The organism is Streptomyces johnsoniae, assembly GCF_031845565.1.
GTDB classification, from domain to species: Bacteria; Actinomycetota; Actinomycetes; order Streptomycetales; family Streptomycetaceae; genus Streptomyces; species Streptomyces johnsoniae.
Window position 1 is genome coordinate 510,402 of record NZ_JAVREV010000001.1, and the last position, 114,207, is coordinate 624,608.

The window sequence follows — 114,207 nt, forward strand, 5'->3', positions numbered from 1 at the left end:
GCCCGTCGACGCGCTCGGTGGGGCGGGAGCGCGGCTTGGCGTACTGGCCTGCGATGCGGCCGACGCGCAGCACCGGCTTGTGGGTGAGCATCTTCATGCGGCCGGCCAGCATCTCCACCAGGCCGGCCTTGCGGGCGACATAGCCGCCGGTGCTCTCCCCCGGGTCCTCGGCGCAGTCGCCGGCCTGGATGACGTAGGCCCTGCCGTGCGCCACGTCGGCCAGCCTGGCGCGCAGCCGCGCCGTGTCGGCGAAGGACACGAGCGGCGGCAGTGCGGCCAGTTCCTTCCTGGCCGCGGCCACGGACTCCACGTCCGTCCACTCCGGCTGCTGGTGCGCGGGGCGGCCGGCGAGGAAGGGATAGGAGGCGATGTCGGGCTCGCCACCGGGGTCCGTGCCGGATGTCTGCAACGAAGCCAAGCCGGGCCCTCCCCGTCTCCCAACCTTCAGCGAACGTCTGCGGCCAACCACTCGGCGATGGCGGCCGGGTCCCCCATCGTCACTTCGATAAAGCGCTCCCGCTATTAATGCAATTCCTCAGGCCGTGCTTCCGGTGGGTGGTGCGGAACCACCGCTATTCGAGCCCGTTGTCAGCCGCTCCACGAATTATGGTCGAAACCCGGGCCCGTTGGGCACCCCTAAAGTGCGGCGCCGGGGAATGATGTGCTTGAGGTACCCGGGAGACGGGAGCGCACCGCACCTGACCAGAAATGTGCGGAAGATGCGGCCACCCGCCCGTGGCGGTCCCGACCCCGACCAGCAACTGTCCCCGCAGGACTGGTGACAGGCCCGTTCGGCGTTCGGGCCAGGCCGGGCGCACGTCTTTCAAGTTCCGGGGCGGACTTTAGGGGCCGGTTAGGGGGCACGGCTCTGCCGGCTCAGGTGAGTGCCATGGGGCCGTCCCGGGTGCGGGGCGACTTGACGGACACCCGGTGCCCGCGTTGACCGGTTCCCCCGGGGGCCGCGACTATTCACGCGGCCGGCAATTATGGGAACCGGAATGGAGTATCCGCATGAGCAGCAGCAACGTCGAGGTCTGCATCGTCGGCGCGGGCCCACGTGGATTGTCCGTGCTGGAGCGGCTGTGCGCGAACGAGCGGGCCGCCCCCTCCTGCTCCGAGTTGCTCGTGCACCTCGTCGACCCGTGGCCGCCCGGCGCCGGGCAGGTGTGGCGGTCGGAGCAGTCGCGGCATCTGCTGATGAACACCGTGGCGTCGCAGGTGACGATCTATTCCGACGAAAGCAACCGGATCGAGGGGCCGATCGAGTCGGGGCCGAGCCTGTACGAGTGGGCGAAGCAAGTGGCGCTGCTCGGGCCGCTGGAGGACCACGACCCGTACGACGGGGAAACCCTCGACGAGGCGAAGTCCCTGGGCCCCGACTCGTATCCGACGCGGGCGTTCTACGGCCACTACCTCAACGACTGCTACCGCCGCATCGTGTCCGGCGCGCCGGAGCACGTGACGGTGCGGGTGCACGAGTCGCGGGTGGTCGCGATGGCCGACACGCACGGCGTGACCGGCGGGCCGCAGGGCGTGCGGCTGGCCTCGGGGACACGGCTGAACAACCTGGACGCCATCGTGCTGGCGCAGGGCCACGTGCCGAGCCGGCTGACGCCGCGGCAGGAGCGCACCGCGACGCTGGCCCGCATCCACTACCTGACGTATGTGACGCCGTCGAACCCGGCGGACGTGGACCTGAGCGCGATCCGGCCGGGTGAACCGGTGCTGCTGCGGGGTCTCGGGCTCAACTTCTTCGACTACATGGCGCTGCTCACCGTCGGCCGCGGCGGCTCGTTCGACTCGGTGGATGGGCGGCTGGTGTACCGGCCGTCGGGGCAGGAGCCGGTGCTGTACGCGAGTTCGCGGCGCGGCGTTCCGCATCATGCGCGCGGGGAGAACGAGAAGGGCCCGTTCGGGCGCTACTTCCCGCGGCTGCTGACGCAGGAGCAGGTGGCGGCGCTGCGGGAGCGCGGTGCTGACGGCGAGCGGGTGCACTTCTCGACGGACCTGTGGCCGCTGATCTGCCGGGAGGTGGAGAGCGTCTACTACGAGGCGCTGCTCGCCGCGCGGGGCCGGGGCGCGGAGCGGGCGGCGTTCGCGGAACGGTTCCTCGCCGTGCCCGCGGACGAGGACGCCTCGGCGGTGCTTGACGCGTTCGCGATCGCGGCGGCGGACCGGTGGGACTGGGAGCGGATCGCGCGCCCGGCGCACCTGGAGCGGTTCGCGGACCGCGAGGAGTTCCGCGGCTGGCTGCTCGACCACCTGCGGAACGACCTGAGCGAGGCGCGGGCGGGGAACGTGACGGGGCCGCTGAAGGCGGCGCTCGACGTGCTGCGCGACCTGCGGAACGAGATCCGGCTGGCCGTGGATCACGGCGGTCTTGAGGGGAATTCGCACCGGGACGATCTGGAGGGCTGGTACACGCCGCTGAACGCGTTCCTGTCCATCGGGCCGCCCGCGTCGCGGATCGCGGAGATGATCGCGCTGATCGAGGCGGGCGTGCTGGAACTGACGGGTCCCGGCACGGAGATCAGGTTCGACACGGCGGACCCGTCGTTCGTCGCGGAGTCGGCGCTGGTGTTCGGGCCGCCGATCCGTAGCAGGGCGCTGATCGAGGCCAGGCTCCAGGAGCCGGACCTGCGCCGCACGGACGATCCGCTGCTGCGGCACCTGCTGGCGACGGAACAGGCCGGTCCCTACCGGATTCCCGGCGCGTGCGGGACGACGTACGAGACGGGCGGGCTCGCGGTCACCGAGCGCCCGTATCATCTGCTGGACGCGCGCGGCCGGTCGCATCCGCGGCGGTTCGCCTTCGGGGTGCCGACGGAGTCGGTGCACTGGGTGACGGCGGCGGGGATCAGGCCGGGTGTGGACTCGGTGACGGTCGGCGACTCGGACGCGATAGCGCGGGCGATGCTGGCGCTGCCGCCGGTGGCCCACGTGCCGAGTTCGGTGCGTCAGCAGTCCACCGACACGGACCTCACCGGAGTGATCGTATGAGCGAGGCGGCGTCCCCGGCCGATACGGGGCTGCTGTCCCCGGTGCGGGCCGGGACTCCCGCGGAGGCCGCGACCCGCGATGCGGCGTGGCTCCAGGCCATGCTGGACGCGGAGGCGGCGCTGACGCGGGCGCAGGCCGGTCTCGGTCTGGTGCCGGCGGACGCCGCCGCGACCATCACGCGGCTGGCCCGCGCCGAGCTGCTCGACGTGCGGGCGATCGCGACGGGCGCGCGGGAGACGGCGAACCCGGTCGTCGGCCTGGTCGCGGCGCTCAGCCGCGTGGTCGCGGCCGAGGACCGGGCGGCGGCCGAGTACGTGCACCGCGGCTCGACGAGCCAGGACGTACTGGACACGGGCGCGATGCTGGTGGCGGCGCGGACGCTGCGGATCATCCGTGCCGATCTGGCGCGCGCCGCGGCGTCGTTCGCGGAGCTGGCCCAGGCGCACCGCGACACGCTGATCGCGGGGCGGACGCTGACGATGCACGCCGTGCCGACGACGTTCGGGCTGAAGGCCGCGGGCTGGCGGCAGTTGCTGCTCGACGCGGACGCGCGGCTGGGGCGGGTGCTCGACGAGGGGCTGCCGATCTCGCTGGGCGGCGCGGCGGGCACCCTGTCCGGCTATCTCGCGTACGCGCGGATCGACGGCTGGTTCGCGGCGCATCCGGGGGCGGGCGACGAGGCGTACGTGGCGGCGCTGTTCGAGGCGTTCGCCGCGGAGACCGGCCTCGCGCGGCCCGCGCTGCCGTGGCACACGCTGCGCACGCCGATGGCGGATCTGGCGGCGGTGCTGGCGTTCACCGCGGGGGCGCTGGGCAAGATCGCGGCAGATGTGCAGTCGCTGACGCGCACGGAGGTCGGGGAGGTCGCGGAGCCTTCGGTGGCGGGCCGCGGGGCGTCCTCGGCGATGCCGCAGAAGCGGAACCCGGTGCTGGCGACGCTGCTGCGCACCGCGGCGCTCCAGGTGCCGGTGCTCGCGGCGGGGCTGACGCAGTGCCTGGTCACGGAGGACGAACGGTCCGGCGGCGCGTGGCACGCGGAGTGGGAGCTGCTGCGGGAGTGCCTGCGGCTGGCGGGCGGCGCCGCGCACACGGCCGTCGAGCTGGCGGCGGGTCTTGAGGTGCGGCCGGGCCGGATGCGGGAGAACGTGGCGCTGACCGGCAGTGCGCTGGTGTCGGAGCGGCTGGCGGCCGAGTTGGCGCCCCGGGTGGGGAAGGCCGCGGCGAAGCGGCTGCTGACCGGGGCGACGGAGCGGGCCGCCGCGGAGGGGCGCCCGCTGCACGAGGTGCTGGCGCAGGTGCCGGAGCTGGCCGGGGAGTTCGGCGCGGAGGAGTTGGCGCGGCTGTGCGATCCGGCGGACTACACGGGCGCGGCCGGGGTGCTGGTCGACCGGGCGCTGGCGCGTTAGCGGCCGGCAGCACGCGCGGCGGAACGAACAGGCGGGAACGAACAGGGGAAACAGACAGGCGGAAACGGACAACGGCCCGCCGGTGGCGGGCCGTTGCGCTATTCGGCGATGCGGGTGCGGCCGACCCAGCGGAAGACGATGGGCACGGCGGCCCCGCTGCCGCGGGTCTGGTCGCCGCGGTCACCGCGGTCGCTGCGGACGAAGTGTTCGTAGCCGCCGTAGTGCTGGACCTTGACGACGTGCTGGGTGCCGGTGATCCGCACCGAGCGGCGCTCGGGCGGCAGGGTGGCCGGGCCGCCCTGGAGAACGGCCTCGATGGTGCTCGACGTGCCGGAAAGCTCGCTCATGAAGCAGATCCTCCGCCATTCGAAAGTGCGAAAGATGCATCAATTGCATCAATCGGTCGATTCACTTGTCACGCTACCGAGGCAGTGGCCCGGGTCACACCCTTAACCACCCTTAACCCTGTTTCCCTCTCCGGTAGGGGGCCCTGGCTCCGGATGGCTCCGGATGGCTCGGTCCTTCACCCGGCGGCGGACTTGAATGCGGCGATGCTTTCCTTGATGGCCGCGGTCACTTCCTGCTGCTTGCTGTTGAGGTAGAAGTGCCCGCCGGGAAAGATCCGCAGCGAGAACGCACCGGTGGTCACTTCTTCCCAGGCACGTGCCTCTTCTTCCGTGACCCGCGGGTCACTTGCGCCGGTGAGCACGCTGACCGGGGCGCGCAGCGGGGTGCCCGACCGGTGCCGGTACGTTTCGACGGCGCGGTAGTCGGCGCGCAGCGTGGGCAGGACGAGCTGCATGAGTTCTTCGTCGGCGAAAATGCCGGGGTCGGTGCCGCTCAGCTCCTGCATTTCCGCGATGATTCCCTTGTCGTCGCGCCGGTGCACGGACTCGTCGCGGTGCCGGGAGGGCGAGCGCCGGCCGGAGACGATGACGCCAAGCGGCACGTCGTCGGCCTCGCGTTCCATGCGGCGCGCCACCTCGTAGGCGAGGATGGCGCCCATGCTGTGCCCGAACAGGACCAGCGGCGTGCCGGGTTTGGCGTCCAGCACGTCGAAGAGCTGGTCGGCGAGGATGTCGAGGCTCTCCGGCGCCGGCTCCCTGCGGCGGTCCTGGCGGCCGGGGTACTGGACGGAGACGACGTCGACGGCGGGCGCCAGCGCGCGGGCGAGGGGCAGGAAGTACGGCGCCGAGCCGCCGGCGTGCGGCAGGCAGACGAGCGTCAGCGCGCCGGGCGTCGCCTTCTGGAAGCGGCGCAGCCACGTCTCCTGGGTGCTGGATACTGAAGTCATGAAAAGCGAATCCTTCTGCTGTTGACCGGTGTTGCTGCCGGTGGTGCCGACGCTGACGGTACGGGACCGCGGGTGCTGACGGCGCTGTCAGCCTGGGTGACGCCGTCGGGGCGACCGGCCGTTCCCGATTACCCGGCGGGCGCGGCCAGGGTGCCGGCGCCGAGCAGGTTGCGGTGAATCTCGACGGTCGCCGCCGACTTGTTGAGGGTGAGGTAGTGCAGCCCGGGGGCGCCCTCGTCGAGGAGCCGCTGCGCCAGTTCGGTGGCGTGGTCGACGCCGATGCGGTGTGCTGCGTCCGCGTCGTCGCCCGCCTCGGCGAGCCGCCGGGCGAGTTCGGCGGGGAACGAGGCGTTGCTCAGCTCGGCGAACGTGCGGATCTGGCGGGCGTGGGTGGCGGGCATGATGGCCGGGATGATCGGGGTGTCGCAGCCCGCCGCGGCGACCCGGTCGCGCAGCCGGAGGTAGTGCTCGGGGTGGAAGAACATCTGGGTGACGGCGAAGTCGGCGCCGGCGCGGCACTTGGCGACGAAGTGCGCGATGTCGCTGTCCCAGTCCGGGGAGCGCGGGTGCCGTTCGGGGAACGCGGCGACGCCGACGCCGAAGTCGCCGGAGGCGCGCACGAGCCGCACCAGTTCGTGGGCGTGCGTGAAGCCCTGCGGGTGCGGCACCCAGGTGGCGCGCGGGTCGCCGGGCGGGTCGCCGCGCAGCGCGAGGATGTCGCGGATGCCGGCATCGGCGAACTGACCGATGATGTTGCGGAGTTGGGCGACGGAGTGGCCGACGGCGGTCAGGTGTCCTACGGTGCGCAGCGTCGTCTCGCCGATGATGCGGTGCAGGACGGAGACGGTCCTGCTGCGGGAGCTGCCGCCCGCGCCGTAGGTGACGGACACGAACGCGGGGGCCAGTGCCTCGACGCGGCGGATGGTCCGCCACAGGGTGTGTTCGCCCGCATCGGTCTTCGGCGGGAAGAACTCGAAGGAGTAGCAGCGGCCCGGCGCGGCCAGGACGTCCCGGACGGTGCTCATGGCGGTGTTCCCCCCGTTGTGGTCAGACGCCCGCGGCGGTGCGCAGGGCGTCGACGCGGTCGGTGCGTTCCCAGGTGAGGTCGGGCAGTTCGCGGCCGAAGTGGCCGTAGGCCGCGGTCTGTGCGTAGATGGGGCGCAGCAGGTCCAGGTCGCGGATGATGGCGGCCGGGCGCAGGTCGAAGACCTGCGAGATGGCCCGCTCGATGCGGTCGGCCGGGACGGTGGCGGTGCCGAAGGTCTCCACGAAGAGGCCGACCGGCTCGGCCTTGCCGATGGCGTAGGCGACCTGCACCTCGCAGCGGGCGGCGAGCCCGGCGGCCACCACGTTCTTGGCGACCCAGCGCATCGCGTACGCGGCGGAACGGTCCACCTTCGAGGGGTCCTTGCCGGAGAACGCCCCGCCGCCGTGCCGCGCCATGCCCCCGTAGGTGTCGATGATGATCTTCCGGCCGGTGAGCCCCGCGTCGCCCATCGGCCCGCCGATCTCGAACCGCCCGGTCGGGTTGACCAGCAGCCGGTACCCGTCCGTCTCCAGCTTCACGCCGTCGCGCTCCAGGCCGGACAGCACCTCGTCGACGACGTACCGCCGCACGTCGGGGGCGAGGCGCGTGGTGAGGTCGATGTCGCTCGCGTGCTGGCTGGAGACGACGACGGTGTCGAGGCGCACGGCCTTGGGCCCGTCGTACTGGATGGTGACCTGCGTCTTCCCGTCGGGGCGCAGGTAGGGGATCGTGCTGTCCTTGCGCACCTCGGACAGGCGGCGGGAGAGCCGGTGCGCGAGGTGGATGGGCAGCGGCATCAGCTCGGGCGTCTCGTCGCACGCGTAGCCGAACATCAGGCCCTGGTCGCCGGCGCCCTGCCGGTCCAGCTCGTCCTCGTCGCCCTCGACCCGGTTCTCGTAGGCGGTGTCGACGCCCTGTGCGATGTCCGGGGACTGCGCGCCGATGGACACCTCGACGCCGCAGGAGGCGCCGTCGAAGCCCTTGGCGGAGGAGTCGTAGCCGATGCCGAGGACGCACTGGCGCACGAGGGTGGGTATGTCGGCGTATCCCCTGGTGGTGACCTCGCCCGCGACGTGGACGAGTCCGGTGGTGATCAGGGTCTCCACGGCGACCCGGGAGGCGGGGTCAGCGGCGAGCAGCGCGTCGAGGATCGTGTCGCTGATCTGGTCCGCCATCTTGTCCGGGTGGCCCTCGGTGACCGACTCGGAGGTGAAGAGCTGATACGCCATGGCGCCACGCTAGGGAAGCCGCCGCATGCGCAGGTACCCCTTAGGGCCCCCTAAAAAAACCATGCACAAAACAGCACGTCAGAGGGGGTCAGCCCGGCGTCCTCGGCTCAGTCGGCGTCCTCGGCGAGGCGGCCCATCACCGGGCGCCATTCGGTCGCGGTGACCTCGGCGACCAGCCCCGCCACGCGGAACGGGTCCTGTTCTGTGCACGCGAGGGCCGCGTCCTTGGTGTCCGCGCGGATGAGGAGCAGGGCGCCGGGCCGCTCGTCCGCGCCCCACGGTCCCGAGGACAGGTTGACGCCGCGCTCGACGAGGCCGCGCAGGTAGTCGCGGTGCACGGGGCGGTGCCGGTCGAGGGCAGCGGCGTCGTCGACGTAGGTGTAGGTGACCGCGAAGACTGGCATGGGCGCGTGGTTCCTTTCTCGGTGACGCCGGGGACGGACCCGCCCCCGGCCGAACGCCCACGAGCGTAGGCGCAGGGCGCCGGGGACGCGGGCGGTGGGGGTGCGGGGGTACGGTGCGGGCCGGCCGTGGGCGGCATTATTCTTCCGTTCGGGGTCGATTTCCGAGCCATATCCGACGTGTATGGCTCCATCTCTTCTTCGTATGGCTTTGCCTCTGTTCGCAGGTTGTTCGCCGGTGATAGAAAACCGGCGTTGACTGCGATTGAGGAGGCGTTCGGATGGAATACACCCCCTGGTCACTTCTGAGTGACGCGGGGCTCATCGCGGCCCTGCTCGTCGTGGGGGCGCTGGCCCGCGCCCACCTGGGGATCGTGCAGCGGCTGATGCTTCCATCCAGCGTCATCGCGGGCTTTCTCGGGCTGCTGCTCGGCCCTGAAGTGCTCGATGTACTGCCGTTCTCCGACCAGTTGGGCACGTACGCGTCCGTTCTCATCGTGGTCGTATTCGCCTGTCTCGCGCTCTCCAATGAATCGGGCTTCAGTGGATTCGGCCGGTCGACCGGCAATTTCTCGCTCTATTCGATCGGCATGTATACCGTGCAGGTCGGCATCGGCGTGGCTTTCGCGCTGCTTCTCCTCGGCCCGGTGTGGGACACCCCCGACGCGTTCGGCACGCTGCTGTTCGCCGGCTGGGCGGGCGGCTTCGGCACCGCCGCCGCGCTGGGCACGGCGTTCGAGGAGGACGGCTGGCAGGAGGCGACGTCCCTCGGCTTCACCGCCGCGACCGTCGGCATGCTGGTCGGGATCGTCGGCGGCATCATCATCACCAACTGGGGCGCGCGCCGCGGACACGCGGGCGGCATCGGCCCGTTCCGCGACCTGCCGGACGAGCTGCGCTCCGGCCTGATCCGGGAGAAGAACGACCGCACCTCCACCGGCACGGCCACCACCTCCGCGGTGTCGATCGAGCCGCTGGCCCTCCAGGTCTCGCTGGTGGCCGCGGTCTCGGCGGCGGCCTACGGGCTGTCGGAGTGGATCGGCGACCTGTGGCCCGACTTCGCGGTGCCGGTGTTCGCCGTCGCGTTCCTCGTCGGCCTGCTGCTGCGCCTGCTGGTCGGCCGTACCCCGGCCTGGGGCTATGTGGACCCGCAGACGATCAAAAGCGTGTCCGGATCGGCCACGGACGTGCTCATCGTGTGCGGTATCGCCTCCATCGTGCCGAGTTTCGTCGCCGACTACCTGACGCCGCTGCTCCTGCTGTTCGCGCTGGGACTGGCGGTCTGTCTCGTGCTGTTCCTCGTCGTCGCGCCCCGCGTGTTCGACGCGGGCTGGTTCGAGAAGGCGCTGTTCACCTGGGGCTGGGCGACCGGCTCGGTGTCCACCGGCGTGGCCCTGCTCCGCATGAGCGACCCGAAGCTGAAGACCGGCACGCTCGACGAGTTCGGCCTCGCCTACCTGCCGCTCGCGCCGCTGGAGACGCTGACCGTCACCCTCACGCCCACCATCATCGCGGCGGGCGCCGTCTGGGCCCTGGCCGGCAGCTATACGGCGCTCGGCCTGCTCCTCACCGCCCTCGCGCTGCTCCTGGCCCGCGGCACCCGGCGGCCCTCGCCCGAACATTCCTGATCAGGACCGATCCGAAAGGACCTTCACGCATGGATGCCGACTTCGCAGTCATCGGCCTGGGCGCCATGGGCTCCATGACCGCCTGGCAGCTCGCCCGCGCGGGCGCGTCCGTCATCGGCTTCGAACAGTACGGCCTGGGGCACGACCGGGGCGCCTCGGCCGGCGAGTCCCGGCTGTTCCGCATGGCCTACCACGAGGGCGCCGCGTACGTTCCGCTGCTGCGCCGGGCCCGCGAGCTGTGGCAGGACCTGTCGGAACTGTCCGGGCAGCGGCTGTTCCACCCCACCGGCTGCCTGTCGATCGGGCGGCCGGAACTGCCGCAGATGCGCAACGTCCTCGCCTCCGTCGACGAACACGGCCTCGACCACGAGGTCCTGGACCCGGAGCAGCTGGCGGCCCGCTACCCGCAGCACCTCGTCCACGACGGCGAAATCGGCATCCTCGACAGCGGCGGCGGCGTCCTGCGCCCCGAGCCGGCCGTCCTCGCCGCCTGCGCACAGGCGCGCGAACACGGCGCGAGGCTGCTGCCGCGCACCCGCGTGACGGCCGTGCGGTACGAGGACGACCGGGTGCGGATCACGGCGGGCGGCACCGAGTACACCGCCCGCACCGTCATCTTCACCGCGGGCCCGTGGAGCGAGCAGCTGCTCCCGGACCTCGCCCCGCACCTGACCGTCCGGCCGCTGGTCCTGACCTGGTTCGCCCCGGCCGGCGACCCGGCGGACTACGCCGAGGACCGCTTCCCCGCGTTCATCCGCGACACCGAGGGCGTGCACCTCTTCGGCGTGCCGGTGCTGGACGGGATGTCCGTCAAGACCGGGTTCGCCGACGTGTTCGGCGACCTGCCCGACGCCGAGGCGTACACGCGGGACCTGGACGAACGGCGGCTGCGCCCCGTCGGCGAGGCCGTCCGCCGCTTCCTCCCGGGGCTGCACCCCGACCCGCTGCGGTACGCGGTGTACATGGAGGGCTACACCCCCGACAGGACCGCGGTGGTCGACCGCCTCCCGGGCACCGACCGCGCGCTGGTGCTGGCGGGCTTCTCCGGCCACGGCTTCAAGATGGCCCCGGCCTTCGGCCGGATCGCCGCGGAACTCGCCCTCCACGGCGGCACGGACCTCGACCTGACCTCCATGTCCGCCACCCGCTTCCCCGCCCCCGCGGCCTGACCATCAGGCCCGGCCCGGCCTCAACGGGACGGGCGGACGGCGTGGAGGGCGTCGCGCAGCAGGAGGGCCGGTTCCGGCGGGCTGGCCGCGTGGACGATCACCGACAGCGGGGTGACCGCGTACGGTTCGGCGAGCGGCAGGTAGGACACGCCGCGGACCGCGACCCGCGTCGTCATGTCCGGGACCAGGGCGAGACCGAGACCGCAGGCGACCAGGCCAAGAATGGCCTGGTCGTTGTGCGCCTCCTGGCTGAAGCGCGGCGAGAAACCGGCCCGCATGCACACCGCCACGATCGTGTCGTAGGCCACCGGCGCGAGCGACCGCGGGAAACCGATCAGGTCCCGGTCCGCGAGCGTCCGCAGCGGAACGGGCCCGGCGGCCGGCGGGTGCCCCTCGGGAACGGCGCAGCACAGCCGCTCGTCGCCCAGCGGCAGCACCCGCACCGCCGCGCCGTCGTCCGTCACGCGCGGCAGGCGGCAGACGCCGATGTCGATGTCCCCGGCCCGCACCGCCTCGACCTGCCTGCGCTGCCCCATCTCGTACACGCGCGGCAGCACCCACGGGTGCCGGGCGAGGAACGCGGGCAGCACGCGCGGCAGCAGCCCGGAGACGGCCGAGGCGATCGAGCCGATCCGCAGGACCGTGCGTTCCGGGCTCTGCGCGTGCGGCACCAGGTCGGTGATCTCCCGCGCGCGCTCCAGCAGGGCGCGCGCCTCCGGCATCAGCAGCCGCCCGGCGGCCGTCAGGCGCAGCCGCCCGCCCGCGCGGTCGAACAGAGCGGCGCCGAGCTGCCGTTCGAGCTTGGTGATGGCCTGGCTGAGGGCGGGCTGCGCCATGTGGAACCGGCGGGCCGCCGCCGTCACGCTCAGCTCCTCCGCCACGGCGAGGAAGTACCGCAGCTGCCTCAGCTCCACCACACGCGCCCGCCTCGTTCACCCGGTATGCCCGGTCCGTTCGGTCGGACCCTCTCACATCCCCGGCGCACCGGGGCGCCCGGCGGGGCCGGGGTCAGGGGTTTCGCGTGAGGTCGGCGAGTTCGGCCCGCACCCGGGCCGCCGTCGGCCTGTCCTTCGGTTCCTTCGCGAGCAGGCCGACGAGCAGCGGTTCCAGGGCGGAGCCCGCGCGCCGCGGGGTGCGGGGCGGGTCGGTGAGGACCGCGGCCATGGCCGCGGTCGGGCTCGGCCCGGCGAAGGCGGGCTGTCCTTCGACGGCGTAGAAGAGCGTGATGCCCAGGCCCCACAGGTCGGTGGCGGGGGTGCTTTCCAGACCGCGGATTTGTTCGGGGGCCATGGAGGCAGGGGTGCCGATGATGGCGCCCGCTTCGGTGAGCGTCGGGTCGCCCTCGAAGCGGGCGATGCCGAAGTCGGCGAGCTTGATCGAACCATCGGGCCGGACGAGGACGTTCGCGGGCTTGACGTCGCGGTGAACGACTCCGAGCCGATGCGCCTCCGTCAGCACGTCGAGCATGCCGAGGCCGATGGCGGCGACGCGTGCGGGCGGCAGCGGGCCGCCGCTTTGCACCGTGCTGTCCAGCGTCGCGGCCTTGACCAGCTCCATCACGATGAGGACCGAGTCCTGGTCCACGAGCACGTCATGAACGGTCACGGCGTTCCCGTGGTCGATCTGCGCGGCGGCCCTGGCCTCGCGGAGCATGCGGGCCCGCAGGTGTCCGCGCGCGTCGGAGGACAGCGTGGTGGGCGGGAGGAGCTGTTTGATCGCCACGTGGCGGCCCAGCACGTTGTCCTTCGCCCGCCAGACCACGCCCATGCCGCCGCGGCCGAGCTCTTCCAGCAGCGTGAACCGGCCCGCCGGCAAGGTGACGGCCCCCGCGTCCGGCACGGTCGCGGTCCGCGCCGACGACGCGTGCGGCCGGGCGTACGGCGGCGGCGGCGGCTGCGGCTGCGGCTGCGGCGCGGTGACGGTGGGGGCCTGTGCCGTGGCCCGTGCGCGGCGCTGCCGGTAAAGAAAAACGAGCGGCAGCACGACGAACAGGGCGAGCATGGCGGCGATCAGGAGCACGGCGACCCAGGTCGGAGGACCGGATGCTTCTGCCTCCACGGCTGCGGAACCTTCCTGACTCGGCACTGACCGGATGACGTCGGCAAGGGTCATTGCGGCCTTTCGTGCTGGGGTCCCCGGGCCGGGACGAGGCGGCCCCCGCCGAACGCGGCGGCCTCACGACCGGACGACCGGATCATGCGCCGCACCAGAAGCTCGTGTGATTGTCTACCCAGCCGCGGCTGATCTGTCCAGTTCAGCCCGTCCGTTGGCGGCGGACGCACCGGTGGCCGCGGCGCCGGGCGCCGCGGCCACCAGTTCCCCCGCGCCGGGCGTCAGTGCGGCTCGGCCGCCGGCTCCAGCACGAAGACCGGGATCTCGCGGTCCGTCTTCTCCTGGTAGTCGGCGTAGTCCGGGAACGCCTCGACGGCCCGGTCCCACCACACGGCCTTCTCCTCCCCGGTCACCTCGCGCGCCACCATGTCCTGGCGCACGGGGCCGTCCTGGAGCTCGACCCGCGGGTCGGCCACCACGTTGTGGTACCAGACCGGGTGCTTGGGGGCGCCGCCCAGGGAGGCGACCACGGCGTAGGCCCCGTCGTGCTCCACCCGCATGAGCGGGGACTTGCGGATCTTGCCGCTCTTCGCGCCCAGGGTCGTCAGGATGACGACGGGCATGTCCCGCCGCTTCTCGTCGTCCGGACCGACCATATTGCGCAGCGTCGTGCCCTCGGTGCCGCCGGAGCTCTCGTACTGCTCGACCTGGTCCCGGATCAGCTGAACCGTGCTCGGCTCGTACTCGCCGTTGAGTGGCATGTCACCCATCTCCACGCTGTAGAAGAATTTGCGCTCCCCCCAACCTACGAGACGGACGGGATCATCCCGCCACCCCGTGAAGCCACCCGACCGGCGGCACCCACCCGTTCAACCGCGCACTTGTCCCCTCATCCCCTCCGTGGTGGGCTCTTCAACGTCCGTACGCGCAGGGGAGTTTGGATGACGCTTCACAAACGAATACCGGCCGGGGCCGCCGCGGCCTTAACCGTGGTACTGGCGGGGGTGGCGCTCGGAGCGCCGCCCGCCGCGGCCACCGGCACCGGCACCGGCACCGGCACCACCGCCACCACCGGCGCGGCGGGCGGCACCGGGGACACGGTGCTGCTGGTCACCGGGGACCGGGTCCGCCTCGACGCGAACGGCGATTTCGCGCGGTTCCTTCCTGCGGAGGGCCGGGAGGGCATCGGCGCGACGGCGCACCGGGACGGCGACCACCTGTTCGTCGTGCCGGACGACGCGCGGAACCTGGTCGAAAGCGGCGTCGTCGAACGGCAGTTGTTCGACGTCACAGAGCTGAACCGGCCGGAGTACGACCGCCTGGCGGACGGCGGGCTGCCGGTCATCGTCACCTACGAGAACGCCGCCGCCGCGGCCGAGGCCCGCGCCGACCTGACCGCCGTCGACGGCCGGGCGCGGGTCCTGGACGAGACGACCGCCGCCGAGACCTGGGCCTCCCTCACGAACCCGCGGGCCGCCGGGAACGACGGGAACGACGAGAACGACGAGAACGACGGGGTGGCGGGTATCGCGCTGGACGCCGTCCGGCAGGCCCTGCTGGACACGAGCGTTCCGCAGGTGGGCGCCCCCGCGGCCTGGGAGGCCGGGTTCGACGGAACGGGCACCCGCATCGCGATCCTGGACACCGGCATCGACACCTCGCACCCGGACCTGGCGGGCGGCAAGGTCGTCGCCGAGGAGAACTTCTCGGCGGCCGCCGACCTCGCGGACCGCCAGGGCCACGGCACGCACGTGGCGTCCATCGCCGCCGGAACGGGCGCACACTCCGGCGGCGCCTTCACCGGCGTGGCGCCCGGCGCCGAGCTGCTGAACGCGAAGGTCCTCGACGACGACGGTTTCGGCCTGGAATCGGGCATCCTCGCGGGCATGGAGTGGGCCGTCGAACAGGACGCCGACGTCGTCAACCTGAGTCTCGGCGGTGCGGACGCCCCCGGGGTCGACCTGCTGGAGGAGGCCGTCAACCGGCTGTCGGCCGAGACCAGCACCCTGTTCGTCGTCGCCGCGGGCAACAGCGGGAACCAGCCCGGCACGGTGTCGAGCCCGGCCACCGCCGAGGCCGCCCTCGCGGTCGGCGCGGTCGACGACGCCGACGCGCTCGCCGAGTTCTCCTCGGCCGGCCCGGTCGCGGGCGGCGGCGGGCTGGTCAAGCCGGACCTGACGGCCCCCGGCGTCGGCATCGGCGCGGCAGCCGCCGAGGGCAGCGCGGTGGCGGAGGAGGGCGAGCCGGTCGCCGACGGCTACGTGGCGATCTCCGGAACGTCCATGGCCACGCCGCATGTCGCGGGCGCGGCGGCGCTGCTGGCGCAGGCGCACCCGGACTGGGACGGTGAACGGCTGAAGGCCGCGCTGGTCGGCTCGGCCACCGACCCGGCCGACGACGCCGCGACCGAGATGCAGCAGGGCACCGGCCGCCTTGACGTGGCCCGCGCCATCGAGCAGACCGTCGTCGCCGAACCGGTGTCGCTGGACTTCGGCACCGCCGCCTGGCCGCACGAGGACGACGAGCCGGCCGTCCGCGACCTGACCTACCGCAACGTCGGCGAGCAGGACGTCACGCTCGGCCTGACGCTCTCGACCTCCGCACCCGAGGGCATGTTCACGCTCGGCGCGGACGAGGTCACCGTTCCCGCGGGCGGCACCGCCACCGTGCCGGTCACGGCCGACACGCGCGTCGGCGGCGAGGCCACCGGCCACTTCTCGCTGACCGTCACGGCCACGGGCGCGGCCACGGGCGCGGGCACCGGCGCGGGCACCGAGATCCGCACCGCGGGCGCGGTGGAACGCGCGGAAGAGGTCTACCGGCTGGCCGTGGAGATCACCGGCGACGACGGCAACCCCGTCGACGTGTGGTCGGCGTTCGCCGAAAACCTGGACACGGGCGACGTCTACTGGCTCGGCGAGGGCGGCAACTCCCCCGCGGAGGTCATGGCCACCCCCGGCACCTACGCGCTCGTCGTCGGACAGGCCAAGTGGTCGCCGGACGGCGAGGAGGTGATCGAGCGGGTCCGCCACACCGTGGCCCTGCCGGATGTCGGCGCGGACACGACGGTCGAGTTGGACAACCGGGAGGCGGAGCCGATCGACCTGACCGTCTTCGACGAGGGCGCGGAACCGGGCGGTCAGGCGTTCAACGTCAGGACGCCGACCGTCATGGAGATCGGCAGCGACATCGACCGCCCGCTGATCCGCACCCGGCACATCGGCCCCGACCTGCCCGCGGACGCCCTGGTCGCCGCCGCGTACCAGAGCTGGCACAGCGGCGATGACACCGAGTACCACTCCGCGTTCCGCCGCGAGGGCACCGGGTTCACCGGCCTGACCGAACGGGTGGCGGAGTCCGACCTCGCCCGCGTCGAACTGACGCAGAACGCGGTGACCGAGGGCACCAGCGGATCGCTGTGGCTCAACGCCGAGGCTTACGGTTCGAACTCCGTTTCGCGCCCCCTGCCCGCGACGACGGACGTCTACATCACCGGCGGCGACGTCCCGTGGTCGTTCAGCCTCTCGCTGGACGGCAGCCCCAACGGGTACGAGTACTACAACAGCGAGCCCCGCACGTACCGAGCGGGCGAGCACACCCAGGCCGCCATCAACGTGCCGGTCTTCGGCCCGGGCCTGGGCTACTGGGACGGGTTCTACCGGCGGGGTGATGTGCTGTGGGGCTCGGTGGGCCTGTTCACCGACGCCGCGGGCAGTACGGGCGAGTCCGTCCTCACCTCGGGCCTGACGACGCTCACCCTCGACGGCGAGGAGATCGCCCGGTTCGAGGACGCCGGGTACTTCGAGATGGCGGGGCTGCCCGCGGAGAGCGGCCGGTACGAGCTGTCCATGACGGCCGGCCGGGCGGGACCGCTGAGCAGTGAGGTGAGCGTGTCGTTCGGCTTCGACTCCGCGCACGTGTCGGAGGAGGGGGCGGAACGGCTCCCGCTGTCGGTCGTGCGGTTCACGCCCGAGGTGGCGCCGGACGGCACCGCACCGGGCGGCGCGGCCCTGACCGTTCCGGTCGCCGTCCAGGGCCCGGCCGACGGTGACGTGTCGGCCGAGGTCTCGTTCGACGGCGGAACGACCTGGCAGGACGCGCCCGTCGCGGACGGCGCGTTCACGGTGGAGAACCCGCCGGCCGGCGGAACGGTGTCGCTGCGCGGCTCCGTGTCCGGCACGGACGGCACCACGTCCACCGTGACCGTCATCGACGCCTACCGCACGAGCTGATCCTCGTGCGCCTGGCCGGTCGTCAGGGCTGGTACTGATACGCCCCGGCGTCCGGCCCGGCGGCGGGGACCGGACGGCCGGCGAGGTCGCAGGTGTAACCGGCGGGGGTACCGGCGCCGATGGCGGGGCTGCCCGGCCGCAGGCGCGGGTCGGTGTCGCTGACGAACAGCGGATCGGCGTGACGGGAGTGCGGGCCGGGCTCGAACTGGGCCCGGGGGCCGTGGTAGATGCCGTGGTCCTCGTCGGCGCCCTCGCCGTCCTCGAAGCCGGTCTGGCCGCCCACCGACACGATGTTGTTGCGCAGGGTCAGGATGTCGGGGGCGCATCCGGCGTAGCAGACCCAGCCCTCCGTGTCCCGGCCCGGCAGGCTGACGGAGTTGTTGACCGCCGTGGTGCCGCGCACCGGGCCGTTGACGTCCTCGGCCCCCCTGGTCACCAGGAACGCCCCGCCCTCGTGGCGGGAGGTGACGAGGTTGTAGGCGAACAGGTTGTCGTCGGCCGTCGCGCCAGGGCCGCGACCGAGTTCCGCGAAGGTCAGGTTGTCGCGCGCGATGGTGTACTCGACGCGGTTGCGGTCGCCGTCGAAGATCTCGACGGCGGCGCCGTCGTAGCCGTAGTCGTGGCTTTCGGCCCGGCTCCCGGTGATGACGTTGCGCGTCACGGTGTTGTCGTCCCCGTTGATGAGGATGCCGAACGCGCCGGAGTCGTCGGAGCCGCCGGGGGTGTTGACGCTCATCTTGTCGTTGTCGGCGAACGTGCTGTCCCGGATGGTGTTGAACGCGGCCCCTTCGCCGACGACGACCCCGGCGGCGTTGCCGTCGGCGTGCACGGCGGCCAGGGTGTTGTGACTTCCCCTTACTTCGAACCCGGACCAGGCACAGCCGGTGGCCCGCAGCCCGGTGAGGTGCCAGTGGGCCCCCTCGATGAGCACGCACTCGGTGGCCGCCGGGTCCCCGATGGCGGGCGGGGCCGCCTGGTCGTCGCCGTAGGCGGTCACGGTGATGGGCGCGGCGGCGGTGCCGCTGTCCGACAGGCGCAGCGCGCCGTTCCAGTCCTGGCCACGGCGGAAGGCGATCGTGTCGCCGGGCGCGAACTCCGCGTCGTTGACCTTGTCCAGCGTGCGCCAGGGCGCGTCCGCACGCGTCCCGTCGTTGCCGTCCGCCCCCGCGCGGACGTCCACGTAGTAGGTCGTCCCGGCGGCAGCCGTCGCGGGTGTGGTGCCCCCGATACCTGCCATGGCGACGAGACAGACGAGAGCGAACGCCCACTTTTGTGCTGACACAGATCCTCCGAGTGATGGTGGCGAGAGCCACGCATCATTCTTGGACCCGGCCACGGCACTGGACAGCCTTCCCGCTGTTCGGAACACGTTCCGAACAGGTGGCGGCGACCACGGAGGCCACCGCCACCCGCACTCACACGGCGACGTGCCGGATCAACGCGTCCCAGGCATCGGACGGAACGGACAGCACCGGCCCATCCACCACCTTCGAATCACGGACCGGCACGACCCCGGTGGCCGCAGCGATCCCCGGCGCCCACTCGACGCACCCACCGCCGCCCCCGTTGCTGTAACTCGACTTGACCCACTCAACGTCCAACATGCCGAACCAACGCCTCCCAGGCATCCGGCGAAACGGCAAGGGTCGGGCCATCCGTCACCTTCGAATCACGGACAGGCACGACTCCAGTGACCGCGGCAACCCCCGGCGCCCACTCGACGCACGCGCCACCGTCCGGGTTGCTGTAACTCGACTTGACCCACTCAAAGGCGGAGAGGGCAGGGGGGGTGCTCATTCGGGCAGTGCCTCCATTACTGATCGGATGAATGCTGCGGTCTCACTCGGCGGCAGCGCATGCGACCGGAGCAGGTCGTACGCGTCCAGCCTCTCGTTCACGCGCTCCCGGTCCTCCATCAGAGTCCCACTGGCGATGCTCTCCTCGTAGGCGAAGGTCGTACCGTCCTTGAGCGTCAGCAGTCTCAGTGTGCCCCCGAGCAGGGCGTGTTCGCCATGATTAAAGGGCAGAACCTGCACCACCGTGGTCGGAGTGTTCACCGAATCGATCAGGGCCGATAGTTGGGCGCGCATCACCGCCGAGCCGCCGATGGCGCGCCGGAGCACCGCCTCGTCCAGGATCACCGAGTGGTCGGGCGGATTATTGGTGAGGAGCAGGCGCTGTCGGCTCAGCCGCGCGTCCACCTTCTGCCGTACATCCTCCTCGCTGTCCTTCGGCCAACGCGCGCGGAAGAGGGCGTGGACATAGTCGCGGGTCTGGAGCATGCCTGGAACCAGCAGACAGGCGTACTCGCGGATAGTGCGCGCACGGGACTCGATCTCCATGTGGCGGCGGTACTGCTCCGGATGGATTTCGCGGCTGACCAGTCCGTAGAGCCGGGTGAAGTGACCATCCGTGTCGAACACCCGGTCAAACTCTTCGGACAGGCCTGGAGGCGGTATTGACTCGGCCGTCTCGATCCGCGCCAACTGGCTCTTGCTACAGGGCACTTCTCCGGCCAGCGCGGCCAGCGAAAAATCGGCGTTCATGCGATGCCTACGCAGGTCCGCTCCGTAGAAATGCCGCGCGGAGCGGTCCGGCGTCAGCTCGCCGGGCTCGAATGTCATATGCCTCCCCGTCCCATCAAACCTGTCGGGACCCACCCCTCCTGTCCAGGGGCTTTCCCACTGCGTAACGCTAGAGACACGTCAAGTAGTTGGGCAACCCACCTCAAGGAGGAAAATCCGATGACCCCCCTCGTCGAGGCTGTGGCCGCTCCGGCCCGGCCGTGCTGCCGGCTGTGCGCGGCGCCCGGAGAATATGGCGCGATTCTGCCGTCGGTGCCGTACTCCGGGCTCTGCCAGGACTGCGTCACCGCGGCGCGGCCGACACGGGCCGGACTCGAACAGGCGGTGGTGATCGTCGCGCGCCAGACCCTCGCGGAGGCCGAGGCCCTGGCGCTCCCGCTGGCCACGCCCGACGAGCTGACGTACCACGTCTGCGTTCTGAAGCGCAGCCTGTGCGGCATGCTGCAGCTTTTCGCCGTGGTGAAAGGCAACCGGCGGTGACCCCGGGAGAGAACGGCGTGCTGGTGTCCGTGGAGGTCGACGCCGGGACTGTGCGGCGCGGCGACCAGATCATGCTGGGCGGCCAGGTGTTCACCGTGCTGGACATGGCCGCGATGCGCGGCGGCGCACGGCGGCTCCAGTTCGCGTCGGGCGAGTCACTGATAATGCTCCGGACCACCGTCCTGTGGGCCGCCCGCCGAGTCGACCCCCGCCTCAGGCGCCGCCGCCTCCCCGGGCCTACGGCATGAAGCGGGCGCGCCTGCGGGCGCGCTTGAACTCGCGGACGCATAAGACCGGGGAGATGACGAAAACCCAGAGGACCATGGCAGCAGCTAAGACGCCGGAGAAGGCCGCGGCACCGATGAGGTAGCCCCGGGAGGCGTAGCCATGGTCACCGGCCACGTGGACAGTTGACCCGATGGACAGATCGCCCCGCGAACCACCGATCCGGCCCTCGCCTTCGGTACCGTCCGGCAGCCGCCAGTCGACGACACAGGACGAGCCGCCCGTCACCATCCCTTGGCCTTCGGCGCACTGGCTGAGGCCGATCACCTGCGCCTCCTCGGCGCTGAAGTAGTACACCGGGGCCCAGTCAAATATCGCGAGCAGAATGAGCGTTAATGGAGCGAAAGCGCCAAACCCTATGAACCATCCACCCAGCACCCGCCGCAGCGTCGACGTCCAGGCGGACGGCTCCGCCCCCGGCACCGCCGGAAATTCCCTGTGCGACATGTCCTGCCCCCCCCCAAGCTTCGGACGCCGTCTTCCCAGTCTCTCTCCCCACCGTCCGCCGCCACCCCTCGCGAGAGGAATCGTGACGGACCAGGCACAAAACGCTGGGACCCGAGCGGCGGTCACACGCTTGTTCAGCGGCGTGTGCCTTCTTGACGTTCCATCAGGCAGGCTGTTGAGCTGGACGGGTCTGTTTTCGTGGGATGGGGTGCTGGGTGTCCGGGTCTGATCTGCGTGCGCTGTTCCGGTCCAACGACCGCGTGCTGAAGGCGGTCGACTTCTTCGCCGACCGGCAGGGCGAGTGGGCGTCTGTCGCGGAGAGCCTGGTGCGTCATGCCGAACGGGTGCGTGCGCCCGGGTTCGATGTCGAGGATCTGGAGGCCCCACGCCGCAACGTTCTCGTTTTCTACGGCGTCGGCGGCATCGGCAAGTCGACGCTGTCCCGTGGCGTGGCCGACCGGCTCGCGGACGAGACGACCGGCCGGAAGGACTGGCCGCCGCTCGACCCGGGCGTGGGCCGCGTGCTGCCCCTCCGCATCGACCTCTCCCGCGAGACCGGGGCGGACCTGGAGTCGTTGATGCTGGCTCTGCGGCTGGCGGTGGCGGAGCTGGGCCGTGCGATGCCGGCCTTCGACGTCGCTTTCCAGCGCTACTGGGACGCCACACACCCGGGCGAGCCGCTGGACGAATACCTGCGGCGCCGGACGTGGTTCAGCCGGCTGCCCGGCTCCGGCACCTTGTCCCAGCAGATGCAGTCGGTGCTCGCCGACGCCGCCGCGGCCATTGCCTTCCCCGGCACCACCGGATCGCTGGTCGGTCTCGGCCTGCGGTCGCTGGTGGGTGCACTGCGCGATCGGCGCCACCGCGTGCGGGCGCTGGCCGGCTGCCGGCGGCTGGCCGACCTGCTGGAGGCCGAGCCCAGTCAGGACACGCTCAGCTACTTCGCTCACCTGCTCGCCTGGGATCTGTCGCAGCTCCCGGAGGAGCACCGCGTCACGCCGGTCGTTCTGCTGGACACGTTCGAGGATGTCGGCCACCGGGGCCACCGGGATCTGGAGAAGCTGATCCAGCGCGTCGTGTGGCTGATGCCGAACGCGTTGTTCGTCATCACCGGCCGGAACCGGCTTCAGTGGGCCGACGCGGCCTTCGAGGGGCAGCTGGACTGGGCGGGCCCGGAGTACTGGCCGCAGCTCGTCGGCGGCGTCCACGAGGAACCCCGGCAGCACACGGTCGGTTACCTGTCCGCCGAGGACTGCGAGATCTACCTGCGCGAGCGGCTGACCATCGGCGGGGAGCCGCTGCTGGACGACCGTTCGCGCCACTTGATCACCCGGAACTCCTATGGCCTGCCGCTCTACCTCGACCTCGCCGTGATGCGGTTCCTGGACCTGTACCGCCGCAACGGACGCACACCCGCGGCGCACGAACTCGACCTCGACTTCCCCGCCCTGGTCGTCCGCACCTTCCGCGACCTGCCGCCCGAGACACGACGGGCCCTTCGCTCGGTGAGCTTGCTCGACTCCTTCTCGATCAGTCTGGCCACCGCCGCCTCCGGCCTGGACCACGATGCGCCCGCGATGGACCTGGTCGAGCGCCCCTTCGTCGACGCCGACCCGGCCGCCCCCTGGCCATTCCGGCTGCACGACCTGATCCGCGAGAGCGTCCGGGAGGCGGACTCCACCAGCGAGGACCGCTGGAGCGACGCCGACTGGCAGCGGGCAGCCTTACGCGCGTTCCAGGCCCTGGGTGGCGAGGCCGACCGGGACCGCACCCGGCTGGTGGCCTCTCTCCGCCAAGGGCTGCGGCTGGCGAACGAGTACCGCCTCGACCTCGGCTGGCTGGAAGAGGCCGCTTTCCAGTACGTGGCGGACTCCCTCTGGGAGCCCCTCGGTGCGGCGGGGACCGATGTGAACGACTCGGCCTCGATCACCACCCCGGCTCACGCGCTGTCGGTGACGCTGGTCGCCATCGCCGACCGGCAGCGCCGGCACCGCAGCCTGACCGCCGAGACGCTGCGGGCGGTCCTCGCCTCCGGCCAACTACCTCCGGTACTACGCGAACTGCCGCAATATTTCATCGCGGAGTGTGACCGGGACCTGGGCAACTTCCAGGATTCCCTGGCCGGCATGCAGCAGGTCATCGGTGTCGGGGGCCGCCTGGCCGCGACGGCCGCCCGTGGGCAGGCCCACCTCGCCCGCCGGGTGGGGCGATTCCCGCAGGTCCGCGATGCGGCCGAGACACTGGGCGCCGAGGGGCGGCGCGACCGCGTTCTGGGCGACCTGTGGTGGAGCCAGGGCGCCATCGCACCGGCCTGCTCCTCCTATGCCGCCGGCCGGGACGAGGCCTTGAGCACGGGACAGCCCGGCGAGGCGGCGCTGTCGCAGGCGTGCCTGGCCTTTGCCGCTGCCTTCCAGGACCGGCCACGGGCCGCGGAACAGATCAGTCGGGCACACGAGTTGCTGGGACAGGCAACCATACGCTGGGCGGAGATCCAGGTGCGGATCGCCGAGCTGGTGCGGGATGCGGGCATGGCACCGGATCTGCCGGAACGCGCCGAGCAGGTAGCCGCCCTGGCCCAGGAAGCCGGGCTCAGCTCCTCCGTCGCCTACGCGCACCTCGCCGGCTGCTTCCACGCCGCGGTCCTCGGCTCGCCCGCCCTGCTGGCGGAGGCACGGGACCGGCTACGCACCTCGGTGCAGGGCGAGGAGTTCGCCTACCTGCTTGAGCTGGCCCACCTCATGGCAGGAGACCCGCCGCCCCCCGGGCTGCCCGCCGCACAGTGGCTGGACGGCAGGCAGCAGACCCAAGCCCGATGGACGGCACTCGTCGCCGACCGGCAGCGGGAAATCGCTGCGATCAGAGGAGATTGACCCCGTGGCGCACTACACCACGCTCGACCAGATCGACGTGCCCGTGCTGGCCGGTCGCTACGGCATCGAGCAACCGAAGCTGACGGGTCTGACCGGCGGCGCCGCCAACTCCAGCTTCCACGTCTCCAGCCCGAGCGGGGAGTTCGTCCTCACCGTCCTGGACAACCACGATGCCCACAGCGCTCAGCGACTGGCCGAACACACCCAGGCGCTGTTCCGTCTGGGCATCCCCACCACCGAGGTCGTGCCCGCCCGCGACGGGTCGCTGACCGTTCCCTTGGGCAACTCCACGGCGATACTGAAGAGGTGGGTGGCCGGTGAGGTGATCGAACCGCTGCCGTTGACGCTGCTTCCGGAGGCCGGCCGCGCCCTCGCGCAGCTCCACCTCCTTGACCCCGCTTCGTCCGGCCTCGAAGAAGTCCCGATCGCCACCCGGCGCCTCTCCCCGGCTCACCTGGAACGCATCCCGCAGTTCGAAGACCGCGCCTTCGCCGACTGGCTGACCACCGGTCTGGCCCGCGTCCGTGCCGCCGAGGGCGGGGCCCGACGGCAGCCCAGAATCGTTCACGGCGATCTGTTCGCCGACAACCTCGTGGTCAGCGAGAACTCCCGGCTGACGATCCTGGATTGGGAAACGGTGTCCCTCGACGACCCGCTTCTCGACCTGGGTATGGCCGCCGTCGGCCTCGCCCAGGAGCACAACATGCTTGTTCCCACGCGGGTGCGAGCCCTGGTCGACGGCTACTGCTCCGTCATTCCCCTGACCGACCAGGACGCCGCCACGCTGCCCGTGGAGATCGAGCACGCCGCCTTAATCATCGCTTTCCACCGCTACTTCCGGCACAACGTCCGCTTCCCCGATCCGGACAGGCGGACCGCTCACCGCGCCTTGATCGACTTCGTGAACTCGATCGACGGCGCCGTTGGCGGCGGCTGATCCGTGCCTCGGGAACGGCCGCCATTCCGGGGCACCGGTGTGAGCGTGCGCGGGTGCAGGGTGGGTCAGAAGCCCCACTGGGATTCGGAGATGTAGTAGCAGTCGCTGTACGCCGTACCGGCGGTCAGGTCCCAGCTGCCGTAGAACGGCGAGACCGACCCGTCCGATGGCGCGCGGACCACGACCTCGTACGAGCCGGCCGGCAGCTCCAGCGTCAGGGTGGGACGGTCGGTGTCCGAGGCGCACGCCGAGCCGCCGTAGCCGCCCAGGAGGTCGTTGTGTGTGGTGCAGCCCTCGCAGGGGCTGACCCGCTGTGTGCCGGTCTCCGCACCGCTGTAGAGCACTTCCAGCGCCTCGGGCGAATCGTTGATGATCTCCACCGTGACCGAGCCGCCCGAGGTGCTGCCCGCCTCCGTGGGCGGGGGGAGTTCACCGGCTGCGCCCGCCTGGATCTCGTCGATCTCGATGGCGACGAGCAGGTCCGAGGCCCGGTCGGTGCGCGCGTCGTCCGGGTGGTAGGTCACCAACTCCTCAAGGGCCTCCCGGGCTTCGGCGTACTCCTCTCCTTCGTAACGGGCCTCCCCGCACGCGAACAGCGCATCGGGCAGCACGCCCTCGGCGCGCCCGGCCAGCTCGTCCGCCTCCGGCCCCGCCCTCCGGTCCGGCAGGGAGGTCAGACCTTCGAGGGCGGTCAGCGTCTCGCACGGGCGCCCGTCGGCCATGGGCATGGTGGCCGTGTCGAACATGGCGTTCAGCCGGCCGGGGACCTCCTCGGCCGCCGGGGTGTCCGGGTGTTCGTCCCGGACCGTCATGTACTGCTCGAACGCCTCCTGATAGCGGCCGACCTGCCCATCGGCGGTCCCCTGGTCCAGCAGCATGGCGGCGTGGTCCAGGCGCAGTTCGGCCAGCCGGTCCTCGGCCGAGGGCCAGGGCGGCTCGCCGTCGTGACGGTTCAGGTAGATGGTGTAGTCGGAGATCGCCTGCGACAGGGCGCCCTGCTCCGCCGCTTCCTCGCCGTTGAGCAGGAGGCGGCAGGAGATGCGGCCGGCGCGGGCGTCGGCCACCGCCGGACTGAGCGTGAACTCGTAGCGGCTCGCCGCCGCCCGGTCGTAGTGCACCTGGGCCTGTTCGCAGTCCCCGGCCGCATGAGCGTCCTCCGCCTTCGCCAACTCGTCCGCCGGCGCGCCGCGGTAGATCACGAGGCCGGCCGCGACCAGGGCGAACAGGGCCGCGCCGACCGCCACCGGCAGCCACGCGCGAGAGGGCGCCTCGGGGCCGCGCCGGCCCACGTGCCGGCCGAGTAGCCGGGCGTCGGCGACCATGACGGCCAGCCACAGCACGTAGACCACGCCCCAGAACAGGGGCGTGTCACTGGCGTTGAGCGCGTTGGCCAGCACCACCAGCAGCAGCGTCACGATCCACGACCCCACCGCCCTGCCCCACAACCGCAGGTAGAGGTAACCCGCGCCCAGGCCACTGGCGTTGCATAACGCCGCGATCAGCCCCCGGGGCCGGTCCTCCCGCGAACCGAGCCCATTGATGACCATCATGTCGCCCCCACCCCGTAGCCGAAGTCGCCGACTTCTACGACACTCACCGTCGCCGATTGGTTGCATGACCTGCTCCGAGGAAACTCGGACCAACGGTCAGAGGGCGGTCTCAGCCGGGGAAGCGCACGGCGGAACGGCGGCGGGCGCGCAGGATGTCGCGGACGGCCGCCATCGGGAAGAGGACGAGGGTCCAGAGGAGCATCATGGCCACGGGGATGCCGAAGAGGAGCGCGGCGAGGACGAGATCGCCCTCGGAGGCGTACCCCTGGTCACCGGCCACGTGGACCGTGGACCCCTCGGGCACCTCGTCGTACGTGGCGTCGATCCGGCCGTCCCCCGCGGTGCCGTCCGCGAACCGCCAGCTCACGTGGCAGGACGCGGGCGGGCTCGTGTGCCCCTCGCCGTCGGAGCATTGACCGCTGCTCGTGACCGTCGCGTCCTTCGCGCCGAAGTAGTGCACCGGGGCCCCGTCGGACAGCGTGAGTGCGAGCCACACGATCGCCCCGCTCGCCGCCAGCGTCGCGACGAACTCTCCCAGCTTTTTCCACAGCGTGTCCCACCAGTTGGTGTATGCGGATAAGCGAACCATGATCCCCCCACATCTCGGACACTTCTGCCCTACCCGCCCCGCCCGGCCGCCCACTGCGTTCGAACGCTTGTTGCGGACCTGTGACAACCGCGCCGCCGCCTGCGGGGTCGACGCGGTGTCGCGGGACATCGCGACGGGGGCAACAGAGAGCGAGCCGCACATGGGCAGCCACCGGCAGCAACAGCAGCAGCAGGAACCGTCACCGTCCGGGCCGCGCCGCAGGAGCCTGCTCGGGTTCGGCGTCACCGCCGGCGTCCTCGGCGCCGGCGGCTACGCGGCGGCCCGGTACGGCTCCACCGGGTCGGGAACGGCCAGTGCGCTCGAACACTTCCCGACACCGGGCGACGGAGACGGCTCCGGCGGCGAAACACCGGAAGGGCCGAGCGTGGAGAACCCGCGGCTCATCGGCGACGGCTCCACCGCCGACACCGGCCCGCAGCCCGGCCAGCCCGAGGCGCGGGCCCTCGACCCCGGGGAGCGCCCCCCGCAGTTCGTCGTCGTCTCCTGGGACGGCGCCGCCTCGCTGGACGACGGCCTCTTCGACCGGTTCCGCGGTCTCGCGGGCGAACTGGGCGCCGGCATGACGTTCTTCCTCACCGGCCTGTACCTGCTGCCCGAGGCGCAGAAGGACCGCTACCTGCCGCCCCGCAACGCGCCCGGCGCCTCCGACGTCGGCTACCTCGACGACGGCCACATCCGGGAGACGCTGCGGCAGCTGCGCGCCTCCTGGCTCGAAGGGCACGAGATAGGCACCCACTTCAACGGGCACTTCTGCGGCGGGACCGGCTCCGTCGAGCACTGGGACCGGGCGGACTGGCACAGCGAGATCGAGCAGGCCCACGCGTTCGTCACCCAGTGGCGGGCCAACACCGGGTTCGACGACCTGGAGCCGCTGCCGTTCGACTACCGCAAGGAACTCGTCGGCGGCCGGACCCCGTGCCTGCTCGGGCAGCAGAACCTGCTGCCCGTCGCCGCCGAACTCGGCTGGCGCTACGACGCCAGCTCCCCCGGCGGGCTCCAGCAGTGGCCCGCCCGCACCGACAGCGGGATATGGGACTTCCCGCTCCAGTCGGTGCCGTTCCCCGGGCACGGCTTCGAGGTGCTGACGATGGACTACAGCATGCTGGCCAACCAGTCCGGCGGCGACACCGACGGCGACCCGGCCCAGTACGCGACCTGGCAGGAGCAGGCCACCGGCGCGTTCCTCGCCGGCTTCGAGCGCGCCTACGGCACCAACCGGGCGCCGCTGTTCCTCGGCAACCACTTCGAGCAGTGGAACGGCGGCATCTACATGGACGCGGTCGAGGACGCGCTGCGCGAAATGGCCACGTACGACGACGTGCGCTTCGTGTCGTTCCGGCAGCTCTGCGACTGGCTGGAGGCGCAGCGCCCGCAGGTCCTGGACAACCTCACAAGCCTGGGGGTGGGGCAAGCTCCCCCGAACGGATGGGGGAGGGTGGTAACGGGTTGACGCGAGACGAAAAGCACCGGCGGCACGAGCGGCGGTGAGCACACGGGCGAGGGAAAGACGGGCCGGTTGTGAGGGCGGAGACGTGAGCGGGGCCGACGAGGCCGAGGCGCTGTTCGAGGACTTCTACCCGCGGCTGGCGGGCTGGTGCCGCGGACTGGTCGAATCCGACGCGGCGGCGCACGACATCGCGTCCGAGGCGTTCACCCGCCTGTGGTCGCGCTGGTCCAGCGTCGAGCGGCCCGAGGCGTACCTCTTCGGCGTGGCCGCCAACCTCGTCAAGGACCACTGGCGCGGCCGGGACCGCGAACGCCGCGCCACCCGGCACCTGAGCGCCGCGGCCAAAGAGCACTCCCCCGCCGCCGACGACGGATTCGACGTGCGCAGCCTCGTCGAGGACCTGCCCGACCGCCTGCGCGCGCCGGTGCTGCTGTACTACTACGCCGGTCTGCCGGTGAACGAGATAGCCACGGCGCTGCGGCGCCGGCCGGGCACGGTCAAGAGTGACCTTCACCGCGCCCGGCAACGGCTGCGGATCGCACTGAGGGGACTGCATGACACCACCACATGACGCGCACCAGCCACCCGATCCCACCGACGGGCCGAACGAACCGAACGAACCGGGCGGACCGGGCGAACCATCGGAGCTGACCGACGCGTTCCGGACGCAGGAGGTGCGGCTCGCGCCGCCGCCCGGCGCGTTCGCGGCCGTGCGCCGCCGGGCCGCGGCGCGGCGGCGGCGCCGCGTGCTGGCCGTGGGCACCGGCGTCGCCGTATGCCTCGCCGGAGCCACCGTCGTCGTCGCGATGGCGCGGCCGGGCGACGACGGGCCCGTGACCGCCGGGCCCTCGGCCCAGGACCCGGCGCCGCCCGGCCCGGAACGGTCCTCCGCCGCGCCCGAGGCCGAGGAGGACGACGGACGGGAACGCCCCGCCGAGGACGGCCAGGACACCGGCACGTCGCCCGAGCCGGACGACCCCGGCGGCACCGGCCCCACCGACGGCACCGGGGACGGCGGGCAGGAGGACGGCAGCGGCGGTACCGGGGAAACCGAAGGCGGCGACGGGCCCGGCGCGGCGGGCATCGGGCCACCGGACTGCGACGCCGGCCGGCTCGGCGTCTCGCTCGGGCGCCCGGGCGGGGCCGCCGGGTCCGTGACCTACGTGCTCACGTTCACCAACAACGGCACAGAGCCGTGCGCGGTGCTCGGGTTCCCCGGCGTCGCGCTCGTGTCCGGCGAAGGCGGGGAGCCGATCGGCAGCCCGGCCGCGCCGGGCCGGGAACGTGGCGCGGCCGCCGCCGTCGAGCTCGCGCCCGGCGGCACCGCGCAGGCCGACCTGCGGATCGCGCGGGCCGAGAACTACCCCGAGGCCGACTGCTCCCCCACCCCCGCCCCCGGCCTGCGGGTCCAGGCCCCCGAGGCGGCCGAGGCGGCCGGCGGCCAGTACCTGCCACTGGACGGCATCACCGGCTGCACCGACCCGGACACCGGCCTGCTGACCGTCACCGCGGTCTACGCCCAGCAGGAACGGTGAACGCACACCGGCCCGGGGCGACATCACACTCCGGGCCGGCAAGGGGACACTTCTGTAATGTAGTGGTATGACGGAGGCGAGTTACTCGATCGTGGAGGCGCGGGCACGGCTCGGCGCCATCGCCCGTGAAGTCGGCACCACCCGCGAGCCGGTGGCCATCACCGATCACGGACACACCATCGCCATACTGATCAGCCCGGCCGACGCCCTGGAGCTGGAGGAGATGCGGGCCCTGGCCGCCTACCGCGAGCGGCAGGCCCGCGGAGAATCCGCCGGTATCCCCCACGACGAGGCGTTCCGCCGCATCTTCGGCGGAGACGAGGCGTGAGCTACCAGGTCGTCTGGGAGCCCGAAGCTCTCACCCGGGCCGAGTGGTTCGCCAAGACGGACCCGCACGGAGTACGGCAGGTCTTCACAGCGGTCGACCGCCTCGCCGGCGATCCCCGTCCCGACGGCGCCTTCGGCAGCGCCGACCTCTACGCGTCCACGTCGCGGCCTACCGCGTGATGTCCGGGATCGACGACCAGCAGGAGCAGGTCGGCGTGATCCACCTGGGCAGGTTCTGACCGGCCTACCGCGCGGGCCATCCGGTCCGGGTAAGGATCGTCCCGGCGGCCTCCTCGGCCGTGTACGTGTCGGTGTCGATGCGCAGGTCGCCGACCGCGGAACGTTCCAGGGCCCGGGCCTGTGCCGCCGCCGCGTCGGCGACGCCGAGCAGGCGCGCTGTGGACCGGCCCCGCAACGGGTCCCCCGGCTGCGCCCAACTGCCGCCCTGCCCGCGGGACATGATCCGGCTCGTCAGCTGCTCGCGCCCGGCGTGGAGGCGGCACACCGTGAACGTCGCCGCGGGCAGCGCCTTGGTGTACGCCGCGAGCGTGGCCGCGTCCTCCATCGGGCCCGACACCGTGAGGCACCGGGCTCCGGCGGCGCGGTATGTCCGCCACACGGCCGCCAGGTTGCGGGCCTTCACCCGGTGGTTGCCCGGGTCGTCGGGCGGGGCGGGGCGCAGGAAGCCGATCTGTTCGAGATCGAGGTAGGCCGCGGTGAGCCCGGCCCGTAGCAGCCGCAGGTAGAGGGCGAAGCCCACCGTCGACTTGCCGACACCGGCCGCCCCGCACAGCCACAGCACCGGCCCGTCGGCGCCGGCCGCCGCGGGCACGTCCGGCACCTGCCGCGCCGCGGGCAGGTCCGTGCCGGGCCACCCGCCGGTGCTCGCCCGCACGCGCCGCGCCACCTCGGCCACCGGCAGGCCGGTGGTGTCGACACACACGTCGCCGATGCCGCCCGCGTCCAGGGCGTCGGCCTCCCGGAGCACATCCGCCACCGCGTCGGCGCCCGCACCGTCCCTGGCGGTGAACCGCCGTTCCAGCACGTCCCGTTCGGCGCGCAGTCGGCACACCGTCAGCGCGGCGTGCGGAATCCGGTCGGTGTGCACCCCGCGGGCGGCGTCCACGACGCCGGACACGACGACGCACCGGGCGCCCGCGGCCCGGTAGGCGGACACCACCGCGCCGAGGTTGTCCGCCTGCATCCGGTGCCGCCCCGGATCGGACGCGGGCTCCGGATAGCAGATGCCCAGTTGGTCGATGTCGGCGTAACCGGCGGCGATCCCGGCCCGCTTGAGCCGGGAGTGGATCTCCCAGGCGACCGTCGTCTTGCCCACCCCGGGCGGCCCGCACACCCACAGCACGGGGATGCGGGCGGCGGCGGAGTCCATGGGCGGGATTGTCGCGGGGGCGCGGCCCCGCGTCGACCGGTTTTCCCGGGCCGCGGGGCGGCCCGGGTGACCGGTCGGCGGCACGGCGTCCCGTGGTGCGACGGTACGTGCCGTGATCGGTGCGCTACGTCAGCGGTGGGCCTTCACGCGGTCGAGGGCCGCCACGCCCGCCGCGGCCAGTGCGATCTGGATGAGCCACTCGATCCAGTCGACCCCGTCGGTGTCGCCCACGCCGAGGCCCGCGGCGATGGCGGTGCCGATGAGCGCGGCGACGATGCCCACGGCCATCGTCCACAGGATGCCGATGCGCTGCCGGCCGGGCAGGACCAGCCGGGCCAGCGCCCCGATGATCAGCCCGATCACGATGGCGCTGATAATTCCGGAGATCTCCACTTTTTTGCCCTTTCCGTGCGTGAGTGATCTCCGAGTGCCCATCTTCCGGCGGCACAGTCCTCGCCGCCGCCCGTTCAGCCCGGCGGGACCGGACCGCGCTGGCAGTGCGGGCACCAGTAGGCGGGGCGCTCCCGGCCGGGCTCCCCGTGCGCCGTGGCCGCCATGCGGACGGGCGTCCCGCACCGCAGGCACGAACGCCCCGCCCGCCCGTACACGTACAGCCGCGGCGCGGCCCGGCCCCGCACGCCGCGCTCGCGCGGGTGGGTGGCCGTGGTCGTGGTGCGGTCGGGGCGGTCGCGGTTGGCCAGGAGCAGCCGTCTCGCCTCGCCGACGAGACGGCCCGGATCGGCCAGCTCCCCCACCGGCAGCCACGGCGTGACCCCGGCCAGGAAGCACAGCTCCGCCATGTACACGTTGCCGAGGCCCGCGAGATTCCGCTGGTCGAGCAGGGCCGCGCCCAGCGGTCGGGCCGGATCGGCGGCGAGCCGCCGCAGCGCCTCGGCCGCGTCCCAGTCGGGGCCGAGCAGATCGGGCCCCAGGTGGCCGACGACGCGGTGCTCCTCCGCGGTGCGCAGCAGATCCAGCACCTGGAGGCGGTAGCCCACGGCCACGAGCCGCCCGGTGTCCAGCACCGCCCGGATCTGGTGGGCCGGGCCGCCGCTCCAGCGCCGGCCGGCCGGGAACACCCGCCAGGAGCCGTCCATCCGCAGATGCGAGTGGAGCGTCAGGCCGCCGTCGAGGCGCGCGAGCAGATGCTTGCCGCGGGCCACGACCTCCCGCACGGTGCGGCCCCGCAGATCGGCGGTCGCCAGCCGGGGAACGCGCAGGTCCGCCCGCACCAGACGCCGCCCGGCCAGCGCCTCGTGCAGCCGCGCCGCGGCCTGGCTGACGGTGTCTCCCTCGGGCATGCCTCCCATGATGCGCCACCCCGCGCGACCGGGCCGCGCCGCAGGTCAGACGGGTCAGGACGGGTCAGACGGGTCAGGACGGGTCAGGACGGTCAGGACGGGTCCGCCGGGGACGTCACCGCCGCGGCGGCCAGCGCGCGCAGCAGCAGGTACGCCTCCTGGATGAACCGCCCGCGCAGGGTCGGGGCCGTCGCGGCCAGGGCCACGACGTGGACGCGCGGCGCCGGGCAGAAGCCGACGAACGCGGACGTGCCGCGCGTGCCGCCGGAGTGGAAGTACAGCGCGTGGCCTGGGCGCGCCCTGCGGCTCCAGGCCAGCGGCAGCTCGGGCCCGCCGGGCCCCGGGCTGCGCGGGCGCAGCACCTCGCGCAGCGCCGCGTGCAGCGGGCCGTTCGGCGCGGCCGCGTCGGGCGCGCCGAACGCGTCAGGAGCGGTGTGCGCACCGAGGAAACGCAGTAGGTCGGCGGCGCTCGACCGCAGGGCCCCGGCGCCCGGCAGCGCCGGAATCCGCCAGGGCGGCAGCGGCCGGCCGCGCCAGTGGCCCGTGGCCTGCGGCAGCGTCGGGTCGGTGGTGGTGTCGCCGAGACCGAGCGGGCCGAGCAGCCGGGCGTCGAGCAGCGCGGCGTAGTCCGTGCCCGCTTCCTCGGCGAGGAGCCGGCCGAGCAGGCCGACGCCGAAGTTGGAGTACCGCACGCGCGTGCCGGGCGTGCGCCTGACCCGGGTGCGGGCCAGCGCGGGCAGCAGCCGTTCCGGCGGGTAGCGGGCGTAGGGGTTGGTGAACCAGCCGGGCAGGGCCGTGCGCAGCAGGCCGCGCGGCAGGCGTGGCAGCCCCGAGGTGTGGGTCGCCAGGTGCTCCAGGGTGATGGGCCGGCCGCGGGCCCCGGCCGGGTCGCCCAGCGCGACCTCGCCGCGCGCGGCCATCTCGGCCAGCAGCAGCACGGTGAACGTCTTGGTGACGGAACCGATCTCGAACCGCGTGCGGTCGGTCACCGGCGTGGCACCGGCGCGGTCGGCGGCGCCGCGGCACAGGGCCGCGGCGCCGCCCGGCGTCTCCGCGGCCACGACGAGGCCGGTGCGGGGCCCCACGGTGTCCGCGACGGCGGCCAGCTGCCGCCCCAGTCCGTCCACCGGCGTCACACGAGGGCGGGGGCGCCGCGGTGGCGCGAGAGGGCCAGGGTGCCCGCGACGGCGGCGACCACCGTGGTGTGGTGATGCTCGCGGAACGCCTCCTCCGGGTCGTCCGACACGGGCTCACCGTTCCGCGGCACGAGACCGTCCGGCCGCTGCGCCCCGGCCAGCACCTCCCACACCTCGGGGGCGGAACGCGGCTCGGCGAGGCAGGAGTCGACGATCAGCAGCTCGGCCAGCAGGTCCCACTCCTGGATCTCCTGCCACACGTCCATCCAGACCGGCAGCCACCGCGCCAGGTAGTCCTGGATCTCCTCGGAGAGCCCCTGCGGCCTGCCGCCCCAGTCGGTGACGTGGAAGACCGTGTGGGTCACGCAGTAGGCGGTCATCCAGTCGATCGCCCAGGGCTCGGGGGTGTGCCCGAGCCACGTGGCGTCCGTGAGGACCCGCCAGTCCGGCTCCCGGTCCAGGCCCGCCACGCGCGCCGCGTTGGCCACGGCGAGGCGGCGGTTGGGCAGTTGCTCGGCGCCGTCGCGCGAGACCAGGCGTCCCAGGTGGTTGAACAGGCCGTGCAGCCGCTCGTGCCGGTAGCCGGCGCGCGCGAAGTGCGTGTACAGCTCCAGCGGGTCGGTCATCATCATGTACCGCAGCTGCCGCTCGTACAGCAGGTCGCCCTCGCGCAGCTGCGCCCAGGCGAAGTCCAGGATCTCCTCGGCGGCCCGCCGGTCGGCCGGGGAGGCGATGCCCTCGCGCAGCACGAGGGAGGCGGCGAGCGCCGACTCGCCCAGCGGCTTGTACACGCTGTCCGGGTCGGTCAGCTCGCCTGAGGTGTCGGGCGGCAGCGAGCCCAGCTCGCGGTGCCGGTGGAGCCAGCCGACGGCACCGGTGGCCAGCGTGTGCGCGGTCCTGCGCACGGCCGCGGGCGAAGGGGACGGCGCGGTCATGCGGTCCGCCTTTCTGATCCGGCCGCCAGCCGGCGGGCGATCGCGGTGTCGAGCGCGGTGCGCGCGGTGCCGCTGCCGCACAGCTCGATGTGGTCGAGCACGGCGCCGAGGTCGAGGGTGCACGGCACGCCCCGGCCGTCGGCGTACGCGGCCCAGCGCGCGAGGCGGGCCGCCGTCGGGTGGTCGCGGCGGAGCAGCGCGCGGGTGGTGCCCATGGCGAGGGCCTGGGCGGCGCGGGCGTCAGGATCGGGCAGCGGGCCCGTCACGCCGGGCAGCGCGAGCGGGGACAGCCGGGCCATCCACCCGGCCCAGATCCGCCAGCGGTGGCGGGGCGTGCGGCTGACGGGTTGGGCGCCGGGGGCCACCGGGTCGCCGCCGTGCCGGGTGAGGAGCGCGGCGGTGGCGCGGTCGCGCCACACCGTCTCGGGCGGGTCGTCGGGGCCCGGCGGGAAGACGCGGAACGCCTCGGTCACCGCCTCGCGGTCGGCCGGGCCGAAGGGCGCCCCAGCCAGCAGGGCCGGGGCGAAGACGTCGGGGCCGAGGACCCGCACGGCGGCCAGCGCCGCCTTCGGGTCCCCGGCTTCCTCGACGTGGCGCGCGGGCCCCGCCGGACCCTGGGTGCCCGTGAGGGCACCCAGGACGCGCCCGGCCAGACTCTCCACCGCGGCGGCATAGACCGCATGCGGCGACGGGTCCGGATATGACATCGGTGACTCACCTTCTGTCAGCTTCTGTCAGCAGTGACGAGCGCTGGTGTACGGCGGGGCAACGCCCCCGGACCGAGGGTTACTTGCGCGGCTCCGAGGGCTGCTTCGGGGACAGCAGGATCAGGAGCAGGAGAACGCCGGCTGCCTCGGGCGAGTAGACGGGAGCGCCGCTGACGGGGGCCTCGGGCTCGGAGATCAGCGAGGTCATGGCGGAACGCTCCGCCGACCCGGCGAGGACTGGGGAGATGCGGGTGCTGGCCTGAACGGACATCGTGCCTCCATATAGGCATCTCTGGCGCGCACTTGACGCGCCGCGTCAAAGCAGACGCTGCCCGGAGCCCCGACGATTCATCACTGATCAGATGAAGTGCCACACGTAAGGATGAATTGGGTCAACAGGACAATGAACGCGTTCACCCGCGAGGGGATTTACAGGCGACCTGTCGATGTGCTCCGCGATGCGGCTCAGAGGACGGGCGGGGTGATGGTGAACCGCGCGTTGATGTGCGCGTGTACCGTCTGGCGGCGCGGTTCGAGGTCGAGCGAGGGCACTCCCGACTCCGCCGCGCCGCCCGGCGCCGCGCCGCGGGCCGCCGCGCCCGCGTAGATGGCGTGCGGCTCGGAGTCGACGCCGATGTCGGCGAGTTCGACCAGTGCGGCCAGGTCGGACCCGAGGGCGGCGGCGTACTCGCGGGCGCGGGTGACCGCCTCCCGCACGGCCTGCCTGCGGGCCTCGCGGTGGACGGGCGAGGAGGGGCGCAGCGCCCACCACGGCCCGTCGACGCGGGTCAGTTCGAGATCGGCCAGGCGCGTGGTCAGCTCGCCCAGCATGGTGAAGTCGCCCACGGTCGCCTGGATGTGGACGTGCCCGTGGTAAGTACGGACGTGCTCGCCGCGCCCGCGGCGGGTCAGTTCCGGGGTGATCGAGAAGCTGCCCGTCGCGGTGCTCTCTATCGCCTCGCCATACGACGAGAGCAGCCCGAGCGCGGCGCCGTTGCGCCGGGTCAGGTCGGTCAGCGCGGCGGCGCGGTCGGCGCCGCGGGCGGTCACGACCACGCCGATGCGGGCGATCTCCGGGTCGACTTCGAGCCGGGCCGAGCCGCGCACGGACACGCGCGGCGCGTCGGGCGTCGCCACCAGGGGGGCGGCAGCGGGCGGGGGAACGGAGGCGGAGTGTGTCATGGGGACACCCTCGCATCCGCGGCCGGCAGGCGAACGCGCACGCGTTCCGGCGGCGCCGAACCACGCCGCTCGCACGCCGCAGGGCCGCCGCCACACGCGAACGTGCGGCGACGGCCCTGCGGAAAGGTCATGCGGGGTGCGTCATGCGGAGTGGCGTCATGCGGAGTGGCGTCATGCGGTGTGCAGGGTCAGCCCGTACGCCGACAGGATCTCGTTCACCGGCTGGTGCCAGGTCTCGCCGCCGCTGTTGCAGTCGCCCCAGCCGCCGGAGGTCACGCCCTGGGCCTGGTCGCCGCTGATGTAGGAGCCGCCGGAGTCGCCCGGCTGCGCGCACACGCTGGTCCTGGTCAGCCCGTTCACGACCTCGCCGTCGACGTACCGGACCGTCTCGTTCTTGCCGAGCACCGTGCCGCAGTGCCAGCCCGTGGTGGAGCCGGAGCGGCAGACGGACGCGCCGATGGGCGCCTCGGACGAGCCGCGGACCAGCGCGTCGGAGACGGTGCCCCAGCCGAGCACGACGGGCTCGGTCCACCAGCCGTGGCCGACGCTGACCCAGCCGTAGTCGTTACCGGGCCAGGAGGCGGCCTGGAAGGTGCCCAGCCGGGAACGGTCCCAGCCGAAGACGTCCGCGCCCGGCTGCCCGCAGTGGCCGGCGGTGACGAAGCCGCCGTGCACGGAGAAGCCGATGGAACAGCGGACGTTGCCCGTGTAGTAGGGATCACCGCCGACGGTGCCCGCGGCGAACGGGGCGGGCGCCTCGTTCGCGACCGCGCGGACGGCGACCGGACCCGTGGCGCGCGCCTCGTCCAGGAACGCGGCGACGGCGGGCTCGTCCGCGGCACCGCGGACCACCTCCACCACGACGGTGTTGGCCTGCGCGTCGGCGTGCCAGCCGACGACGCCCTCGGGCGCGTCGGCCGCGCCGAGTCCGGTGACGACGGCGTCGAGTTCGGCGGCGGAGTGCTCGACGACCAGGGCCTCGGCGCCCGCGTCGCGCACCGCGTCGACGGCATCCGAGTCGGCCACGGCGACGACGAGCGCGCCGGCGGCCGGGTCGAACCAGGCACCGGCGAACGCGTCGCCCGCGGCGCTCGTGGCCGCCGGCTGCGCCTCGGCGGCGGCGGCCTCGTCGGCGATCCGGTCCAGGGCCTGGTCTTCCGTCAGGCCCAGGTCGCGCTGCATCGCCTCGACGAGGCCCGGCGCGGCGGGCGGCTCGGCGGGGGCGGGCGCCGCGGCGGCTTCCGTGGCGCCGAGCGCGCCGACGAGGAGCAGGGCCGAGGCCCATACGCGCAGGCGCAGGCGGGAGGTGCGTCTCATGGGGGGTTCTCCTTCTGTCGCTCAACCGGAACGGGGGCGGAACGGAGTAGACGGAGCGTAAGTCGCCTGCCATGAGCATGTCTAGACCCATGTCTAGACCAAAGTACGGATCAAGTCGCTTCCCGTGCCTTTCTGTTGGGAACGTCAGGACGCTACAGAGCGAGACCGGCCGTGCGTATCCTGCTGACGCATGGGGAGGGGCGTCACACCGATGAAACACGGCAGTGAGGTGCGCGCCGACGGGGACTCCTGGCTGCTGCGGATACGCGCCCGGGACACGCGGCGGGTCGTCGGCACGGGCGTGCTGCTCGGCGACCGCCTGGCCCTGACCTGCGCCACCGTCCTGCCGCACCCCGAAGCGCAGGTCACCGTCGACTTCCCCGGCGTACGCGGCGCCGCCCCCGCCACCGGCCGCGCCCACCCCCGCCACGGAACGCCCGGCTCCGGCGCCGCGGGCCTCGCCGTACTCGCCCTGGACCGCACACCGCCCGGCGCCGCCCCCGCCGCGCTGCGGCGCGCCGCGCCCCCGCTCGGCACCCCCGTCGTCATCCGCGGCTGGGCCGAAACCCACGACGGCGGGCCGCTGACCATCGCGGCGGACGTGGACCACACCTGGGGCGAGGACATCCGGCTCGCCCCCGCCGCGTACCAGGACCTGCCGGAACACGGCTGCCACGGCGCCCCGGTGCTCGACCACCACGACCCGCCCCGCGTACTCGGCGTCATCCTCGGCCTCCGCCCCGCCGCGGCCGGGGCGGGAGCCGGGGCGCGGGCCGGGGCCGCGTTCGCCCGCATGATCCCCGTCGACACCCTCCTGCGGCACCTGCCCTTCGCCGAGAAGTGGGCGGCAGGACGCCGCGGCGTCGAACCGGCCCTCACCTCCCGTGCTTCCCCCGGCAGCAGCCTGCTCGCCGACTACGCGGAACGGCTCGCGCGGTGGCTGACCGACCGCGGCGGCCCGCCCGTCCGCACCACCGAGGTCGAGGAAGGCAGCCCGCGCGACCACACGCTGCGCCGCGCCCTCGCCCTCGCCGACCGCGAACTGGTGCACCCGCGGCCCGACGCGCTGTCCGCCTCCCCCGCCGCCACCGTGCCGCCCATCGGCTCCCTCGACCTCGCCATCGACGTCACCGGCAGAACCGCGGAACAGATCGCCGCCGGAATCGCCGACCGCATGAACCTCACCGTCCCCGGGCACGGCAGCGCCCGCGCGCTCCTGCGGCGCGCCCGCCTCGCGCGCACCATCGCGTTCCTCGGCCTCAACCGCGCCGCCGAGCCCGCCGACGTCGCCGAACTCTGCGGCGAATTGGCCGAGAACGGCTGCCGCCTGCTGCTCGTCCACTACGGCCGCCGCACCCGCGCGGAACGGGACGCGGGCGCCATGATCGCGCTGCGGCAGCGCATCGCCCGCCTCGCCGCCGACCTCGACGCGCTCGACGTACGCGCCGCCCAGCTGAACGAGGCCGCGCAGCGCCTCGCCGGAGTCGTTCCGCAGGACGACGCCCTGACCGGGCTGCACCTCGACTACGCCGTCATCGGCCGCATGCGCGCCACCGCGGGCCCCGGCGCGGCCCCGGACGGGCTGACCGCCGCGGTCGACCGGCTCGACTCCGGTATCCGCCGCGCCGCGCGGGCCGTCGCGGCCGGGGAGGCCGAGGCGGAACGGCGGCGGCGACGGCGCGACGCCCTGCGGGAGGAGTTCGACACCTACCGCGGCCTCCTCGCGTTCGCCGCCGCCACCGGAGCACGCGGCGGCGGCGGGCACGACGGGCACGACGGGCACGACGGCCACGACGGCGAGGACCTGGAGGAGCAGGTCACCGCGGAACACGATGCCGCGTTCGGCGCGCTGTGGGGGTACTTCGACCCCGGAACGGCCGGCCCCGCGCTGGCCGCCTACGTGGCGGCCGTGCGGCGGCTGCTCGGCCTGCCGCCGGCCGACGGCGAGCGGAAGGAGGACCGGAAACCGTGAGCGAACCGCTGCCCGACCACCTCGGCGCGTACCCGCTGCCCACCCTGCCCGCGCTGTCCGTGCCCGACCCGCGTTCCCTGCTCGACCCCGACCCGCAGCCGCCGCGGAACGGCCTGCGCTGCGGCAACCCGCAGTGCGGCTGGCAGGTCGGCGCGCCGTTCCCCGGTGCCCCGACCCGGCTCACCGGCTTCTGCCGCAACTGCGGGACCCGCTACTCGCTGCGGCCCCAGCTGAAGGTCGACGAGCAGCTGGACAACGGCCGTTACCGCGTGCTTGGCTGCGTCGCGCACGGCGGCCTCGGCTGGGTCTACCTCGCCGAGGACACCCGGCTGAAGAACCGGCCGATCGCGCTCAAGGGCGTGCTCAACCCGCACGACGCCCGGGCCAGGGCGGCGATGCTGGAGGAACGCGACCGGATGATCGCCGTCACGCACGACTCGGTCGTCCGCATCCTCGACTACGTCACGCACCCCGGCGAACAGCCCGTCGACTACATCGTCATGGAGTTCGTCGGCGGCCGCTCCCTGCGCGAGGTCGTCGCCGAAAGCGGGCCGGGCGGGCGGCCGTTCGGCCCGCGGGGACCCGCCCTCACCCTCGACCACGTCGCGCTGTACGGCGGGCAGGTGCTGTCCGCGCTCCAGGCGCTGCACGACCGCGGCCTGGTCTACTCCGACATGAAGCCGGACAACGTCATCCATCACGGCAGCCGCGTCGTGCTGATCGACCTCGGCGGGGTGCAGCGGGCCGGCGACACGGCACGGCCGCCGGTCATCACGCCCCGGTACGCCAGCCCCGAGGTCGCCGTGGACGGCGGCCCGCCGACCGTCGCGCACGACGTGTTCACCGTCGGCAGGACCCTCGCCGAGCTGGTCGACGCCGTCGCCGAGCCGCCCGCCGCGGGACTCGGCCCGACCTCCCTGCGGCGGCTGCTGGAACGCGCCACCGCGGACCAGCCCCGCGAACGGTTCACCAGCGCCGCCGAGATGGCCGGACAACTCGACGGCGTGCTGCGGGAGCTGGCCGCCGCCAGCACCGGCCACCGCCACCCCGCGCCCTCGCGGGTGTTCACCCCGACCCCGGTGCTCCTCGACGACGGGCTCGGGGCCGTGCCGGGGCTCGCCCACTGGCAGCACAGGGAACGCGCGCAGTACCGCGACCCGGGACCCGTCAGCCCCGTGCTCCGGCACGGCCGCCCGGAGCCGTTCCGCGTCGCCGTCGGCCTCCCCGTGCCCGTGCCGCACCGCGCCGACCCGGCCGCCGCCGCCCTGCGGACCCTCACCCCGCGCGACGCGCGCGGCGCGGTGCGGCAGCTGGAGAGCCTGCTCGGGCCCGCGGAGGAGTCCGGTCACGGCAGCGTCGAGGTTCTGCTGCACCTGTGCCGCGCGCATCTGAGGACGGGCGACAGCCTGCCGGCCGGGGACGCCGCCCGCGCCGTCGAGCGGGAGCGCGCCGCCGCCCGGCTGGCGCGGGCCGCCGAGGCGCTGGACGCCCGCGTGCCCGGCGGCGCCGCCCACGACTGGCGCATCGCCTGGCACACCGGCCTGTGCCACCTGGCCGCGCACGACACGGCCGCGGCGGAACGCGAGTTCGGCCGCGTCCACGCCGCGTTGCCCGGCGAGTACGCGCCGAAGCTGGCCCTCGGCTACTGCGCCGAGCAGCGCGACGCCCTCGCCGATTCGGAACGCCTCTACCGGGCGGTGTGGGCCTGCGACCCGCAGCCGGACAGCGCCGCCTTCGGCCTGGCGCGCATCCATCTGGCCCGCGGCGACCGCGACGAGGCGGCCCGCGTGCTCGGCCTGGTGCCCGCCATGTCGCTGCACAGCGACGCCGCCCGCATCGCGGCGCTCCGCATCCGCGCCGCCCGCCTGTCGCCGGGGCCCGAGGGGCTGCCGGACCCGGACAGCCTGCTCACGGTGCTGCGCGACCTGCCGCAGGCCGCACCCGCCCTCGACGGCGGCGCCGGAGCGGGGGCCGGGGCCGGGCAGGAACACGCCCGGCTCACCGCCGAGTTACGGGAATGGGCGCTCGACTGGCTGCGGTGCGTACGGCGCGACCCGGCGCGCGCGGCCGACCGGGAACGGCTGCCCGAGCTGGCGAGCGAGCTGTTCTGCGGGCGCGGCACCGGCCGTCGCGGCACCGGCCGTCGCGGCACCGGCGGGCCAGGACCGCAGGAGCCGCCCACGGAGCAGGCGCTGCGCACGGCGCTCGCCCAGTCGTTCCGCGACCTCGCGCCCCAGAGCACCGACCGGGCGCTGCACGCGCGGCTGCTCGACCTGTCGCACGCGGTCGCCCCCCGCGTGTGGTTCCGCAGCGGCGGGCCCGGCCGGGCGGGCCGGGCGGCACGGAGGCGGCGATGACCACGCCGGACGGGGGGCCGCGCGCCGAACTGACCACCGCGTACGAGCGCGACCAGTACGCGCACGCCGACGACCGCGCGGTTGGCGTGCTGGTGGGCGTCACCGTCAGCGGCCTCGCCGCCGTCGCGGGCCCGCCCCCCGAGCACCGTTCGGAAGTCATCGTCATCGACTGTTCCGGCTCCATGGCCCGCCCCTCCCTGCACAAGATCGCCGTCGCCCGCCGGGCCGCCGCCGCGGCCGTGGCCGCGCTGCCCGAGGGCGTGCACTTCGCGCTGGTGAAGGGAACGGGCACCGCGCAGGTCGTCTACCCCTGGCACGAGCCGCGCGGCACCGTCCCGGTCACCGCGCGGACCCGCGAGGAGGCGATCCGCACCGCGCTCGGCCTCACCGCGCACGGCGGCACCCGCATCGACGCCTGGCTCGACACCGCCCACGACCTGCTCGCCACCCGCCAGGACGCGGCGTTCCGCCACGCGCTTCTCCTCACCGACGGCCGGAACCGGCCGGGTGCGGAAGCCGAGTTGAGCCGCGTCCTGCACGCGTGCGCCGGGCAGTTCCGCGGCGACGCGCTGGGCATCGGCGACCTGTGGGACGCCGAGGAGCTGACCCGGATCACCGGGCGGCTGAACGGCCTGGCGCACGGCGTCGCCAGGCCGGGCGCGGACGGCGGCGCCCCGCCGCTGCGCGAGCAGGTCACCGAACTGTTCGAGGGCTTCGTGCACGCCTCCGCCGCGCGCAAACTGCGCGAACTCACCATATGCGTCCGCCCGGAGCCCTGGCTGTCCTTCGGCGGCTTCAGGCAGCTGACCCCCGTCGACCTCGACCTGACCGCGCGGGCCCGCGACCGCGGGGGCGACATCGCCATCCCCACCGGCGCCTGGGCCGACGAGACCCGCTGGTACCGGCTGCGGCTGCACGCCGACGCCACCGACCCGCGGTTCGCGGCGGCCCGCCGCGCCGCCGCGCATGTCGCCACCGTCGGGCTCGCCGCCGACGGCCTCGCGCTGCCCCCCGCCCTGGACATCGCCGTGCGCTGGACGGACGAGGACCCGCCCCTGACCAACCCGGGCGGCGCCGCCGAACACTTCGCCCGCCAGGCCGAGATGAACGAGGCGGCCCGCCGCGGCGCCAGGGCCGTCGAGGAAGGCGACACCGCCGCGGCCGAACGGCACTTCGGGCGGGCCGTCCGCATCGCCCACGAGAACGGCAACGAGGTGCGCCTGGCCCAACTGCGGGACCTGGTGCTCATCGACGCCCCGGACACCGGCCGGGTCCGGCTGCGTCCTGACCTCAGCCGCGGCGACCTCCAGACCGAAGTGGCGCGCTCCAGCCACGTGCGCAACCCCGCGCCCGGCGTCGCCGCCGACAGCGCCGCGCAGAGCGGCGGCCTGGCACGGCGCTGCCCTGTCTGCGGTGCGCCGGTGCCGCCCGGCCGGTTCTGCAACGCCTGCGGAACGGCCTGGGAGGGCGGCGCATGAGCGGGACCAGGGGACTGCTGTGGCGGCGGCTCGCCGCGCTGCTCGTGCTGACCGCCACCGCCACCGCGCTGCTGTTCGCGGCCTACGCCGACCAGCAGCGCAGGCCCGGCGCGGTACGCGACCGGATCGCGCCCGCGATCCTGGAGGTGACCGCCGCCCGCACCGCGCTCATGACCGGCCACCTGGCCGCGGACCGCGAGCTCAGCCGCGGCGTCAGCGGCGTCGTCGGCTCCGGCGAGGAGTACCGCGCGCAGCTCGCCGCGGCCACCCAGAGCCTCGCCCAGTCCGCCGACCCGGCGGGGCTCGTCGGCGCCGGCGAGCTGCGGGACACCGTCAACGCGCTGCTCATGGCGTACGACAGGGCCATGGGCCTGGCCGTCGCGCACGAGGACAACGAGCCGGTGCGCGGCGCCTGGTTCCTCAGCGCCGACGCCCTCCTCAACCGGGAGGGCACCGGAATCCTGGCCAGACTCCAGGAGTTGCAGGACCGCCAGCTCGCGCGCCTCGCACAGGAGACCGAACTCTCCACCGGGCGGCGCGCCGTGTGGCTGCTGGCCGCGGCGGCGGCCCTGGCGCTCGCGGCGCTGCTCGCCGTGACGCTGCGGCAGCTGGCGCGGCGCTTCCCCGCCCGCCTGGACCCGTTCCTCCTCGCCGCCTGCCTGCTCGTGCTCGCCGCCTGGCTGCCCCTGCTGCCCGCGCGGGCCGCGCACGACCGGCTCGACGCGGCGGCCGGCGGGCTGACCGGGCTGGTCGCCATGCAGCGCGACGCCACGACCGACGACCGGGAGGCGGCGGAGTGGGCCGACTGGCTCGCGGCCGTGCAGACGCGGACCACCGCCGCGTCCGACGGCGTGGAGTCGGGCACGGACCGCCCCGCGCCCGCCGCGGCGGCGCTGCCCGCCATCGCCGCCGGCGGCGCCGCGGTCGCCGTGCTGTGCACCGGCGGCCTGTTCCTGCGCCTGCGCGACTACGAGAGGTTCCAGTCGTGACGTCATCCCCGCGGCCCGCGCGCCGCCTCATGACCGCCCTGGCGCTGCTGCTGCCCGCGACGGCCTGCGGCCTCGGCGGCGGCACCCAGGACCCGCCGCTTGCGGTCCTCGGCCCGTGGACAGGCGCGGAGGAACGCGACTTCGAACGGCAACTGGCGTCGTTCGAGGAGACCTACGGCATCGACGTCGCCTACCAGGGGACCACCGCGACCCGCGAAGTGCTGCTGTCGGGCGTGCAGTCCGGCGATCCGCCCGATATCGCGATCCTGCCCGGCCTCGGCGACCTGGCCGACTACGCGGCCCGCGGCCTGCTGTACCCGCTGCCAGGGGACGCCGTTCCGCCCGGCGCGTTCGACGCCCCGTGGCTGGCGCGGCCCGCGGGTCCTGACGAGGAACGGTACTGGGTGCCGGTCAAGGTGGACCTGAAGAGCATGGTGTGGCACGAGGCGGGCCTCGACCCGGCGCGCGGCGGGCCGCACGGGGTGGCGGAGTGGTGCCTCGGCATGCTGTCCGACGCCACCTCGGGCTGGCCCGGCACCGACTGGATCGAGGACATCCTGCTCCAGCAGTCGGGCGCGGACGTCTACAACGCGTGGGCCACCGGCCAACTCCCGTGGACCGACGAGGCGGTGGCGGCCGCCTGGGAGACGTGGGGCGCGTTCATGGCCGGGGACGAGGAGGCGGCGGACGCGGCGCTGCGCACCGACCACCGCGGCCGGGACGGCCGCGGCGGCCTGCTGCTCGACGGCGGGAGCGGCCCGGACGGCTGCACGCTCGAACACCAGGGCAGCTTCGCCCGGAGCCTGTACGGCGCCGAGGACGCGCGGCGGCTGGACTTCACGCCCTCCGCGCGGCTGCTGCCAGGCGCCGCCCCCGACGCGGGCCGCGAGGTGGAGGTGTCGGCGGACTTCGCCGCGCTGTTCCGGGAGAACGAGGACGCCGAGACGCTGCTGGCCTTCCTCGCCGACGTGGAGACCCAGACGGCGCGGGCGGGCGCCGCCGCGGACCCGGGGCCGGGGCAGGGCCCGGAGTGGCCGCTGTTCTCCGCGCACGACGAGGTGCTGCCCGCGCACTACCCGGCCGGCGTCAGCCGCCGCATCGCCGAGCAGCTGCACGGCGCGGAACGGCTGTGCCTGGACGCCTCCGACGTGATGCCGCCGACCGTCGGCCGCCTCTTCTACGAGAAGGTGCTCGAATTCCTGGCCGACCCGCTCCAGGACCCCGAGGGCCTGCTGGCGGAGATCCAGCTGATCCAGGACCAGCCCCCGCACGTTCCGGCACTGGAACAGGTCTGCGGCTGACGCGCGTTCAGGCCGTGGGCGCGCGCCCCGCGCCGGCCCGGGCCAGGACGGTGTCCCGCACCTCGGCCGGGTCCCGCAGCGGCGTGTAGGAGTAGGCGTCCGCCGGGTCCCAGCCGACGTCGGTGGTGAAGGTGAGCAGCGCCCAGGCCGGCGGCTCCGTGCCGGCCTCCTCGGCCTCGGCACGTGCCTCGGCCGCCGCGGCGTCGAACTTCCGCTCGGCCAGGGCGTTCAGGTCCACGGGGCGCCCGGCGAACCAGGAGCCGCGGTCGAGGAACTGGTGCCCGCCATAGTTGGCGACCAGCAGATCAGCGGACGCGCCAGGACCGGTGACGTCGAACGCGTTGTACTCCGACATCATCAGCGACTCCACCCCCACGCCGAGGAAGTAGTCCGAGCCGCCCGCGTTCTCGCCCGTCATCGGGTAGTCGGGGTCGTCGGTGCTGCCGGTGAAGTAGTTGTTGAACGTGTGGACCCGGCCGAAGCGGACGCGAGGGCTGCGCTGCTGGGAATCCTCGAAGAGGTTGCCGTGCAGGGTGATGCGCAGCCGGCCGCGGTCGCTGTCGCCCTGGCCGTCGCCCGAGCTGATGAGCAGCGTCTTGGCGTGGTCGGCGAAGTGGCTGCCGGAGATGGTGACGAAGTCGGTGCCGTCCTCCAGGTCCAGGAGGCCGTCGTGATGCTCGACGGGCTCGCCGTGGAAGCCTTCCCGCGCACCGCTGTTGGGGTAGCGGCCATCCGTGAAGGTGCAGTGGTCGATCCAGATGCGGGAGCCCGTCACGACGGACATGGCATCGAACCTGGCGTTCCAGGAGCCGTTGTCGCCGTCCCAGGGGTCCCAGGAGGGGAAGTGGTCGACGGGCGCCTCCAGGTGGAGGTTGCGCACCACGATGTTCTCGCCGAGCCGCACCGACAGGTAGATGCCGCGCAGCCAGGCGTCGGCGCCCCGGCCCACCAGGGTGGTGTTCGAGGGCACGGTCAGCTGGATCTGCTGCTTCTGCGCGCCAGAGCCCGTGGTGCGCAGGCGGGACTGCGCGTCGCACCAGGGGTGGTGGTCGTCGCTCCACTCGGTGCCGTCCGGCCCGAAGCAGGCCATGTAGCGGTCCAGGTCCCAGCCGGGCGCGTAGTCCTGGTCGTCGAGCAGGCTCCCGTCGGGCGCCTCGTTGCCGTCGATCGCGCCGACGACGTGAATGATCTTCGGTTCGTCCGGGTTGCCGCCGTTCTCCAGCGCGGCGGCCAGTTCGGCCCGGGTCGCCACGACGTAGGTGCTGTCCTCGTCGGCGCCCGCGCCCCCGGTGGTGCCCTCCCCGACCGCCGCCCACCCCACGGGCCCGGCGGCGGGGGCGGCGGCGGGGGCGGCGGCGGGGGCGGCAGGCTCGGCGGTGGCGTTCGGCTGGGCCAGGGCGAGGGCGAGCAGCACGGCGGCGGGCAGCGTGAGGATGCGCACGGCGGACGGCCTTCCTGATGGACTGCGGCAGACGACAGGGCAGGGTGCACCCGGTGGTTGCCGCCGCGGGCCCTGGGGGTTGCCGCGCCGCGCGCACAGTTTCCGCCCCTGCCACTGGCCGCTACCGGCCGCGCGTCAGGCCGTCCGCGTCCGCGCCGCGGCTGAGGACCGCGCCGTCGATGGCCGTCATGGCCGCCCGGTGCGCGGCGTGATCCGGGTTCTCGGCCAGCGCGCGCGGCAGGTTGACCAGGGTGATCGGGTCGTTGTCGACGGAGTGCGGCACGTACTCGGCCTTCTCCACCGTCCAGTCCCCGCCGTCCGCCCGGGGCGGGGCGAAGGTGAAGCGGGCGGCCGAACCCAGCTGTCCGCGCGGGTCGTTCATCACGCCCGCGATCTGGTCGCCCATGCCGTAGACGACCCAGGTGCCGTTCACCTTCTCGTACGCCTGCGGCACGTGGGCGTGTGTGCCGAGGATGAGGTCGATGTCCTTGCGGCCGCCGGTCGCCGACGCGGTCAGCTCCTCGGCCAGCTTCAGCTGCGCGGTGTCCGGCTCCTCCTGCCACTCGGTGCCCCAGTGCATGCTGACGACGACCACGTCCGCCCCCGCGCCGCGGGCCGTGCGCGCGTCCTCGACGATCTGCCGCGGGTCGATGAGGTTGACGAGCCAGGGTTCGCCCTCGGGCACCGGGATGCCGTTGGTGCCGTAGGTGTAGGCGAGGTGGGCGACCTTCGCGCCGCCCGCGTCGAGGATCGCCGGGGTGTCGCGTTCCTCCGCGGTGCGGGCGGACCCGGCGTGCCGCAGCCCGGCGCGGTCCATGGCGTCGAGGGTGCGGACGACGCCCTCGGCCCCCGCGTCGAGAGTGTGGTTGGAGGCGGTGGAGCAGGAGTCGTAGCCGAGCGAGGCCACCGCATCGGCGAGCTGCGGCGGGGTCTTGAACGCGGGGTAGCCGGTGAACGGCCCGCCGTCGGCGCCGTAGACGGTCTCCATATGGCACAGCGCGAGGTCGGCGCCCGCCACCGTGGGCTCCGCGGCGGCGAGCATGCGCCGGAAGTCGTGGCCCGTGCCGCCGGCGTCCGCACTGGCCTGGCGGATGACGGAGTCGTGCACGAGGAGGTCGCCGGTGGCGACCAGCGTGAAGCCCTCCGCGGCGCGGTCAGACGCGGCGGCGGGCTCCTTCGCGGTCTCGGGCGCGGACGGCGTGCCGCCGCCGCAGGCGGTGAGGAGCGCGCCGAGCAGCAGCGCGGTGACGGCGGGGCGGGCGGGCGGGCGAGGGAAGGAAGGGAGCACGGGGTTCTCCGCGGTACGCAGGGGACATAAGTGAGGGATCAGACACAGAAAGTGCATAAGATCCGATAGTCATACTTATGCGGTGCGAGCAGACCGGCCCGGCCACGCCCCCGGCCACCACCGGAACGGCCCACCAGATGCACCCGGGAAGCCGACCGTTCCGCCCGGTCGCGACCCGCCACCCCCGCCACTAAAGTGGGCTGAAGCAGCCATTTCTCGGCAATCCGGCGATACCAGGACGACAGCACGGGAGGCAGCCATGCGGGCGGTCGTTTACCAGGAGCCCTACTCGGTGGCGGTGCAGGACGTGTCCGATCCCCGCATCGAGGACCCCACGGATGTCGTCGTGCGGATCACCACCTCGGCCATCTGCGGCTCGGACCTGCACATGTACGAGGGGAGGACCGGCGCCGAGCCCGGCATCGTCTTCGGCCACGAGAACATGGGCATCGTCGAGGAGACCGGCCGCGGCGTCGCGAGCGTCAAGCCCGGCGACCGGGTCGTCATGCCGTTCAACGTGGCCTGCGGCTTCTGCAAGAACTGCCTGGCCGGCCGCACCGGCTTCTGCCTCACCGTCAACCACGGCTTCGCCGGCGGCGCCTACGGCTACGTCTCCATGGGCCCCTACCGCGGCGGGCAGGCCGAGTACCTGCGAGTGCCGTTCGCCGACTTCAACTGTCTCCAGCTGCCCAAGGGCGAGGAGCACGAGGACGACTTCGCGCTGCTCGCCGACATCTTCCCCACCGGGTACCACGCCACCGAGCTGGCCGGCGTCGGCCCCGGCGAGAGCGTGTGCGTCTTCGGCGCCGGGCCCGTCGGACTGATGGCCGCCTACTCCGCGTTCATCAGGGGCGCCGCACGCGTCTTCGTCGTCGACCGCCAGCCCGACCGGCTCCAGCTCGCGACACGTATCGGTGCCACGCCGATCGACTACTCCAAGGGCGACGCGGCCGAGCAGATCAAGGACCTCACCGGCGGCGAGGGCGCCGACAAGGGCATCGACGCCGTCGGCTACCAGGCCACCGTCAAGGAGGGCGACGAGCAGCCCGCCATCGTGCTCAACTCGCTCGTCGAATCAGTCCGCCCCACCGGCGCGCTCGGCGTCGTCGGCCTCTACGTGCCGGGCGACCCCGGCGGTCCGAGCGAGGCCGCGCGGCAAGGCGAACTGCTGTTCAAAATGGGCCGGTTCTTCGAGAAGGGCCAGCGCATGGGCACCGGCCAGGCCAACGTCAAGGCGTACAACCGCTACCTGCGCGACCTGATCATCGCCGGCCGCGCCCAGCCCGGCTTCGTCGTCTCCCACCGCCTCCCCCTCGAAGAGGCCCCCGAGGCGTACGACCGCTTCGACAAGCGCGTGGACGGCTGGACGAAGGTGCTGCTGAAGCCCGAGATGACCAGGGCCGCCTGAGCCCGGCGACGGGACGCGACGGGACGGAACGCGACGGAACGCGCCCTCACGCGTACCGGCGGGCCACCTCGGCGAACGCCTCCTTCGGCCGCCACGCCGACAGGTCGTCGTGGGGCACCTTCACCACCCCGAAGCCGGCCATGTCCAGGTCCAGGGACGGGTCGTCGTCGTGGTGCGGGAAGTCCCGCATGGCGAAGGTGTACGCGAAGCAGCCGTGCACGTCGCGGGCCGCGTAAAGACCGATCAGCTCCCCGAGGTAGGCCGCCTGGGTGCCCTCGTCCCGCTCGTGCCCCGGCTTGATGCGGGGCGGCTCGGCGAACCACCGCACGATGCGGAACGAGCCGGGCCCCCGCCGTTCCGCACCTCGGAAGGCGCCGCAGCCGAACTCCGTGATGACCACGGGCTTCCCCGCCGCCTCCGCCTGCCCGAGCAGGGCATCGAGACCCCGCTCGTAGGCCGCCGGGTCGTCGCCGAACCGGTAGAGGTTGACGCCGACGATGTCGAAGTCCGACCAGTCGACCTGCTCCCAGTAACCGGCGGCGTAGGTGACCGGGCCGTGGAAGGCGCCGCGGGCGGTCGCCAGGGTCTCGGCGAGCAGGCGGCGCAGCTTGCGGGTGATGCGGCGGTCGAACAACCGCCGCCAGCGCAGCAGGAATTGCAGCCGGACGAAGACCTTGGGGCCCGGCAGCATGCCGCCCTGCGTCAGCGAGAACTCGCTGCCGACCAGCAGCGTCACCCGGCCCGGGTACCGCGCGCGCAGCTCCTCGGCGCCGGCGGCCATCTCCGCCAGGTGGGCCAGCAGTTCGGCGCGCGGCCGGTCGGCCAGGTACGGCCGCACGTAGACGTCGAGTCCCTCGTCCAGGGCGGCACGGGCCGCCCGGAGCTGCGACTCGATGTCGGTGCCGATCAGTTGCACGGCCGTGCAGTGCAAGTCCGCCCGGATCGCGCGCAGGTCGCGGGCCAGCGCCTCGTCATCCGTCTCGCCGGTGACGTAGGAAATCCCCCTGACGGTCAGGCTCATGGGACATGCATAACACGGGCCGGTTATTGCGTTGCGGCCCAGGGCGTGGCTCCGGTCGAATGCGGGGCATGACAGGAGCCGGAACGGAAGCCCCCGACGCGCACCTCGAACGGAACCGGCGCTACTGGGACGGCCAGGGGAACGCGGCGCACGGGCCGCTCGCCCGCGCCCAGTGGTCGCGGCCGGAGCCGCGCTGGGGACTGTGGGCCACCCCGGAGTCGCGGGTCCGGGTGCTGCCCGAGGACCTGGCGGGAGTCCGGGCGATCGAGCTGGGCTGCGGGACCGCCTACGTCTCCGCGTGGCTCGCGCGGGCGGGCGCCCGCCCCGTCGGCATCGACCTGTCGGAGCGGCAGCTCGCCACCGCCCGCGCGATGCAGGGCGAGTTCGGCCTCGATTTCCCGCTCGTCCTGGGGAACGCGGAGCAGGTCCCGTACGAGGACGGGTCGTTCGACCTGGCCATCAGCGAGTTCGGCGCGTCGCTGTGGTGCGATCCCCACCGGTGGATTCCCGAGGCCGCGCGGCTGCTCGTGCCCGGGGGGCGGCTGGTGTTCATGCGCTACTCGCCGCTGTTCGCGCTGTGCGCGCCGCCCGAGGGGCAGGCGTCCGCGGCGCTGGTGCGCGACCAGTTCGGCCTCGGCCGGCTGGACTGGGGGCAGCGGGTGGAGTTCGTCCTGCCGCACGGCGAGATGATCCGGCTGCTGCGCGCCGCCGGATTCGTGGTCGAGGACCTGATCGAGATACAGGCCCCGCGTCCCGCGGACCGCGAGTACGGGGAGGTCTCCGCGGACTGGGCACACCGATGGCCGAGCGAGGAGATCTGGACGGCGCGCCGCTCCCGCGGGTGACCGCGGCGCCGCCGCACGCCCCCGCCACACCGCCTGGCCCACCGGGCCTGAGACCGCAGGCACGGCACGCAGGACCGGCTGCCGAACGGGCCCGCCCCGACCACTGACCGCCACCTGATCCACCGGGCCGGGAACGCGCCGGGCCCGGCCGGCGGGCGGGCTGGACCGGCCCCCCGGCCGGTGGTGGCTCCCGGGTCGGCCCGGCTCGCCCGGCGTGGGCGGCCCGGCCCGTCAGCCTCCTGCGGTCTGGCCTTGTGCCGCGGCCAGGACGGTCGCGGTGAAGCCGGCCAGCTGCCGCCGCAGGTCTTCGCGCGGCACGCCCTTGTGCCCGGCCAGGTGTTCGACGAGATCGGCGCGGGTGGCGGCGAGCAGCGCGTGGGCGGTGAAGTCACTGCCGGTGAGGCCGGGAATCCGCGCCAGCAGGTCCCGGAGCAGGGCGTGCCATCGCTCGTAGTGCTCCGCCCGGTAGGGGCTGTCGTCGCCGGTCCCCTCCAGGGCCAGCGCGAGGTGGCGGTTGTCGAGCTTGAAGGTCAGTACGGCGTCGAGCAGGGCGGGTACGCGCTGGAGCGGTGGGGTGGCGGGCCCGAGCGGCGGTGGCCCCGCTTCGACGGCTTTCCTGATCGGTTCGAGCCGCGCTTCGTGCAGCGCGCGGATCAGCCCGGTGCGGTCACCGAAGGCGCGGAAGAGCGTTCCCTTGCCGACGCCGGCCGCGGCCGCGATATCGGCCATGGTGACCTCCTCCGGGCTCCGGCAGCCGGCGAAGAGCGCGTCGGCGGCCGCGAGGGTGGCCGCCCGGTTGCGGACGGCGTCCTTGCGTGGTTTGCGCTCGGTCATGCGCGCCTCCTCCACTTGCAATGCGGACCCGCGGTCCGTATCGTTCCGAAAAGCGGACCTCGGGTCCACATCTTACGGGACGGAGAAGCTCATGCCCGAAACCACCTCACCGGCGGACCTCTATCACCACAGCCTGCGACTCCTGCTGGCCAAGGACATACCCGCCTGGGTCGGCCTGTGGGCCGACGACGGCGTCCTGGAGTTCCCCTTCGCGCCCCGGGACTGGCCCCGGCGGCTGGCGGGCAAGAAAGCCATCGCCGCCTACATGCGCCACTACCCCGACCACATCGACCTGCACGAGTTCACGGACGTGCGGGTCCACCGGACCGCCGAACCCGGGACCATCGTCGTCGAGATGCGCGGCGTGGGCCGCCTGGTGGAGACCGACAGCCCCTTCGACGCGAACTACATCGCGGTCGTGGCCGTTCGGGACGGGCTCATCACCTCCTGCCGCGACTACTGGAACCCCCTCGTCGCCCAGGAGCCGGGCGCCGACTTCACCAGGAGCGGCCGATGACCGCCGCCGGCACCACCCTGGTCATCGGCGCCAACGGCACCACCGGCAGCCGCACCACCGCGCGGCTGGTCGCGGCCGGCCACCGCGTCAGGGCCGCAGGACGCCGCGCCGCCCCGGTCCCCGGCGCGGAAGCGGTCCGCTTCGACTGGTACGACCCCGCCACCTTCGGCGAGGCCATCGCCGGGACCGACCGCGTCTACCTCGTCCCGCCGCCGGGCGACTCGGACCCGGCCGCCGTCATGCTGCCCTTCCTCCGACAGGCCCGCGACACCGGCGTGCACCGCGCGGTGCTGCTCAGCTCCTCGGCCGTACCGGAAGGGGGCCCGGCGGTGGGCGCGGTGCACCGCGCCCTGCCCGGCCTGTTCGACGCGTGGGCGGTACTGCGGCCCTCCTGGTTCATGCAGAACTTCACCGGCACGCACCCCCACGCCCACAGCATCAGGGACGACGGCGTCATCCTGACCGCGACCGGGACCGGCCGCGTCGGCTTCGTCGACGCCGACGACATCGCCGCCGTCGCCGTGCACGCCCTGACCGACGACCGCGCGCCCCGCACCGATCTGGTCCTGACCGGCCCGGAGGCGCTCAGTCACGACGATGTCGCCACGATCGTCACGGAGGTCACCGGCCGGCCCGTGGCCCACCGCCACCTCCCCGCCGGACAGCTGCGCGACCGCCTCGCGGCAACCATGCCGCGGGACTTCGCCGCGCTGCTGGCCGACCTGGACCTGGCCATCGCCGGCGGGGCCGAGGACCGCACCACCGACACCGTCCGGCGCCTCACCGGCCGCCCGCCGCGCAGCTTCCGGGCAGTGGCCGAACGGGAGTTGACGCGGAGCGGGTGATTCGCCCGAGGCAGGCATCAAGAACGCGTTAAGACTGCCGGAATCCGGCAATGCGGGAGCCCCGTTCCGGATGGGAACATGTCATCACCAGCGAGGGGGCGGCCACGGGGGACGAGCGCGGTGGACCGGCTTCCCGGTCCCGGCATCCCCGCACTCCTGCCGCCGCCGCTCGCGAAAGGACGGAGACGACCGTGCAGTTGCATACCCGCACGTGGGGCGAGGGCGACCGGGTGGCGCTCCTCGTCCACGGCATCATGGCCGACCACCGCACCTGGCGGCGGGTCGGCCCGGCGCTCGCGGACCGCGGCTTCCGCACCATCGCCGTCGACCTGCGCGGCCACGGGCTCAGCGGGCGCGGCCGTTACGCCCCGGCGGACTTCGCCGACGACCTCGCCGAAACCCTGCCCACCGGGGCCGCCCTCGCCCTCGGGCACTCGCTCGGCGGTCTCGCCCTGGCCCTGGCCGCGGAACGGCTGCGCCCGGCCCGCGCCGTGTACGCCGACCCGGCCTGGCGTCTCTTCGACGGCCGCCGCCACGACCCGGTGGCGCTGATCTCCGCCAAGGACGCCACGCGCGAGGCCATCGCCGCGGGGAACCCGCGGTGGGAGGCCGCCGATGTCGACACCGAGGTGGCGACGCTCGCCCGGTGGGACTCGCGCACCGCGTTCGGCCTGAGCCGGCTGGCGCACGAGGACTTCACCCCGGACGCCCCCCGCGTCCCGTCCCTGGTACAGGTACCGGGCGACGGCGGCCTGGTCACCCCCGACCACGCGGCCCGGCTGCGGAAACGCGGCTTCACCACCGCCACCCTGCCCGGCACCGGCCACACGATGCACCGCGACGACTTCGACGCCTTCATGACCACCCTCGACCACTGGCTCGCCGCGAACTGAGCCCCGGCGGCCGGGCAGGGACCGTTCAGATCTCCTGCTCGGGCCAGCCGAGCAGGCGGGCGCCGATCACCGCCGTCTGCAAGGTGTAGCGCTGGAGGGGGTCGGCCGGGTCCGCGCCGGTCAGGCGGTGAATGCGGGCCAGCCGGTAGGTCAGCGCCCGCACGCTCAGCGACATGCGGCGCGCCGCCTCCGCCGCGACGCAGCCGGCGTCGAAGTACGCGTCCAGCGTGTCCACCAGCGGCGCGGCGCCGCCACGCGCCCCGGCGAGCGGGCCGAGCACGGAACGCACCAGGTCCGCCATGGCCTGCCGGTCGCGGGTCAGTACCGGGAACACCAGCAGCTCGGCCGCGCGCAGCACCGGCGTGGACAGCCGCATGCGCGCGGCGAGTTCGAGCGCGGCGCGCGCCTCCTCGTAGGATTCGACGATCCCGCCGGGCCCGGAGCGCGGGCGGCCGAGCGCGACCCGCCACTGTTCGGGAGTGCCGTCCGATGCCCTGGCCGTCGTGGCGAAGTATTCGCCGATCTCCGGCCTGCTGCCCGGCGCGATGCACACCAGCCGCCCGTCCTTCGTGGCCAGCAGGATCAGCTGCCCCCCGAACCGCCCTTCCAGCATGTCCGCCGCCCGCCGTGTCACCGCGTGCGTGTCGTCGTACGGCTGCGGGCCGCAGGCCACCGCCACCGAATGACTGTGCGCCAGGTGCAGGCCGAAGCGCAGCGCGCGGGCCGACAGGTCGCCCGGGTCGCCGCGGCCGTGCAACAGGTCGTCGATGAACTCGCGCCTGGCCGCCTCGTCGCGCCGCACCGCGAGCAGCTGGGCCCGCCCGTACCCCTCGGCCAGCGCGTCGACCGCCTGCTCCGCCGCGGCGAGCACGCTCTCCGCGGCGGAGCGGACCTGCCGCGCCCCCGGCGCGGCGGCCACGCCCGGCAGGTCGCGGAACGCGGCCCGCGTGGCGGCCAGATGGCCGCGGACCAGCTCCCGCAGGCCGATCCCCTCGCGCGCGGCCCGCTCCCCCAGCTCGCGGCGGCCGCGGATCTCGTCGCGGTCGAGGCGGCGGCCGGTCCGCGAGACCTCGGCCAGGATGGCCGCCCAGCCGGCCAGGTAACGGGCCCGCACCGGGTCCTCGTCAGCGGACACCTCGCGCTCCCTCCCCCGCCCGTCCCCCCGGGCCCGGCCCGGCGCGCGTGCCGGGACAGGATACGCAGCCGCCGCCGCGGCTACCCGACCTCGGTGGTGATCCGTTCGTGGTCGAAGCACAGGAACCCGCCCGCGCGGGTGGCCTCCTCCAGGGGCTCCGGGTACGACCACGCCACGTCCGCGACCGGCTCGCCGCCGCCGGTGAACGACCAGTAGTGCGCGGTGCCCTTGTACGGGCAGACCGTGCGGGTGGCGCTCTCCGCCAGCAGGTCGCGGCGCACGTCCTCCGGCGGGACGTACCAGCGGTTGGGCAGGCCGGTCTCCGACAGCAGCACCGGCCGCGCCGTCTCGGCCAGCGTCGTGCCGTCCAGCAGCACCCGCACGGTGCTGCCGCTGCGCCGCGCGTCGACGCGGTGGTACGGGTCGCGCAGGTGGCCGTGGACCTCTTCCTCCTCGTCGAACCACGCGTCGGCGGCGGCCCAGTACAGCGCGTACCAGCCGGCCAGCCACTCGGCGCCCGCGATGGGCTCCGGGTAGGCCCACACACCGTTCGGCACCCGCCGCCCGCCCGCGTCGACCGACCAGTACGCGGCCTGGCCCTTGAACGGGCATTCGGTCGTGTGGTCGCTCGGCCGGAGCAGGTGGGTCCTGACGTCGTCCGCCGGGACGTACAGCTGCGGCAGCAGGCCGGTTTCGTGCAGCAGCCGCCCGTTGCGCGTGTCCAGCACCGTCTCGCCGCCGACGAGCGCGCGGACGCGCCGCGGGAACGGGTGCCAGAACAGCCGGTGGGCCGGGCCGGTCAGCCGGTAGTTGACGGTCGGCGGCGGCGCCGCGGACAGGGGGCCGTGGGACAGGGTCAGGGTCATCGGGAACGCCTTTCGCACCGGGAAACGGTCTGCCATGACTGTCGCTCCCCCGTTCCCGGCCTGCCGAGTCCTCCCACGCGGTGACAGCGGCCGACCGGGTGAGCCCGGCCGCCCGGATGCCCTCACCCGACGTCGAGCGCCGCCCTGGCCAGTTCGAGGAAGGTCAGGTGCTCCTCGCGGAAGTCCCGGTACGCGGCGTCGAACCGGGCGCGCTCCGCATCCTCGTCGCCCGTCGCGAGCCGGGTGAGCAGGCGGCTCGTCGTGATCGCCCGGAGGCGCAGCGTCTGCGCGGCCCCGGCGACCGGCGCCGGCCCTTCGAGCACGACCTCCCGGCTGGCTCTGGTCACCTCGTTGAGCGCCGCGCGGCCGTCGGTGCGCAACTGCGCGAGTACGGCGGCCCGCGGCTCGCCGGGCGGGACGGCGTCCGCCTCCTCGATGCGCCAGAAGACCTCCGACAGCCCGTGCGCGGCCGCGCTCATCTCCCGGTAGGCGTCGCGCCGCCGGCTGCGCGCCTCCGCGACCTGGGCCGCGTGCGCGGTGACCTCGGCCTGCACTCGCGCGGACCTGGTGGCGCCCCGGCCGGCGACCCAGCTCGCGACCACCGCCGTCGCGCCGGTGATGAGGCCGATCCACCAATTGCTGTCCCCCACAGGGCAACTATGCCAGCCGCCCCCGCGTGCCCAGAACGGCTCGTCACGGAACGGCGCGTGCCAGTGCGTCGACGGCCCGGTGCCAGCGGTCCGGCAGGTCCGCCAGGCCCGGCAGCGCCGCGTCGCCGAGGAACGTCACGTGCAGCCGGCCGCGGTACGCCGTCCACGCGATGAACAGCCGGGTGCGCGGCGAGCCGATCGGCAGCGGGTGCAGCGCCGCCGCCGGGGTGCCGCGGAACGCGAGCGGCCCGCGGGTGCGCACGTCCGCCACCGCCAGCGGCACGAACCGCGCGTCCAGCCAGCGGTCCATGCCGCGCTGCGCCAGCCGGTGCGGCAGCCGCAGCAGCGCCCCGTCCTCCTGCGCCATCTCCGCCAGCCGCGCGAACGCCGTGTCCCGCGCGACCAGTTGCAGCCGCCGCGCCGCCGAGGGCTCGCCGCAGGGCAGCGGCAGCGTCGCGCCCGCGGCCCGGTTCCCCAGGCGCGGGAACGGCTCGGCCGGCCGGCGCGCGGTGATCCCGAGCGACGCGTACACCCCGTCCTCGGGGCCAGGGAAGTCCGCCGCGTACGCCTCCCGCAGCACGGCCGTCGCCGCCGCGAGGCACACCTGCGTGACGCCCGCCCCGGTCGCGCGGCCGATCGCGTACAGCCGCGGCAGCTCCGTCTCGGCGGTGCTCGCCGCCCGCCGGTCCGAACGCGGCAGGTCGAGCGCGGACCAGCGGGCCCTGCGGCGCGGCAGCGGCAGCACGTGCCGCAGGGCGGCCAGGCGGCGGGCCGCCCCGGGCCCCGGCGGGGGGTCAGCGGGCGCGGTCGGCGCGGGCCTCGGCTGCCTGCCGAAGAGCAGCTCCACGGTACGGGCCACGGCCAGACCGTCCTGGAACGCGTGGTGCGCCCGGTAGCACAGGCCGAAGCCGCGGTCGTCGCGGATCACCCACACGTCCCACAGCGGGCGGTCCGCGGCCGGCGGCCGGCCGAGCAGTGCGGTGAGCATCCGGTCGGCGAGCGCCCCCTCGCCCGGCGGCAGGTCGAACACCTGCACGTGGCGTGCGACGTCGAAGTCCGGGTCGGCCGCCCAGTGCGCCCGCCGCCCGGCACCCGTAGGACGGTACGTCAGCTCCGGTGCGTGCGGCAGGCGTTCGGCGAGGTGCGCCACCACCTCGGCCACCGTGGGAGCGGGTCCCGGGAACGTCAGCAGCGCGCCGATCTGCCAGTCCCGTTCCCCCTCGCGGCGCGCGAAGTCCATGAAGATGCGGTCCAGCGTGGTCTGCGCGACCGTTGCGGCCGGGGTGCTCATGATGCCTCCGCGAAAGCCAGGGCCACGTTGTGCCCGCCGAAGCCGGTGGACACCGACAGGGCGAGCGGCAGCCGCCGCGGGCGCGGCGTGGTGACCAGGTCCAGATCGATGCCGGGCGAGGGCGCGGCCAGGTTGGCGGTCGGCGGGATCAGCCGCCGTTCCACCGCGAGCACCGTCAGCGCGGCCTCCACCGCGCCCGCCGCGCCCAGCAGATGCCCCGTCACGGCCTTGGTCGAGGTGACCGGCGGCCGGTGCGGCAGCACCTCGGCGAGCACCCCGGCCTCCACCCGGTCGCCCAGCGGGGTGCCCGTGCCGTGCGCGTTGACGTGGGCCACGTCGGCCGGTGCGGCGCCCGCCGCGGCCAGCGCCTGCCGCAGGGCCGCGGCGAGACCGCGCCCGCCCGGGTCCGGTTTGACGATGTGGTGCGCGTCCGAGGTGGCGCCCTGACCCGCGACGCGCGCCCTGGGGCGCGCGCCGCGCGCGCGGGCGTCGCGCTCCCGTTCCAGCACGAGCATGCCCGCGCCCTCCCCCATCACGAATCCGTCCCGGTCCGCGTCGAACGGCCGCAGCGCGCCCGCCGGATCGCCGAACCGGCTGGACAGGGCGTGCATCCGGTCGAAGCCCGCCTGGAAGAACGGCGTGAGCGGCGCCTCCGCGCCGCCCGCCACCGCGATATCGCACCGGTCAAGGGCCAGCAGGTCGAGCGCGGTGCAGATCGCCGTCGCGCCCGAGGCGCACGCGGTGTTGACCGTCAGTCCTGGACCGGTCGCGTGCAGGTCCATGGCCAGCTGCGCCGCGAGCGCGTTGCCCAGCGCGCCGGGCACGGAGAACGCGGACATGCCGTGCTGCCCGGCGTCCAGCAGGACCCGGTGCTGCGCCTCGTAGGTCTGGGCGCCGCAGCAGCCCGCCCCCGCGACGACCGCGACCCGCGCGCCGTCCCAGCCGCCGGGGTCGAGTCCGGCGTCGGCCACGGCCTCTCGGGCGGCGAGCAGCGCCAGTTGCACGCAGCGGTCCGGCTTGCGCGCCAGCAGGCCGTTCAGCCGCCCCGGGCCGAACGGCGGCACCCGGCAGGCCAGGCGCGGCGGCTGCTCCTCGTCGTCGAGGGCCGCGGTCGGCAGGCCCTGGCAGACGCGTTTCCACGTGGCGTCCCGGCCGTCGCCCGCGGGCGTCACCGTGCCGACTCCGGTGACGCACACGGCGCCGCGCCCGCTCACCCGCCCGCTCACCCGCGCGCTCACGCGCCGGCCGCGGCGTGCCCGGCGATGATGCCGAGCACGTCGCCCACGGTCCTGGCCTCGTGCAGCTCCTCCTCGGTGACGGTCAGCCCGTGCCGCTGCTTGAGGATCAGCACCAGCTCGGCGATGCCGAGTGAGTCAAGACCCGCCTCCTCCCGGCCCGCCTGCTCGGTGATCTCCTCCTCGGGCACCCCCATGGAGACGAGAGCGGCCTTCAGATCGTCGAATGACATGGCTTCCTCCTGTTCCTCGGGCTGTTCCTCGGGCTGTTCGTCGGGCCGGTCCGCGGGCTGCCCGCGGCGGGCCCGTGGCACGCCGCGGCCAGATCGCGGGCCGCGGCGAGGCCGCCGAGCCGGTAGACCGGGTACAGCAGCGGGACGTCGTAGACGAACGGGCGCGGGCCGAGCGCGTCCGGCGGCACCGCGGCCTCGGGGCCCGTCGCCGTCAGCAGCCGCACGCCCGCGGCCAGGGCCGCCGCCTCCCGGCCCGCCGCGGCCAGCGCGCCGACGGCGTAGGCGGTGCCGAGCGGACCGGCCGCGCCCTGCCGCAGGCACGCCGCGGCGCGGGCCACGACGCGGCCGGTGCCGCCCAGCTCGTGGGCGGCGACGGCGCGCGCGGCGCGCATCACGTGCAGCAGGGGGAAGGCCGCGGAACGCGTCCACTCGTACGGGTAGCCGCCGTCGAGGCGCTGCCGCGCGGCGAGCCAGCTCCAGCCGCGGGCCGCGGCGGCGCGCTCGGCCGGGCCCGGCTGCCCGGCCAGCAGCGCGAGCACCGCCTTGGCGGTGATCTCCGCCTCCGAACGGGAGCCGCCCGTATAGGTGTTGAAGCCGCCATCCGCATTCTGCGCGCGGCGCAGCCAGGCGGCGCCCGCCGCGGCGGCGTCCCGGGCCTGGGGCGCGGCGCAGCGCCGGAGAAACGTCACGGCCACGGCGGTGTCGTCGGCGTCTGCGTGCGTCACGCCCGGCGCGTAGCCCCAGCCGCCGTCCGGCAGCTGGGCGTGGCACAGGTAGTCGGCCGAGGCGGCCAGCCGGTCCTCGCCGACGCCGCTCTCCGCGAGCGTCAGCGAGGCCAGGCAGGTCAGCCAGACGTCCTGGCTGCTGATGAACGGCACCCCGCCGTCCGCCCTGATCTGCGCCACCACGAAGTCGACGCCGCGCGCCACCATGTCGGGCGCCAGGCCCCGTTCGCGCAGCACGAGCAGAATCGTCACGGTGCCCAGCACGTACTGGTCCCAACCGCCGTCGCAGGACTGGCTCTCCCGCAGCAGCGCGAGATCGGCCCGCGCCGCGCCGCGGCCGTGCCGCCCGGTCAGCAGCCGCACCGCGGCCAGGGTCGGCCGCAGCCAGCCGCCGCCGCCCGCCGCCAGCGGGTCGGGCGGCACGTCCGGCACGTCCCACGCCTCGCCTGGGCGCAGCAGGGTCAGCAGCGCGCCGAGCAGGGCCCGCTTGCGCAGGCTCGCGACGGCGCGGTGCCCGGCCAGCGCGGCGCGCAGCCGCGCCGCGCCGCCCGGCGGCTCGGGGCGGCCGAGTGCGGCGGTGGCGAGGTAGCGGGAGAGCAGGCGGTCGAACGGGTCGGTGTGCGCGGCGGGCGGCGCGGCCAGCTCGCGGGCGCAGAACCGCTCGACGGCCCGCCGCGCGTGGGGCGCGGCGCCCGTGTCGCGCAGCAGGCGCACGGCGAGCGCGGCTTCGAGCAGGCGGCCGCGGCAGCCGCCGCGCCAGTGGCCTTCCGGCGCGCGGCGGGCGAGGAGGTCCGCCGCGGCGGCTTCGACGACGGTGGTGAGGGCCGACCCCCGGGGTCCGGGGGGGCGCGGATCACGCCGGGGGGCGGGGCAACGGGTCGCGGGCACGGGTGACTCCACGGAACGGCGCGGCCCGATGGACCGCGCAGAAGGAACAACTGGCTGGGCATTCCGAGGAGTTGAGGATGATCACCCGGGCTGCGCATCCATGAGAGCACAGCCGTGGACACCGGATGGCCGACGGCCGACTATTCCACTCCATAGGGTGAACAGACCGTCACACAGTGCAGGCGGGGGATCGTTCAGGAGGCGCGGCGCTTGCCCCCTCCGGCGCGGGTGACGCGAAAGACGACGAACGCGAGCACCGCGAGGACGACCACCACGAGCACGACCTTGGAGTACACGGAGACCAGGTCCGTCACCCGTTCCCAGTCCTCGCCCAGGCGGTAGCCGGCCAGCACGAAGAGGGTGTTCCAGATGGCGCTGCCCAGCGTCGTGAGCAGCAGGAACGTGCTCACCGGCATGCGTTCCACGCCCGCCGGAATCGAGATCAGACTTCGGAAAATGGGAATCATCCGGCCGAAGAACACCGCTTTCGCGCCGTGCTTGGCGAACCACGCCTCCGTCTTCTCGATATCCGCCACTTTCACCAGCGGAAGCTTCGCCGCGATCGCGATCAGCCGCTCCCGGCCGAGCAGCGCACCCACCCAGTACAGCGCGATCGCGCCGACGACCGACCCGATGGTGGTCCACAGCAGCGCCGCCCACAGGCTCATGTCGCCGCGGCTCGCGGTGAAGCCGGCCAGCGGCAGGATCACCTCGCTGGGCAGCGGCGGGAACAGGTTCTCCAGAGCGATGGCCGCGCCGGCGCCTGGCGCGCCGAGGGTTTCCATGAGGTCGGTGGCCCACCCGGCGATGCCGCCGGGATCTTCGGAGGACTCGGCCAGGTGAACGGGAACGGAGGATGAGGTCACACCCCGAACGCTACAAAGTCCCCCGGCGCCGGAACGATGGGGGATGCCTCACGGCAACCCTGCGGAAAACCTCAGTCCGCGCCCGCGGCCCGTTCGGATAGCGTCGGCGACGTGAAGAAAGCCCTGCGCCGCTGGCTGCGGATGGCCACCGGGCTCGCCATGGGCGCCGCGACCGTGCTGCCGGACCTCCTCGTCCTGTACGCCGCGCTGCTGCCGCGGCGGCGCGGCGATCCGCCCGCGGTGCGGCTGGCCGGGTGGGAACGGGCCAGGGTGACGCGCCTGCTCGGCGACGTCCCGGCAGCCACCGCACCGCCCGAGCCGCGCGCCGCCCTGGCCTACCTGGCCGCGCGCCTGCCGGTCGGCCTGCTGGCCGGTCTCGTGCTGCTCGCGGCGCTGGTCGGCGCCGCCTACGCCTCGACGCTGCTGTGGCTGTGGTTCTGGGCCGACCACTTCTGGGCCAACGTGTTCTCCGGCGTCGGCGGCCTGTTCCTGCTCTTCCTCGCCGCCTACGCCGTGCAGGCCGTCGCCGCCCTGGAGGCCGCCCTCGTGCGGCGCTTCCTCGGCCCGACCCGACAGGAGGCGCTTGAGCGGCGCATCGAGGAACTGGCGGAGAGCCGGGCCGGGGTGGTGGCCGCCGTGCACGAGGAGCGCCGCCGGATCGAACGCGACCTGCACGACGGCGTGCAGCAGCGCCTGGTGGCGCTCGGCATGCTGCTGGGCCGCGCCCGGCGCAGGGGCGACACCGGCGAGCTGCTGGCGCAGGCCCACCAGCAGGCGCGGCAGGCGCTCGCGGAGCTGCGGGAGGTGGCCTGGCGGGTGTACCCGACGGTGCTGGACGAGGCCGGGCTGCGGGCGGCCCTCGAAGCGGTCGCCGAACGTTCCCCGCTGCCGGTGCGCCTGGACTACCGGCTGGCGGCCGAGCCGGACCGGCCGGTGGCGGCCGTCGCCTACTTCGTGGTGTCCGAGGCCGTCACCAACGCCGTGAAGCACTCGGGCGCCGCCGCCGTCGCCGTCCGCCTGGCCGACGAGGGGCCCGCGCTGACCGTGCGCGTCACGGACGACGGCCGGGGCGGCGCCGACCCGGCGGGCGGCGGGCTGCTCGGGCTGGCCAGACGCGCCGCCGCGCTCGACGGGCGGCTGCACGTGGCCAGCCCGGCCGGCGGGCCCACCGTGATCACCGCGGAGCTGCCGTGCGCGTGATCCTGGCGGACGATTCGACGCTGCTGCGCGAGGGCCTGGTGCGGCTGCTCACCGAGGAGGGCCACGAGGTGACCGCGGCGGTCGGCGACGCCGCGGCGCTGCTGGCCGCGGTGGACCGCGAACCGCCGGACGTCGCCGTGATCGACGTGCGGATGCCGCCGACGCACAGCGACGAAGGGCTGCGCGCGGCCCTCGACATCCGCCGCCGGTGGCCGGCGGTGGGGGTGCTGGTGCTGTCGCAGTACGTCGAGGGCCGCTACGCGACGGAGCTGCTGACCGGGGAGCCGGCGGGCGTCGGCTACCTGCTGAAGGACCGCGTGGTGGAGATCGACGAGTTTCTCGACGCGCTGGAGCGCGTCGCGGCCGGCCGTACCGCGTTCGACCCCGAGGTGGTGCGGCGGCTGCTGGCGCGCAGTTCGCACACCGATCCCCTCGCCCGCCTCACGCCGCGCGAACGCGAGGTGCTGCACGAGATGGCGCAGGGCCACACGAACGCGACGATCGCCGAACACCTGTGGGTCTCGCGCAGCGCGGTGGAGAAACACGTCAACGCGATCTTCGACAAGCTTCAGCTGCCGGGACCCGGCGGCTACAGCCGCCGGGTCCTTGCCGTGCTGCGCTACCTGGGCTCCTGAAGGCCCTGGAGCCCGAGCAGGAACGACTTGACCGCCGTGGCCGCGACCTCCCCGCCGTCCAGCGCGTCGGGGTCGGAACACAGCAGGACCGGCCGGTCCTTCTCGTCCTCGGGCAGGCGGCCGTGGCTGCCGCGGACGCACGACGGGTCGAGCGGCACCACGTTCATCCGGTAGCGCAGGCCCAGCTTCTTGCGGGCCAGGGCCGCGGCGGCCCTGGCCTTGGCGAACCGGTCCGCCGGGTCGAAGAACAGCTCCGCCGGGTCGTAGCCCGGCTTGCGGTGGATGTCCACGATGGCCGCCCAGTCCGGCGCGGCCGCGTCGTCCAGCCAGTAGTAGTACGTGAACCACGCGCCGGGATCGGCCACCGCGACCAGTTCGCCGGCGCGCCCGTGGTCGAGGCCGTGCCGCTTCTTGCCCGGCTCGTCCAGCACCTCGGCGACACCGGGCAGCCCGGCCAGCACCTCCCGCGTGCGCTCCAGGTCCTCGGGGCGCCGCACGTACACGTGCGCCACCTGGTGGTCGGCGACGGCGAAGGCGCGGGACACCCACGGGTCCAGGTACTCCATCCCGGCCTGCGTGTACACCTCAAGCAGCCCGGCGCGGCGCAGCGCGCGGTTGATGTCGACGGGCCGGTCCACGGGCGTGATGCCGTACTCGGACAGCACCACGACCGTGGCGTCCGCGGCCTGCGCCGCGTCGAGCAGCGGCCCGATCTCGGCGTCCAGCTCGCCCGCGGCGGCCCGCGCCTGCGGGCTGTCGGGGCCGAAGCGCTGGAGGTCGTAGTCCAGGTGCGGCAGGTAGACCAGCGTCAGGTCGGGCCGCTGCGTGCGCAGCAGGTGCCTGGCCGCGGCGGCGATCCAGCGGGACGAGGCGATGGACGCGGTGGGCCCCCAGTAGTTGAACAGGGGGAACGGGCCGTAGCGGCTGGTCAGTTCGTCGTGCAGCTCGGGCGGCCTGGTGTAGCAGTCGGGGTCCTTGCGGCCGTCGGCGTAGTAGATGGGCCGCGGGGTGATGGTGAAGTCGGTGTCCGCGCCCATCGCGTACCACCAGCAGACGTTCGCGACGGTGTAGCCGGGCCGCACGCGGCGCGCGGCGTCCCAGATCTTCTCGCCGCCGACGAGCGCGTTGTGCTGCCGCCACAGCAGCACGTCGCCGACGCCGCGGAAGTACCAGCCGTTGCCCACGATGCCGTGTTCGGCGGGCGGCGCGCCGGTGAGGAACGTGGCCTGCGCGGAGCAGGTCACGGCGGGCAGCACCGTGCCGAGCGGCGCGCGCGAACCGCCGCGGGCGAGCGCGGCGAGGCGCGGCAGATGGTCGAGCAGGGCCGGGGTGAGGCCGACCACGTTCAGCACGACGACCGGGCGGGTCATGACAGCTCCTTGAGTCCGAGTCCGGTCAGCAGGTCGCGGGCGAGGGACAGTTCGGCGGCGATGCCGTCCGCGAGCCCCTCGGGCGTGCGGGGCCGCAGGGCCGGCGGCAGCACCTGCCAGGTGTAGGTCTCCACCTCCAGGTGGCGGGTGAGGGCCCGTTCGCCGCCGACCAGGCGGGTGAGGGCCTGCGTGAGGTGCGGCAGCGTCGAGGTCAGCGGCGGGTGCGGGCGGGCGTGCAGCGGTATGTGCAGGTGGACGCGCCAGGGGTCGCGTCCCGGCAGCGGCTCGGGCCCGAACAGGGCGGTGTCCAGGTCGTCGTTGCCCAGGACGCCGCCCGGCGCGCGCTCCCGCGTCTGGTGCAGGAAGCGGGGCTCGGCGAAGTCGGCGAGCGCCGCGCGCACCGCGGGCTCCCCCGGGTGCTCGGCGTGCAGGGCCGCCGACAGCTGCGCCTTCACGACGGGCACGCCGCGCGCGGTCAGACCCGCGATGGCGCGGTCCGGGTCCTCGAAGGCGGTGGCCAGGTGGCAGGTGTCCAGGCAGACCCCGACCCGGCTGCTCGGCGGCGCCCCGGGGGCCGTCAGCACCTCGGCGGCCTGCCCCGTGGTCTCCACGATGCAGCCGGGCTCGGGCTCCAGGGCGAGCCTGATGGAGCGGCCGGTGCGCTCCGCGAGCGCGTCGAGCCGTTCGGCCAGCTCGGTGAGGTGCGCCAGCGCCCGTTCCTGGTCCTGCGGTGTGAACGGGGTGCGCCAGGCCAGCGGCAGCGTCGAGATGGTGCCCTCCGGCTCGTCCCCTGGCAGCAGCTCGGCGAGGAGGCCGGCCAGGTCGGCGGTGTGGTCCAGGCGTTCGCGGCTGGTCCAGTCGGGCGTGTAGACGGCGTACTTGACGCGTTCGCCGCCGAACCCGCGGTAGGGGAACCCGTTCAGCGTGACGACTTCGAGGCCGTGGCGCTCCAGGGCCTCGCGCAGGGTGCGGCGGGCGCCCGCGTCCGCCACCAGGGTGCGGGCCGCGTCACGGGCCAGCCACAGGCCGATGCCCAGGCGGGCGCGGCCGAGGCGCCGCCGGACCGGCTCACAGTAGTCGCGCAGCTGCGCGAGGACGCCGTCGAGCGTCTCCGCGGGGTGGACGTTCGTGCAGTAGGCGAGGTGGACGACCGAGCCGTCGGGGTGCTGGAAGCGCACGGCGCCTCACCGCCCGGCCGGGGCGCCGCGCAGGATCGAGTTGCCCTCGAAACTCTCCGGCTGCTCGCGTCCGTCCAGCTCAAGACGGCCGCTCTGGCCGTAGAACTCCACCGGATTGCGCCACAGCACCCGGTCCACGTCGTCGTCGGTGAACCCGGCGGCCAGCATGGCGTCGGCGACGCGGCGCGTCTTCAGCGGGTCGCTGCGGCCCCAGTCCGCGGCCGAGTTGACCAGCATCCGGTCGAGGCCGAGGCGGCGGAGCACCTCGACGGTGCGCCGCTCGTCCATCTTGGTGTCCGGGTAGACGGAGAACGCCATCCAGCAGCCGCTGTCCGCGGCGCGGTCGACGGTCGTCTCGTTCAGGTGGTCGAGCACCACGCGCTCGGGCGGCAGTTCGGACTCGGCGAGCACGGACAGGGTGCGTTCCAGGCCCGCGGCCTTGTCGCGGTGCGGCGTGTGGACGAGGGCGGGCAGGCCGTGGCGCGCGGCCAGTTCGAGCTGGGCGGCCAGCGCGTCGTCCTCGGCCGGGGTCAGCGAGTCGTAGCCGATCTCGCCGACGGCCACCACGTTGTCCTTCTCCAGGTAGCGCGGCAGCTCCTGGAGCACGGGCGTGCAGCGCGGGTCGTTCGCCTCCTTGGGGTTGAGGGCGAGCGTGCAGTGGTGGGCGATGCCGTACTGGGCGGCCCGGTAGGGCTCCCAGCCGAGCAGCGAGTCGAAGTAGTCCAGGAAGCTGGCGGCCGAGGTGCGGGGCTGGCCCAGCCAGAACGAGGGCTCCACGACGGCCGCCACCCCGGCCGCGCGCATCCGCTCGTAGTCGTCGGTCGTGCGGGAGGTCATGTGGATGTGGGGATCGAAGATGCGCATCATGCCTCCGGGGCGGGTGCGGGCGGCGGGGAGAGGGCCAGGGCGTGCCGCACGTCGGCGGGCACGGGCCGCCCGGCGGCCGTGCGTTCCGCGGCGAAGTCGGTGAGCATCCGGCTGAGTTCGGGGTCGGCACGGTCGGCGAGGCCGGCGACCTCGGTCACGGGGACGTCGGTGAAGACGCACTTGAGGACGGCGTGCCGCCACAGGTGCTGGTCGAGGTGGCGGGCGGCGTAGGGGCCGACGGCGGCGGCGATCAGCCGCGGGTCGTTGGTGCGCAGCGCGTCCTCGACGAGCGGCAGCGCGTCGGCGCCGACCGGCAGGTGCGGCAGGGCGCGCAGCACGGCGCGGCGCTCCGCCCCGTCGCCGTGCCGGTAGAGGCGGGCGGCGGTGGCGGCGTCGGCGCCCGCGGCGCGCAGCAGCGCCACCCGGACGGCGTCCGCGGCGGCGCGGCCGACGTGGCGGCCCGCGGAGGTGAACGCGGCCTCCCAGGCGTCGGTGCCCAGCACGCCGTCGAGCCAGGCGCGAGCGGCGGGGGTGAGACTGGTCTCGGTCAGCACTTAGCCGGCCTCCCGGTGCGCGGTGGTCAGGAAGTCGAGGGACCTGCGGGCGAGTTCGGGTCCGGCGTGGGAGTGGCGCGGCAGCTCGACGGAGACCAGGCCGCCGTATCCGGTGGCGGCGAGGGCGGCGAGCACGGGCGGAAAGTTGATCTCGCCCTCGCCCAGCGGCAGATGTTCGTGGACGCCGCGCCGCATGTCCTCGATCTGCACGTGGGCGGTCCAGGGCGCGGCGGCGGTGACGCAGTCCGGGACGGGCACGGGTTCGAGGCAGTGGCAGTGCCCGAGGTCGAGGGTGAGGCGGACGCCGTCGAGGTCGCGGCGCAGCCGGTGGAACGCGGCGAGGGTGTCGAGCAGCATGCCGGGCTCCGGCTCGACGGCCAGCGGCACCCCGGCCTCGGTGGCGAGGTCGAGGACCGGGGCGAGGGCTCCGGCGAGCCGCTTCCACGCCTCGGCCTCCGGAGTGTCGCGCGGCACCCGGCCGCTGAAGCAGTGCACCGCGGTCGCGCCGAGGTCGCGGCCGACGCGCACCGCGTCGAGGAGCAGCCCGGTGCGGCGCTCGCGGGCGGCCGGGTCGGGGTCGAGGAGGCTGGGGCCGTGCTTGGCGGTGGGGTCGAGTACGTACCTGGCGCCGGTCTCGACCGCGACGGCGAGGCCGAGGCGGTCGAGCCGGCGCGCGACCTGCGCGGTGCGGCGCGCAAGATCGGGGGCGCAGGGGTCGAGGTGCATGTGGTCGAGCGTCAGCGCCACGCCCTGGTAGCCGAGGTCGGCCAGCAGGGCGAGGGCGTCGGACAGGCGCAGGTCGGTCAGGCCGTTGGTGCCGTAGGCGAAACGGGGCCGGCGTGGACCGGTCATGTGGGGGTGACCTTCCTGGACAGGCGCCGGGCGGCGGCCAGCGCCCCGAGCAGCACGGGCACGGCCTGCGGCCGGCCCGCGCGGGCGGCCAGTGCCGCCTGGAGCGGCATCAGGGCGGTCAGCCCGCCGACGACGCCCTGCCGCACCCGGGCGCCGGTGGGCTCCCGGGCGGCGCGCAGCAGCGGTGGCGCGGCGGTCAGCAGGTAGGCGACCGAGCCGGCGACCGATCCGGCACGTTCCGCCCGGGGCGCGGGCGTGCGCCCGGGGGCGGCGACGGCCGCGGCGGTGCCGAGGGCGGCGGCCAGCGTGACCAGCGGCGCGGACCGCGGCCCGCCGAACGCCTCGTGCCGGGACAGCGCCGTCACGGCGGCGGTGTGGGCGCCGACGACGCCCGCCGCGGGCAGCGCGCGGTGGGGCGCGCGGCCCGCGCACGCGCCGAGGACGACGTTGAGGGAACGGGCCGCGCCCATCGCGGCGGGCCCGGCCTGGGTGTGCTTGACGCCCAGGTCGTAGGCCCAGGCGGTGGCGGCCAGCGCCCCGGCCGCGGCGAGGGCGGGCCGGGAGTGGACGGCGGCGAGGGTGAGCCCGGCGGCGGTGAGCCCGGCCGCCGCCGCGAGGGCGGCGGCCGGGCGGATGCGGCCGGAGGGGAGGGGGCGCGTGGGCCGTTCGCGCGCGTCGGTGTCGCGGTCGGCCCAGTCGTTGAGCGCCATCCCCGACCAGTACAGGCACAGGGAGGAACCGGCGGCCAGGGCCGTCCGCTTCAGCGGCGCGCCGCCCGCGGCGGCGGCACCGGCCACGATGTCGCCGGGGACGGTCAGCGCGGCCGGGCCGCGGACCAGCTCGATCCAGGCGCGGTTCACGGCCTGGCCCGCAGCGTCTGCGCGAGGGTCAGCAGTTCCTCGTACTGCTCGCCGAGCGCGGCCGGGCCGGTGTCGGGGTCCTTGAAGAAGAAGCCGAGCCCCGGCACGGGTCCTGACATGCCGGTGGCGTGGGCGCGCGCGACCAGGCGGGCCAGGTCGAGCACCAGCGGCGCGGCGAGCGCGGAGTCGCAGCCCTGCCAGATGGTCTGGAGCACCATGCGGGCGCCGAGGAAGCCGTCGAACGCGACGTGGTCCCAGGCGGTCTTCCAGTCGCCGAGGGCGGGCACGTTGTCGATGTGCACGGTGCCCTCGGGCAGGTCCCCGAGGGTGTCGGCGAGGACGCGTTCCTTCCCCGCGTTCTTGGCCGCGGCGGCGGCCGGGTCGGCGAGGGCGGCGCCGTCGCCGCCGCCGAGCAGGTTGGTGCCGGACCAGGACCGCACGTCCAGGGCGCGCTGGGCGAACATCGGGGCCAGGGCGGCGCGCAGCAGCGTCTGGCCGGTCTTGCCGTCCCGCCCGGCGTGCGGCAGACCGGCGGCGAGGGCCCGTTCGGCGAGACCGGGGCCGCGCATGCCGGTCGCGGGCGTGAAGTTGACGTAGGAGCAGCCCGCGGCGATGGCCGCGGCGGCGTAGCCGGTGCTGATCGCGGGGTCGGTCTCGGTGCTGGCCACGTTGACGACCACGGTGCGTTCCAGGTCGTGGCGGCGGGTGAAGTCGGCGATGTCGGCGGCCGGGTCGGCGCCCGGGTGCCTGATCTCGGCGTCGGCGGCGGCCAGTTCCGCGGCGATGGCGGCGGGCAGCCCGTGCGGCAGGACGCCGGCGGCGACGAGCTGTTCCGCGCGTTTGGGGACGGGGATGTCGACGACGTCGTGGCCGCCGACGACCAGGTGGTCGAGGTCGGGCAGCGCGCTGTCGGCGAACGGTGGCAGGGCGGTGACCATGCCGGTGGGCGGGGTGAGTCCGGCCGCAAGGGCGGCCCGCCCGGCGATGGTCGTGGTGGCGACGGAGCCGCGCGCGCCGATGAGCCAGAGGCCGACGCGCGCGGTGGATGCGGTTGTCACGGGGGTGGCCCTCCTCCTTCGTTTTCGGGTGCGACGAAAGGGGGCCCCGGTGCCCGGCCGGGTTCGGCGCGGTCGGGCACCGGGGGGTTGCGACGGCGGGGTGGGGTTCGGCGTCACCACCGCGCCACCGTCACCGGCCGTGGGGGCCGGGTCCGTCGCCGCCGCCCCTCGCGGCGGAGACGGGTCTAGGGGACGGTTCTAGGGGGAACTCGCACTGCTCAGGGCAGTTCCTGTATGCGGACGTTGCGGAAGCTAACGGTGTCTTCCTCACCGTGGTTCTGGAGGCCGACGTGGCCCTGCGTCAGGCTACGTGCGGGATCGGTATTGGTGAAGTCGTTGATCAGGGTGCCGTTGAGGAAGATCTGAAGTCGCTCGCCTTCGACCCGCAGTTCGTAGGTGTTCCACTCCCCCGGCGGGTTGAGGGCCGCGTCGCGGGCCTCGATGTCGGCGGACTGGAAGGTGTAGACGGACCCGGTGGTGCGTTCGGGCGCGTCCGTGGCGTCGATCTGGATCTCGTAGCCGTTGTCCACGGCGGACCACGGGTCGTCGGATGGCGGGAAGCCGATGAAGATGCCGGAGTTGTCGTCGCCCTCCAGCCGCCAGTCCAGCTTCAGCGAGTAGGAGGCGAACTCCTGGGCCTCGTACCACAGCATGCCCATGCCGCCCTCGGTGGTGAGGGTGCCGTCGTCGGCCAGCGCGAACTGGCCGGGGCCCGCCTGCGACCAGCCGTCGGTGCCGGTGCCGTCGAACAGCGAGGTGTAGCCGGTCTCCGGACGGCAGTCGGCCTCGGTGACGCCGGCCGCCCAGCGGATGCCGCCGAGCAGGTGGCGCACGAACTCCGGCTCCGTGAAGGACTCCGCGGTGTGGCCGCCGCCGGTGTAGAACGCCCGGCCGCCCTCGTACTCCTTGCACCAGGCGATCGGGTGGTCGCCGTCCATCTCGCCGCCGGTGTAGCTGGACTCGTCGAGCGAGGCCAGCACGCGCGCGGACTCCCGCGGGTTGGTGCGGTAGTTGTACCACTCGTCGGTGCGCTGCCAGGTCTCGCCCAGGTGGGCGGTGGCGTCGTGCGCACGGTCCTCGACGTGCACCGTGGCTTCCTGAATGTGCGGATGCGACTGGAACAGCGCGCCCGCGAGCCCGTTGTACCACTCCCAGTCGTACTCGGTGTCGGCGGCGGCGTGGACACCCACGTAGGCGCCGCCGTCGTTGATGTAGCCCTCGAACGCGGTCTGCTGGGCCTCGTCGAGCACATCGCCCGTGGTGGAGAGGAAGACCACCGCCTCGTACTGGGCGAGGTTGTCGGCGGTGAACGTGGTCGAGTCCTCGGTCGCGGTGACCGAGAAGTTGTTCTCCGCGCCCAGGGCGGTGATCGCGGCGATCCCGTCCTCGATCGAGTCGTGCCGGAACCCGGCCGTCTTGGAGAAGACCAGCAGGTCGTAGGCGGGGTCGTCGGGCGCGGCCGCCGGATCGTCCGGGGCCGCCGCCGCGGCGGCGGTGGGCAGGGCCGCGGCGCAGATCACGCCGCAGACGGCCAGGCGGGCCAGCCGTTTGGGTTGCTTGGTCCGTTGGTGCATCACTGACTCCCGGTGCCGAAGGTGAAGTCGTCGATGTCGAACAGTCCGCCGCCGCCGGTGGAACCGGTGAAGACCAGGTGGAGCGTGGTCGTTCCGGCGGGAAGATCGGTCAGGGACGTCGTGACGTCCTGGTAGACGTCCCAGCCGCCGGTGGGGGCCACGTCCACGGAGCCGAGCACGGTTCCGGTGGGCGAGTCGGCGCGTACCTCTATGGTGCCGCCTGCCCCGCCGGATGCGACGCGTGCGGTGAACTCGGTTGCGTCGGCCAGCAGGTAGGGCGTGAACGAGATCCAGTCGCCGTTGTCGACGAACCCGACCGCCCGGCCGCCGTGCGCCGTCGCGTATTCGGTGATCTCGACGCCGCTGCTGTCGCCGAAGTGCTCGGCCTGGCGGGTGCGGGTCTGCGTGGTGACCTGGTCGTGCGTGGTCAGGCCGCCCGCGTCGGTGTACTCGGCGTCGAAGATCCCGAAGATGTTGGCGTTCGGGTCGTGTTCGCCGTCCGCCAGGGTCTGGATGGTGCCGGAGCAGCCGGTGGTGTCGGTCAGTTTGTGCCCGTGGCTGTCGTGGCCGAGGACGAAGCTGAGGGTGACCTGCGAGCAGTCGATCTCGCCGTCCTCGGGGTCGGACACCTCGATCTCGAACGGCACCGCGTCGCCGAAGTCGACGAGCTGGCCGTCGGCCGGGAGGATCAGCTCCACGGTGGGCGCGGTGTTGCCGACGTTGATCGGCACCGAGGCCGAGCCGGTGAGTCCGTCCGCGTCGGTCACCGTCAGTTCCGCGGTGTAGGTGCCGTCCTCCTCGTAGGTGTGCGACGGGTTCGGCTCGGTGGAGGTGCTGCCGTCGCCGAAGTCCCAGCTGTAGCTGATCTCGTCGCCGTCGGGGTCGTTGCTGCCCTCGGCGGAGAAGGTCACGGCCAGCGGCGCGGGTCCCGAGGTGGGGGTGCCGGACGCCTCGGCGATGGGCGAACGGCCGCCGGTCACGTTCTCGATGCGGTACAGCGCGCTGTTCTCGTCGCCGTTGAAGTAGCCGGTGCCGTAGTCCAGCACGTACAGGGCGCCGTCGGGGCCGAAGGCGCTGTCCATGACCTGGGTGCCGCTCCAGGGGAACTCGCTGATCGAGTTGACGGTGCCGTCGGCCTCCAGATCGATGGCCCTGATCCAGCGCCTGCCGTACTCGGTGGCGAAGAAGTTGCCGTCGTACTCCTCGGGGAACTTCACGGACGATTCGAGGTCCGGGTCGAAGTGGTAGACCGGCCCGGCCATCGGGGACTCCGAGCCGTTGCCGAACTCGGGCACCGAATCGCCGTCGTAGGGAATCCAGGCGGGCTGCGCGGGCGGCAGCTCGGTCAGCCCGGTGTTGTGGGGGGACTCGTTCACCGGGGCATCGCAGTCGAACGTGGCGCCGGAGGCCCCGCTGCCGAAGTCGTAGTCGACGTAGGCGTCGTTGTCCCCGGTGCAGTACGGCCAGCCGAAGTTGCCCGGGGCCGTGATGCGGTTGAACTCGACCTGCCCGCCGGGGCCGCGGCTGTCGGAGGCGGTGCCGGCGTCGGGGCCGTAGTCGCCGACGTAGACGATGCCGGTCTCCTGGTCGACGCTCATCCGGAAGGGGTTGCGGAAGCCCATGGCGTAGATCTCGGGGCGGGTGCCCTCGGTGCCCTCGGCGAAGAGGTTGCCCTCGGGGACGGAGTAGCTGCCGTCGTCGTTGACGGTGATCCGCAGCACCTTGCCGCGCAGGTCGTTGGTGTTGGCCGAGGACCGCTGCGCGTCGAAGGCCGGGTTGCGGTCGGCCCGTTCGTCGATCGGGGTGTACCCGTCGGAGGCGAACGGGTTGGTGTCGTCGCCGGTGGACAGGTACAGGTTGCCCTCGGCGTCGAAGTCGATGTCGCCGCCGACGTGGCAGCACTGGCCGCGGCTGGCGGGCACGTCGAGGATCTGCGTCTCGGTGCCGAGGTCGAGCTGGTTGCTCTCGTTCAGCACGAAGCGCGAGAGCCGGTTGACGCCGTCGAACGGCGCGAAGTCGCCCGCCGCGCCCTCGCCTGGCGCGTCCCCGCCCGGGGTGTCGAGCGGCGGGGCGTAGTAGAGGTAGATGAACCGGTTGTTCTCGAAGTCCGGGTCGACGCCGACGCCCTGGAGGCCCTCCTCGTCGTGGGCGTACACGTCCAGCGTGCCCGCGACGCTCGTGGTGCCGTCCGCGTCGGTGATCCTGACCGTGCCGTCCCTGGCGGTGTGCAGCACGGAACGGTCCGGCAGCACGGCAAGCGACATCGGCTCGCCCATCTCGGGCTCCCCCTTGGCGAGGGTCACCTGCTGGAACTCGGCCGTGGGGGCCGGGTCCTCGCCCGGGGCCGCGGCCGCGGTCGACTGGGTGGTGGCCAGCGTGATCGTGCCCGCGATGGCGAGCACGCTGCCTGTCAGGGCGGCGAAAACTCTTCTTGTTCTCCTGTGCACGCGCGTCCTCCGTTGAGCACGGGGTGGGGGGTTCAAGTCCTTCGCACAGGCGCGCGCCGCCGCGCCGGGGAACTACGCGACCGAGGGACGAGGGGAGGTCACGTGATCCGGAAGTGACCGGTACACAACAGGGACGGTAACGACTTTCTCCCTCAGTGGAAACCCCTTTGAAACAAGAAGCGCGAACTTCTTCCTCCGAAGGGACAAAGTTCAGTCACGTGGGGTCGCGTGCAGTCGCGTGCGGTCACGTGGGAATCCGGGGCGGCGACGGTCAGCCGCCCCCCGGCACCGGCCGCCCGAGCAGCGCGCCGATGACCAGGTCGGTCGTGGCCGCCATGTCGACCGCCTCCGGCGCCAGCAGCCACTGCACCCGCAGCCCGTCCATCACCGCCAGCACGGCGCTGGCCGCGGCCCGCGGGTCGAGCCCCGCCGGGACCTCGCCCGCGTCCGCGGCCTCGCCGATCGCCTCCACCACCATCGCCCGCAGCCCCGCGTACCGGGCGCGGAAGTACTCCTGCGCCGGGTGACCCGACGTCACGCTCTCCGCCGACAGCACCGCGTACAGCCGCACGATGCCCTCCCGCTCCGCGTTCCGCCGCGCCGTCTCCACCAGGTGCGCGAGGAACGCCAGCCCGCGCGGGCGCTCCTCGCCCAGCTGCGCCAGCTGCGCCAGGTCCGACTGGTCGCGCAGGTCGAGCACGCCGGTCAGCAGCCCCGCCTTCGACCTGAAGTGGTGCAGGACGCCCGCCTGCGTCAGGCCGGAGCGCTCCGCGATCTCCGCCAGCGAGGCGTTGTGGTAGCCGCGGGTCGCGAAGGTCTCCATCGCGATGCGCAGGATCTCCTCGCGCCGCTCCGCCGCGGAGGGCCGGCCGCCGTCCGATCTGCTCGTTTCCGGTCTGCTCGTTTCCGGTCTGGTCATACCGCTTCGCTTTCGCTGGCTCCGGCGGCGGACGTCCACGCCTCGTTCCGGATTGGGTTCCGGATCAGGTTCCGGATCAGGTTCCGGAACCGGGGACACCTTACTGAGCACTCAGTAGGTCTGCTTTCATCTGAGCGTACCGGGCGAAAGGAATTAGATGACATCCCTCTCCACCCCTGCCGCCGCCTCCGCGGCGGCACCGGACGACGCCGAACTGGCCCGCCGGGTCAGCGGCATCGACCTGGAGTCGAAGGTGCGGCTGCTGACCGGCGCGACGCTGTGGGCCATGCCCGCGGAGCCCCGGCTCGGCCTGCACCCCGTCGTCATGTCCGACGGGCCCCAGGGCGTTCGCGGCACAGGAGACGTGCCCGGCGCCACCGGGCTGCTCGCCCCCGCGCCCAGCGCGCTCGGCGCCACCTGGGACATCCACCTGGCCGAACGGCTCGGCGCGCTGTTCGCCACCGAGGCGCGGCGCCGCGCGGCCGATGTCGTGCTCGCCCCCGCGATCAACCTTCAGCGCACCCCGGTCGCGGGCCGCCACTTCGAGTACTTCGCCGAGGACCCGCTGCTCACCGGACGGCTCGCGGCCGGCCTCGTACGCGGCCTCCAGGACGGCGGCGTGGCCGCCTGCCCCAAGCACTTCGTCGCCAACGACTCCGAGACGGAACGCACCCGCTACGTCTCCCGCGTGGACGCGCGCACCCTGCGCGAGGTCTACCTCGCCCCGTTCCGCACCGTCCTGGAGGAGGCCGGTGCGTGGAGCGTCATGGCCGCCTACTCCGGCGTGGACGACGGCACCGCGACCGCGCCGATGAGCGAGCACGCCGGGCTGCTGCGGGGCGTGCTCAAGGGCGAATGGCACTTCACCGGCCCCGTCGTCAGCGACTGGGCGGCCGCCCGCACCACCGCCGCCTCCGCCGTCGGCGGCCTCGACCTCGTGATGCCGGGCCCCGACGGGCCGTGGGGCGCGGCGCTCGTCGCCGCCGTACGGTCAGGGGACGTGCCCGAATCCGTCGTCGACGACAAGGTGCTGCGGCTGCTGCGGCTCGCCCGGCACGTCGGCCGGCTCACCGAGCCCTGGGCCGACTGCGCGCGGCCGCCCGCCCCCGCCGGGCCCACCGAGGCCGAGTTCACGCTGCTGCGGCAGGTCGCCGCCCGCTCCACCGTCCTGCTGCGCGACCGCGACCACCTGCTGCCGCTCGCCCCGGGCGGCCTGCGCCGCGTCGCGCTCATCGGCCCCAACGCGGTCGCACCCTACTTCCAGGGCGGCGGCAGCGCGTTCGTCCCCGCCGTGCGCACCATCGGCTTCGAGGAGGGCCTGCGCGCCGCGCTGCCCGCCGGGACCGAACTCACCGTGCACCGCGGCGGCGACGCCCGCCGCCACCCCCCGTTCATCGACCCGGCGCTGCTCGGCGACGGCGTCCGCGCCGACTACCTGGACGCCGCCGGCACCCGCCTCGGCGGCGATCTGCGGCCCACCGGCGACTGGGGCGACCACCACGACTTCCCCGCCGGCACCCACCGCGTCGTGCTGAGCACCGAACTCACCCTCGCCGAACCGGGCACGCACCGGCTGGAGATCGGCGCCGTGGGCCGCTACGAGATCCGGGTCGACGGCGACGTGACCGCCTCGGGCGACGACGACCGCGGCGTCGGCCTCGTCCTCGACTCCAGCCACCACCACCCGGCGGGCAACCGCGTCGAGCTGGCCGTCGGGGACACCCCGCGCCGCGTCGGCCTCGTCATCGACCTGACCGTGGTCGACGCCGAGGGCTACGGCCGCCTGGTCACCGCCCACCTGCGGCACCGGCCGCCAGGGCCAGGCCCCGAGGAGGAGATCGAGGAGGCGGTGGCCGCCGCCCTGCGGGCCGACGCCGCCGTCGTCGTCGTCGGCACCAACGAGGAAGTCGAGTCAGAGGGCTGGGACCGCACCGGCCTCGCCCTGCCGGGCCACCAGGAGGAACTGGTGCGCCGCGTCGCCGCCGCCAACCCCAGGACGGTCGTCGCCGTCAACGCGGGCGCGCCGGTTCTGCTGCCCTGGTCGGAGGCCGAAGTGCCCGCGCTGCTGTGGCTGTGGCTGCCAGGACAGGAGGCCGGACACGCCCTGGCCGACGTGCTGTTCGGCCGCGCCGAGCCCGCCGGCCGCCTGCCCTGCACCCTGCCCGCCCGCGCCGAGGACGTGCCGGTGCCGCACGCCAGGCCGGAGAACGGCGTCGTCACCTACACCGAGGGCCTGGACATCGGCTACCGCGGCTGGGAACGGACCGGCGCCACCCCGGCGTTCCCCTTCGGCCACGGCCTCGGCTGGACGACCTGGCACTACGAGTCCTTCACCGGCCCGGCGGTCCCCGGGACCGGCGACGAAGGGCTGCGGCTGACCGTCCGCGTCACCAACACCGGCCCGCGGCCCGGCCGCGAAGTCGTGCAGGTCTACCTCCGGGCGCCGCAGGAAGGACCGCCCCGGCCGCGGCTCGCACTCGCCGGGTTCGCAGGCGCGCAGGTGCCCGCGGGCGGCACCGCCGAGGTGACGGTCACCGTTCCGGCCCGCGCCTTCCAGGTGTGGAACCCGGCGACCGACGCCTGGCACACCCCACCCGGCACCTACCACCTGCACGCGGGCCGTTCGAGCCGCGACCTGCGGCTCATTACGGAAGTGACGGTATAGCCGGCAGCCGGACCGACCCCTCCCCGCCGGACCGCGCCGCTACGATGAGTTGACCGCTGGTCACGAAAGGCATGGATCAAAAGGGGAGGGGCGCCATGCCGTCATTCGACGAGGAGTGGGCCGGGCTGCGGGCCACAGCGCACGACCACACCACGCACACCCGGCTGAACAGCACCGAGGGCGGCGCCGCCGCGCCCGACCTGGAGCTGCACGAGGCGGAGTTGGCCGCGGTTCAGCGGGGCGCGAGCTTCCTGGCCGACGCCCTGGACCGTTCCGGCCACGAGGCGGAGGACAGTACGAGCCGCGCCGGCACGCTGCTGCGGACACCGGGCTTCGGGACCGGATCGGCGCTGGCCGACGTGGCCGACCGCTGGCGGACCCAGGCCGACACGCTCAGGAACGTCTGCGCGGACATCGCAAGCCACCTCCGCGACACGACGACGCTGCACGCGGCGGCCGAGCAGGACACCATCGCCTCGCTCCACCAGTCAGGCGCGGGCACGGACAATCCACGCCTCTCGGCTCTGTGAGGGGGCTCGTGCTGCGATTCGAGGACGTCTTCCACGCCCGGCTCGAGCCGTTGAACGAAGCAGTCGGTGACTGGGAGACGCAGGTCAACCGGCTGACCGAGATGATCGAGCCGAGCGGGGACCATTCCGCCCAGGGCATGGCGCGGAGCGCGCGCACGGCCAACTGGTCGGGCGAGAACGCGGCCGTGACGGTACCGCACGTCGTCCGCCAGGCCGACCAGTTCGACGCCGCGCTGCGGCAGGCCACCTCCCTGCGCGACGTCTGCGGCGACGCCTACCAGCGCCTCAAGGGCTGCCAGGACGAACTGACGCGGATCGTCGAGACGGAGGCACCCGCGGCGGGCGTCCACGTCAGCGCGTCCGGCCGGGTGAACACGGACCTGGACGGACTCGACGGGGAAACCCGGCGCGAGCGGCAGGACGCGGTCATCCGGATCTCCAACCGGATCGAGGACGTCCTGCGCCGCGCCAACGACCACGACGAGGTCATCGCCCAAGCCCTCCGCGACACCATGGGCACCGACCCCCACCGCTTCAACCCGGTCGCGTACGACTCGGTCGGCGCCGCCGCCGTCGCCTGCCGGCACGCCGAAACGGCGCGGGACCTCATGGACCGGGGCGACGAACTGACGGACGAGGAGGTCGACTACCTCTCCAACGTCCTGTCACGGCACGCCGATGACCCCGTCTTCGCCGAGCTGGTCGCCACCGGCCTCGGGCCGCAGGGTGTCGTGGACTTCTGGCGGGACGTCACGAACTCCCGCGACATCGACGACGGTTCCGATCAGTGGGACAGGTTCGCCGGCCTCCAGGAAAACCTCGGAACGGTCCTCGGCGTCGCCACACGGTCCGACTCGGACGCGATGGAGCGCTGGGAGCGCGACATGATCGCCCTCGGCGACGAGCGCGTAGGCGGCGTGGACGGCCCGTACGGCTTCCAGGCGATGAGCGCGCTGATGAACGCGGGGGCCTACGAGCCGGAGTTCCTCGTTGGCTACGGCGAAGCCCTGCTCACCTTCGAGCGGGAGGCCGGGCGGCCCGCGCCGCGACTGTGGGACTCCGATCCGTTCCTGAATCTCAACTTCATGACGGACGACGCCGGGGACGGCGACCCCGACGGCCAGCCCCCGGGCGGGAACGCGGGACGCGACCCCGTCACCGGCTTCCTCACCGCGCTGGGGAGCGCCCCGGAGGCGGCCACCGCCTTCTTCGCGCCACCCGACGACTTCGACCCCACCGCCCACGTGGACCCGTTCGACACGGAGTCCGCCGAGGCGAGCCGCGACCGGCTGAACGACCACATGGCCTATCTCGCGACCGAGCGGGAGTGGTGGAGCAGCGTCGATCACCGCGGGCCGCCCGAGTCGCTCACCGTACACCCCTCCCTCGGCGACGCCCTCCTCGCGGCGACGACCGGGCACGCCGCGGACACCCTGGACAGCGAGGGCATGCGCGACTCTCTCATCTCCGACCTGCGCACACCCGAGACGTCCGCCGTCATGGAGCAAGTGGTGCACCTGTACGGCACGCACGAGCCCGGGCTGCTCGCGGAGCAGCCGCAGATGGCGGAGCGGCTGAGCCATATGGCCAGCGCCTACATCGACGACATCAACTACGTGGTCTCGGGGACGTTCGACACCGGCATGCCCGACATCGCGGAGACCACGTTCGTCTCTCCCTACGGCGACCGGCTCGACAACACCAACCGTGCCGTCACCCAATTCCTGTACGAGCTGGGCAGGTACGAGGAGGCACACACCACACTGAGTCAGACCCAGCACATTTACACGCTCAGTGCCCTCGATCTCTTCGAGCCCGTGGACGAGAACGCCTTCGCGCACGGCGAGCAGGCCCTGCGAGCGGGCGCGACGGCACGCGGAATCCTCGACGAGGCGAGGACCCACCAGATCGAGGCGGACTTCGGAGACGATGCGGCCGGCGCGCAGCGGGCGGCCTCCGAGGCGTCGAGCTGGTGGAAAGCGGGGAGCAATTCCCTCATCGGCGTCGGCGCGGGAGCAGCCGCCGTCGCCGCGACCGGCGCCGCGGGCCCCGCCGCCGTGGTCATCCCCCTCGCCGCCCCGGCCGCGGGCGTCTTCCTCGGAGAGTTCCTCGGCCAGCAGATCGACGGCGCCCACGGCAGCCAGCCGAACCCGGCCGAACAGCTGCAGCTCACCGGGAATCTTCACCAGGACTCGGGCGCGCAACTGGGCAGTGTGGCAGAGCACTACGAAAGCGAGTCACTCAGACATTTTGCGAATGATTTCGCTGACAACGCGCACCGGGCCACGCTGGAAGGATATGACCATGGTGCCATGACAGGCGGGAGATACGGTGGCTAGCGCGTCGGGAAGAGTGAGGCCGTACTCCCGCCTCATCGGGATTTGCGCACTGCTTCTCACGGTGACGTCCTGCTCGGGGGACAGCGACGACGACCGAGCCCCGGAGGTCGGCCTGGAGCCGGCCACGCGGATCTGTGACGGCACTCTCACCGCGTCCGCCGCCGAAGACCTGGAAGCACTCACCGCGGAGGACACGTTCAAGGAGACGACGGTTCCCTCGGTACCGCCTGCCGACCTGGAGGAATTCCTCGACGTCCTGAGGGCGTCGACAGCCGGCCATGAGGATTTTTGCTTCATCTACCGGGCGGATGACGACCGGGCTACGCTGAGCCTTGCGTTCGGCTGGCGGGAATCCACTCCCACCGATTTCGAACCGGCCGGTGATGAGGCCGCGTACGCGACCGGGGATTTCGCCTACGCCGATACACGCATGGCGAGCCTCTACTTCCCTTGCGGCATCAGAAACATGCCGGAGGACTTCGTCTCTGCCCGCCTCTACACTCATTCCGGCCCGATGACCAGCCACGACGCCCGGACGTCCATCCTGAACTCCGTCTCACGTGCTGTCGCCGAAGGGCTCGGGTGTCTTGAGGGGGCCGGGCTGGTCGAGGGGCGGCCGGAGCGGGTGGGGTGATTCGGGGGCGGTTTTCCGGGGCTTCGGGCGGGTACTCGACGCAGTCCGGCCATGGAGCTTGTGCGACATGGAGGTGAGAACCATGCCCGGACGCCAGGAACTGCCCTCCACGCTGGAACGTTCGCCGCGCGACGCGCAGCGCACGTGGATCAAGGCGCACGACTCCGCCGTGCAGGAGTACGGCGAGGGCCAGCGCGCCCACCGCGTGGCCTACGGGGCGCTGAAGCACACCCACGAGAAGGTCGGCGACCACTGGGAGCGCAAGGAGAGCCGGCGCAAGGGGCCCTCCGATCCGCAGTCGGCCCGGCCGCGTCAGCGGGGCGGTCGCAGCGGTGAGGGCGTGGACGAGCAGGCCACGAAGGAACACCTGTACCAGGTCGCGAAGCGGCTCGGTGTCGACGGCCGCTCCCGGATGAGCCGCTCGGAGCTGCTGTCGGCCGTTCGTAAGGCCAACCGTGCGCAGACGCGCGAGGCGCGCAAGGGATGAGGGCCCGACGGTGCGCCGCTTCCTGCGGGACAACGGGCTGACGCTGGCGTTCGCGCTGGCGTTCCTGCTCGCGCTGGTCGGCCAGGCGGTGGCCGGGCACGCGGAGTTCAACGAGGAACGGCGGACGGACGGGGCCCGGCGGTCTCGTTCCCCGCCTACCTGACCTCCGCGGACTTCGCCGTGGATGTGACGGAGAACTGGCAGTCGGAGTACCTCCAGTTCTTCCTGTACATCTTCGCCACCGTCTGGCTGGTGCAGCGCGGTTCGCCGGAGTCCAAGCCCGTCGGCGCGGCGCACTCGACCACGCACGAGGGGGGCTGAGCGGCCGCCGTCCGGCGGGCAGCACGGAGAAACAGCGAGAACAGCGAGAACAGCGAGACAGAGAAGGGGCCGTCGCCGATGTCGCGGGACCACAACCACCAGCACCATCAGCACGACCGTTCCTTCAGCCTCGGGGACCAGGAGACCGCGGCGCTCGACGCCCAGTGGCGGGCGGCGAACTACCTGTCCGCGGGCCAGATCTACCTGCTGGACAACCCGCTGCTGACCGAGCCGCTGCGCCCGCAGCACGTGAAGCCGCGGCTCCTGGGCCACTGGGGCACCTCACCCGGCCTCAACCTGGTGCACGCGCACCTGAACCGGCTGATCGCCGCGCACGACCTGGACGCGATGTGCGTGTGGGGGCCGGGGCACGGCGGTCCTGCGGTGGTGGCGAACTCCTGGCTGGACGGCAGCTACACCGACACCTACCCGGACGTCACCCGGGACGCGGCCGGCATGGCGCGGCTGTTCCGGCAGTTCTCGTTCCCCGGCGGGATTCCCAGCCATGTCGCCCCGGAGACGCCGGGCTCGATCCACGAGGGCGGCGAGCTGGGCTACTCGCTCGCGCACGCCTACGGCGCCGCGTTCGACAACCCGGACCTGCTGGTGGCCTGCGTCATCGGCGACGGCGAGGCGGAGACCGGCCCGCTGGCCGGGTCCTGGCACGCGAACAAGTTCGCCGACCCCGTGCACGACGGGGCGGTTCTGCCGATTCTGCACCTCAACGGCTACAAGATCGCCAACCCGGCGGTGCTGGCCCGGCTGCCCGAGTCGGAGCTCGACGACCTGCTGCGCGGCTACGGCCACCACCCGCTGCACGTGTCGGGCGAGAAACCCGCGGAGGTGCACAGGGAGCTGGCCTGGGCGATGGAGACGGCGCTGGCGCGCATCGGCGCGATCCAGCAGGCGGCCAGGCGCGAGGGCGCGACGCACCGGCCGCGGTGGCCGGTGATCGTGCTGCGCACCCCGAAGGGGTGGACGGGGCCGGCGGAGGTGGACGGGCTGCCGGTGGCGGGCACCTGGCGTTCGCACCAGATTCCGTTGAGCGCCGCCCGCACCAACCCCGATCACCTGCACCAGTTGGAGCGGTGGCTGCGTTCGTACCGGCCCGAGGAGCTGTTCGACGCGGGCGGCCGCCCTACCGCCCGCGTGCTGGCCCACATGCCGTCGGGGCCGCGGCGGCTCGGCGCCAACCCGCACGCCAACGGCGGGCTGCTGCTGCGTGAGCTGCCGGTGCCGCCGCTCGCGGACAGCGCGGTGCAGGTCGACGCGCCGGGCGCGACGCAGCACGAACCGACGCAGGTGCTGGGCGAGTTGCTGCGGAAGCTGATGGCCGCGACGGCCGACCGCCGTGATTTCCGGCTGGTGGGCCCCGACGAGACGGCGTCCAACCGGCTCCAGGCCGTGTACGAGGCGACCGACAAGGCGTGGGACGCGGAGACGCTGCCCGTCGACGAGCATCTCGGGCGCGGCGGCCGGGTGATGGAGGTGCTGTCGGAACATCTGTGCCAGGGCTGGCTGGAGGGGTACCTCCTCACCGGCAGGCACGGGCTGTTCTCCAGCTACGAGGCGTTCGTGCACATCGTCGACTCGATGGCCAACCAGCACATCAAATGGCTGCGCACCTCGCGCCGGCTGCCGTGGCGGCGGCCGGTCGCGTCGCTGACGTACCTGCTGACGTCGCACGTGTGGCGGCAGGACCACAACGGCTTCTCGCACCAGGACCCGGGCTTCGTCGACCACGTGCTGAACAAGAGCCCCGAGGTGGTGCGCGTCTACCTGCCGCCGGACGCGAACACGCTGCTCGCGGTCGCGGACCACACGCTGCGCAGCCGGGACTACGTGAACGTGATCGTCGCGGGCAAGCAGCCGTGCTTCGACTGGCTGGGCCTCGCCGACGCGCAGGCGCACTGCGCCCGCGGCGCCGGGATCTGGGAGTGGGCGGGCACGGAGGCCGACAACCGGGAGCCGGACGTGGTCCTGGCCTGCGCGGGCGACGTGCCGACCCAGGAGGTGCTCGCGGCGGCCGACCTGATGCGGCGGCACCTGCCGGAGCTGGCCGTCCGCATCGTCAACGTCGTGGACATCGCCCGGCTGATGCCCACCGAGGAACACCCGCACGGCCTGTCGGACCGCGACTACGACGCCCTGTTCACCCGCGACCGGCCGGTGATTTTCGCCTATCACGGGTACCCGTGGCTGATTCACCGCCTGACCTACCGCCGGGCCAACCACGCGGACCTGCACGTGCGCGGCTACGTGGAGGAAGGCACCACCACCACGCCCTTCGACATGGTGGTGCGCAACAACCTGGATCGCTACCGGCTCGTCATGGACGTCATCGACCGCGTCCCCGGCCTCGCCGTCCGTGCCGCGCACGTGCGTCAGCACATGTCCGACACCCGCTACCGGCACGACGGGTGGATTCGCGAGCACGGGACCGACCTGCCGGAGGTGGCGGACTGGAGCTGGGGCGCACGCAACTGACCCTTCCGCCGGGGCCGGAAGGGGTCCGCGAGGGGCACGCAGAGAAAGGACCGTCTCTCATGCTCGTCTTGGGCCTGCTGGCAGGCTCGCTCGGCTATCTGCTCATCACGCTGCTGACGGCACGCGCCGCCTATGGGGCGCAGCGGGCGCGGCTGATCCGGCAGGAGGAACTGTGGCACGTGGGTGACCCGGTGGACAGCTTCGAGCACCACGACAGTTCCTCCGCCGCGGTGACCGCGCTGCTCTTCGGACTTGCCTGGCCGGTGACCGTTCCGGGATACTTCCTGCTCCGCTGCGCTACCTTCGTGATCACGGCGCGCCCCCCGGCCACCGTCGAGGACAGGGAGCGGCATTCCGCGGACCTCAAGCAGCAGATCCGCACCCTGGAAGAGGCGCTGGAGCGGCCGCTCGAAGAGTGAACAACCCGAGTGAACAATCCCACCCGCCGCCGGGCAACCGCGCGCTTGTCACATGAGGTCTATGTCCGCATGAAGATTTCCTTCCTCCTCCACAACGGGTACGGGATCGGGGGGACGATCAAAACCACCTTCAATCTCGCGCAGGCCCTGGCCGAGCGGCACGAGGTGGAGATCGTCTCCGTGCACCGGCACCGGGAGGAACCGAATTTCCTCCTGGGCGCGCAGGTGCGACTGCGGCATCTGGTGGACCTGCGGACCGAAAAGGACCACCCGGCGCACCAGCGCCCCGCCCGGGTCTTCCCCGCCTCCGAGTACCGCTACGGCCAGTACAGCGAGCTGACGGACGAACGGATCGCGGAGTGCCTCGCCGGACTCGACTCCGACGTCGTCGTCGGCACGCGCCCCGGACTGAACGTGCACCTCGCGCGCCAGGGGCCAAGCCACGCCGTGCTCGTCGGCCAGGAACACCTGACGCTGGACAACCACCCGCCCGCGCTGCGCGGCGAACTGCGCCGCGTGTACCCGCGCCTGGACGCGCTGACCACCGTCACCCACGCCGACGCCGAGGCGTACCGGCGCAAGATGCGGCTGCCGGGCGTGCGGATCGCCGCCCTGCCCAACAGCGTTCCCGAGCCCGCGCTTCCGCCGGCCGACGGCAGCGGGCGGATCGTGGTGGCCGCCGGTCGTCTCGTCCGGTCCAAGCGCCACGACCTGCTGATCCGCGCCTTCGCGGGCGTCGCCGCGGAACGGCCCGACTGGCGGCTGCGCATCTACGGCAAGGGCGAGGAACAGGACCGGCTGCGCCGCCTGATCGACGATCTCGGCCTGTACAACAACGTGTTCCTGATGGGCGCCGCCTCCCCCATCGAGGCGGAGTGGGTCAAGGGCTCCATCGCCGCGGTCACCTCCAGCTTCGAGCCGTTCGGCATGACGATCGTGGAGGCGATGCGCTGCGGCCTGCCCGTGGTGTCCACCAACTGCCCGTACGGGCCCGCGGAGATCATCGACGACGGCGTGGACGGCCGGCTGGTGCCGGTCGGCGACCGGGACGCCCTGACCGCGGCGCTGCTCGACCTGATCCGCGACGACGAGCTGCGGCTGCGCATGAGCCGCGCCGCGCTCGCAGCCGCGCGCCGCTACGATCCGGTGCCCGTCGTCGAGCAGGCGGAGGCGCTGTTCGCCGGCCTGGCCGAGGCCAAGCGCACCCGGCGCGGCCGGTCCGGCGCGGCGGCGGGGCGGCGGCTGGCCGCCGCGGTCGTCAGCAGCGGGCACGCCGTGAAGGACGCCACGCTGGCGCTGGGCGTCACCACGCTGCGGAGCATGAGGAAGGGCAAGCGATGAGCACCGGCACCATCCCCAAGGACAAGCTGCCGCGCGCGGACTGCACGATGGATGCCGACGGCCGTCTCACGGTCGAGCTCGGCGGGCTGCGGGAGGCTCGCGAGCCCGTGCTGTGCCTGGCCCTGCGCCCCAAGAAGGGCGAGGAGGAGACCACCGCGCGCACCGTTCCGCTGGAGCCGGCGGAGACCGCTCCGGGCACGCCGGGCACGCCGGGGCGCTGGCGCGCCGAGCTGCCCGCGGAGCCGCCGCTCGAAGAGGGCCGCTGGGACGTGTTCGTGCTGAACGGGCCCGACGCGGCGCGCCAGCGCGTCGTGCCGGGGCTGCGGGACCTGCGCGCCCTGGCGCCCGGGGAGCGCACGCCCGCGGCCGACCCGCTGGCCGTGCGCCTGCCCTACGCCACCAAGGACGGCTACTTCGCCATCCGCGCCTGGCTGCGCCCCGCGCACGCCGAGGCGGGCGACCTGAAGGTGGCCGCCCGCGGCCTGACCGTGCGCGGCCGGCTGCTCGGCGCGCGCCCCGGCCTCGGCGGCACCGCGGTGTTCCGGCTGCGCGGCTCGGGCGGCACCACCGTCAAGGCGCCGCTGCACGACGAGGGCGACGGCGCGTTCTCGTTCACCGCCGAGTACGCCGAGCTGCCGCCCGGGCAGGACCCGGCGACACCCGCGGTGTGGGACGTCTTCGTGAAGCCCTCGGTGAAGTCCCGACGCGTCCGCGTCGCCCGGCTGCTGGACGACGTGGCCGACCGGAAGCCGGTGTTCGTCTACCCCGCCACCACGGTGGAGGGCGCCACCTACCGGCCGTACTACACGGTCGACAACGACCTGGCGCTCGAAGTCGCCGCGCCGCCGTCCGCGGGATGAGGGCCGCCGCCCGCGCGCGGCGGCGGGCGGAACGCGGTTCGATGGAAGAGGGGCGGAGGCCGGAAGGGGGGCGCACGAGACGGAGGTGCCCATGATCTACGCCGACCGTGCCGACGCGGGGCGGCGCCTCGCGCACGAGCTGCGGGACCTGCGCGGCCGGGACGCGGTGGTGCTCGGCCTGCCCAGGGGCGGCGTTCCGGTGGCCGCCGAGGTGGCCTCGGCGCTGCGCGCCCCGCTGGACGTGGAGGTCGTCAGGAAGCTGGGCGCGCCGTTCCAGCCCGAGGTGGCGATGGGCGCCATCGCGGAGGACGAGGGCGCCCGCGTGCTCAACGAACGGGTGCTGCGCGCGACGCGGACCGGCGAGCACGACCTGGCCGCCGTGGAGGCCACGGAGCGCACGGAGCTGACGCGCCGGGCCAGGGAGTACCGCGGCGGCCGGCCGCCGCTGTCGGTGGCGGGCCGTACGGTGGTGATCGTGGACGACGGCATCGCCACCGGCGCCACGGCGCGCGCCGCGTGCCGTTCGGCGCGGCGGCGGCACGCCGAGCGGGTGATTCTGGCGGTGCCGGTGGCACCGGGCGAGGGGATCGAGGAGGTGGTCGCGGAGGCGGACGCGTTCGTATGCCCGGAGCGGCCCGCGGAGTTCATGGCGGTCGGCCAGTTCTACCGCGACTTCGGGCAGACCACGGACGAGGAGGTCGTGGCCTGTCTGCGCCGGGGGAACAGCAGGGAGGTGACGGTCGAGGCCGGTCAGGTGCGGCTCGGCGGGGAGCTGACGCTGCCGGCGGACGCGGTGGGCGTGGTGGTGTTCGCGCACGGCAGCGGCAGCAGCAGGCACAGCCCGCGGAACCGGTTCGTGGCCGACGCGCTGAACGGGGCGGGCCTCGGCACCCTGCTGTTCGACCTGCTGACGGACGAGGAGGAGGCCGACCGGGCCAATGTGTTCGACGTGGGGCTGCTGGCCGGGCGGCTCGCCGCGGCCACGGAGTGGCTCGGCACCCGACTGGACGCTCCGTTGCCCGTGGGCTGGTTCGGCGCGAGCACCGGCTCGGCCGCCGCGCTGTGGGCGGCGGCCGAGCCGGGCTCGGGGATCGCCGCGGTGGTGTCGCGCGGCGGACGGCCGGACCTGGCGGGCGAGCGGCTGGCCGCGGTGCGGGCTCCCACGCTGCTGATCGTCGGCGGGAACGACCCGCGGGTCATCGAGCTGAACCACGGCGCCCTGCGGTCCTTCGGCACGGCGGAGCACGACCTGGCCGTGGTCCCGGGCGCCACCCACCTGTTCGAGGAGCCGGGCGCCCTGTCGGAAGTGGCGGAGCTGGCCCGCGACTGGTTCCTCAGACACCTGACGCGCGACACCTGACGCTCCGGGCCCCGGCCGGGGCGGGCCGATGCCGGTCAGCCGGTCAGCCGGTCAAGGGCGCGTGCCGGGCGGGGTGGTGCGGCCGGGGGCGTGCAGGAAACGGGCCAGCCGTTCCGGCGGCCAGGTGTTGATCACGTCGTCCACGGTCAGCCACCCGCGCTGCGCCGTGCCGACCCCGTACCGCATGTTGCCCAGCTCGCCGGTGGAGTGGGCGTCGCTGTCCACGGCGAACTTCACCCCGTGGCGCCTGGCCCGCAGGATGTCCTCGTCCCGCAGGTCTAGCCGGTTGGGATGCCCGTTGACCTCGACCGCGGTACCGGTGCGCGCGCACGCGGCGAACACCGCGTCCAGGTCCGCGTCGATGCCCGCCCTGGAGCCGATCTTGCGCGTCGTCAGGTGCCCGATGACGTTCACGTACGGGTTCTCGCAGGCCGCGATGAGGCGGCGGGTCTGCGCGTCCCGGTCGAGCCGGAAGTGGGAGTGGACGGAGGCCACGCACAGGTCGAATCCGGCGAGGAAGGTGCCGGGCCAGTCCACGCCGCCGTCCGGGCCGATGTTCAGCTCCGTGCCGTGCAGCAGCCGCAGCCCCGGATGCCGCCCGGCCAGCTCGCGCACCTCCGCGCGCTGCGCGAGGATCTTCTCCTTCGTCATCCGCTGCATCCGCAGGTCGGGCGCATGGTCGGTCACCGCGTAGTACGCGTAGCCTCGGGCCGCGGCGGCGCCGACCATGTCGGGCAGGGACGCGAGGCCGTCCGTCAGGTCGGTGTGCGTGTGCAGGTCGCCGCGGATGGCGTCGAGGGCCACCGGCTCCGGCAGTTCGCCGCGCCGCGCGGCGGCGACCTCGCCGCGGTCCTCGCGCAGCGCGGGCGGAATCCACGGCAGCCCGAGCCCGGCGTACACCTCCTCCTCGGTCCCGGCCGCCCGCCGGTCGCCCGTTTCCGCGTCGAAGAGGCCGTACTCGGACAGCTTCAGCTTCGCCTGCACCGCGATCTCGCGGATGCGGACGTTGTGCTGCCGGGAGCCGGTGAAGTAGACCAGCCCGGCGCCCCACGCCTCGGGCGGCAGCACCCGCAGGTCGAGTCGGACGCCCGCGGCGGTGCGGACGGACGTCTTCCTCCGGCCGCGCACGACGACTTCGGCGGCCAGCGGCAGCGCGGTGAACGCGGCCATCAGCGGCTCCGGGTCCCGCGCCGCGGCCAGAATGTCGATGTCGCCGATCGTCTCGCGCATGCGCCGCAGCGACCCGGCGGCGGTGCAGCGTTCGCAGCCGGGGGCGGCGGCCACGCCCGCGACGGCCTCCTCGGCCAGGGCGGTGGCCGCGTCCAGGAGGACGCGCCCGCCAGAGCCGCGGGCCACCTCGATGCCGCGCAGGATGTTCTCCTGCGTCTTCGGCCCGAAGCCCGCCAGGCCCTTCAGCCGGTTCTCGCGGATGGCGTCGGCCAGTTCGCCGACAGACGCGATACCGCGTTCCCGGTAGAGGGTCATCGCCTTCTTCGGCCCCAGAGAGGGAACGGACATCAGCTGCCGCACCCCGGGCGGCACGGCGGCGCGGGTCTCGTCGAGCGCGGCGAGGCGGCCGGTGCGCAGATACTCGTCGATCTTGTCCGCGATGGACTTGCCCACGCCCGGAATCTCGCGCAGATCCTTCGCACCCAGACGGGAAACGTCCGCGGCGTGACCGCGGACCGCGCGCGCCGCCCGTTCGTAGGCGCGCTGCTTGAACGCGTCGCCGCCGGTGATCGCGATGAGGTCGGCGTACTCGAGCAGCAGCGCCTCGACCTCTTCGTTCCGCCGGGCCATGTCTCCACTGTAGGAAGCGGGCGGTACTCCGGCGAGCCGGCGCCCGCGGCATGAGGCCCGCGGCATGAGGCCCGCGCCCCCGGGTACCCGGGGGCGTCCGGAAGACGGAAGCGGGGGCCGAGCTGAACGGGGTGAGCGCCGTGCGGGCGACCTTCACGCTGGGGCGGATCGCGGGGGTCAGGGTCGGGGTCAACTGGAGCGTGGCCCTCGTCTTCGCGCTGATCGCGTCCGGCCTGGCCGCCGGGCGGCTGCCCGAGGCGTACCCGGACCGGGCCTGGCCGCTTTACCTCCTGGTGGGCCTGGGCGCGGCCCTCGTGTTCTTCGCGTCCCTGCTGGCCCACGAGCTGGCCCACGCGGTGGTGGCGCGGCGGCACGGGGTGGGCGTGGACGACATCGTGCTGTGGCTGCTCGGCGGCGCGACCCGCATGCGTACGGAGGCGCCAGACCCGCGGGCCGAGCTGCGGATCGCGGGGTCAGGGCCGCTGGTGAGCCTGCTGCTCGGGGTGGCGTTCGCGCTGCTGACGTGGCTGCTGGACACCACCGGGGCCGCCGGTCTGCTGGTGGAGTCGACGGCCTGGCTGGCGGCGATCAACCTGCTGCTCGCCGCGTTCAACGTGATCCCCGCCGCGCCGCTCGACGGCGGCCGGCTGCTGCGCGCGTTCCTGTGGCGGCGCACCGGGGACCGGCTGCGCGCCACCGAGGGCGCCGCGACGGCGGGGCGGGTCTTCGGCTGGGTGCTGGTCGGGCTCGGGCTGTGGCAGTTCCTGTGGACGACGTGGTTCGGCGGCCTGTGGCTGGCGCTGATCGGCTGGTTCCTGGTGATGGCGGCGAGCCAGGAGGGGCGGCAGGCCCGGGTGCGGGAGCTGTTGGCCGGCGTCGCGGTGCGGGACACCATGACGCCGGACCCGGTGTCGGTGCCGGAACGGCTGACCGTGGACCAGCTGCTGTCCGACCCGTCGCTGACGCCGCGGCACACCGCGTTCCCCGTGACGGGCGACGACGGGACGCGCCCCATGGGCCTGGTGACGCTGGACGGCGCGGGCGGCGTTCCCGCGGAGCGGCGCGCGCGGACGACGGTCGCCGAGATCATGCGCCCCCTGCCGGAGACGCGCGTCGCGGGCCCGGACGAGGCGCTGGCGGACCTGCTGCCGCGCCTCGAACCGGGCGCGGAACACCGCGTCCTCGTGGTGGACCGCGGCGGCCGGCTGGTCGGCATCGTCTCGCCGTCCGACGTCAACCGCACCATCCGCCGCATGGCCACCCGCCCCCGCCCCGGCCAACCGGCCAGGACCTGAACGGCACAGCTCCGCACGACAGCCCGCACCCGCACCCGCACCACGCGATCGCGCGATCGCGCGATCGCGCGAGAACGCCGGCTCAGTGCGTGAGCGCCGCGGCGGCCGAGTTGTCCAGGTAGTCACGGACGTGGACGATGCGGCCCTCGCGCACGCGGATGACGAGCAGCCCGGGCACCTCGCCGGGCTCCGCCCCCTCGGGCCCGGCCAGGACGACCTGCTCGGCGATGATCACCTGCGGGTCGGTCGTCTCGTGCACGGCGACCTCGCGGATGGACGTGGCCCGTACGGGCATCGCGTCCCACATCGTCCGGTACCCGGCGCGCACGGCCTCGCGCCCCTCCAACCGCTTCGGCACCCCGGGGAACCGGAAGGGGAACTCGTGCACGCCGTCGTCCGCGTACAGCTCCGCCAGGTCGTCGGGCGATTTGTCGAGCATGGCCTGCCGGTAGCGGCCGAGCACCTCACGTGGCTCCATGGTCCCTCCCCATTCGCGCACAGCGCGCAACTCCGCTCAACACTCGTTGAACGAATTACTCAACGAGTGTAGAGCATCTTCCCGTTCGGTCAACAGCTGTAGAGTCCGTCCCCATGAGCGAAACCCCGCGCGTCCCCCGGGCAGAACGCCGCCGCAGGACCGAGGAACGCATCCTCGCCGCGGCCAGGGAGCTGTTCGCGCAGCACGGTTTCGAACGCACCACCATCCGCGCGGTCGCCTCGGCGGCCGCCGTCGACCCCGCCCTGGTGATGCAGTACTACGGCTCCAAGTCCAAGCTGTTCGCCCGCGCCGCCTGGCACCAACGGCCGGAAACCGAAACCGGAACCGACCCGCACTCCGGCGAGCCGGCGCCGTGCCCGGCGGCCCCGGAGACCCCGGACGAGGTCGTCGACGCCCTCCTCGCCCTGCTCGGCACCAAGCTGAACGCCATCCCCGGCACCTCCCTCGCCATGCTGCGCTCCATGCTCACCCACCCCGAGGCCGGCGAGGTCGCCCGCGAGGCCATCACCCACCAGATCAACGAGATCCGCGACACCCTCGACCTCCCCGACCCCGGCGCCCGCGCCGCCCTGCTGATCTCCACGATCGTCGGCGTCACCATCGGGCACCAACTGCTGGGCCTCGACGCGCTGCGCGACACACCGCCCGAGCAACTCGCCGAACTGCTGCGGCCCGCCCTGCAAGCACTGCTCACTGCCTGACCCGGCCGCCGCCGGCACGCGAAGCGGGCCGCCCGGGGCGGCGAGTCCCCGGACGGCCCGCGGCCGGCGCAGCGGTCAGGAACCGCTGTAGATCGTGGCCTCCTCGGAGGTCTCGGCGATGCCGTCGGGCCCGTTGAAGAAGCGCTCGCCCCAGGACGTGAGGGAGCCCGGGTCGAAGCCGTTCACCAGGTCCAGGTATGCGACCTCGCTGCTGTTGCCGCTCCAGGACCAGCCGATGTAGCCGAGCCCCAGCTCCGTGGTGACGCCCATGATGGCGTCCTCGTCCGGGTCGCCGTCCGAGTGGTTGTGCCCGAACTCGCCGACCAGGATGGGCAGTCCGGCGTTCACGAACGAGGTGAGGTAGTCGCGCACCACCGACTCGGAGGTGTACACGCCGTACATGTGGATCGAGAAGATCAGGTTGCCCGTCGGGTCCGAGTCGTAGACCGCCTGGGCGTTGTCCCGCATGGTGTGGGTCCAGTCCTGGCCCCAGTTGGGCGCGTCCACCATGATCGTGTGTTCGTAGCCCGCGTCGCGCAGCTTGCCGACCGCGGCCTGGGTGTCAGCCGTCCACTGCTGGTACGTGGTGTTGCCGAAGGGCTCATTGCCGATGTTGACGATGATGTGGTCCTCCTCGCCCTCCAGCGCGGACTGGACGCGCAGCCAGTAGTCTGCCGCCACGTCGAGGGACACCGCCGCGGCCGACTCGCCGTAGCCGGTGGTGTCGTGGACCTCCAGCACGCAGATGAGGCGGTTCGCCTTGCACTCGGCGACGATGCTCTCCACCTCGGCCACGCCGGTCTCCGGCCACTGGTCGCCGCTGCTCAGGACGACCCGGACGGTGTTGGCGCCCTGCGCCTTGATGTCGGCGAACGACTGCGTCTCGCCGGTGTACCAGGCGTGGGGGTGGTTGACGCCCCGGATGACGAAGTCGTTGCCGTTGCTCTCCTGCAGACGTCCGTCGCTGATGCGCAGCCCGACCGCGGTGGTTCCGGGCGGCCCGGCGAACGCCGCGGGCACCGCCAGCAGCGAAGCGAGCAGCACGGCGACCGCGGCGGCCAGCAGGGCGCCGATGCGGGTCTTGGTCAAGGTCTTCTCCTCAAGGAGTCGCGTCCCGTAGGACTCCGAGCGGGTGGGGGGTTGAGACCTGGCCACGGAGCGAGCCGACTGGGAGCGCTCCCATGGACCCGTCCATCACGCCACCCGCCCCACCGCGCTGTCAAGACACGGGACATACCCCACGCCACCACCGCCGCCCCGCTTCGCGCGTAGCTACCCCTTTGGGATGATTTGCACCCCCATTCGGCCGCACCTAACCTGAAATCGACTGCGGAGAGTAAGGAGGCGCCATGTCGTGGTCCCCGCCCGGCAGGCCGTCCGTGCCGCTGTTCGCCGCCGCGGCGCTCGCCGCCGCCCTGGCCGGCGGCCCCTGGGCCGCGGATGCCCCGGGCGACGCGGGCCACGCAGGCCACGCGGGCCACGCGGATCACGCGGGCGACGGCGGCGCCCGCGGCACCGCCCGCGAGGACACCGCCCTGCGGCAGGCCCCGGCGCGCGACTCCACGGTGCTGGCGACCGTCGACCGCGGCCGGCGGGTCACCGTACTGTGCGCGGCCGAGGGCGCCCGCCACTCGGCCTGGTACCTGGTTCACACGGACCACTACGCGTGGGCCCCGGCCCACCGCATCACCGTCAAAGGCCCGCCGCCCGACCGGTGCTGAGCCGCGGCGCGGCGCGCACGCCGGGACGACACCGGCGCGGGCCGGATTCTCACCTTTGACATGCAGCCGTTCAGCTGCCTATCGTCACATGCAACCAGACGGTTGCCTGTGTGGAGGGGTCGGCGATGGATGAGGTGTTCAAGGCGCTGGCGGATGCCAGCCGCCGCCGGCTGCTCGACAGTCTCAACGAGCGCAACGGGCAGAGCCTGCGCGAGCTGTGTGCCGGTCTCGACATGACCCGGCAGTCGGTCAGCAAGCATCTGGCGCTGCTTGAGGCGGCCAACCTGGTGACGACCCGGTGGCGCGGCAGGGAGAAGCTGCACCACCTCAACGCCGAGCCGATCAACGCCATCGCCGAACGCTGGATCAGCCGTTACGACCATGAGCGGGTGCACGCACTCGCCGACCTGAAGAAAGCACTGGAGCAGACGCCCATGGACACCAACGCCTTCGTCTACACCACCTACATCAGGACCACCCCCGAGCAGCTCTGGCAGGGCCTGACCAACCCGGAGTTCACCCGCCGCTACTGGGGGCTGTCCTTCGACACGGACTGGCGGCCCGGGTCGCCCATGGTGTGGGAGGGGCAGGGCCCGGCGGGCGCCGACCCCGCGCAGGTCGTGCTGGAGTCCGACCCCTACCGCCGGCTGTCGTACACCTGGCACACCTTCACACCCGAGTGGGCGGAGGCCGTCGGGGTCGGTGACGACGTGCTGGCCAAGATCGCGGACGAGAGCAGGTCAAAGGTGACGTTCGAGATCGAACGGCTCGGCGAGATGGTGAAGTTGACGGTCGTCCACGACGGCTTCGAGCCCGGAAGCACCGTGCTGGAGATGATCGGCGGCGGCTGGCCGCATCTGTTGTCCAGCCTCAAGACGCTGCTCGAAACCGGTCATGCCCTGCCGGATGACTAATCCTGCCGGTCCTGCCGGTCCTGCCGGTCCTGCCCGATCGGCCCGCGGCCGGGCGATGAGTCCGCCGGCGCCCGCGGGTCTACCTCCCGACCGGGACGACCGACGCATCGGGAGCAAAGCATGGGACTCATCCACATCGAGTTGTTCGCAACCCTCGACCTCGTCGGGCAGTCGCCCGGCCGCCCGGACGAGGACCCGGTGGGGTTCCCGTTCGGTGGCTGGCAGGCGCCGCTGCTGGACGAGGTCGCCGGGGCGCAGGTCGGTGCCGCCTACGAGGGCACGGACGCCCTCCTGCTCGGTCGGCGGACGTATGACATCTTCGCCGCCTACTGGCCGCACCAGGAGGGCGGCGAGGACAACGAGATCGCCACGCTCTTCAACAGCGTCCCGAAGTATGTGGCCTCCCGCGGCAGGCCCGATCTCTCGTGGGCCGGCTCCACGCGGCTCGGCCCCGACCTGGCCGGCGCGGTGCGCGAGATCCGTGACCGGCACGAGCATGTGAAGGTCGTCGGAAGCCTGAACCTGGTGCAGACCCTCCTGCGCGAAAAGCTCTTCGACCGTCTCGACCTCTGGGTGCACCCGATCGTGCTCGGCGTCGGGAAGAAGGTGTTCGACGGTGGCGCGGTGCCCTCGAACGTCACCCTTCTCGAACCGCCGGTAGCCGGTCCGAAGGGCACTGTGTACCTGCGCTACGGGCTCGCCGACGGCACGCCCGGGACGGGGGACATGAGCGCACCCGATCGGGGTGCCGGATGACCTGGCTCACTTCTCCCCGGACGCGGCGATGACTTCTTCCGGCGCGGAGAGTCTCTTCACTGTTGCCGATAAAGGAGGAGAACGTGGCTCAGCTACTGAGAGTCCAGAACTTCAGCGTTTCGAGTGACGGAATCGGGGCCGGCGAGGACCAGAGCGCCGAAAGGCCGTTCGGCCACGTCGACCGTCCCGAGAGGCTGTTCGCCTGGGCCGGCGCCACGGCGAGCTGGCCCAACCGCACCGACCCCGGGGGAAGCCGGGGCCTCGATGACTACTTCACGCGGGACTTCGCACACAACATCGGCGCCGAGATCATGGGCCGCAACAAGTTCGGGCCCCAGCGCGGTCCTTGGCACGACCATGAGTGGCGCGGCTGGTGGGGCGAGGAGCCCCCGTTCCACACCCCGGTGTTCGTCATGACCCACCACAAGCGTCCCTCGTTCGCGCTCGGCGACACCACGTTCCACTTCGTCGACGGCGCCCCTGGCACGGTCCTCGATCAGGCGCGGGAGGCGGCGCGGGGCAAGGACGTCCGGCTCGGCGGCGGGGTCACCACCATCCGGCAGTTCCTGGACGCCGGTCTCGTCGACACGATGCATGTGGCGGTCTCGCCGGTGAAGCTCGGGTCCGGCCTGCGGCTCTGGGAGTCACCCGAGGAGCTGCTCGACCGGTTCCACCTGGAGGTCGTGCCCAGCCCGAGCGGCGTGACACACCACCTGTTCTGGCGAAAGTGACACCAAGGGTCCGCTCGGGCCGAGCGGGTGAGCAGGGGCTGACGGTGGCGGCGCCGCGGCGGCGCCGCCACTTTCACGCCTCAGCACGTCACATGTGCCGCTGAATCCAGAACGCGAGCAGGCTGATCAGGCTGCCACCCGCGGCAGTTGCCGCTCCGCGCAGGAAGCACTGCACGGCCAGCCGGCCATACCGCTGAGCTGCTCCGGGGCGCGTTGGCCGGCGCGAGGTGTCCGACCACGCGGGTTGGGGTCCGTCGGTAGGCTGCAATCGGGGTCTCCTTCGATCCGTGGCCCGGATGGGGTGATCTCCGCACGACGGCTCCTTCGGCGAGGGCTTGGTCCGCGCGTCGCCGAAGCGGGTCGTCTGCGTTCCGGAGACGGTAGATCGCCGAGTGAACGCCGGTCATGCCGAAGGCGTTCACCAAAGGTGGAACGTCTTACCCGGCCCGCATGCGGCACTTGACACGCTTTTTGGGACCGGCTATATGGCGCCGACCGGAAGAGCCGAGGCATAGCCGCAGATCAGCGGCCGGACCGGCCGGGATCAGCCTCCGGGACCCGAGCGGAAACGTGGTATCCAGCCGCTCACCGCCTCGAAGTCCCGTGCTGAAGCCGCGACTTCGTCCACCGAAGGTGGAAGTGTTCACCAAAGGTGGAGGTGTCCACCGAGGGTGGAACAGCAGTGGAAGCCCGGGATACGGTCGGAGGATGCTGACCGCAGACGGTGACGCCGGCTGGGCCGGGACGCCATGCACCTCCCAGGTGTGGATATTGACCGTGGACTTGAACGCGTTCATGGTGCGACACGGAATCGTGGCACTTGCGCCGGATCTCCCCGAACCGGCCCCCGAGGACACAGCGGACCCGCACCTGCGACGTCGGACGGGCCTCGGGTACCTGCGTGCGGCGATGCAGTTGCAGAAAGAGGTGAGAGAGCAGGAAGATGCCATCGCGGCAGAGGCAGTTTCCTGCGGCATCTCGTTCAAGGTGATCGGCCAGGCCCTCTCCATCGGGAAAACCGCGGCCCACAAGGCTTATTCAGGGCTTTGGATGAGCGATTCCACAGTCTCTTGCCTTGCTCCGGAATGGTCCGACGGGCAGAGCCCCACCAGCGTCGCCCGCTATCTCATCCGCCAGTTATGCTTCGTCACGAAAGTCGACATGCCGCGCACCATTCTGCGACCCAAGCAGGAGTGGGTCGGGATGCTCGCCTGCCTCAAATCGGCCAGGGCTCTGCGCTCTTCGGCAGAAGCGACCGTCCGTGAGGTGGTGGCCGAACTGCGGGCCCTCGGTGTCCCGTGGCGGGAAATCGCCGATATCCTGGGCGTCAAGCCGACGGCCGCCCAGAAGAGATTCGGCGATGGAGTCCCGGCCGACAGACTGGCCGACCTACGGCGCGAAAGGGAAGCTGCCGATCTCCTGATCTCCGGCCACGAACTGGACTATCACCGCAACCGTGAGCTGGAAGGTATCACCACGGGGCGCGCTCTCCGGTACGCAATGGACAACATGCGGAGAGCCCGCGACCACGGCACCAAGTATGCCGAGGGGCTTTGGGCAAGAGTCCAGCGGGGCGATCTGGACAAGCCTGATGATCTCGCATGGATCGACCCGGCAACCAACGGAATCATTCAGGCGGTTATCGCCCTCACGGCCCCCGGGGTGCTCGCCACGGCTCTGGAAGCCGGCCAGCAGTGGGATGAGCTGATCAAAAAGGACCGCCTCAAATATTCGCCCTTCATGCTGTACGTCTTCTTCCTGTTCGCCTTGTCCGGCGCGTACGCGACGGAGAGATTTCAGATCCAGATGACCGCGCGTTCCGAGGGCGTCGAGCTCACGGCGGAAGAAGCGGAGGCGTGCGTCATGGCCGCGATCAACGCCGTCGGAGCCGCCAACAAGGCCGTCGAAATAGCAGAGACGCTGGGAATCGACAAGATCTTCCAGATCGGTAAGGACGAGTCATGACGTCCGGGTGCCGGCTCGCCCAGTGGGCTTCCCCCTCCCGCCGCCGGCGGTAACGGGGCCGCGGGGTCCGGCAGCCACCGGGCCGCCCAGGAGGCCCAGGAGGCCCAGGAGGCCCAGGAGGGCCAGGAGGGGCCCGGCGGGCGACGACCGGCGGGCAAGGGCTTGTCGGCCGGCCGTCAGCAGTTTCCGAAAGGCGGGGAAACTTCTTGCGCACTACGTCCGGCGGGGGCCGCTCGTTGAGCAGGGTGCACCGCCGTGTCGCCCCGTTCAGCCCACCGCGTTTTCGCCGACGTTTCGGAGGACGTTCCATGACCATCGCGGCCCGCCCACCCGCCGACGGCCTCCTGCACAGTGCCCCGTGGCGCGCGGCGTTCGCCGCCGTGCCGCGCGAGAAGTTCCTGCCCGCCGACGTCCAGGGCCGCGGTGCGGTCGCGGGCGGTCTGCCGCCGACCACCGCGGCCGCGATGTGCGAGGCCCTGGACGTGCCGGGCGGGGCACGCGTCCTGGAGGTGGGCACGGGCACCGGTTACGGTGCCGCGCTGCTGAGCCACCGGTTCGGCTCCGCCCGCGTGGTCTCCCTCGACGCCGACCCCGAGCGGCTCGCCGCGGCCAGGACGCGCCTGGCGCACGCCGGGTACGCGCCGGAGCTGCTGGTGGGCGAGGCCGCGCACGGCTGTCCCGAACGCGCGCCCTTCGGCGGGCTGCTGGCCGGCCGCGGCGCGGGCCGCCGCGTGCCCGCGGCCTGGCCGGGCCAGGTGGTGCCGGGGGGAACGGTCGTGGTCGCGCTCGGGACCGGGACCGCGGTGCTGCGCACCGGCGGGGACGGCGGCGCGGCGGGCCGGTTCCTTCCGGTGCTCGCGCCGGCCACCGACGCGGTCGAGCCCGCGGTGCGGGCGTACATCCCGGCGCTGCTCGTACCGCTCGGCACGCAGGCCGACGTGCCGCTGGCCGCCGATCCGACGGCGGACATGCCACGGTTCCTCGGCGGCCTCGCCCAGCCGGACGTGTCGGAGCTGTGCCTGATCGACGCGGACGGGCGGCCCGTGCTCGGCCTGGTGCATCCGGGGACCGGCTCCTGGGCACGGGTGGCGCCGCGCGACGACGGCACCGCGCGCCTCCAGTACGACGGCCCGCGGAACCTGTGGGCGGAACGGGCGCCGCTGATCGCGGCCTGGGGCGACGCGGGCCGGCCCGGCCCCGAGGGCTACGGACTCACGGTCACGGCCTCGGGCGTCAACCGGCTGTGGCTCGGCAGCCAGGAGGGCCAGGTCCTGACGCTGTGACGGCGACCGCGCGGATGACCCCCCGGGCCTCCCGGACGCGCACCGGGCCCCGGCCCCGAACCAGGCCCCGGCCCCGGCCCCGGACGGGCGGCGGTCAGGCGGACAGCGTGCTCGTCCGGTCCTGCGTCGCGACGCCCGGGTTCAGCAGTCGCGGCGGCAGCGCCACGTAGGCGGAGACGCCGGCACCGCGCGCCGCCGCGGTGGTCGGGGCGCTCTGGGTGTGCCGGACCTCGACGTGCACGCCGAGGCGCGCGGAGATCGTGCCGACGACGTAGTGGCCGAGGAACCGCGTGGGCGCGACGAGGAACGTCTCCCGGCCGGCGAGGCGGGCGTTGGCGCCGGCCAGCTCCTCCTCGGTCATGCCGCTGCCCCGGTCCACGACGGCCAGGCAGTACTCGGCGCCGTCCCACCAGCCGTACACCTCGACCGGGCGGCCGGGGGGCGACGCGGTCAGCGCGTTCTCGATCAGCTCGGCGAGCAGGTGGGACAGCTCGTACACCGCCCAGCCGTGGATCTGGCACGGCTCGGACTCCACGAGCGTGACCCGCCGGTAGTCCTCCACCTCCGAGACGGCCAGCCGTACCACCTCGGCCACTTCGGCGGTCCCGGTCCACACGCGCGGCGGCAGCTGCTGGCCGGTGAGGATCAGCAGCGAGTCGGCGTTGCGGCGCATCCGGGTGGCGAGGTGGTCGAGCTCGAAGAGTTCGGCGAGCGCGTCGGGGTCCAGTTCCTTGCTCTCCAGGGCGGTGATCAGCCGCAGCTGCCTGCGCACCAGCGCCTGGTGGCGGTGGCCGAGGTTGGCCAGCGACTCGGTGCCGTTGCGGCGCAGCACGGTCTGCTGGGCGGCGAGGCCGACGGCGGTGCGTTCGACGTCGTGCAGCGCGGCGGCCAGGCGGGTGACTTCCTCCGCGCCCCGCTCGAACTGCCGGTCGGGGCTGGGCGGTTCGAGACGATCCGCCTCGTCGGGGTCGGCCTCCTGGAGGGTGCGGACCGTTTCGGGCAGGCGGTGGCCCGCGACGGACTCGGCCTGGCGGGTCAGCTCGTCGAGGGGCCGGGTGATGGCGCGCGCGGCCAGGAGCGCGAGGGCGACGGCCACGCCGAGGATGAGCACGCCGAGCGCGAGGAAGCCGACGAGCCCCCGAGTGGCGGCGGTGCGCAGCGCGTCGGCGCGGCCGGTGACGTCGGGGCCGACCTGCTGCTGCACGCCGTGGAGGGCGTCGGTGAGCGCGGTGGCGGCGGTCCACCACTCCTCGGGGTCGGTGACCAGCGCGGAACCGTCCGCGTGGGCGTCGGCGCGCGCCTCCAGGGTGGCGACGAGCATCGCCTCCTCGATGGCGAACGCCTCGTCCAGGGCCGCCCGCTGCTCCGAGGTGGCCATCTGCTCGTAGGTGCGCAGCGCGGTCTCGCGGTCGGCGCGGGTGGCGGCGAAGGTCAGGTACTGGGTGTTCTCGAAGTGGCCGGCGACGAACACCCCGTTCATCAGCCCGCGTTCCTGCGCCAGCGCCTCCGTGGCCAGGGACAGGGCCTGGAACGCGGCCATGCCGTCGCTCAGTCGCTGGTCGCCGTGGGCGGGGTCCTCGGCGAGCTGCGCGTCGTTCAGCGAGGTGGTGGCCTCGGTGTAGAACGTCAGGTCTTCGGCGCGGCCGATGGAGCCCTCGTCGACGCGGGCGCGGACCTCGCCCAGGTCGTCGAGCGCGGCCAGCGCCTCCTCGAACGCGGGGGCGGTGCCCTCGTCGACGCGCCGGGCCAGCTCGCCGCGAATGGCATCGACGCGGCGGCGCGTGTCGGCGAGGTCGGGCCGGTACTGGCCGGCGCCGACGAGGAGTCCGCTGGTCAGGCCGTGTTCCCGCTGGAGCTCGCGGACGAGGTCCTGCACGTCGAGCGCCAGCTGCACCCGTTCGCCGCTCTGCCGCGCCGCCGACCAGTCCGCCGCCCGGTCGGCCACCCCGGTGCCGATCAGCACCAGCAGGAGGCACGTGGGCACGGCGAGCACGATGGCCACCCGGCCGCGGATGGTGCCCCAGCGCGGGAGGCGGTCCGTCCATCGTCGCGTCATAGTTCCCCAGCACACCGCAACGCGGTTACCGCCGGCCACGGAGACCGTGGCCGCCAGGTGAACGTGCGGGGTGAACTGGGCGGTGACGATCAGGATGAACCGGGCATGTCATGGGGATGGACAAGCTTTGCTGACACCTTGTCTCATAAGAAGATGACTCCACCCTCACCCACAGGACCGGCCCTCAAGGACCGCGAACGCGTCGCGGAACGGCTGCTCGCCGCCTCCGCCAAGCACTCCTTCGACCCCGACCGGGAGCTCGACTGGGACGCCCCCTGGCAGGACGGCCTCTGGTACTGGCCGCCCGAGCTGGTCTCCCTCTACGACACCCCGCTCTGGTATGAGATGTCCCAGGAGCAGCGGATCGACCTCTCCCGGCACGAGTCGGCCGCCCTGGCCTCGCTCGGCATCTGGTTCGAGGTGATCCTCATGCAGCTGCTCGTCCGGCACATCTACGACAAGCCGACGACCAGCGCCCACGTCCGCTACGCGCTGACCGAAATAGCCGACGAGTGCCGCCACTCCATGATGTTCGCCCGCGCCATCCGGAAGACCGGCACCCCGGCCTACCCGCCCGGCCGCGGGCACCACAACATCGCCCGCGTCTTCAAGAGCGTCTCCACCACGCCGGGCTCGTTCACCGCGACGCTGCTCGGCGAGGAAGTGCTCGACTGGATGCAGCGCCTCACCTTCCCCGACGAACGCGTCCAGCCGCTGATCCGCGGCGTCACCCGCATCCACGTCGTCGAGGAGGCGCGGCACGTCAGGTACGCCCGCGAGGAGCTGCGCCGCCAGCTGGCCACCGCGCCCCGCTGGGAACGCGAGCTGACGCGCGTGACCTGCGGGGAGTTCGCCCGCATCTTCTCCGTCGCGTTCGTGAACCCCCAGGTCTACGCGAACGTCGGCCTCGACCGCGCCCAGGCCGTCGCCCAGGTGCGGGCCAGCGCCCACCGGCGCGCGGTGATGCAGGAGGGCGCGCGGCACCTGACGGACTTCCTGGACGAACTCGGCCTGCTGCGCGGCGTCGGTCGCCGCATGTGGCGCAGCTCCGGGCTGCTGGCCTGAACCCCGCCGCGCGGCCCGGCCGACTACGCTGCTGGGCATGAGCAGCCAACCCCCGGGCCCGGCCCCGGGACCGGCACGGGCCCCGGGCCCGGCCTACCGCAGACTCGGCGTGGCGGAGCGCAGGGGCCAGCTGATCGCCACCGCGCAGCGGCTGTTCGCGCACAACGCCCCGGAGCGCGTCTCCCTCGACGACGTCGCCCGCGAGGCCGGCGTCTCCCGCCCGCTGGTGTACCGGTACTTCTCCGGCGGGAAGCAGCAGCTGTACGAGGCCGCGCTGCACAGCTCCGCCGCCGACCTCGAACTGTGCTTCGCCGTACCCGCGCAAGGTCCGCTCAGCCAGCGGCTCGCCGACGCCCTCGACCGTTACCTGGCCTTCGTCGACGAGCACGGCGAAGGATTCACCGCGCTGTTGAAGGGCGGCAGCGTCGTCGAGACGTCCCGCACCACCGCCATCGTCGACGGCGTGCGCCGGGCCGCGGCGCAGCAGGTGCTGGTGCACATGGCGGCCACGCGGCCGGGGCCGCGGCTGCGTATGGCGGTGCGCACGTGGATCACCGCCGTCGAGGCCGCCTCCCTGATCTGGCTGGACGAGGACAAGGAGCCGCCGGTCGCGGAGCTGCGGGACCTGCTGGTCGAGCAGTTCATCGCCCAGCTCGTCGTCATGGCGGGGCACGACGAGCAGACCGCCCGCGTGCTGCGGGCCGCCGCCCGCCTCGAACCGGCGGGCGGGCGCGTGGACGCGCTGATCGCGCGCACGATGACGGCGCTCACGCCCGCCGCCGCGGGGCTCGACCCGTGAGGAGCGAGGAGACGCCGTTCGTCGGCGGCCCGCTGGACGGGCGCGTCCTGCCGGTGCTGGTCGGGCCGACCGGCAAGCCGCCCGGCGTCTACGAGGTGCCGGTGCCCGGCGGCGCGGACGGTCCTGACACCGTGCACGTCTACCGGCGGGAGGCCGCCGGGTACTCGCCGCGGCTGGGGCTGCCGCGTGGCTGGGTGTACGTCTACGCGCCGGACGCCACGCCGTCGCGTTCCTTCCGCCGCAGGCGCTGACCACCCGTTCGCCCGCGCCCGGCGTGCGCCGGGCGCGGGCCCGTGCACACCATCGCCCCGAGGAGAGGTGTGCATGCCGATGAACCGTCATGTCCTGACCGCGGCCCTGACCGCGCTCGCGCTCGCGTTCACGGCCGGCGGCGCGGCCCCCGCCGCGGCCGATCCCGGCGACCGGGACGTCGGCGCGCTGCTGGCCGAACTGCGCGGCCTCTACCGGGAGACGGGCGAGGCGGCGGAGGCGTACAACGCGGCGGAGGAACGGCTGCGCGACCGCCGTGGCGAGGCCGCCGAGCTGGACGAACGCCTCGCCGCGGCCCGCACCGACCTCGCCGGGGCCAGACGCGCCGCGGGCGCGGTGGCCCGCGAGCAGTACCGGCAGGGCGGTGTGCGGCTGCCGGGGCACCTGCGGCTGCTGTTCGGCGACGACCCGGCCCGCGACCTGCACGCGCAGGCCGTGGCGGAGCGCGCGGCGACGGCGCAGGCGGCGCGCATCCGACGGCTGCTCGACGGCGAGCGCCGGGCGGACGAGCTGGCCACCCGGGCGCGCGAGGCGCTGGACGCGGAGCAGTCCGCCGCGGCGGAGCGGCGGCGGCAGCGCGACGAGGCGCACCGGCGCCTGGACGAGATCGCCGGACTGCTGGCCGGGCTCACCCCGCGGGAGGCGGCGGAGCTGGGCGAGCAGGAGGCGGCGAGGGCGGAACGCGCCCGCCGGGCCCCCGTTCCCACGCCGGAGCCCGAGCCCGAGCCCGGGTCCGAGCACGGGTCCGGGGCCGGGACGGAGCCCGAGGCCGAGGCCGAACTCGGGTCCGGGGCCGGGACGGAGCCCGAGGCCGAACTCGGGTCCGGGGCCGGGACGGAGCCCGAGGCCGAACTCGGGTCCGGGGCCGGGACGGCGGCCGGGACCGGGGCCGGGACGGAGCCCGAGCCCACGGCCGGGTGAGGGCCCGAGTCCGCGGCCGGGATCGCGGCCGAGTCAGGGACCGCAGCCGGGCGAAGGTCCGCGCCCGCGGCCGAGCCCACGGCCGGGTGAGGGTTACCGGCCGCGCGGGCCCGTCCTGCGCAGCTCAGCCCGCAGCTCGGGCGTGAGCAGGTGACCGGCCCTGCCGACGAACAGCGCCATGTGGTAGGCCACCGCGCTGATATCGGCGTCCGGCGTCGTGTACGCGCCGAGCAGCGAACCGTCGCTGATCGACATGACCAGCAGGTTCCCCGTTTCCATGGCGACCAGCGTCTGCCTGACCCGGCCCCCGTCCATCAGCGTCGCGGCGCCCGACGTCAGACTGCCGAGCCCGGAGACGACCGTGGCCAGGTCGGCCGCGGCCCCCATCGGGCCCTTCACCGGGTGGCGGCGCGCCGTGGCGCGGTCCGGCTCGGACGACAGCAGCAGCAGGCCGTCCGCCGAGACGACGGCGACCGACAGCATGCCGGGCACGTCCCCCACCAGGCGGGACAGCAGCCACCGCAGATCGTTCCCGCCCTGGCTGCTGGGCGCGCCGGGGGGCGGCGTGCGGGTCTGTGAGGTCATGACCATGTCCCCTCTCCTGGCTCGCCCGGGTGGCCCGGCGCCTGGGCGGCGTCCCGGTGCCCGTCGCGCGCGCCGCGCTGGAAACCGCCGAGGCGCCGGCGCAGCTCCTCCGCGTCCACGGCGCGCGCCCGCTCCTGCGCGGGCACGGCGGCGGCCGGTCCCGCGGCGCGCCCGCGCCGCGGCAGGCCGCTGTCCGTGATCCCGTCCGTCCGCGGCGTGGTGTCGTCCGCCCGCGCGTGCTCGGGGAACGGTCCGGGTACGGCCATCGGCACCGCGCCCGAGTCGGCGGGCGACAGGGGGAAGGAACCGGTGGTCTGCGGATCGCCCGCGTACGTCTCCGGCAGGGCCTCGACGAGCGTGCCGGGCACCACGACCTGTGCGAGCGTGCCCCCGCCCGGGCGGGCGGCGAGCCAGCAGCGCAGGCCGTGCCGCGCGGCCAGCCTGGCCACCGTGTACAGGCCCATGCCGATGCCCGACCCGCCGTGCGCACCGTCGGCGCCGGGCGGCGGGGTGACCGGGTCGGCCAGCCGCGCGTTCAGCTCGGCGACGCGGTCGGCGGCCAGGCCGAAACCCTCGTCCTCCACCGAGAACAGCAGCTCGCCCTCCGCCCAGCGCGCGGTCAGCCGCACGCGCGTCCCGGCCGGGGAGAACGCGGTCGCGTTGTCCAGCAGCTCGGCGAGCAGGTGGCTGACGTCGCGGGCCGCGGCGGCCACCAGGCGCGCCGGCGGGGGCGGCGGGGTGGTCTCCACCAGCTCGTACAGCTCTATTTCGCTGACGGCCGCCCGCGCCACGTCGATCAGCGGGATCGGGTCCCCGAGCTGCACGACCGGCTCCGCCCCGGCGAGCAGCAGCAGATTCTCCCCGTGCCGCCGCACGCGCGCGGCGAGGTGGTCGAGGGAGAACAGCACGGCCAGCCGGTCCGGGTCCGTCTCGTGCTCCTCCAGGCCCTCGATGACCGCGAGTTGCTCCCCGATCAGCGCGAGCAGCCGCTCCGCGTGATGCGCGAACATCCCGTGCACCGCGCCGTGCAGCGCGGCGAGGCGTGCGTTCAACTCGCCCTGCTCGGCCAGCAGCCGGTCCCGCTCGGCGCGCAGCCCGCCGCTGTCGCGCTCGGCCACCGCCGCCTCGTCCGCCGCGCGCACCGCCTGCTCCTGGAGGGCGACGGTGCGGGCCCGCAGCGTGTTGACGGAGGCGACGACCTCGGCGAACTCGTCGTTCCGCCCGGTGAACTTGACCGGGTCCTGCCCCGCCGGGTCGGCGGCCACCCGGCGCGTGCCCAGGCGCACGGCGGCCAGCGGGCGGGTGAGGGACCTGGCGGTGTGCACGCTGACGACGGTGGCGAGCAGCAGGGCCACGGCCACCAGACCGCCCGTCAGCTGAAGGTCGGTGAGGCTGTCGCCGCGCCGCCCCTCCAGGTGGTCGGCGCGCTCGGCGGCCAGCGAGGACAGCACGCCGCGCTGCTGGCCGGTGCGCGCGAGCAGGACGTCGTGCACCTCGGCCGGGTCGAGCGCGCGGTCCTCCTCGGTGAGCACGGGGGCGTCGGTGAGGACGGCGAGGTACTCCTCCGCCGCCTCGGCCTCGGGGCCCGTGACGGTCCGTTCGTAGGACTCCGCGGCCTCGGTGCCCGCGGTGGCCGCGAAGTCGGCGAGCGCGGCCTCCTCGCGCACGGCCTCGCGCTGGGCCAGCGCCGTCAGTTCGGCCTGCTCGCCCTCGCCCGACAGGCCCGCGAGCAGCAGGCCGCGGGCGGCGGAGGAGGAGTGAACGGCGCGGGCCAGGTCGGGCAGGGCGTCGCCCGCGGGGTCGCCCGCCGCGCCTGCGCCCGAGCGGCTGACGTCGCGGAAGACGGCGTCCAGGTCCTCGATGAGGGCGGTGTAGTCCGCGAAGGTCTCGGCGGGGTTGCTCTCCCCGGCCAGGGCGCGCTCGCGGGTGGCGGGCAACGCGTCGAGGCCGCGGTGCACCTGCTCGCCCGCGTCATCCGGCAGCGAGCCGGCCGCGCGGTCCGCGCGGGCGCGGGCGTCGTCGGTCAACGCCCCTTGCAGCGCCGCCGGATCGCCCGCGGCCAGCGCGACGACCAGTGCGTCGCGCTCGTCGGCCAGCACGTGCGAGAGGGAGACCACCCGGCGCCCGAGGTCGGCATCCGACACCAGCTCCGAAGCGTTCGTCAGCTCCGAGACGGCGGCGTGCAGCGCCGGCGCCCCCGCGGCGGACACCGCGATGCCGGTCAGCAGCACCCCGCCGAGCAGCCGGCTGCGCACCCGCACGCGCCGTCCGCGTGCCGCACGCGCCCGGGAGCCTGCGCGGGAGCCTGACGGTGCGGAAGGAGACGGGTCGGCGGGGCCGTGCAGTTTCTTCTTCCGCACCTGTGCTCGCATTCTCGTCACGTGGGCACCGACCTTGCCAGCGCCGACAGGGCAGGGGGGCGTTCCCCCCGACCGGCCACCCGAAGGAGTGAACAACACCCGGAGTTGGCGGACAAGCCGAGGCCGGAATCCGCCGCTCCGGGGTCGCGGATTCGACTGGAATTCCGCCGTGGCTCCTGGCAAGATCCGCTTCCGGCCCGCCGTCGAACCGGTGTTACCCCCGCATTCGGTGACAAATACCAGCCTACGGCAGACTGATCACCATGTGCATCCAGGCCGCCACCGAGCCGGGCGTCCCCGGCCGCCCCAACGAGGACTTCGCGGCCCTGGCCGTGCCCGCGGGTGGCGACGGCGGGGCCCTCGTCCTCCTCGACGGAGTGACGGGCCCTCAGGTTCCCGCCGCGGACGCGGACCCGGGTGCGGACGCGGCCCCGGGCGCGGAACCGGGCGCTGTCCCGGGCGCAGAACCGGGCGGGGGCCCGCCCGGCGGCTGCGCGCACGGCGTCGCGTGGTTTGCCGCACGCCTGGGCGGGGCACTGCTCGAACGGTGCGCCACCGCGCGGGAGTCGTCGCTGCGCGCCTGCCTCGCCGACGCCATCTCCCGTTCCGCGGACGCCCATCGGACGGCCTGTGACCTTTCTCACCCCCGAACTCCGCAGGCCACGGTGGTGTGTGCGCGCTGGGACGCACGGGAGGTCGAGTACCTGGTGCTGTCCGATTCGGTGCTGCTGATCGAGGGTGCGGACGGGTCCGTGCGCCCCGTCCTCGACACCCGCCTCGACGATCTGCGCCCGGCCGCGCGGCGGTTGCCGCGCGAGCGGCGGGCGGCGTGGATCGAGAGCCTGCGCAACGCGGAGGGCGGTTTCTTCACCGCCGCCGCCGATCCGGCGGTGGCCGACCTGGCGGTCACCGGCACGGTGGCGCGCGACGCGGTGCGTTCGGTGGCGGCGCTGACGGACGGCCTCGGCCGGTGGGTCGAAACGTTCCGCCTCGGTGGCTGGGCCGACCTCTTCGCGCTGCTCGCGGACGCGGGGCCGCGGGAGGCCATCCGTCAGGTGCGGGCCGCGGAGGCGGCCGACCCGGACGGCGCCGCGTTCCCGCGCGGCAAGGCCCACGACGACGCGACGGCGGTCCTGGCCCGGCTGTGACCCGGCGGGCCTGGCCGCCGCCCGGCCCGGTTTCAGGGCTGAAAGCGACGCGGCAGCGACCGCCGCACGCACAAGCGTTCGCCGGTATCACCGGTCCGACCAAGGGCGGCGCCTTCGCCCCTTCCGCACCACCCGTTCCGGGGATTGGCCGTCCCCGGGGCCGCGGCCGCCGAGGACACCCCCGAGATCGGCTCCGCCTGGATGGGCTCCGCCGTCCTCGAACACGAGGGCGGCGACCGCGAGTACCGCGGCCGGCCCGACACGGCACCGCTCGCCACCGTCGAGGGCGTGGACGTCTCCAGCCACCAGGGGGAAACGTCAACTGATCGTCCCTGTGGAACAGCGGCGTGCGCTGGGCCTACGTCAAAGCCACCGAGGGCACCACGTACGAGAACCCGTACTTCGCCCAGCAGTACAACGGCTCCTACGTCACCGGCATGATCCGCGGGGCCCACCACTTCGCCCTGCCCGGCAATTCGAGCGGCGCCGCCCAGGCCAGCTTCTTCGCCGACAACGGCGGCGGCTGGTCCCGGGACGGCAAGACCCTGCCGGGCGTGCTCGACATCGAGTACAACCCCTGCGGCGCCACCTGTTACGGACTCGGCCAGTCGGCGATGGTCAACTGGATACGCGACTTCCTCGACACCTACCACGACCGCACCGGCCGCCACGCGGTGATCTACTCCACCACCGACTGGTGGCGCACCTGCGCCGGCAACTACGCGGGCTTCGCGAACAACCACCCGCTGTGGATGGCCAGGTACGCCTCGTCCCCCGGCACCCTGCCGAACGGCCGGGGCTTCTGCACCTTCTGGCAGTACACCTCCACCGGCCCGATCGTGGGCGACCACAATCTGTTCAACGGCGCGCGGGACCGCCTCGTCGCCCTCGCCAACGGCTGAGACCGCCCCGCCGCGCCGCGTCCGCGGGGACCATGCGCCAAAATGGCCCGCATGGCCCCCGCACCGTTCCCCGACGACAGCCGACCGGTCGTGCTCGACCGCAGGGAAGGGCCGCACGGCGAGGTGGTGCTGCGCCGCCACGGCGCGTTGCTCCAGATCATCGCCAACGGCTGTTTCCTGATGGACACCTCGGACGGCCGGTCCGAGCGCCTGCTCGTGAGCGCCGCCCTCGGCGAGCTGCCCGTCCCCCCGCCCGCGGGCCACGCCGGCCATGCGGCCCCGGCCCTGCTCATCGGCGGCCTCGGCGTCGGCTTCTCCCTGGCCGAGGCCGCGGCCGAGCCTCGGTGGGGGCGCATCACCGTCGTGGAGCGCGAACAGGCCATCATCGACTGGCACCTGGCGGGACCGCTGGCCGGATTGACCGACGCCGCACGGAACGACCCCCGCACGGAACTGGTGCACGCCGAACTGGCGTCCTACCTACGGGCGCCTGGCCCCCGTTACGACGCCCTCTGCCTGGACATCGACAACGGCCCGGACTGGACCGTCACCCCCGACAACGACGGCCTCTACTCCCCCGCCGGGCTGGCCGCCTGCCGCGACCGGCTCGCGCCCGGGGGCGTGCTGGCGATCTGGTCCGCCCGGCCATCCGATGATTTCCCGCGACATCTGCGCAATGCCGGGTTCGGCAACGTTCGCACCAGAGAAGTGCCGGTCGCCCGAGGCGTTCCGGACGTGCTCTTTCTCGCCAGCCATCATCTCGCCAGGCAGTCCGCGTAGCCGCGGGCTGACTGAGCGCTCTACCCTGACGACAGTGCTCATCAGCACGTCGACGGCCAGAACCAGCCGACTGGCCCAGGACCGATCCCGGGGGCGGGACACATGAATCAGACAGAAATGAGAACACCTCCGGTGGATCGCAACCATCAGGAGAAAGCATCCGCAACGGCGCCGGGCGGCCACGCCGAGGCGGGCGCGGCGGCCGAGCGTCCCGGTCACCACAGCGCCACGGTGACCACCCCGGGTGCCCAGCGACGCGTCCTGGTGGTCGAGGACGACCCCACCATCGTCGAGGCGATCGCCGCACGGCTCCGCGCCGAGGGCTTCCTCGTGCAGACCGCGGCCGACGGCCCCGCCGCCGTCGAGACCGCCACCGCCTGGCACCCCGACCTGCTCATCCTCGATGTCATGCTGCCCGGCTTCGACGGCCTGGAGGTCTGCCGCCGGGTGCAGGCCCAGCGCCCGGTGCCGGTGCTGATGCTGACCGCCCGCGACGACGAGACCGACATGCTCGTCGGGCTCGGCGTCGGCGCCGACGACTACATGACCAAGCCGTTCTCCATGCGGGAGCTGGTCGCCAGGTCGCACGTGCTGCTGCGGCGGATCGAGCGCGCCGCCGTCGCCGCCACCACCCCGCGCCCCGGCAGCGTCCGGCTCGGGGACCTGGAGATCGACCGCACCCAGCGGCGGGTCAGGGCGGCCGGCAAGGACATCCACCTCACCCCCACCGAGTTCGACCTGCTCATGTGCCTCGCCCGCTCGCCCCGCGCGGTGCTCACCCGCGAGCAGCTGCTCGCGGAGGTCTGGGACTGGGCGGACGCCTCGGGGACCAGGACCGTGGACAGCCATGTGAAGGCCCTGCGGCGGAAGATCGGCGCCGAGCGCATCCGCACGGTGCACGGCGTGGGGTACGCGCTGGAGACGCCGCCCGGTTTCGCGGGCGAGACTCCCGCCCGGCCCCAGGCCGCCAACGAGGTCTAGCGTGTCCGAGCCGGTCAGGCACTCCTCCTGGGGTCGGGTGTGGCCCACGATGTGGCGCGTGCTGCGCCCGCTCGACCCCTTCCGTTCGGTCAAGGCCGCCCTCGGCTGGCTCGTGATCATCTCCGTCGCGATCACGACGCTGCTGATCCTCATGGCCTACC

General features: G+C 73.6%; 104 protein-coding genes and 3 pseudogenes (2 of these 107 running past the window's edge). 54 read left to right on the forward strand and 53 right to left on the reverse strand.

Going from position 1 to position 114,207, the window contains the following annotated elements; all coding sequences use genetic code 11:
• Positions 1–418, reverse strand: partial view of a 3-deoxy-7-phosphoheptulonate synthase gene (locus RM779_RS02315; protein WP_311615203.1) — the 5' end (the start) only. It extends 800 nt beyond the left edge of the window; the window shows 418 of its 1,218 coding nt (coding positions 1–418); its start codon is at positions 416–418; its stop codon lies off the left edge, out of view.
• A 593-nt stretch (positions 419–1,011) separates the two neighbouring features.
• On the opposite strand from RM779_RS02315, the gene RM779_RS02320 reads away from it, so the two are divergent.
• Together RM779_RS02320 and RM779_RS02325 are read left to right on the forward strand one after the other, a co-directional pair.
• Positions 1,012–3,000 (forward strand): FAD/NAD(P)-binding protein, encoded by a 1,989-nt coding sequence (locus tag RM779_RS02320; protein WP_311615205.1) that lies wholly within the window; start codon positions 1,012–1,014, stop codon positions 2,998–3,000.
• Positions 2,997–4,406, forward strand: coding sequence for a class-II fumarase/aspartase family protein (locus RM779_RS02325; protein ID WP_311615207.1), 1,410 nt, complete (start codon positions 2,997–2,999; stop codon positions 4,404–4,406). The genes RM779_RS02320 and RM779_RS02325 overlap by 4 nt, the downstream gene beginning before the upstream one ends.
• Before the next feature lie 98 nt (positions 4,407–4,504).
• On the opposite strand, the gene RM779_RS02330 is transcribed toward RM779_RS02325, so the two are convergent.
• The 5 genes from RM779_RS02330 to RM779_RS02350 form a co-directional block, all read right to left on the reverse strand.
• A complete protein-coding gene (locus tag RM779_RS02330) occupies positions 4,505–4,753 on the reverse strand; it encodes a DUF5988 family protein (RefSeq protein WP_311615210.1) in 249 nt (82 codons plus the stop codon).
• A 176-nt stretch (positions 4,754–4,929) separates the two neighbouring features.
• Complete coding sequence (locus RM779_RS02335; protein WP_311615211.1) at positions 4,930–5,700, reverse strand: thioesterase II family protein; 771 nt, start codon at positions 5,698–5,700, stop codon at positions 4,930–4,932.
• A 128-nt stretch (positions 5,701–5,828) separates the two neighbouring features.
• Positions 5,829–6,725, reverse strand: coding sequence for a methylenetetrahydrofolate reductase [NAD(P)H] (gene metF, locus RM779_RS02340; RefSeq protein WP_311615213.1), 897 nt, complete (start codon positions 6,723–6,725; stop codon positions 5,829–5,831).
• Between the two features lie 22 nt (positions 6,726–6,747).
• The gene (gene metK, locus RM779_RS02345) at positions 6,748–7,956 is read right to left on the reverse strand and encodes a methionine adenosyltransferase (protein ID WP_311615215.1); all 1,209 of its coding nucleotides are present in this window, start codon (positions 7,954–7,956) and stop codon (positions 6,748–6,750) included.
• A 107-nt stretch (positions 7,957–8,063) separates the two neighbouring features.
• Positions 8,064–8,360 carry a YciI family protein gene (locus RM779_RS02350; RefSeq protein ID WP_311615217.1) on the reverse strand — a complete coding sequence of 99 codons (297 nt, stop codon included), beginning with the start codon at positions 8,358–8,360 and terminating at the stop codon, positions 8,064–8,066.
• 278 nt (positions 8,361–8,638) lie between these two features.
• Here RM779_RS02350 and RM779_RS02355 point away from each other — a divergent pair, with 278 nt between their 5' ends.
• Positions 8,639–9,985, forward strand: a complete 1,347-nt coding sequence (locus tag RM779_RS02355) for a sodium/glutamate symporter (RefSeq protein ID WP_311615220.1) — start codon at positions 8,639–8,641, stop codon at positions 9,983–9,985.
• Between the two features lie 29 nt (positions 9,986–10,014).
• The gene (gene solA / locus RM779_RS02360; RefSeq protein WP_311615223.1) at positions 10,015–11,154 is read left to right on the forward strand and encodes an N-methyl-L-tryptophan oxidase; all 1,140 of its coding nucleotides are present in this window, start codon (positions 10,015–10,017) and stop codon (positions 11,152–11,154) included.
• 20 nt (positions 11,155–11,174) lie between these two features.
• On the opposite strand, the gene RM779_RS02365 is transcribed toward solA, so the two are convergent.
• The 3 genes from RM779_RS02365 to RM779_RS02375 all read right to left on the reverse strand — a co-directional run bounded on the left by RM779_RS02365 (position 11,175) and on the right by RM779_RS02375 (position 13,967).
• Positions 11,175–12,071 carry a LysR family transcriptional regulator gene (locus RM779_RS02365; protein WP_311615227.1) on the reverse strand — a complete coding sequence of 299 codons (897 nt, stop codon included), beginning with the start codon at positions 12,069–12,071 and terminating at the stop codon, positions 11,175–11,177.
• 91 nt (positions 12,072–12,162) lie between these two features.
• A complete protein-coding gene (locus tag RM779_RS02370; RefSeq protein WP_311615229.1) occupies positions 12,163–13,212 on the reverse strand; it encodes a serine/threonine-protein kinase in 1,050 nt (349 codons plus the stop codon).
• A 275-nt stretch (positions 13,213–13,487) separates the two neighbouring features.
• Positions 13,488–13,967: a nitroreductase family deazaflavin-dependent oxidoreductase gene (locus RM779_RS02375; protein WP_311615470.1), complete on the reverse strand. Its 480-nt coding sequence runs from the start codon at positions 13,965–13,967 to the stop codon at positions 13,488–13,490.
• A 180-nt stretch (positions 13,968–14,147) separates the two neighbouring features.
• Here RM779_RS02375 and RM779_RS02380 point away from each other — a divergent pair, with 180 nt between their 5' ends.
• Entirely contained in the window at positions 14,148–17,438 is a 3,291-nt protein-coding gene (locus tag RM779_RS02380; RefSeq protein ID WP_311615231.1) for a S8 family peptidase, read from the forward strand.
• A 22-nt stretch (positions 17,439–17,460) separates the two neighbouring features.
• Here the strand turns inward: RM779_RS02380 and RM779_RS02385 are convergent, their stop codons facing one another.
• The 4 genes from RM779_RS02385 to RM779_RS02400 all read right to left on the reverse strand — a co-directional run bounded on the left by RM779_RS02385 (position 17,461) and on the right by RM779_RS02400 (position 20,062).
• Positions 17,461–18,675, reverse strand: a complete 1,215-nt coding sequence (locus tag RM779_RS02385) for a right-handed parallel beta-helix repeat-containing protein (protein ID WP_311615233.1) — start codon at positions 18,673–18,675, stop codon at positions 17,461–17,463.
• A 178-nt stretch (positions 18,676–18,853) separates the two neighbouring features.
• Positions 18,854–19,042, reverse strand: coding sequence for a DUF397 domain-containing protein (locus RM779_RS02390; protein ID WP_311615235.1), 189 nt, complete (start codon positions 19,040–19,042; stop codon positions 18,854–18,856).
• The gene (locus RM779_RS02395; RefSeq protein WP_311615237.1) at positions 19,029–19,235 is read right to left on the reverse strand and encodes a DUF397 domain-containing protein; all 207 of its coding nucleotides are present in this window, start codon (positions 19,233–19,235) and stop codon (positions 19,029–19,031) included. The genes RM779_RS02390 and RM779_RS02395 overlap by 14 nt, the downstream gene beginning before the upstream one ends.
• Positions 19,232–20,062 (reverse strand): helix-turn-helix domain-containing protein, encoded by an 831-nt coding sequence (locus tag RM779_RS02400; RefSeq protein ID WP_311615238.1) that lies wholly within the window; start codon positions 20,060–20,062, stop codon positions 19,232–19,234. Before RM779_RS02400 ends, RM779_RS02395 begins: the two co-directional genes overlap by 4 nt.
• Before the next feature lie 120 nt (positions 20,063–20,182).
• On the opposite strand from RM779_RS02400, the gene RM779_RS02405 reads away from it, so the two are divergent.
• Positions 20,183–20,503, forward strand: coding sequence for a hypothetical protein (locus RM779_RS02405; RefSeq protein ID WP_311615240.1), 321 nt, complete (start codon positions 20,183–20,185; stop codon positions 20,501–20,503).
• Complete coding sequence (locus tag RM779_RS02410) at positions 20,500–20,751, forward strand: hypothetical protein (RefSeq protein ID WP_311615242.1); 252 nt, start codon at positions 20,500–20,502, stop codon at positions 20,749–20,751. Before RM779_RS02405 ends, RM779_RS02410 begins: the two co-directional genes overlap by 4 nt.
• Here RM779_RS02410 and RM779_RS02415 read toward each other — a convergent pair.
• Positions 20,741–21,235: a hypothetical protein gene (locus tag RM779_RS02415; RefSeq protein ID WP_311615244.1), complete on the reverse strand. Its 495-nt coding sequence runs from the start codon at positions 21,233–21,235 to the stop codon at positions 20,741–20,743. The genes RM779_RS02410 and RM779_RS02415 overlap by 11 nt on opposite strands.
• Before the next feature lie 215 nt (positions 21,236–21,450).
• Here RM779_RS02415 and RM779_RS02420 point away from each other — a divergent pair, with 215 nt between their 5' ends.
• Positions 21,451–24,105: an ATP/GTP-binding protein gene (locus RM779_RS02420; protein WP_311615246.1), complete on the forward strand. Its 2,655-nt coding sequence runs from the start codon at positions 21,451–21,453 to the stop codon at positions 24,103–24,105.
• A 4-nt stretch (positions 24,106–24,109) separates the two neighbouring features.
• Positions 24,110–25,042, forward strand: coding sequence for a phosphotransferase (locus RM779_RS02425; protein ID WP_311615248.1), 933 nt, complete (start codon positions 24,110–24,112; stop codon positions 25,040–25,042).
• 65 nt (positions 25,043–25,107) lie between these two features.
• On the opposite strand, the gene RM779_RS02430 is transcribed toward RM779_RS02425, so the two are convergent.
• Positions 25,108–26,592: a tetratricopeptide repeat protein gene (locus RM779_RS02430; RefSeq protein ID WP_311615250.1), complete on the reverse strand. Its 1,485-nt coding sequence runs from the start codon at positions 26,590–26,592 to the stop codon at positions 25,108–25,110.
• Between the two features lie 109 nt (positions 26,593–26,701).
• The gene (locus tag RM779_RS02435; RefSeq protein ID WP_311615252.1) at positions 26,702–27,181 is read right to left on the reverse strand and encodes a hypothetical protein; all 480 of its coding nucleotides are present in this window, start codon (positions 27,179–27,181) and stop codon (positions 26,702–26,704) included.
• Between the two features lie 160 nt (positions 27,182–27,341).
• Between RM779_RS02435 and RM779_RS02440 the strand changes: the two genes are divergently transcribed.
• The 5 genes from RM779_RS02440 to RM779_RS02460 all read left to right on the forward strand — a co-directional run bounded on the left by RM779_RS02440 (position 27,342) and on the right by RM779_RS02460 (position 30,691).
• Complete coding sequence (locus RM779_RS02440; RefSeq protein ID WP_311615472.1) at positions 27,342–28,652, forward strand: polysaccharide deacetylase family protein; 1,311 nt, start codon at positions 27,342–27,344, stop codon at positions 28,650–28,652.
• A gap of 82 nt (positions 28,653–28,734) precedes the next feature.
• Positions 28,735–29,220 (forward strand): RNA polymerase sigma factor, encoded by a 486-nt coding sequence (locus RM779_RS02445; RefSeq protein ID WP_077058919.1) that lies wholly within the window; start codon positions 28,735–28,737, stop codon positions 29,218–29,220.
• Positions 29,204–30,184 (forward strand): DUF4232 domain-containing protein, encoded by a 981-nt coding sequence (locus tag RM779_RS02450; RefSeq protein ID WP_311615254.1) that lies wholly within the window; start codon positions 29,204–29,206, stop codon positions 30,182–30,184. The genes RM779_RS02445 and RM779_RS02450 overlap by 17 nt, the downstream gene beginning before the upstream one ends.
• 67 nt (positions 30,185–30,251) lie before the next feature.
• A complete protein-coding gene (locus tag RM779_RS02455) occupies positions 30,252–30,512 on the forward strand; it encodes a type II toxin-antitoxin system Phd/YefM family antitoxin (RefSeq protein ID WP_311615256.1) in 261 nt (86 codons plus the stop codon).
• Entirely contained in the window at positions 30,509–30,691 is a 183-nt protein-coding gene (locus tag RM779_RS02460) for a hypothetical protein (protein ID WP_311615258.1), read from the forward strand. Before RM779_RS02455 ends, RM779_RS02460 begins: the two co-directional genes overlap by 4 nt.
• 64 nt (positions 30,692–30,755) lie before the next feature.
• Here RM779_RS02460 and RM779_RS02465 read toward each other — a convergent pair whose 3' ends face one another.
• From RM779_RS02465 to RM779_RS02505, 9 genes are all read right to left on the reverse strand, one after another.
• Positions 30,756–31,901 (reverse strand): hypothetical protein, encoded by a 1,146-nt coding sequence (locus RM779_RS02465; protein WP_311615260.1) that lies wholly within the window; start codon positions 31,899–31,901, stop codon positions 30,756–30,758.
• A gap of 129 nt (positions 31,902–32,030) precedes the next feature.
• Entirely contained in the window at positions 32,031–32,294 is a 264-nt protein-coding gene (locus tag RM779_RS02470; protein WP_311615262.1) for a GlsB/YeaQ/YmgE family stress response membrane protein, read from the reverse strand.
• A 74-nt stretch (positions 32,295–32,368) separates the two neighbouring features.
• On the reverse strand, positions 32,369–33,202 hold the full coding sequence (locus RM779_RS02475) for a DNA-formamidopyrimidine glycosylase family protein (RefSeq protein ID WP_311615264.1): 834 nt from the start codon (positions 33,200–33,202) through the stop codon (positions 32,369–32,371).
• Between the two features lie 92 nt (positions 33,203–33,294).
• A complete protein-coding gene (locus RM779_RS02480; RefSeq protein ID WP_311615266.1) occupies positions 33,295–34,329 on the reverse strand; it encodes a serine hydrolase domain-containing protein in 1,035 nt (344 codons plus the stop codon).
• Between the two features lie 5 nt (positions 34,330–34,334).
• Positions 34,335–35,273: a DUF6895 family protein gene (locus RM779_RS02485; RefSeq protein WP_311615268.1), complete on the reverse strand. Its 939-nt coding sequence runs from the start codon at positions 35,271–35,273 to the stop codon at positions 34,335–34,337.
• On the reverse strand, positions 35,270–35,980 hold the full coding sequence (locus RM779_RS02490; protein WP_311615270.1) for a hypothetical protein: 711 nt from the start codon (positions 35,978–35,980) through the stop codon (positions 35,270–35,272). The genes RM779_RS02485 and RM779_RS02490 overlap by 4 nt, the downstream gene beginning before the upstream one ends.
• A 79-nt stretch (positions 35,981–36,059) precedes the next feature.
• On the reverse strand, positions 36,060–36,251 hold the full coding sequence (locus RM779_RS02495) for a hypothetical protein (RefSeq protein ID WP_311615272.1): 192 nt from the start codon (positions 36,249–36,251) through the stop codon (positions 36,060–36,062).
• A gap of 194 nt (positions 36,252–36,445) precedes the next feature.
• Entirely contained in the window at positions 36,446–37,162 is a 717-nt protein-coding gene (locus RM779_RS02500) for an SIMPL domain-containing protein (protein WP_311615274.1), read from the reverse strand.
• A gap of 171 nt (positions 37,163–37,333) precedes the next feature.
• Positions 37,334–38,479: a S1 family peptidase gene (locus RM779_RS02505; protein WP_311615276.1), complete on the reverse strand. Its 1,146-nt coding sequence runs from the start codon at positions 38,477–38,479 to the stop codon at positions 37,334–37,336.
• Positions 38,480–38,690: 211 nt separating this feature from the next.
• Between RM779_RS02505 and RM779_RS02510 the strand changes: the two genes are divergently transcribed.
• From RM779_RS02510 to RM779_RS02530, 5 genes are read left to right on the forward strand one after another with little or no spacing between them, the layout of a single operon-like run.
• Positions 38,691–40,451, forward strand: coding sequence for a hypothetical protein (locus RM779_RS02510; RefSeq protein WP_311615278.1), 1,761 nt, complete (start codon positions 38,691–38,693; stop codon positions 40,449–40,451).
• Positions 40,448–42,808 (forward strand): serine/threonine-protein kinase, encoded by a 2,361-nt coding sequence (locus RM779_RS02515; protein WP_311615280.1) that lies wholly within the window; start codon positions 40,448–40,450, stop codon positions 42,806–42,808. The genes RM779_RS02510 and RM779_RS02515 overlap by 4 nt, the downstream gene beginning before the upstream one ends.
• Complete coding sequence (locus RM779_RS02520) at positions 42,805–44,286, forward strand: VWA domain-containing protein (protein ID WP_311615282.1); 1,482 nt, start codon at positions 42,805–42,807, stop codon at positions 44,284–44,286. Before RM779_RS02515 ends, RM779_RS02520 begins: the two co-directional genes overlap by 4 nt.
• Positions 44,283–45,275 carry a hypothetical protein gene (locus tag RM779_RS02525; protein ID WP_311615284.1) on the forward strand — a complete coding sequence of 331 codons (993 nt, stop codon included), beginning with the start codon at positions 44,283–44,285 and terminating at the stop codon, positions 45,273–45,275. The genes RM779_RS02520 and RM779_RS02525 overlap by 4 nt, the downstream gene beginning before the upstream one ends.
• Positions 45,272–46,576, forward strand: a complete 1,305-nt coding sequence (locus tag RM779_RS02530; protein ID WP_311615286.1) for an extracellular solute-binding protein — start codon at positions 45,272–45,274, stop codon at positions 46,574–46,576. The genes RM779_RS02525 and RM779_RS02530 overlap by 4 nt, the downstream gene beginning before the upstream one ends.
• Before the next feature lie 7 nt (positions 46,577–46,583).
• Here RM779_RS02530 and RM779_RS02535 read toward each other — a convergent pair whose 3' ends face one another.
• Positions 46,584–48,017 carry a pectate lyase family protein gene (locus tag RM779_RS02535; RefSeq protein WP_311615288.1) on the reverse strand — a complete coding sequence of 478 codons (1,434 nt, stop codon included), beginning with the start codon at positions 48,015–48,017 and terminating at the stop codon, positions 46,584–46,586.
• Positions 48,018–48,138: 121 nt separating this feature from the next.
• A complete protein-coding gene (locus RM779_RS02540; RefSeq protein WP_311615290.1) occupies positions 48,139–49,305 on the reverse strand; it encodes a CapA family protein in 1,167 nt (388 codons plus the stop codon).
• A gap of 259 nt (positions 49,306–49,564) precedes the next feature.
• On the opposite strand from RM779_RS02540, the gene RM779_RS02545 reads away from it, so the two are divergent.
• Entirely contained in the window at positions 49,565–50,713 is a 1,149-nt protein-coding gene (locus RM779_RS02545; protein WP_311615292.1) for a glutathione-independent formaldehyde dehydrogenase, read from the forward strand.
• Between the two features lie 46 nt (positions 50,714–50,759).
• Here RM779_RS02545 and RM779_RS02550 read toward each other — a convergent pair whose 3' ends face one another.
• Complete coding sequence (locus RM779_RS02550) at positions 50,760–51,734, reverse strand: hypothetical protein (protein WP_311615294.1); 975 nt, start codon at positions 51,732–51,734, stop codon at positions 50,760–50,762.
• A 68-nt stretch (positions 51,735–51,802) separates the two neighbouring features.
• Between RM779_RS02550 and RM779_RS02555 the strand changes: the two genes are divergently transcribed.
• Positions 51,803–52,579, forward strand: a complete 777-nt coding sequence (locus RM779_RS02555) for a class I SAM-dependent methyltransferase (RefSeq protein ID WP_311615296.1) — start codon at positions 51,803–51,805, stop codon at positions 52,577–52,579.
• Positions 52,580–52,810: 231 nt separating this feature from the next.
• Here RM779_RS02555 and RM779_RS02560 read toward each other — a convergent pair whose 3' ends face one another.
• Positions 52,811–53,413 carry a TetR/AcrR family transcriptional regulator gene (locus tag RM779_RS02560; protein ID WP_311615298.1) on the reverse strand — a complete coding sequence of 201 codons (603 nt, stop codon included), beginning with the start codon at positions 53,411–53,413 and terminating at the stop codon, positions 52,811–52,813.
• Between the two features lie 91 nt (positions 53,414–53,504).
• Between RM779_RS02560 and RM779_RS02565 the strand changes: the two genes are divergently transcribed.
• The 3 genes from RM779_RS02565 (at position 53,505) to RM779_RS02575 (ending at position 55,668) form a co-directional block, all read left to right on the forward strand.
• Positions 53,505–53,930 (forward strand): nuclear transport factor 2 family protein, encoded by a 426-nt coding sequence (locus tag RM779_RS02565; RefSeq protein ID WP_311615300.1) that lies wholly within the window; start codon positions 53,505–53,507, stop codon positions 53,928–53,930.
• Complete coding sequence (locus RM779_RS02570) at positions 53,927–54,775, forward strand: NmrA family NAD(P)-binding protein (RefSeq protein WP_311615302.1); 849 nt, start codon at positions 53,927–53,929, stop codon at positions 54,773–54,775. The genes RM779_RS02565 and RM779_RS02570 overlap by 4 nt, the downstream gene beginning before the upstream one ends.
• A gap of 191 nt (positions 54,776–54,966) precedes the next feature.
• Entirely contained in the window at positions 54,967–55,668 is a 702-nt protein-coding gene (locus RM779_RS02575; RefSeq protein ID WP_311615304.1) for an alpha/beta fold hydrolase, read from the forward strand.
• A gap of 25 nt (positions 55,669–55,693) precedes the next feature.
• Here RM779_RS02575 and RM779_RS02580 read toward each other — a convergent pair whose 3' ends face one another.
• From RM779_RS02580 to RM779_RS02615, 8 genes are all read right to left on the reverse strand, one after another.
• The gene (locus RM779_RS02580; RefSeq protein ID WP_311615306.1) at positions 55,694–56,803 is read right to left on the reverse strand and encodes a PucR family transcriptional regulator; all 1,110 of its coding nucleotides are present in this window, start codon (positions 56,801–56,803) and stop codon (positions 55,694–55,696) included.
• 80 nt (positions 56,804–56,883) lie between these two features.
• Entirely contained in the window at positions 56,884–57,705 is an 822-nt protein-coding gene (locus RM779_RS02585) for a DUF427 domain-containing protein (protein WP_311615308.1), read from the reverse strand.
• A gap of 86 nt (positions 57,706–57,791) precedes the next feature.
• A complete protein-coding gene (locus RM779_RS02590; protein WP_311615309.1) occupies positions 57,792–58,319 on the reverse strand; it encodes a hypothetical protein in 528 nt (175 codons plus the stop codon).
• Positions 58,320–58,362: 43 nt separating this feature from the next.
• Positions 58,363–59,610, reverse strand: a complete 1,248-nt coding sequence (locus RM779_RS02595; protein ID WP_311615310.1) for a wax ester/triacylglycerol synthase domain-containing protein — start codon at positions 59,608–59,610, stop codon at positions 58,363–58,365.
• On the reverse strand, positions 59,607–60,824 hold the full coding sequence (locus RM779_RS02600) for a beta-ketoacyl-[acyl-carrier-protein] synthase family protein (RefSeq protein ID WP_311615312.1): 1,218 nt from the start codon (positions 60,822–60,824) through the stop codon (positions 59,607–59,609). Before RM779_RS02600 ends, RM779_RS02595 begins: the two co-directional genes overlap by 4 nt.
• Before the next feature lie 20 nt (positions 60,825–60,844).
• Positions 60,845–61,078 carry an acyl carrier protein gene (locus RM779_RS02605; protein WP_311615314.1) on the reverse strand — a complete coding sequence of 78 codons (234 nt, stop codon included), beginning with the start codon at positions 61,076–61,078 and terminating at the stop codon, positions 60,845–60,847.
• Positions 61,060–62,691, reverse strand: a complete 1,632-nt coding sequence (locus RM779_RS02610; RefSeq protein WP_311615316.1) for a hypothetical protein — start codon at positions 62,689–62,691, stop codon at positions 61,060–61,062. Before RM779_RS02610 ends, RM779_RS02605 begins: the two co-directional genes overlap by 19 nt.
• 194 nt (positions 62,692–62,885) lie before the next feature.
• Positions 62,886–63,476, reverse strand: coding sequence for a DedA family protein (locus tag RM779_RS02615; protein WP_311615474.1), 591 nt, complete (start codon positions 63,474–63,476; stop codon positions 62,886–62,888).
• Between the two features lie 192 nt (positions 63,477–63,668).
• On the opposite strand from RM779_RS02615, the gene RM779_RS02620 reads away from it, so the two are divergent.
• Positions 63,669–64,757, forward strand: coding sequence for a sensor histidine kinase (locus RM779_RS02620; RefSeq protein ID WP_311615319.1), 1,089 nt, complete (start codon positions 63,669–63,671; stop codon positions 64,755–64,757).
• On the forward strand, positions 64,748–65,392 hold the full coding sequence (locus RM779_RS02625) for a response regulator transcription factor (RefSeq protein WP_311615321.1): 645 nt from the start codon (positions 64,748–64,750) through the stop codon (positions 65,390–65,392). Before RM779_RS02620 ends, RM779_RS02625 begins: the two co-directional genes overlap by 10 nt.
• Here the strand turns inward: RM779_RS02625 and RM779_RS02630 are convergent.
• From RM779_RS02630 to RM779_RS02675, 10 genes and pseudogenes are all read right to left on the reverse strand, one after another.
• Complete coding sequence (locus RM779_RS02630; protein ID WP_311615324.1) at positions 65,377–66,762, reverse strand: alkaline phosphatase family protein; 1,386 nt, start codon at positions 66,760–66,762, stop codon at positions 65,377–65,379. The two genes, RM779_RS02625 and RM779_RS02630, sit on opposite strands and share 16 nt — an antisense overlap.
• On the reverse strand, positions 66,759–67,940 hold the full coding sequence (eboE, locus tag RM779_RS02635; RefSeq protein WP_311615325.1) for a metabolite traffic protein EboE: 1,182 nt from the start codon (positions 67,938–67,940) through the stop codon (positions 66,759–66,761). The genes RM779_RS02630 and eboE overlap by 4 nt, the downstream gene beginning before the upstream one ends.
• 6 nt (positions 67,941–67,946) lie before the next feature.
• On the reverse strand, positions 67,947–68,804 hold the full coding sequence (locus RM779_RS02640; protein ID WP_311615476.1) for a TatD family hydrolase: 858 nt from the start codon (positions 68,802–68,804) through the stop codon (positions 67,947–67,949).
• Positions 68,804–69,361, reverse strand: a complete 558-nt coding sequence (locus RM779_RS02645; protein ID WP_311615327.1) for an EboA domain-containing protein — start codon at positions 69,359–69,361, stop codon at positions 68,804–68,806. Before RM779_RS02645 ends, RM779_RS02640 begins: the two co-directional genes overlap by 1 nt.
• Positions 69,362–70,213 (reverse strand): sugar phosphate isomerase/epimerase family protein, encoded by an 852-nt coding sequence (locus RM779_RS02650; RefSeq protein WP_311615329.1) that lies wholly within the window; start codon positions 70,211–70,213, stop codon positions 69,362–69,364. It abuts the gene before it with no gap.
• Complete coding sequence (locus RM779_RS02655; protein ID WP_311615331.1) at positions 70,210–71,073, reverse strand: SCO3242 family prenyltransferase; 864 nt, start codon at positions 71,071–71,073, stop codon at positions 70,210–70,212. The genes RM779_RS02650 and RM779_RS02655 overlap by 4 nt, the downstream gene beginning before the upstream one ends.
• A complete protein-coding gene (locus tag RM779_RS02660; RefSeq protein ID WP_311615333.1) occupies positions 71,070–72,131 on the reverse strand; it encodes an inositol-3-phosphate synthase in 1,062 nt (353 codons plus the stop codon). Before RM779_RS02660 ends, RM779_RS02655 begins: the two co-directional genes overlap by 4 nt.
• A 224-nt stretch (positions 72,132–72,355) precedes the next feature.
• Positions 72,356–73,705, reverse strand: a pseudogene (locus RM779_RS02665) (ThuA domain-containing protein); the annotation flags it as partial.
• Positions 73,705–76,152, reverse strand: a complete 2,448-nt coding sequence (locus RM779_RS02670) for a PQQ-dependent sugar dehydrogenase (RefSeq protein WP_311615335.1) — start codon at positions 76,150–76,152, stop codon at positions 73,705–73,707. The gene RM779_RS02670 and the pseudogene RM779_RS02665, both read right to left, overlap by 1 nt.
• Positions 76,153–76,423: 271 nt before the next feature.
• Entirely contained in the window at positions 76,424–77,071 is a 648-nt protein-coding gene (locus RM779_RS02675; RefSeq protein WP_311615337.1) for a TetR/AcrR family transcriptional regulator, read from the reverse strand.
• A gap of 157 nt (positions 77,072–77,228) precedes the next feature.
• Between RM779_RS02675 and RM779_RS02680 the strand changes: the two genes are divergently transcribed.
• From RM779_RS02680 to RM779_RS02730, 11 genes and pseudogenes are all read left to right on the forward strand, one after another.
• On the forward strand, positions 77,229–79,736 hold the full coding sequence (locus tag RM779_RS02680) for a beta-glucosidase family protein (RefSeq protein WP_311615339.1): 2,508 nt from the start codon (positions 77,229–77,231) through the stop codon (positions 79,734–79,736).
• Between the two features lie 95 nt (positions 79,737–79,831).
• Positions 79,832–80,266 (forward strand): hypothetical protein, encoded by a 435-nt coding sequence (locus tag RM779_RS02685; RefSeq protein WP_311615341.1) that lies wholly within the window; start codon positions 79,832–79,834, stop codon positions 80,264–80,266.
• Positions 80,267–80,274: 8 nt separating this feature from the next.
• Positions 80,275–82,605, forward strand: a complete 2,331-nt coding sequence (locus RM779_RS02690) for a hypothetical protein (protein WP_311615344.1) — start codon at positions 80,275–80,277, stop codon at positions 82,603–82,605.
• The gene (locus RM779_RS02695; protein WP_311615346.1) at positions 82,598–83,239 is read left to right on the forward strand and encodes a hypothetical protein; all 642 of its coding nucleotides are present in this window, start codon (positions 82,598–82,600) and stop codon (positions 83,237–83,239) included. The genes RM779_RS02690 and RM779_RS02695 overlap by 8 nt, the downstream gene beginning before the upstream one ends.
• Before the next feature lie 82 nt (positions 83,240–83,321).
• The gene (locus tag RM779_RS02700) at positions 83,322–83,726 is read left to right on the forward strand and encodes a ChaB family protein (protein ID WP_311615348.1); all 405 of its coding nucleotides are present in this window, start codon (positions 83,322–83,324) and stop codon (positions 83,724–83,726) included.
• A gap of 10 nt (positions 83,727–83,736) precedes the next feature.
• Positions 83,737–84,020: pseudogene (locus tag RM779_RS02705) on the forward strand (DUF6766 family protein); the annotation flags it as partial.
• Positions 84,021–84,125: 105 nt separating this feature from the next.
• A complete protein-coding gene (locus tag RM779_RS02710) occupies positions 84,126–86,534 on the forward strand; it encodes a phosphoketolase family protein (protein WP_311615350.1) in 2,409 nt (802 codons plus the stop codon).
• Positions 86,535–86,593: 59 nt separating this feature from the next.
• Positions 86,594–86,953, forward strand: coding sequence for a hypothetical protein (locus tag RM779_RS02715; protein WP_311615352.1), 360 nt, complete (start codon positions 86,594–86,596; stop codon positions 86,951–86,953).
• Positions 86,954–87,022: 69 nt separating this feature from the next.
• Entirely contained in the window at positions 87,023–88,294 is a 1,272-nt protein-coding gene (locus tag RM779_RS02720; protein WP_311615354.1) for a glycosyltransferase family 4 protein, read from the forward strand.
• Positions 88,291–89,154: a hypothetical protein gene (locus RM779_RS02725; protein WP_311615355.1), complete on the forward strand. Its 864-nt coding sequence runs from the start codon at positions 88,291–88,293 to the stop codon at positions 89,152–89,154. Before RM779_RS02720 ends, RM779_RS02725 begins: the two co-directional genes overlap by 4 nt.
• A 91-nt stretch (positions 89,155–89,245) precedes the next feature.
• The gene (locus tag RM779_RS02730) at positions 89,246–90,514 is read left to right on the forward strand and encodes a phosphoribosyltransferase family protein (protein WP_311615356.1); all 1,269 of its coding nucleotides are present in this window, start codon (positions 89,246–89,248) and stop codon (positions 90,512–90,514) included.
• A gap of 51 nt (positions 90,515–90,565) precedes the next feature.
• Here RM779_RS02730 and polX read toward each other — a convergent pair whose 3' ends face one another.
• Complete coding sequence (polX, locus tag RM779_RS02735; protein WP_311615358.1) at positions 90,566–92,314, reverse strand: DNA polymerase/3'-5' exonuclease PolX; 1,749 nt, start codon at positions 92,312–92,314, stop codon at positions 90,566–90,568.
• Between the two features lie 140 nt (positions 92,315–92,454).
• On the opposite strand from polX, the gene RM779_RS02740 reads away from it, so the two are divergent.
• Positions 92,455–93,609 carry a site-2 protease family protein gene (locus tag RM779_RS02740; protein ID WP_311615360.1) on the forward strand — a complete coding sequence of 385 codons (1,155 nt, stop codon included), beginning with the start codon at positions 92,455–92,457 and terminating at the stop codon, positions 93,607–93,609.
• An 82-nt stretch (positions 93,610–93,691) separates the two neighbouring features.
• On the opposite strand, the gene RM779_RS02745 is transcribed toward RM779_RS02740, so the two are convergent.
• Positions 93,692–94,087: a nuclear transport factor 2 family protein gene (locus tag RM779_RS02745; protein WP_311615361.1), complete on the reverse strand. Its 396-nt coding sequence runs from the start codon at positions 94,085–94,087 to the stop codon at positions 93,692–93,694.
• A 113-nt stretch (positions 94,088–94,200) separates the two neighbouring features.
• Between RM779_RS02745 and RM779_RS02750 the strand changes: the two genes are divergently transcribed.
• Positions 94,201–94,809: a TetR/AcrR family transcriptional regulator gene (locus RM779_RS02750; RefSeq protein WP_311615363.1), complete on the forward strand. Its 609-nt coding sequence runs from the start codon at positions 94,201–94,203 to the stop codon at positions 94,807–94,809.
• 75 nt (positions 94,810–94,884) lie between these two features.
• On the opposite strand, the gene RM779_RS02755 is transcribed toward RM779_RS02750, so the two are convergent.
• Positions 94,885–95,898, reverse strand: coding sequence for a glycoside hydrolase family 5 protein (locus tag RM779_RS02755; RefSeq protein ID WP_311615365.1), 1,014 nt, complete (start codon positions 95,896–95,898; stop codon positions 94,885–94,887).
• Between the two features lie 260 nt (positions 95,899–96,158).
• On the opposite strand from RM779_RS02755, the gene RM779_RS02760 reads away from it, so the two are divergent.
• The 6 genes from RM779_RS02760 (at position 96,159) to RM779_RS02785 (ending at position 102,179) form a co-directional block, all read left to right on the forward strand.
• Positions 96,159–96,530, forward strand: coding sequence for an SH3 domain-containing protein (locus RM779_RS02760; RefSeq protein ID WP_311615367.1), 372 nt, complete (start codon positions 96,159–96,161; stop codon positions 96,528–96,530).
• 125 nt (positions 96,531–96,655) lie between these two features.
• Complete coding sequence (locus RM779_RS02765) at positions 96,656–97,444, forward strand: ArsR/SmtB family transcription factor (protein ID WP_311615369.1); 789 nt, start codon at positions 96,656–96,658, stop codon at positions 97,442–97,444.
• A gap of 120 nt (positions 97,445–97,564) precedes the next feature.
• Positions 97,565–98,200: a dihydrofolate reductase family protein gene (locus RM779_RS02770; protein WP_311615371.1), complete on the forward strand. Its 636-nt coding sequence runs from the start codon at positions 97,565–97,567 to the stop codon at positions 98,198–98,200.
• An 83-nt stretch (positions 98,201–98,283) separates the two neighbouring features.
• Positions 98,284–98,931 carry a dihydrofolate reductase family protein gene (locus tag RM779_RS02775; protein ID WP_311615373.1) on the forward strand — a complete coding sequence of 216 codons (648 nt, stop codon included), beginning with the start codon at positions 98,284–98,286 and terminating at the stop codon, positions 98,929–98,931.
• A 708-nt stretch (positions 98,932–99,639) separates the two neighbouring features.
• A complete protein-coding gene (locus tag RM779_RS02780) occupies positions 99,640–100,896 on the forward strand; it encodes a hypothetical protein (protein ID WP_311615375.1) in 1,257 nt (418 codons plus the stop codon).
• A gap of 308 nt (positions 100,897–101,204) precedes the next feature.
• The gene (locus tag RM779_RS02785; protein WP_311615376.1) at positions 101,205–102,179 is read left to right on the forward strand and encodes a methyltransferase domain-containing protein; all 975 of its coding nucleotides are present in this window, start codon (positions 101,205–101,207) and stop codon (positions 102,177–102,179) included.
• A 94-nt stretch (positions 102,180–102,273) separates the two neighbouring features.
• On the opposite strand, the gene RM779_RS02790 is transcribed toward RM779_RS02785, so the two are convergent.
• The gene (locus tag RM779_RS02790; RefSeq protein WP_311615378.1) at positions 102,274–104,235 is read right to left on the reverse strand and encodes an ATP-binding protein; all 1,962 of its coding nucleotides are present in this window, start codon (positions 104,233–104,235) and stop codon (positions 102,274–102,276) included.
• 153 nt (positions 104,236–104,388) lie between these two features.
• Here RM779_RS02790 and RM779_RS02795 point away from each other — a divergent pair, with 153 nt between their 5' ends.
• The 4 genes from RM779_RS02795 (at position 104,389) to RM779_RS02810 (ending at position 107,290) form a co-directional block, all read left to right on the forward strand.
• Entirely contained in the window at positions 104,389–105,300 is a 912-nt protein-coding gene (locus RM779_RS02795) for an AurF N-oxygenase family protein (RefSeq protein WP_311615380.1), read from the forward strand.
• A 37-nt stretch (positions 105,301–105,337) separates the two neighbouring features.
• The gene (locus RM779_RS02800; protein WP_311615382.1) at positions 105,338–106,099 is read left to right on the forward strand and encodes a TetR/AcrR family transcriptional regulator; all 762 of its coding nucleotides are present in this window, start codon (positions 105,338–105,340) and stop codon (positions 106,097–106,099) included.
• Positions 106,096–106,350, forward strand: a complete 255-nt coding sequence (locus tag RM779_RS02805) for a hypothetical protein (protein WP_311615384.1) — start codon at positions 106,096–106,098, stop codon at positions 106,348–106,350. Before RM779_RS02800 ends, RM779_RS02805 begins: the two co-directional genes overlap by 4 nt.
• Before the next feature lie 79 nt (positions 106,351–106,429).
• Entirely contained in the window at positions 106,430–107,290 is an 861-nt protein-coding gene (locus tag RM779_RS02810) for a hypothetical protein (RefSeq protein WP_311615386.1), read from the forward strand.
• A 93-nt stretch (positions 107,291–107,383) separates the two neighbouring features.
• Here the strand turns inward: RM779_RS02810 and RM779_RS02815 are convergent, their stop codons facing one another.
• The gene (locus RM779_RS02815) at positions 107,384–107,875 is read right to left on the reverse strand and encodes a roadblock/LC7 domain-containing protein (RefSeq protein ID WP_311615388.1); all 492 of its coding nucleotides are present in this window, start codon (positions 107,873–107,875) and stop codon (positions 107,384–107,386) included.
• The gene (locus RM779_RS02820; RefSeq protein WP_311615390.1) at positions 107,872–110,136 is read right to left on the reverse strand and encodes a sensor histidine kinase; all 2,265 of its coding nucleotides are present in this window, start codon (positions 110,134–110,136) and stop codon (positions 107,872–107,874) included. The genes RM779_RS02815 and RM779_RS02820 overlap by 4 nt, the downstream gene beginning before the upstream one ends.
• Before the next feature lie 362 nt (positions 110,137–110,498).
• On the opposite strand from RM779_RS02820, the gene RM779_RS02825 reads away from it, so the two are divergent.
• The 5 genes and pseudogenes from RM779_RS02825 to RM779_RS02845 form a co-directional block, all read left to right on the forward strand.
• On the forward strand, positions 110,499–111,383 hold the full coding sequence (locus RM779_RS02825) for a protein phosphatase 2C domain-containing protein (protein ID WP_311615392.1): 885 nt from the start codon (positions 110,499–110,501) through the stop codon (positions 111,381–111,383).
• Between the two features lie 144 nt (positions 111,384–111,527).
• Positions 111,528–112,285: pseudogene (locus tag RM779_RS02830) on the forward strand (lysozyme).
• A gap of 51 nt (positions 112,286–112,336) precedes the next feature.
• Positions 112,337–113,065, forward strand: coding sequence for a spermidine synthase family protein (locus RM779_RS02835; RefSeq protein WP_311615394.1), 729 nt, complete (start codon positions 112,337–112,339; stop codon positions 113,063–113,065).
• Between the two features lie 132 nt (positions 113,066–113,197).
• Complete coding sequence (locus RM779_RS02840; RefSeq protein WP_394813200.1) at positions 113,198–114,046, forward strand: response regulator transcription factor; 849 nt, start codon at positions 113,198–113,200, stop codon at positions 114,044–114,046.
• A gap of 49 nt (positions 114,047–114,095) precedes the next feature.
• Positions 114,096–114,207, forward strand: partial view of a HAMP domain-containing sensor histidine kinase gene (locus RM779_RS02845; protein ID WP_311615480.1) — the 5' end (the start) only. The gene runs 935 nt beyond the window's last position; only the first 112 of its 1,047 coding nucleotides appear in the window; the start codon lies at positions 114,096–114,098; its stop codon lies beyond the right edge, outside the window.

Coding starts and splice junctions, on each gene's coding strand:
- RM779_RS02320 (WP_311615205.1), top strand. CDS start 1,012: ATGAGCAGCAGCAACGTCGAGGTCTGCATCGTCGGCGCGGGCCCACGT.
- RM779_RS02325 (WP_311615207.1), top strand. CDS start 2,997: ATGAGCGAGGCGGCGTCCCCGGCCGATACGGGGCTGCTGTCCCCGGTG.
- RM779_RS02330 (WP_311615210.1), bottom strand. CDS start 4,753: ATGAGCGAGCTTTCCGGCACGTCGAGCACCATCGAGGCCGTTCTCCAG.
- RM779_RS02335 (WP_311615211.1), bottom strand. CDS start 5,700: ATGACTTCAGTATCCAGCACCCAGGAGACGTGGCTGCGCCGCTTCCAG.
- metF (WP_311615213.1), bottom strand. CDS start 6,725: ATGAGCACCGTCCGGGACGTCCTGGCCGCGCCGGGCCGCTGCTACTCC.
- metK (WP_311615215.1), bottom strand. CDS start 7,956: ATGGCGTATCAGCTCTTCACCTCCGAGTCGGTCACCGAGGGCCACCCG.
- RM779_RS02350 (WP_311615217.1), bottom strand. CDS start 8,360: ATGCCAGTCTTCGCGGTCACCTACACCTACGTCGACGACGCCGCTGCC.
- RM779_RS02355 (WP_311615220.1), top strand. CDS start 8,639: ATGGAATACACCCCCTGGTCACTTCTGAGTGACGCGGGGCTCATCGCG.
- solA (WP_311615223.1), top strand. CDS start 10,015: ATGGATGCCGACTTCGCAGTCATCGGCCTGGGCGCCATGGGCTCCATG.
- RM779_RS02375 (WP_311615470.1), bottom strand. CDS start 13,967: ATGCCACTCAACGGCGAGTACGAGCCGAGCACGGTTCAGCTGATCCGG.
- RM779_RS02380 (WP_311615231.1), top strand. CDS start 14,148: ATGACGCTTCACAAACGAATACCGGCCGGGGCCGCCGCGGCCTTAACC.
- RM779_RS02385 (WP_311615233.1), bottom strand. CDS start 18,675: ATGGCAGGTATCGGGGGCACCACACCCGCGACGGCTGCCGCCGGGACG.
- RM779_RS02390 (WP_311615235.1), bottom strand. CDS start 19,042: ATGTTGGACGTTGAGTGGGTCAAGTCGAGTTACAGCAACGGGGGCGGC.
- RM779_RS02395 (WP_311615237.1), bottom strand. CDS start 19,235: ATGAGCACCCCCCCTGCCCTCTCCGCCTTTGAGTGGGTCAAGTCGAGT.
- RM779_RS02400 (WP_311615238.1), bottom strand. CDS start 20,062: ATGACATTCGAGCCCGGCGAGCTGACGCCGGACCGCTCCGCGCGGCAT.
- RM779_RS02405 (WP_311615240.1), top strand. CDS start 20,183: ATGACCCCCCTCGTCGAGGCTGTGGCCGCTCCGGCCCGGCCGTGCTGC.
- RM779_RS02415 (WP_311615244.1), bottom strand. CDS start 21,235: ATGTCGCACAGGGAATTTCCGGCGGTGCCGGGGGCGGAGCCGTCCGCC.
- RM779_RS02430 (WP_311615250.1), bottom strand. CDS start 26,592: ATGATGGTCATCAATGGGCTCGGTTCGCGGGAGGACCGGCCCCGGGGG.
- RM779_RS02435 (WP_311615252.1), bottom strand. CDS start 27,181: ATGGTTCGCTTATCCGCATACACCAACTGGTGGGACACGCTGTGGAAA.
- RM779_RS02440 (WP_311615472.1), top strand. CDS start 27,342: ATGGGCAGCCACCGGCAGCAACAGCAGCAGCAGGAACCGTCACCGTCC.
- RM779_RS02450 (WP_311615254.1), top strand. CDS start 29,204: ATGACACCACCACATGACGCGCACCAGCCACCCGATCCCACCGACGGG.
- RM779_RS02455 (WP_311615256.1), top strand. CDS start 30,252: ATGACGGAGGCGAGTTACTCGATCGTGGAGGCGCGGGCACGGCTCGGC.
- RM779_RS02465 (WP_311615260.1), bottom strand. CDS start 31,901: ATGGACTCCGCCGCCGCCCGCATCCCCGTGCTGTGGGTGTGCGGGCCG.
- RM779_RS02475 (WP_311615264.1), bottom strand. CDS start 33,202: ATGCCCGAGGGAGACACCGTCAGCCAGGCCGCGGCGCGGCTGCACGAG.
- RM779_RS02485 (WP_311615268.1), bottom strand. CDS start 35,273: ATGACCGCGCCGTCCCCTTCGCCCGCGGCCGTGCGCAGGACCGCGCAC.
- RM779_RS02490 (WP_311615270.1), bottom strand. CDS start 35,980: ATGTCATATCCGGACCCGTCGCCGCATGCGGTCTATGCCGCCGCGGTG.
- RM779_RS02495 (WP_311615272.1), bottom strand. CDS start 36,251: ATGTCCGTTCAGGCCAGCACCCGCATCTCCCCAGTCCTCGCCGGGTCG.
- RM779_RS02500 (WP_311615274.1), bottom strand. CDS start 37,162: ATGACACACTCCGCCTCCGTTCCCCCGCCCGCTGCCGCCCCCCTGGTG.
- RM779_RS02505 (WP_311615276.1), bottom strand. CDS start 38,479: ATGAGACGCACCTCCCGCCTGCGCCTGCGCGTATGGGCCTCGGCCCTG.
- RM779_RS02510 (WP_311615278.1), top strand. CDS start 38,691: ATGAAACACGGCAGTGAGGTGCGCGCCGACGGGGACTCCTGGCTGCTG.
- RM779_RS02520 (WP_311615282.1), top strand. CDS start 42,805: ATGACCACGCCGGACGGGGGGCCGCGCGCCGAACTGACCACCGCGTAC.
- RM779_RS02525 (WP_311615284.1), top strand. CDS start 44,283: ATGAGCGGGACCAGGGGACTGCTGTGGCGGCGGCTCGCCGCGCTGCTC.
- RM779_RS02545 (WP_311615292.1), top strand. CDS start 49,565: ATGCGGGCGGTCGTTTACCAGGAGCCCTACTCGGTGGCGGTGCAGGAC.
- RM779_RS02550 (WP_311615294.1), bottom strand. CDS start 51,734: ATGAGCCTGACCGTCAGGGGGATTTCCTACGTCACCGGCGAGACGGAT.
- RM779_RS02555 (WP_311615296.1), top strand. CDS start 51,803: ATGACAGGAGCCGGAACGGAAGCCCCCGACGCGCACCTCGAACGGAAC.
- RM779_RS02560 (WP_311615298.1), bottom strand. CDS start 53,413: ATGACCGAGCGCAAACCACGCAAGGACGCCGTCCGCAACCGGGCGGCC.
- RM779_RS02565 (WP_311615300.1), top strand. CDS start 53,505: ATGCCCGAAACCACCTCACCGGCGGACCTCTATCACCACAGCCTGCGA.
- RM779_RS02570 (WP_311615302.1), top strand. CDS start 53,927: ATGACCGCCGCCGGCACCACCCTGGTCATCGGCGCCAACGGCACCACC.
- RM779_RS02585 (WP_311615308.1), bottom strand. CDS start 57,705: ATGGCAGACCGTTTCCCGGTGCGAAAGGCGTTCCCGATGACCCTGACC.
- RM779_RS02595 (WP_311615310.1), bottom strand. CDS start 59,610: ATGAGCACCCCGGCCGCAACGGTCGCGCAGACCACGCTGGACCGCATC.
- RM779_RS02605 (WP_311615314.1), bottom strand. CDS start 61,078: ATGTCATTCGACGATCTGAAGGCCGCTCTCGTCTCCATGGGGGTGCCC.
- RM779_RS02615 (WP_311615474.1), bottom strand. CDS start 63,476: ATGGAAACCCTCGGCGCGCCAGGCGCCGGCGCGGCCATCGCTCTGGAG.
- RM779_RS02630 (WP_311615324.1), bottom strand. CDS start 66,762: ATGACCCGCCCGGTCGTCGTGCTGAACGTGGTCGGCCTCACCCCGGCC.
- RM779_RS02640 (WP_311615476.1), bottom strand. CDS start 68,804: ATGCGCATCTTCGATCCCCACATCCACATGACCTCCCGCACGACCGAC.
- RM779_RS02650 (WP_311615329.1), bottom strand. CDS start 70,213: ATGACCGGTCCACGCCGGCCCCGTTTCGCCTACGGCACCAACGGCCTG.
- RM779_RS02675 (WP_311615337.1), bottom strand. CDS start 77,071: ATGACCAGACCGGAAACGAGCAGACCGGAAACGAGCAGATCGGACGGC.
- RM779_RS02680 (WP_311615339.1), top strand. CDS start 77,229: ATGACATCCCTCTCCACCCCTGCCGCCGCCTCCGCGGCGGCACCGGAC.
- RM779_RS02685 (WP_311615341.1), top strand. CDS start 79,832: ATGCCGTCATTCGACGAGGAGTGGGCCGGGCTGCGGGCCACAGCGCAC.
- RM779_RS02700 (WP_311615348.1), top strand. CDS start 83,322: ATGCCCGGACGCCAGGAACTGCCCTCCACGCTGGAACGTTCGCCGCGC.
- RM779_RS02710 (WP_311615350.1), top strand. CDS start 84,126: ATGTCGCGGGACCACAACCACCAGCACCATCAGCACGACCGTTCCTTC.
- RM779_RS02715 (WP_311615352.1), top strand. CDS start 86,594: ATGCTCGTCTTGGGCCTGCTGGCAGGCTCGCTCGGCTATCTGCTCATC.
- RM779_RS02720 (WP_311615354.1), top strand. CDS start 87,023: ATGAAGATTTCCTTCCTCCTCCACAACGGGTACGGGATCGGGGGGACG.
- RM779_RS02725 (WP_311615355.1), top strand. CDS start 88,291: ATGAGCACCGGCACCATCCCCAAGGACAAGCTGCCGCGCGCGGACTGC.
- RM779_RS02730 (WP_311615356.1), top strand. CDS start 89,246: ATGATCTACGCCGACCGTGCCGACGCGGGGCGGCGCCTCGCGCACGAG.
- polX (WP_311615358.1), bottom strand. CDS start 92,314: ATGGCCCGGCGGAACGAAGAGGTCGAGGCGCTGCTGCTCGAGTACGCC.
- RM779_RS02745 (WP_311615361.1), bottom strand. CDS start 94,087: ATGGAGCCACGTGAGGTGCTCGGCCGCTACCGGCAGGCCATGCTCGAC.
- RM779_RS02750 (WP_311615363.1), top strand. CDS start 94,201: ATGAGCGAAACCCCGCGCGTCCCCCGGGCAGAACGCCGCCGCAGGACC.
- RM779_RS02760 (WP_311615367.1), top strand. CDS start 96,159: ATGTCGTGGTCCCCGCCCGGCAGGCCGTCCGTGCCGCTGTTCGCCGCC.
- RM779_RS02765 (WP_311615369.1), top strand. CDS start 96,656: ATGGATGAGGTGTTCAAGGCGCTGGCGGATGCCAGCCGCCGCCGGCTG.
- RM779_RS02770 (WP_311615371.1), top strand. CDS start 97,565: ATGGGACTCATCCACATCGAGTTGTTCGCAACCCTCGACCTCGTCGGG.
- RM779_RS02780 (WP_311615375.1), top strand. CDS start 99,640: ATGCTGACCGCAGACGGTGACGCCGGCTGGGCCGGGACGCCATGCACC.
- RM779_RS02785 (WP_311615376.1), top strand. CDS start 101,205: ATGACCATCGCGGCCCGCCCACCCGCCGACGGCCTCCTGCACAGTGCC.
- RM779_RS02790 (WP_311615378.1), bottom strand. CDS start 104,235: ATGACGCGACGATGGACGGACCGCCTCCCGCGCTGGGGCACCATCCGC.
- RM779_RS02795 (WP_311615380.1), top strand. CDS start 104,389: ATGACTCCACCCTCACCCACAGGACCGGCCCTCAAGGACCGCGAACGC.
- RM779_RS02800 (WP_311615382.1), top strand. CDS start 105,338: ATGAGCAGCCAACCCCCGGGCCCGGCCCCGGGACCGGCACGGGCCCCG.
- RM779_RS02810 (WP_311615386.1), top strand. CDS start 106,430: ATGAACCGTCATGTCCTGACCGCGGCCCTGACCGCGCTCGCGCTCGCG.
- RM779_RS02815 (WP_311615388.1), bottom strand. CDS start 107,875: ATGACCTCACAGACCCGCACGCCGCCCCCCGGCGCGCCCAGCAGCCAG.
- RM779_RS02825 (WP_311615392.1), top strand. CDS start 110,499: ATGTGCATCCAGGCCGCCACCGAGCCGGGCGTCCCCGGCCGCCCCAAC.
- RM779_RS02835 (WP_311615394.1), top strand. CDS start 112,337: ATGGCCCCCGCACCGTTCCCCGACGACAGCCGACCGGTCGTGCTCGAC.